Annotated in this window: 87 protein-coding genes and 2 pseudogenes; 45 read left to right on the forward strand and 44 right to left on the reverse strand. The window is 71.6% G+C overall.

All coding sequences use genetic code 11. The features are described from left to right. Window positions 1-396: 396 nt before the first annotated feature. The 4 genes from ACIA77_RS25775 to mca all read right to left on the reverse strand — a co-directional run bounded on the left by ACIA77_RS25775 (window position 397) and on the right by mca (window position 4,362). Window positions 397-954: a hypothetical protein gene (locus tag ACIA77_RS25775; RefSeq protein ID WP_395888531.1), complete on the reverse strand. Its 558-nt coding sequence runs from the start codon at window positions 952-954 to the stop codon at window positions 397-399. Between the two features lie 137 nt (window positions 955-1,091). Then, window positions 1,092-3,089 carry a thioredoxin domain-containing protein gene (locus ACIA77_RS25780; RefSeq protein ID WP_395888532.1) on the reverse strand — a complete coding sequence of 666 codons (1,998 nt, stop codon included), beginning with the start codon at window positions 3,087-3,089 and terminating at the stop codon, window positions 1,092-1,094. Between the two features lie 26 nt (window positions 3,090-3,115). Beyond that, the gene (locus tag ACIA77_RS25785) at window positions 3,116-3,451 is read right to left on the reverse strand and encodes a hypothetical protein (RefSeq protein WP_395888533.1); all 336 of its coding nucleotides are present in this window, start codon (window positions 3,449-3,451) and stop codon (window positions 3,116-3,118) included. Continuing rightward, entirely contained in the window at window positions 3,448-4,362 is a 915-nt protein-coding gene (mca, locus tag ACIA77_RS25790; protein ID WP_395888534.1) for a mycothiol conjugate amidase Mca, read from the reverse strand. The genes ACIA77_RS25785 and mca overlap by 4 nt, the downstream gene beginning before the upstream one ends. Window positions 4,363-4,519: 157 nt before the next feature. Between mca and ACIA77_RS25795 the strand changes: the two genes are divergently transcribed. From ACIA77_RS25795 to ACIA77_RS25805, 3 genes are all read left to right on the forward strand, one after another. Continuing rightward, window positions 4,520-4,975, forward strand: coding sequence for a DUF4307 domain-containing protein (locus ACIA77_RS25795; protein WP_395888535.1), 456 nt, complete (start codon window positions 4,520-4,522; stop codon window positions 4,973-4,975). 198 nt (window positions 4,976-5,173) lie between these two features. Beyond that, a complete protein-coding gene (gene greA / locus ACIA77_RS25800) occupies window positions 5,174-5,674 on the forward strand; it encodes a transcription elongation factor GreA (RefSeq protein ID WP_395888536.1) in 501 nt (166 codons plus the stop codon). Between the two features lie 88 nt (window positions 5,675-5,762). Then, window positions 5,763-6,575, forward strand: coding sequence for an MBL fold metallo-hydrolase (locus ACIA77_RS25805; protein WP_395888537.1), 813 nt, complete (start codon window positions 5,763-5,765; stop codon window positions 6,573-6,575). Here the strand turns inward: ACIA77_RS25805 and ACIA77_RS25810 are convergent. Further along, window positions 6,572-7,036 (reverse strand): Lrp/AsnC family transcriptional regulator, encoded by a 465-nt coding sequence (locus ACIA77_RS25810; RefSeq protein ID WP_395888695.1) that lies wholly within the window; start codon window positions 7,034-7,036, stop codon window positions 6,572-6,574. The two genes, ACIA77_RS25805 and ACIA77_RS25810, sit on opposite strands and share 4 nt — an antisense overlap. Window positions 7,037-7,157: 121 nt before the next feature. Here ACIA77_RS25810 and hppD point away from each other — a divergent pair, with 121 nt between their 5' ends. The 7 genes and pseudogenes from hppD to ACIA77_RS25845 form a co-directional block, all read left to right on the forward strand. Then, a complete protein-coding gene (gene hppD / locus ACIA77_RS25815) occupies window positions 7,158-8,357 on the forward strand; it encodes a 4-hydroxyphenylpyruvate dioxygenase (protein WP_395888538.1) in 1,200 nt (399 codons plus the stop codon). Between the two features lie 296 nt (window positions 8,358-8,653). After that, on the forward strand, window positions 8,654-9,193 hold the full coding sequence (locus tag ACIA77_RS25820) for a YbaB/EbfC family nucleoid-associated protein (RefSeq protein WP_395888539.1): 540 nt from the start codon (window positions 8,654-8,656) through the stop codon (window positions 9,191-9,193). A gap of 30 nt (window positions 9,194-9,223) precedes the next feature. Beyond that, the gene (locus tag ACIA77_RS25825) at window positions 9,224-9,538 is read left to right on the forward strand and encodes a type VII secretion target (RefSeq protein ID WP_395888540.1); all 315 of its coding nucleotides are present in this window, start codon (window positions 9,224-9,226) and stop codon (window positions 9,536-9,538) included. Further along, entirely contained in the window at window positions 9,538-14,859 is a 5,322-nt protein-coding gene (locus ACIA77_RS25830) for a hypothetical protein (protein ID WP_395888541.1), read from the forward strand. Before ACIA77_RS25825 ends, ACIA77_RS25830 begins: the two co-directional genes overlap by 1 nt. 36 nt (window positions 14,860-14,895) lie before the next feature. Beyond that, window positions 14,896-16,470 carry a TNT domain-containing protein gene (locus ACIA77_RS25835; protein WP_395888542.1) on the forward strand — a complete coding sequence of 525 codons (1,575 nt, stop codon included), beginning with the start codon at window positions 14,896-14,898 and terminating at the stop codon, window positions 16,468-16,470. Continuing rightward, window positions 16,467-16,925: pseudogene (locus ACIA77_RS25840) on the forward strand (ferredoxin); the annotation flags it as partial. The gene ACIA77_RS25835 and the pseudogene ACIA77_RS25840, both read left to right, overlap by 4 nt. 336 nt (window positions 16,926-17,261) lie before the next feature. Further along, a pseudogene (locus ACIA77_RS25845) lies at window positions 17,262-17,627 on the forward strand (ferredoxin); the annotation flags it as partial. Between the two features lie 14 nt (window positions 17,628-17,641). On the opposite strand, the gene ilvA reads toward ACIA77_RS25845, so the two are convergent. Further along, window positions 17,642-18,844, reverse strand: coding sequence for a threonine ammonia-lyase (ilvA, locus tag ACIA77_RS25850; protein ID WP_395888543.1), 1,203 nt, complete (start codon window positions 18,842-18,844; stop codon window positions 17,642-17,644). A 96-nt stretch (window positions 18,845-18,940) separates the two neighbouring features. On the opposite strand from ilvA, the gene ACIA77_RS25855 reads away from it, so the two are divergent. Continuing rightward, window positions 18,941-19,240 (forward strand): hypothetical protein, encoded by a 300-nt coding sequence (locus ACIA77_RS25855; protein ID WP_395888544.1) that lies wholly within the window; start codon window positions 18,941-18,943, stop codon window positions 19,238-19,240. Between the two features lie 142 nt (window positions 19,241-19,382). Here ACIA77_RS25855 and ACIA77_RS25860 read toward each other — a convergent pair whose 3' ends face one another. The 6 genes from ACIA77_RS25860 to ACIA77_RS25885 all read right to left on the reverse strand — a co-directional run bounded on the left by ACIA77_RS25860 (window position 19,383) and on the right by ACIA77_RS25885 (window position 26,705). After that, a complete protein-coding gene (locus ACIA77_RS25860) occupies window positions 19,383-20,540 on the reverse strand; it encodes a cystathionine gamma-synthase (protein ID WP_395888545.1) in 1,158 nt (385 codons plus the stop codon). Window positions 20,541-20,663: 123 nt separating this feature from the next. Next, on the reverse strand, window positions 20,664-21,440 hold the full coding sequence (locus ACIA77_RS25865) for a hypothetical protein (protein WP_395888546.1): 777 nt from the start codon (window positions 21,438-21,440) through the stop codon (window positions 20,664-20,666). A gap of 85 nt (window positions 21,441-21,525) precedes the next feature. Beyond that, window positions 21,526-22,053 carry a hypothetical protein gene (locus ACIA77_RS25870; RefSeq protein WP_395888547.1) on the reverse strand — a complete coding sequence of 176 codons (528 nt, stop codon included), beginning with the start codon at window positions 22,051-22,053 and terminating at the stop codon, window positions 21,526-21,528. Window positions 22,054-22,580: 527 nt separating this feature from the next. After that, a complete protein-coding gene (locus ACIA77_RS25875; RefSeq protein ID WP_395888548.1) occupies window positions 22,581-24,191 on the reverse strand; it encodes a hypothetical protein in 1,611 nt (536 codons plus the stop codon). A gap of 105 nt (window positions 24,192-24,296) precedes the next feature. Next, window positions 24,297-25,676, reverse strand: a complete 1,380-nt coding sequence (locus ACIA77_RS25880; RefSeq protein ID WP_395888549.1) for a cystathionine beta-synthase — start codon at window positions 25,674-25,676, stop codon at window positions 24,297-24,299. Window positions 25,677-25,724: 48 nt separating this feature from the next. Further along, entirely contained in the window at window positions 25,725-26,705 is a 981-nt protein-coding gene (locus ACIA77_RS25885) for a pentapeptide repeat-containing protein (RefSeq protein WP_395888550.1), read from the reverse strand. A 117-nt stretch (window positions 26,706-26,822) separates the two neighbouring features. Between ACIA77_RS25885 and ACIA77_RS25890 the strand changes: the two genes are divergently transcribed. Next, window positions 26,823-28,043, forward strand: coding sequence for an acetyl-CoA C-acetyltransferase (locus ACIA77_RS25890; protein WP_395888551.1), 1,221 nt, complete (start codon window positions 26,823-26,825; stop codon window positions 28,041-28,043). A gap of 641 nt (window positions 28,044-28,684) precedes the next feature. Here the strand turns inward: ACIA77_RS25890 and ACIA77_RS25895 are convergent. Both ACIA77_RS25895 and ACIA77_RS25900 read right to left on the reverse strand, forming a co-directional pair. Continuing rightward, complete coding sequence (locus ACIA77_RS25895; protein ID WP_395888552.1) at window positions 28,685-30,229, reverse strand: DHA2 family efflux MFS transporter permease subunit; 1,545 nt, start codon at window positions 30,227-30,229, stop codon at window positions 28,685-28,687. 308 nt (window positions 30,230-30,537) lie between these two features. After that, window positions 30,538-31,404 carry a Bax inhibitor-1/YccA family protein gene (locus tag ACIA77_RS25900; protein WP_395888553.1) on the reverse strand — a complete coding sequence of 289 codons (867 nt, stop codon included), beginning with the start codon at window positions 31,402-31,404 and terminating at the stop codon, window positions 30,538-30,540. 332 nt (window positions 31,405-31,736) lie between these two features. On the opposite strand from ACIA77_RS25900, the gene ACIA77_RS25905 reads away from it, so the two are divergent. From ACIA77_RS25905 to ACIA77_RS25920, 4 genes are all read left to right on the forward strand, one after another. Next, the gene (locus tag ACIA77_RS25905) at window positions 31,737-33,266 is read left to right on the forward strand and encodes a collagen binding domain-containing protein (RefSeq protein ID WP_395888554.1); all 1,530 of its coding nucleotides are present in this window, start codon (window positions 31,737-31,739) and stop codon (window positions 33,264-33,266) included. Between the two features lie 17 nt (window positions 33,267-33,283). Further along, complete coding sequence (locus ACIA77_RS25910) at window positions 33,284-33,985, forward strand: class F sortase (RefSeq protein ID WP_395888555.1); 702 nt, start codon at window positions 33,284-33,286, stop codon at window positions 33,983-33,985. A gap of 326 nt (window positions 33,986-34,311) precedes the next feature. Further along, window positions 34,312-36,303, forward strand: coding sequence for an SDR family oxidoreductase (locus ACIA77_RS25915; RefSeq protein ID WP_395888556.1), 1,992 nt, complete (start codon window positions 34,312-34,314; stop codon window positions 36,301-36,303). 122 nt (window positions 36,304-36,425) lie between these two features. Next, window positions 36,426-37,544 carry a cell division protein DivIVA gene (locus ACIA77_RS25920; protein WP_395888557.1) on the forward strand — a complete coding sequence of 373 codons (1,119 nt, stop codon included), beginning with the start codon at window positions 36,426-36,428 and terminating at the stop codon, window positions 37,542-37,544. A gap of 88 nt (window positions 37,545-37,632) precedes the next feature. Here ACIA77_RS25920 and ACIA77_RS25925 read toward each other — a convergent pair whose 3' ends face one another. Genes ACIA77_RS25925 through ACIA77_RS25940 form a run of 4 tightly spaced genes read right to left on the reverse strand, consistent with a single transcriptional unit; the run spans window position 37,633 to window position 41,311 of the window. Further along, window positions 37,633-38,121: a dihydrofolate reductase gene (locus tag ACIA77_RS25925; RefSeq protein WP_395888558.1), complete on the reverse strand. Its 489-nt coding sequence runs from the start codon at window positions 38,119-38,121 to the stop codon at window positions 37,633-37,635. Beyond that, window positions 38,118-38,915, reverse strand: coding sequence for a thymidylate synthase (locus tag ACIA77_RS25930; RefSeq protein ID WP_395888559.1), 798 nt, complete (start codon window positions 38,913-38,915; stop codon window positions 38,118-38,120). The genes ACIA77_RS25925 and ACIA77_RS25930 overlap by 4 nt, the downstream gene beginning before the upstream one ends. A gap of 36 nt (window positions 38,916-38,951) precedes the next feature. Continuing rightward, window positions 38,952-40,274: an amidase family protein gene (locus ACIA77_RS25935; RefSeq protein WP_395888560.1), complete on the reverse strand. Its 1,323-nt coding sequence runs from the start codon at window positions 40,272-40,274 to the stop codon at window positions 38,952-38,954. A 20-nt stretch (window positions 40,275-40,294) separates the two neighbouring features. After that, window positions 40,295-41,311: an NAD-dependent epimerase/dehydratase family protein gene (locus tag ACIA77_RS25940; RefSeq protein WP_395888561.1), complete on the reverse strand. Its 1,017-nt coding sequence runs from the start codon at window positions 41,309-41,311 to the stop codon at window positions 40,295-40,297. Window positions 41,312-41,383: 72 nt separating this feature from the next. Here ACIA77_RS25940 and ACIA77_RS25945 point away from each other — a divergent pair, with 72 nt between their 5' ends. Then, window positions 41,384-41,956: a TetR/AcrR family transcriptional regulator gene (locus ACIA77_RS25945; RefSeq protein ID WP_395888562.1), complete on the forward strand. Its 573-nt coding sequence runs from the start codon at window positions 41,384-41,386 to the stop codon at window positions 41,954-41,956. A gap of 46 nt (window positions 41,957-42,002) precedes the next feature. Here the strand turns inward: ACIA77_RS25945 and ACIA77_RS25950 are convergent, their stop codons facing one another. The 3 genes from ACIA77_RS25950 to ACIA77_RS25960 all read right to left on the reverse strand — a co-directional run bounded on the left by ACIA77_RS25950 (window position 42,003) and on the right by ACIA77_RS25960 (window position 43,413). Then, window positions 42,003-42,638: a LuxR family transcriptional regulator gene (locus ACIA77_RS25950; protein WP_204093458.1), complete on the reverse strand. Its 636-nt coding sequence runs from the start codon at window positions 42,636-42,638 to the stop codon at window positions 42,003-42,005. A 209-nt stretch (window positions 42,639-42,847) separates the two neighbouring features. After that, window positions 42,848-43,135, reverse strand: a complete 288-nt coding sequence (locus tag ACIA77_RS25955; protein ID WP_395888563.1) for a WXG100 family type VII secretion target — start codon at window positions 43,133-43,135, stop codon at window positions 42,848-42,850. Further along, entirely contained in the window at window positions 43,132-43,413 is a 282-nt protein-coding gene (locus ACIA77_RS25960; protein WP_395888564.1) for a WXG100 family type VII secretion target, read from the reverse strand. The genes ACIA77_RS25955 and ACIA77_RS25960 overlap by 4 nt, the downstream gene beginning before the upstream one ends. Window positions 43,414-43,750: 337 nt before the next feature. On the opposite strand from ACIA77_RS25960, the gene ACIA77_RS25965 reads away from it, so the two are divergent. The 3 genes from ACIA77_RS25965 to ACIA77_RS25975 all read left to right on the forward strand — a co-directional run bounded on the left by ACIA77_RS25965 (window position 43,751) and on the right by ACIA77_RS25975 (window position 51,738). Beyond that, window positions 43,751-47,017 (forward strand): BTAD domain-containing putative transcriptional regulator, encoded by a 3,267-nt coding sequence (locus ACIA77_RS25965; protein ID WP_395888565.1) that lies wholly within the window; start codon window positions 43,751-43,753, stop codon window positions 47,015-47,017. Between the two features lie 126 nt (window positions 47,018-47,143). Next, on the forward strand, window positions 47,144-50,851 hold the full coding sequence (locus ACIA77_RS25970; protein ID WP_395888566.1) for a BTAD domain-containing putative transcriptional regulator: 3,708 nt from the start codon (window positions 47,144-47,146) through the stop codon (window positions 50,849-50,851). Between the two features lie 350 nt (window positions 50,852-51,201). Continuing rightward, window positions 51,202-51,738, forward strand: a complete 537-nt coding sequence (locus tag ACIA77_RS25975) for a hypothetical protein (RefSeq protein WP_395888567.1) — start codon at window positions 51,202-51,204, stop codon at window positions 51,736-51,738. 44 nt (window positions 51,739-51,782) lie between these two features. Here ACIA77_RS25975 and ACIA77_RS25980 read toward each other — a convergent pair whose 3' ends face one another. From ACIA77_RS25980 to ACIA77_RS26000, 5 genes are read right to left on the reverse strand one after another with little or no spacing between them, the layout of a single operon-like run. Then, window positions 51,783-53,159, reverse strand: coding sequence for a GH1 family beta-glucosidase (locus tag ACIA77_RS25980; RefSeq protein WP_395888568.1), 1,377 nt, complete (start codon window positions 53,157-53,159; stop codon window positions 51,783-51,785). Next, on the reverse strand, window positions 53,152-53,979 hold the full coding sequence (locus tag ACIA77_RS25985; protein WP_395888569.1) for a carbohydrate ABC transporter permease: 828 nt from the start codon (window positions 53,977-53,979) through the stop codon (window positions 53,152-53,154). Before ACIA77_RS25985 ends, ACIA77_RS25980 begins: the two co-directional genes overlap by 8 nt. Continuing rightward, entirely contained in the window at window positions 53,976-54,848 is an 873-nt protein-coding gene (locus ACIA77_RS25990) for a carbohydrate ABC transporter permease (RefSeq protein WP_395888570.1), read from the reverse strand. The genes ACIA77_RS25985 and ACIA77_RS25990 overlap by 4 nt, the downstream gene beginning before the upstream one ends. A gap of 45 nt (window positions 54,849-54,893) precedes the next feature. Next, window positions 54,894-56,162 (reverse strand): ABC transporter substrate-binding protein, encoded by a 1,269-nt coding sequence (locus tag ACIA77_RS25995; protein WP_395888571.1) that lies wholly within the window; start codon window positions 56,160-56,162, stop codon window positions 54,894-54,896. Window positions 56,163-56,176: 14 nt separating this feature from the next. Next, window positions 56,177-56,770, reverse strand: coding sequence for a response regulator transcription factor (locus ACIA77_RS26000; protein WP_395888572.1), 594 nt, complete (start codon window positions 56,768-56,770; stop codon window positions 56,177-56,179). A gap of 179 nt (window positions 56,771-56,949) precedes the next feature. On the opposite strand from ACIA77_RS26000, the gene ACIA77_RS26005 reads away from it, so the two are divergent. Then, window positions 56,950-58,146, forward strand: a complete 1,197-nt coding sequence (locus ACIA77_RS26005; RefSeq protein ID WP_395888573.1) for a glycoside hydrolase family 3 N-terminal domain-containing protein — start codon at window positions 56,950-56,952, stop codon at window positions 58,144-58,146. Window positions 58,147-58,204: 58 nt separating this feature from the next. Beyond that, the gene (locus ACIA77_RS26010; protein ID WP_395888574.1) at window positions 58,205-59,077 is read left to right on the forward strand and encodes an oxidoreductase; all 873 of its coding nucleotides are present in this window, start codon (window positions 58,205-58,207) and stop codon (window positions 59,075-59,077) included. Here ACIA77_RS26010 and ACIA77_RS26015 read toward each other — a convergent pair. The 5 genes from ACIA77_RS26015 to ACIA77_RS26035 all read right to left on the reverse strand — a co-directional run bounded on the left by ACIA77_RS26015 (window position 59,074) and on the right by ACIA77_RS26035 (window position 65,908). Then, window positions 59,074-59,967 (reverse strand): tetratricopeptide repeat protein, encoded by an 894-nt coding sequence (locus tag ACIA77_RS26015; RefSeq protein WP_395888575.1) that lies wholly within the window; start codon window positions 59,965-59,967, stop codon window positions 59,074-59,076. The two genes, ACIA77_RS26010 and ACIA77_RS26015, sit on opposite strands and share 4 nt — an antisense overlap. Before the next feature lie 290 nt (window positions 59,968-60,257). Beyond that, window positions 60,258-62,762, reverse strand: a complete 2,505-nt coding sequence (locus ACIA77_RS26020; RefSeq protein WP_395888576.1) for an Hsp70 family protein — start codon at window positions 62,760-62,762, stop codon at window positions 60,258-60,260. Beyond that, window positions 62,746-63,261, reverse strand: coding sequence for a hypothetical protein (locus tag ACIA77_RS26025; protein WP_395888577.1), 516 nt, complete (start codon window positions 63,259-63,261; stop codon window positions 62,746-62,748). Before ACIA77_RS26025 ends, ACIA77_RS26020 begins: the two co-directional genes overlap by 17 nt. Next, a complete protein-coding gene (locus ACIA77_RS26030; RefSeq protein ID WP_395888578.1) occupies window positions 63,255-64,784 on the reverse strand; it encodes a hypothetical protein in 1,530 nt (509 codons plus the stop codon). The genes ACIA77_RS26025 and ACIA77_RS26030 overlap by 7 nt, the downstream gene beginning before the upstream one ends. A gap of 95 nt (window positions 64,785-64,879) precedes the next feature. Continuing rightward, window positions 64,880-65,908 (reverse strand): LacI family DNA-binding transcriptional regulator, encoded by a 1,029-nt coding sequence (locus ACIA77_RS26035; protein WP_395888579.1) that lies wholly within the window; start codon window positions 65,906-65,908, stop codon window positions 64,880-64,882. A gap of 186 nt (window positions 65,909-66,094) precedes the next feature. Here ACIA77_RS26035 and ACIA77_RS26040 point away from each other — a divergent pair, with 186 nt between their 5' ends. From ACIA77_RS26040 to ACIA77_RS26070, 7 genes are all read left to right on the forward strand, one after another. Next, window positions 66,095-67,402 carry an ABC transporter substrate-binding protein gene (locus ACIA77_RS26040; protein WP_395888580.1) on the forward strand — a complete coding sequence of 436 codons (1,308 nt, stop codon included), beginning with the start codon at window positions 66,095-66,097 and terminating at the stop codon, window positions 67,400-67,402. After that, window positions 67,399-68,382: a carbohydrate ABC transporter permease gene (locus tag ACIA77_RS26045; RefSeq protein ID WP_395888581.1), complete on the forward strand. Its 984-nt coding sequence runs from the start codon at window positions 67,399-67,401 to the stop codon at window positions 68,380-68,382. Before ACIA77_RS26040 ends, ACIA77_RS26045 begins: the two co-directional genes overlap by 4 nt. Continuing rightward, window positions 68,379-69,224, forward strand: coding sequence for a carbohydrate ABC transporter permease (locus tag ACIA77_RS26050; protein WP_395888582.1), 846 nt, complete (start codon window positions 68,379-68,381; stop codon window positions 69,222-69,224). The genes ACIA77_RS26045 and ACIA77_RS26050 overlap by 4 nt, the downstream gene beginning before the upstream one ends. Window positions 69,225-69,226: 2 nt before the next feature. Next, on the forward strand, window positions 69,227-70,618 hold the full coding sequence (locus tag ACIA77_RS26055; protein WP_395888583.1) for a GH1 family beta-glucosidase: 1,392 nt from the start codon (window positions 69,227-69,229) through the stop codon (window positions 70,616-70,618). A 97-nt stretch (window positions 70,619-70,715) separates the two neighbouring features. Next, the gene (locus ACIA77_RS26060) at window positions 70,716-70,919 is read left to right on the forward strand and encodes a hypothetical protein (RefSeq protein WP_395888584.1); all 204 of its coding nucleotides are present in this window, start codon (window positions 70,716-70,718) and stop codon (window positions 70,917-70,919) included. A gap of 83 nt (window positions 70,920-71,002) precedes the next feature. Then, window positions 71,003-72,355, forward strand: a complete 1,353-nt coding sequence (locus tag ACIA77_RS26065; RefSeq protein ID WP_395888585.1) for a ricin-type beta-trefoil lectin domain protein — start codon at window positions 71,003-71,005, stop codon at window positions 72,353-72,355. 145 nt (window positions 72,356-72,500) lie between these two features. Further along, a complete protein-coding gene (locus tag ACIA77_RS26070; RefSeq protein ID WP_395888586.1) occupies window positions 72,501-72,737 on the forward strand; it encodes a hypothetical protein in 237 nt (78 codons plus the stop codon). On the opposite strand, the gene ACIA77_RS26075 is transcribed toward ACIA77_RS26070, so the two are convergent. Next, complete coding sequence (locus tag ACIA77_RS26075) at window positions 72,706-73,479, reverse strand: hypothetical protein (RefSeq protein WP_395888587.1); 774 nt, start codon at window positions 73,477-73,479, stop codon at window positions 72,706-72,708. The genes ACIA77_RS26070 and ACIA77_RS26075 overlap by 32 nt on opposite strands. A gap of 125 nt (window positions 73,480-73,604) precedes the next feature. Here ACIA77_RS26075 and ACIA77_RS26080 point away from each other — a divergent pair, with 125 nt between their 5' ends. The 3 genes from ACIA77_RS26080 to ACIA77_RS26090 are packed head-to-tail and all read left to right on the forward strand — an operon-like array spanning window position 73,605 to window position 74,914. Continuing rightward, window positions 73,605-74,129, forward strand: coding sequence for a molybdenum cofactor biosysynthesis protein (locus tag ACIA77_RS26080; RefSeq protein ID WP_395888588.1), 525 nt, complete (start codon window positions 73,605-73,607; stop codon window positions 74,127-74,129). Next, window positions 74,126-74,557 carry a cupin domain-containing protein gene (locus ACIA77_RS26085; protein WP_395888589.1) on the forward strand — a complete coding sequence of 144 codons (432 nt, stop codon included), beginning with the start codon at window positions 74,126-74,128 and terminating at the stop codon, window positions 74,555-74,557. The genes ACIA77_RS26080 and ACIA77_RS26085 overlap by 4 nt, the downstream gene beginning before the upstream one ends. Window positions 74,558-74,578: 21 nt before the next feature. Further along, window positions 74,579-74,914: a CU044_2847 family protein gene (locus ACIA77_RS26090; protein ID WP_395888590.1), complete on the forward strand. Its 336-nt coding sequence runs from the start codon at window positions 74,579-74,581 to the stop codon at window positions 74,912-74,914. Here the strand turns inward: ACIA77_RS26090 and ACIA77_RS26095 are convergent, their stop codons facing one another. From ACIA77_RS26095 to ACIA77_RS26110, 4 genes are all read right to left on the reverse strand, one after another. Then, entirely contained in the window at window positions 74,915-78,457 is a 3,543-nt protein-coding gene (locus ACIA77_RS26095) for a trypsin-like peptidase domain-containing protein (RefSeq protein ID WP_395888591.1), read from the reverse strand. Window positions 78,458-78,578: 121 nt separating this feature from the next. After that, window positions 78,579-78,806 (reverse strand): hypothetical protein, encoded by a 228-nt coding sequence (locus ACIA77_RS26100; protein ID WP_395888592.1) that lies wholly within the window; start codon window positions 78,804-78,806, stop codon window positions 78,579-78,581. 244 nt (window positions 78,807-79,050) lie between these two features. Further along, window positions 79,051-81,222: a hypothetical protein gene (locus tag ACIA77_RS26105; protein WP_395888593.1), complete on the reverse strand. Its 2,172-nt coding sequence runs from the start codon at window positions 81,220-81,222 to the stop codon at window positions 79,051-79,053. After that, window positions 81,219-82,097, reverse strand: a complete 879-nt coding sequence (locus ACIA77_RS26110) for a purine phosphorylase (RefSeq protein WP_395888594.1) — start codon at window positions 82,095-82,097, stop codon at window positions 81,219-81,221. The genes ACIA77_RS26105 and ACIA77_RS26110 overlap by 4 nt, the downstream gene beginning before the upstream one ends. 212 nt (window positions 82,098-82,309) lie before the next feature. Between ACIA77_RS26110 and ACIA77_RS26115 the strand changes: the two genes are divergently transcribed. Continuing rightward, window positions 82,310-83,017 (forward strand): NUDIX hydrolase, encoded by a 708-nt coding sequence (locus ACIA77_RS26115; RefSeq protein ID WP_395888595.1) that lies wholly within the window; start codon window positions 82,310-82,312, stop codon window positions 83,015-83,017. 203 nt (window positions 83,018-83,220) lie between these two features. Here the strand turns inward: ACIA77_RS26115 and ACIA77_RS26120 are convergent, their stop codons facing one another. After that, entirely contained in the window at window positions 83,221-84,108 is an 888-nt protein-coding gene (locus ACIA77_RS26120; protein ID WP_395888596.1) for an ion transporter, read from the reverse strand. Window positions 84,109-84,183: 75 nt separating this feature from the next. Next, entirely contained in the window at window positions 84,184-84,714 is a 531-nt protein-coding gene (locus ACIA77_RS26125; RefSeq protein ID WP_395888597.1) for a DUF4232 domain-containing protein, read from the reverse strand. 254 nt (window positions 84,715-84,968) lie between these two features. On the opposite strand from ACIA77_RS26125, the gene ACIA77_RS26130 reads away from it, so the two are divergent. Continuing rightward, complete coding sequence (locus ACIA77_RS26130; protein WP_395888598.1) at window positions 84,969-85,187, forward strand: hypothetical protein; 219 nt, start codon at window positions 84,969-84,971, stop codon at window positions 85,185-85,187. Here the strand turns inward: ACIA77_RS26130 and ACIA77_RS26135 are convergent. Both ACIA77_RS26135 and ACIA77_RS26140 read right to left on the reverse strand, forming a co-directional pair. Continuing rightward, window positions 85,184-85,768, reverse strand: a complete 585-nt coding sequence (locus ACIA77_RS26135; protein WP_395888599.1) for a M15 family metallopeptidase — start codon at window positions 85,766-85,768, stop codon at window positions 85,184-85,186. The genes ACIA77_RS26130 and ACIA77_RS26135 overlap by 4 nt on opposite strands. 98 nt (window positions 85,769-85,866) lie before the next feature. Further along, window positions 85,867-86,850: a metalloregulator ArsR/SmtB family transcription factor gene (locus tag ACIA77_RS26140; protein ID WP_395888600.1), complete on the reverse strand. Its 984-nt coding sequence runs from the start codon at window positions 86,848-86,850 to the stop codon at window positions 85,867-85,869. Window positions 86,851-86,916: 66 nt separating this feature from the next. Between ACIA77_RS26140 and ACIA77_RS26145 the strand changes: the two genes are divergently transcribed. Both ACIA77_RS26145 and ACIA77_RS26150 read left to right on the forward strand, forming a co-directional pair. Further along, the gene (locus tag ACIA77_RS26145) at window positions 86,917-88,092 is read left to right on the forward strand and encodes an MFS transporter (protein WP_395888601.1); all 1,176 of its coding nucleotides are present in this window, start codon (window positions 86,917-86,919) and stop codon (window positions 88,090-88,092) included. 100 nt (window positions 88,093-88,192) lie between these two features. Beyond that, window positions 88,193-89,116 (forward strand): trypsin-like serine peptidase, encoded by a 924-nt coding sequence (locus ACIA77_RS26150; RefSeq protein WP_395888602.1) that lies wholly within the window; start codon window positions 88,193-88,195, stop codon window positions 89,114-89,116. 54 nt (window positions 89,117-89,170) lie between these two features. Here the strand turns inward: ACIA77_RS26150 and ACIA77_RS26155 are convergent, their stop codons facing one another. The 3 genes from ACIA77_RS26155 to ACIA77_RS26165 form a co-directional block, all read right to left on the reverse strand. Next, window positions 89,171-89,968 (reverse strand): family 1 encapsulin nanocompartment shell protein, encoded by a 798-nt coding sequence (locus ACIA77_RS26155; RefSeq protein WP_395888603.1) that lies wholly within the window; start codon window positions 89,966-89,968, stop codon window positions 89,171-89,173. Continuing rightward, window positions 89,965-91,014, reverse strand: coding sequence for a Dyp-type peroxidase (locus ACIA77_RS26160; protein WP_395888604.1), 1,050 nt, complete (start codon window positions 91,012-91,014; stop codon window positions 89,965-89,967). Before ACIA77_RS26160 ends, ACIA77_RS26155 begins: the two co-directional genes overlap by 4 nt. Window positions 91,015-91,084: 70 nt before the next feature. Further along, entirely contained in the window at window positions 91,085-91,669 is a 585-nt protein-coding gene (locus ACIA77_RS26165) for a phosphatase PAP2 family protein (RefSeq protein ID WP_395888605.1), read from the reverse strand. A 129-nt stretch (window positions 91,670-91,798) separates the two neighbouring features. Here ACIA77_RS26165 and ACIA77_RS26170 point away from each other — a divergent pair, with 129 nt between their 5' ends. The 5 genes from ACIA77_RS26170 to ACIA77_RS26190 all read left to right on the forward strand — a co-directional run bounded on the left by ACIA77_RS26170 (window position 91,799) and on the right by ACIA77_RS26190 (window position 98,224). Beyond that, the gene (locus tag ACIA77_RS26170) at window positions 91,799-92,164 is read left to right on the forward strand and encodes a BlaI/MecI/CopY family transcriptional regulator (protein ID WP_395888606.1); all 366 of its coding nucleotides are present in this window, start codon (window positions 91,799-91,801) and stop codon (window positions 92,162-92,164) included. Window positions 92,165-92,444: 280 nt separating this feature from the next. Next, window positions 92,445-93,953 carry an LCP family protein gene (locus tag ACIA77_RS26175; protein ID WP_395888607.1) on the forward strand — a complete coding sequence of 503 codons (1,509 nt, stop codon included), beginning with the start codon at window positions 92,445-92,447 and terminating at the stop codon, window positions 93,951-93,953. A gap of 279 nt (window positions 93,954-94,232) precedes the next feature. After that, window positions 94,233-96,890, forward strand: coding sequence for an AAA family ATPase (locus tag ACIA77_RS26180; RefSeq protein WP_395888608.1), 2,658 nt, complete (start codon window positions 94,233-94,235; stop codon window positions 96,888-96,890). 97 nt (window positions 96,891-96,987) lie between these two features. Then, window positions 96,988-97,989, forward strand: a complete 1,002-nt coding sequence (locus ACIA77_RS26185; RefSeq protein ID WP_395888609.1) for an alpha/beta fold hydrolase — start codon at window positions 96,988-96,990, stop codon at window positions 97,987-97,989. Between the two features lie 13 nt (window positions 97,990-98,002). Beyond that, window positions 98,003-98,224, forward strand: coding sequence for a hypothetical protein (locus tag ACIA77_RS26190; protein WP_395888610.1), 222 nt, complete (start codon window positions 98,003-98,005; stop codon window positions 98,222-98,224). Window positions 98,225-98,307: 83 nt separating this feature from the next. Here ACIA77_RS26190 and ACIA77_RS26195 read toward each other — a convergent pair whose 3' ends face one another. Further along, complete coding sequence (locus ACIA77_RS26195) at window positions 98,308-99,486, reverse strand: thioester domain-containing protein (RefSeq protein ID WP_395888611.1); 1,179 nt, start codon at window positions 99,484-99,486, stop codon at window positions 98,308-98,310. Window positions 99,487-99,788: 302 nt separating this feature from the next. Between ACIA77_RS26195 and ACIA77_RS26200 the strand changes: the two genes are divergently transcribed. From ACIA77_RS26200 to ACIA77_RS26215, 4 genes are all read left to right on the forward strand, one after another. Next, a complete protein-coding gene (locus ACIA77_RS26200; protein WP_395888612.1) occupies window positions 99,789-100,313 on the forward strand; it encodes a PadR family transcriptional regulator in 525 nt (174 codons plus the stop codon). Continuing rightward, window positions 100,310-100,990, forward strand: coding sequence for an ABC transporter ATP-binding protein (locus tag ACIA77_RS26205; protein ID WP_395888613.1), 681 nt, complete (start codon window positions 100,310-100,312; stop codon window positions 100,988-100,990). Before ACIA77_RS26200 ends, ACIA77_RS26205 begins: the two co-directional genes overlap by 4 nt. Further along, a complete protein-coding gene (locus ACIA77_RS26210; RefSeq protein WP_395888614.1) occupies window positions 100,987-103,278 on the forward strand; it encodes an FtsX-like permease family protein in 2,292 nt (763 codons plus the stop codon). Before ACIA77_RS26205 ends, ACIA77_RS26210 begins: the two co-directional genes overlap by 4 nt. A gap of 139 nt (window positions 103,279-103,417) precedes the next feature. Beyond that, window positions 103,418-104,185 (forward strand): NPP1 family protein, encoded by a 768-nt coding sequence (locus ACIA77_RS26215; protein ID WP_395888615.1) that lies wholly within the window; start codon window positions 103,418-103,420, stop codon window positions 104,183-104,185. Window positions 104,186-104,341: the final 156 nt, after the last annotated feature.

Consider the following 104,341-nt stretch of genomic DNA (forward strand, 5'->3'; position numbering starts at 1 on the left):
ACGCCATGAGCGACTCTCGCGCCGGTGCACGAACGGTCCCCTCACGCCGCGTCGGCGATACGGGAAGGACTCTCGCTCGGAGCACGAACGGTCCCCTCACGCACATGCACGAAGGGACCCCGCGCGACCCAACACCAGAGGTCCCTTCACACCACTGGCCGACGCAAACCCGCCGACAGAACCCACCTACGACGCCATGAGCGACTCTCGCGCCGGTGCACGAACGGTCCCCTCACGCCGCGTCGGCGATACGGGAAGGACTCTCGCTCGGAGCACGAACGGTCCCCTCGCGCGCACGCGCGCGAAAGGAACCAGTCGCGCTGGTGCACGAACGGTCCCCTCACGCACAGCTGCACGAAGGGACCCATCGCGACCCAACACGAGAGTCCCCCTCACTCAGCCCAGGTCGGGGCCCTTCGAGCGCAGGTCGTCGACCTTGGACATGGCTTCGCGGAGTTCGCCGAGCCACGTGTCGGCGTGTTGGCCGACCAGCCGGACGGCCCAGGAGAGCGCCTCGGAGCGCGAGCGGGCCACGCCGGCGTCCACGAGGGTGTCCAGGACCAGCCGTTCGGGCTGGCGCAGGCGGGTCATGACCGGCGCGGAAAGCGTCGTGAACAGCACTTTTGTGCCGCCCAGTTTGGCGCCCCACGCGACCTTGCGCTGGTAGCGGTGCTCGGCCTGCCGGGCGATCTCGATGCGCTCGTCGCGGGTGTCCTCGCGGAACCGGCTGATGCGTCCGTCCTCGGCGGCCGCGCGGGCGGCGTCGTCGGCGTAGTCGCCGGTCAGCGGGGGCAGGTCGCCCACGATGACGATCTCGTCGCGGTCAACGGCGACCTCCGGGCCGCCCGTGAACCAGTCGTCCGGGAGGCGCCCGGCGAACCAGGCGGGCGCGTCCTCCGCCGACGGCGCCTCGCCCTGCTGCCAGCCGCCGCGGCCCTTCCAACCTCGTCCCATGTGTCCCACCTCGAAGTGCGCGTACATGTCTCTCGCCTCCGCGATTACATGATTACATCGCTACTCAAGCTACGCCGAAAACAACCGGGGGAAACCCGTGTTCACCAGGGGCGGAACTCAGCGGGACTCAGCGGAACTCAGCGGCCGAGCTGCTCCACCAGCTCGGCGGCCCCCGTCACCGGCCGGTCGCACACGTAACCCCGGCAGACGTACGCGGCGGCGGCCCCGTCGACGAGCGGCCGATCCGCCAGCAGCGGCACACCCTCAGCGTCCGGAGAGCCGCCCAGCACCACGCCACCGCCGTGCACGTGCCGGGCCGCGGCCGTCACCAGCGCCGCCCGATCCGGACCGACGACCGCCACCTGCACCGGCCCCGACTGCGCCGCTTCCGCCACCGACAGCCAGTGCCCGGCGAACCGCGGCGCGCGCGAAGCCAGCAGGCCCGCGCGGTTCAGCGCCGCGTCCGCCGCCGAGCGGTACCGCGCGGCCTGGTCGTAGCCGGCCAGCGCCGAAGCCGTCAGCAACGCCCCGGCCAACGCCGACGCACCCGCCGGGCTCGCGTTGTCCGTCGGGTCGCCAGGCCGCTGCACCAGCGCTTCCGCGTCGTCCGCGGTGTCGTGGTAGGCGCCTTCGGCGGAAGCCGAGAAGTGCGCCAGCGCCACGTCCAGCAGTTCGGTCGCCGCCGTCAGCCACCGCGGCTCGCCCGTCGCCTGGTGGAGCGCGAGGAGCCCGTCGGCCAGGCACCCGTAGTCCTCCAGCACGCCGGCCGGCACGCCGACGACGCCGGCGCGGGAACTGCGCCGCAACCGCCCGTCGACGAGGTGGACGTCGAGCAGCAGCGAAGCCGCGGCCCGCGCCAGCTCGATCCACTGTGGACGCTCCAGCGCGACGCCGGCCTCGGCGAGCGCGGTGATCGCGAGCCCGTTCCACGCGGTCACCACCTTGTCGTCCCGCGCGGGCTGCGGTCGCGTCGACCGGGCGGCCAGCAACGCCGAACGAACGCGCTCGAACCGCTCGGCGTCGTCCGGATCCCCGAGCAACTGCAGCGTCGACGAGCCCTTCTCGAACGTCCCGGACTCCGTGACGGAGAACAGCGAGGCCGCCCACTCCCCGTCGGCGTCGCCCAGCACTTCGCGCAGCTGCGCGGGCGTCCAGACGTACGTGAGGCCCTCGACGCCGTCGGTGTCCGCGTCGAGCGCGGCCGCGAACCCGCCTTGCGGCGTGCGCAGGTCCGTCTCGAGGAACCGCACGATCCCCTCGGCGATGCCGAGCGCGAACGAAGACCCGCGCCGCGCCAGGTGCGCGTAGACGCGCAGCAGCAAAGCGTTGTCGTACAACATCTTTTCGAAGTGCGGCACGATCCACCGCGCGTCCACGGAGTACCGCGCGAAGCCGCCGGCGAGCTGGTCGTGGATGCCGCCGCGCGCCATGGCCACGGCCGTCGACTCGGCGAGCGACAGCGCGTCGGCCGAGCCGGTGCGCTCGTGGTGGCGCAGCAGGAACTCCAGCACCATCGACGGCGGGAACTTCGGCGCCGTCCCGAACCCGCCGTGCTCCGGGTCCGCTTCGAAGGCGAGCTTCTCGGCCGCGGCGGCCAGGGCGCCGGCGTCGACGACGGACGCCTGCAGCGGGCCGCTCTGCTCGGTGAGGTGCCCGATCAGCCGCTTCGCTCCGTCGCGCAGGTCGTCCGGCCGCTCGGTCCACGCCTCGGCGACGGCGGCGAGCAGCTGCTGGAACGACGGGATCCCCGGCCGCGGGGAGGGCGGGTAGTAGGTGCCGCAGTGGAACGGCTCGCCGTCGGGGGTGAGGAAGCAGGTCATCGGCCAGCCGCCCTGGCCGGTCATGGCCTGGGTGGCGGCCATGTAGACCGCGTCGATGTCCGGCCGCTCCTCGCGGTCGACCTTGATGTTCACGAAGTGCGCGTTCATCAGCACCGCGGTGCCCTCGTCCTCGAAGGACTCGTGGGCCATCACGTGGCACCAGTGACACGCCGCGTAGCCGACCGACAGCAGGATCGGCACGTCGCGGCGCCGCGCCTCGGCCAGCGCTTCGGGCCCCCACTGCCACCAGTCAACGGGGTTGCCCGCGTGCTGCAGGAGGTACGGGCTGGTCGCGTCCGCCAATCGGTTCGCCATGCCACCAGGGTGGCACGGCGCCCGCGTCAGTCGGACTTGGCCTTGGCCGGATCGGCCGGCTGGGTCACCTTCTCCTCGGCCGGTGCGGCAGCGGTGTCCGCCTCGGGCTTCTCACCCGCTTCGTCCGCAGTGGCCTCTTCGTCACCGAAGCTGGCCGGCACCTTCTTCAGGTGCTTGCTCATCGACCGGACGAGGAACGCCACCGCGATCAGGAACAGGATCAGCACCAGGAAGCCGACGGGCGAGGACTTGCCGAAGTCCTCACCCTGACCGCCGTTGTCACCGCTGTCGGGCTGCTGGGCCAGGAACAGGGCCGACGCCGTCAGCGGGGCCACCGCGACGGCCGGCACACCGAAACTCATGGGCTCACCTTCTCCTTGATGCCGGCGAACAGATCATCCTCCGGCAGCGTGCTGTCCACCAGGGAGCGGTTCAGCTCGTACTCCTCGGTCGGCCACGTCTCGCGCTGGATCTCGAGCGGGACCGCGAACCAGCGGCTGGTCGGGTCGATCTGCGTGGCGTGCGCCTTCAGCGCTTCGTCGCGCACCTCGAAGTATTCACCGCACTCGATCCGGGTGGTCACCCGCTCCATGATGTCGGGTCGGTCCGGGTCCCAGGACTTGAGCCACTCCTCGTACGGCGAGGGCAGGCCGGCCTGCTTGAGGGCGGTGTCGAACGCGATCATCCGCGACCGGGAGAAGCCGTGCACGTAGTAGAGCTTGAGCGGCTGCCACGGGTCGCCGGCGCCGGGGAAGCGGTCGGCGTCGCCCGCCGCCTCGAAAGCCGCCATGGAGATCTCGTGCGTGCGGATGTGGTCCGGGTGCGGGTAGCCGCCGTTCTCGTCGTAGGTGACGAGCACGTGCGGGCGGAACTCGCGCACCACGCGCACCAGCGCCTCGGTGGACTCCTCGAGCGGCACGACCGCGAACGAGCCTTCCGGCACCGGCGGCAGCGGGTCCCCCTCGGGCAGTCCGGAGTCGACGAAACCGAGCCAGCGGTGCTGGACCCCCAGGATCTTCGCCGCGCGCGCCATTTCCTCGCGCCGGATCTCCGTGATGTTCGCCAGGACCTCGGGCCGCTCCATGGCCGGGTTGAGGATGCTGCCCGCTTCCCCGCCCGTGCACGTCACGACCATGACCTCGTGGCCCTCCGCGACGTACTTCGCCAGCGTGGCCGCCCCTTTGCTGGACTCGTCGTCCGGGTGCGCGTGCACCGCCATCAGACGCAGTTTTGAGTTGCGGTCGCTCGTCGTCAGCTCGTCAGCTCGCACCATGCTCTGAACGACCCTTTCGTGTGCCTTATTCCGTCGAACCCCGCCCCGGCTCCACGCCGCCGGAAGCGCTCGCGGATACTCGATGCGGTGGTGCCCCCAGGTTGGGCTCCCACCCATTGTCCCCACGGGTACGACAAGAACGACCGGAGGCCCGGACTTGCAGACCGGAGAGACCGCGACCACCGAGGGTGACGCCCGTCCGGCGCCGCCCGCGGACCGGTACGGCTCGCCCGCCAAGACCGGGTCGAAGCGCTGGAAACGCTGGGTTTTCGGCGTGGTCGCCGTGGTCGTGAGCTGCGCCGTGGCGTGGATCGCCTACGTCAACCTCGGCCAGGCGTCGATCGACGCCGAGCGCGTGGCGTTCGACGCCCGCCCGGGCAACGCGATGCAGATCACCATCAACGTCACGCGTGACGACCCCGACAAGCCCGGGGTGTGCATCGTGCGGGTGCGGGACAAATCGGGCGCCGAGAGCGGCCGCAAGGAAGTGCTGGTTCCCGCCGGGGCCGGCCACAGCAGAGTCAGCACGGTGGTGAAGAGCATCGGGGAACCGGTGACGGCCGACGTGTACGGCTGCTCGTACTCCATACCACGTTACATGTCAACCCCATAGCGGCCAACGGGGTGAAATGCGCGGTGGGCGTCCGCGCTGCGTGGAATGGACCGGCGTCGCTCTGTCGTGCCGTGATACGCTGATACACCAGCACGGCCCGAGGCGGGCCGTGTTTTTCCTTTATCTCAGCCGTGCGGGCGAGGTGTGCTCGTGCGGTGGCCGGCTTGTACACCCAAGCCTGGCAGGCCCAACGAGGAGATGGTGACCGTGAGCGACACCAAGGTGACCTGGCTGACTCAGGATGCCTACGACAGGCTCAAGCACGAGCTCGACGAAATGATCGAGAATCGTCCGGTCATCGCTGCGCGCATCAACGACAGCCGCGAAGAGGGAGACCTCAAGGAGAACGGCGGCTACCACGCGGCCCGCGAAGAGCAGGGCCAGGCCGAGGCGCGCATCCGCCACCTGCAGGAGCTGCTGCGCAGTGCGAAGGTCGGCGAAGCGCCGGAAGACGACGGCACCGCCGGTCCCGGCAAGGTCCTCACCGTGAAGTACGAGGGTGACGACGACGAGGAGAAGTTCCTGCTCGCCACCCGCGAAGAGGGCGCCGAGGGCTCGCTCGACGTGTACTCCCCCGAGTCGCCGCTGGGCAAGGCCCTGCTCGGCGCCAAGGAAGGCGAGTCGCGCGAGTACGAGCTGCCCAACGGCAAGACCATGAAGGTCACGCTCGTCAAGGCAGTGCCCTACAGCGAGAGCTGAGTCCCGCTTCCGCGCGTGCCCGGCCGTCGTGGCCGGGTGCGCGGAAACCGGTCTAGCGTGGCTCCCGGGACACCACTGGGAGGACACGATGAGCACGCTGCCGATGTGTCGCACCTGCGGCATGCAGTACCCGGAACCCCGTGCCGACTGCCCGATCTGCGAGGACGAACGCCAGTACGTCCCGCTCACGGGTCAGGCGTGGACCGACCTCGCGACGCTCCGGTCGAGCGGCGAGTACGAAGCTCGCATCGAGGAGCAGGGGCCGGGGCTCATCGGGATCGGGTCCACGCCGAAGTTCGCGATCGGCCAGCGCGCGCTGCTCGTGCGCGCCGGCTCCGGCAACTTCCTCTGGGACTGCGCCGCCTACGTCGACGACGCCGTGGTGCGGCGGATCACCGAGCTCGGCGGCATCACCGGCATCGCGATCAGCCACCCCCACTACTACTCGACGATGGTCGAGTGGGCGCACGCGTTCGACGCGCCGATCTACCTGCACGAGGGCGACCAGCAGTGGATCGGGCGGCCCGATCCGTCGATCCGGCTGTGGTCGGGCACCACGCTCGACGTGGCCGACGACCTGCGGCTGATCAACCTCGGTGTGCACTTCACCGGCGGTACCGTGCTGCACTGGCCGGCGGGTGAACAGGGCCGCGGGGCGCTGCTGTCGGGGGACATCGTGCAGGTGATCCCGGACCGCACGCACGTCGCGTTCATGTACAGCTACCCGAACCTGATCCCGGAGCGGCCGAGTGTCGTGCGCCGGGCGGCGGAGCTGCTCGAGCCGTACGCGTTCGACGCGATCTACGGCGCGTGGTGGGACGCGGTCGTGCGCCACGACGGGCACGAGGTCGTGCAGCGCTCGGCGAAGCGCTACCTCGCGCACGCGCTCGAAGCGTTCTAACCGCGCGCGGTGCGCTCCAGCAGCGGGCGCACCCGCGGCGGAACCGGTGTCGACAAGGCGATCGAGGTCGAGGTGCGCAGGACCCCGTCGACGCCGACGACGTCGTCGATCACCCGCTGCAGGTCGTCGTTGTCGCGCGCCACCAGCCGGACGAACAGGTCACCCTGCCCGGTCGTGGCGTGCACTTCGCACACCTCGTCGATGGCCGCGAGCGCCTCGGCCACGCTCCCGCGCCGGCCCTGGGCGATTTCGAGCACGGCGAACGCGGTGAGCCCGTAGCCCATCGCGGCGAGGTCGAGTTCGGGCGGGAAACCGCCGAGGATGCCGCGCTCGGTCAGCCGGTCGAGGCGCGCCTGCACGGTGCCGCGCGCGACACCGAGGCGGCGGGCGCATTCGAGCACGCCCAGCCGCGGCGAGTCGGTGAGCAGCAGCAACAGCCGGGCGTCGAGCGCGTCGAGCACCGTTTCCTCCCTGCGCAGGTTGTCCACGTTGACCGCAGCATACGGCTTCGCGCTGGGCAGATTGTGCAGCTAATTCGGTAACCATTGCTCATCTTGCCGCGGCGGACCCATGCTTGCCGACATGACCCACACCATGGATCCGCAGGGTGCGCTCGACGACGTCAGCTTCGACCAGCTCCGTCAGCTCGTGGGGCTCGTCGACCACGACGCCACGAACGACCCGTTCCCCGTCAAGGCTCTCGACGCGGTGGTGTTCGTCGCCGGCAACGCGACGCAGACCGCGTGGTTCTACCAGGTCGCGTTCGGCATGGAGCTCGTCGCGTACGCCGGCCCCGAAACGGGCCGGGTGGACAGCAAGGCGTTCGTGCTCAAGTCGGGCTCCGCGCGGTTCGTGATCACCGGCGGCGTGCGGCCGGACTCGCCGCTGCTCGACCACCATCGCCGCCACGGCGACGGCGTGCGCGACCTCGCGCTCGAGACGACGGACGTGGACAAGTGCGTCGAACACGCCCGCGCGCAGGGCGCGACGGTGCTCGAGGAGCCGCACGACGTCTCCGACGAGCACGGCACGGTGCGGATGGCCGCGATCGCGACGTACGGCGAGACCCGCCACTCGCTGATCGACCGGTCCCGCTACACCGGTGTGTACCTGCCGGGGTTCGAGCCGCGCGAGAGCGCCGTGAAGCGCCCCGCAGGTGCGCCGAAGCGGCTGTTCCAGGCCGTGGACCACTGCGTGGGCAACGTCGAGCTCGGCAAGATGGACTACTGGGTCGACTGGTACCACCGCGTGATGGGCTTCGTGAACATGGCGGAGTTCGTGGGCGACGACATCGCGACCGACTACTCGGCGCTGATGAGCAAGGTCGTGTCGAACGGCAACCACCGCGTGAAGTTCCCGCTCAACGAACCCGCTGTGGCGAAGAAGAAGTCGCAGATCGACGAGTACCTCGAGTTCTACGAGGGCGCAGGCTGCCAGCACATCGCGTTGGCCACCAACGACATCATCGCCACGATCACGGCGATGCGCGCCGCGGGCGTGGAATTCCTCGACACGCCGGACTCGTACTACGAGGACCCGGAGCTGCGCGCGCGGATCGGCGAGGTGCGCGTGCCGATCGAAACGTTGCAGGAGCACAAGGTTCTGGTCGACCGCGACGAAGACGGGTACCTGCTGCAGATCTTCACGAAGCCGATCGGCGACCGGCCCACGGTGTTCTACGAGCTCATCGAGCGCCACGGTTCGCTGGGCTTCGGGAAGGGCAACTTCAAGGCGCTGTTCGAGGCGATCGAGCGGGAGCAGGAGCGCCGGGGCAACCTTTGACAGCTGCCCGACCGGTTGCACTGATCGGTTGCGGCGACACAGGAAACCCGCTTTTCGTCGAGCTGTCAACCAAGTCTGGGCACGAGCGGCCCGTTCGCGACGAATCCGTCGCGAACGGGCCGTTCGCTACGTTCCGCCCCTGTTCGGGCACGTACAGTGGGTGGTCCGGTCCTTCGCCGGCTGGTTGACCCGGATGGCAAACTGGGCCGATCGGATCAATTCGGACCGGTCCGGAACCGGAGGCGGACTCGATCCGTCACTGTGGGGAAGTACAGCTCGAGAGGAATGGGGGCCCGATGTCCGACGGCGTCGACGCCAGCCAGCGGATGATCGACGGCTGGATGCAGCAGCTGCAGCAAACGGCTGCGCGCTACCAGGCGATGGCCGACCGCATGCAGGGCCAGACCGTCACGGAACGGGCCAAGGACGGCGCGGTCGAAGTGACCGTCGACGCCAAGGGACTGCTGAAGAACCTCGTGATCGCCGAGTCGGCCGGCGGCAAGCGGATGGCGGAGGTCTCGGCCGAGGTGATGCGGCTCGTGCAGAAGGCGCAGTCGCGGATTCCCGAGCTGCTGCACCAGGTTGCGACCGAAACGCTCGGCAGCGACGGCACCGGTGACAAGCTCGTGGCCGACGCGAAGAGCACGTTCCCGGAGCCGCCTCCGGAGGATCCGGCCGCGCCGGAGCCCGATCGTCTGCACCACTTCGGGCCCGAGGACACCGAGGCGCCGCCGCCCCCGCCGCGGCAGCAGACGCCACCACCGCCTCCGCCGCGTCGCCGCCGGCCCGACCCGAGCGACGATGACGACGACTTCGGCGGATCGATTCTGTCCTGACGCGCGGCCGAACCAGGGGGACGAACAACCATGGCACCCAAGGGGTACGAGGTCGGCAGCGACCTCGAGAGCCACGCCCGTCAGCTCGACGGGATCAGCGACGGGCTGCAGCAGGCCGTCGACGCGGCGAACCAGGTGAGCATGCCGACCGACGCGTACGGCATCCTCTGCCAGCCGTTCCGGATGATGCTGGACCCGGTCGAGGAGTTCGGGCTCAACGCGTTGAAGATCACCGTGACGGCGATGGACGCGCAGGCGGAGAAGGTTCGTAGTGCCGCGAAGGCGTACGAAGACCTCGAAACCGGGGCCAAGAACAACCTGAACTCCACGCAGGGTTCGAACTGATGGCGGACGGCAACCCGCTCGTCGCGCAGGCGAAGCAGGACGGAGACGGTCCGGGCCCGCTCACGGCCGGCAACGGCGACTACGGCTACGCCACCGGCATCGGCGTCGCCGAGTCGGCGATGGACGCGTTCAACGGCATCAAGGACGGCGACTGGGTTTCCGGTGGCCTCGGGGTGCTGAGCCTCGCCGGTGAGGTAGCGAGCGCGGCGATCGACCCGTTCGGGTACCTGATGTCGTCGGTGGCGTCGTTCCTCATGGAGCACGTGCAGCCGCTGAAGGACATGCTCGACTCGGTGGCGGGCAACCCGCCGGTGATCCAGTCCTATGCGGACACTTGGGGCAACGTCGCGAAAGCGTTGCAGGACAGGCAAGCCGACTACACCAACGCGGTCAAGACCGGCACCGCGGACTGGAAGGGCGAGGCGGCCGACGCGTACCGCAAGGGCGCCGCGGAGGCGGCCGAGGCCCTCGGTGGCGCGGCGACGGTGGCGAGCGCGATCGGCACCGTCACCATGATCATGGGCCAGGTCGTGTCGTTCGTGCGGGAAACCGTGCGCCAGCTCATCGCCGACCTGGTGGGCAAGCTGATCTCGTGGGTCATGGAGGAGGCCTTCTCCCTCGGCTTCGGCACGCCGGTGGTGGTCGCGCAGGCCGTCACGGCGATCTCCAAGTGGGGCGAGAAGATCAGCGGCCTGCTGACGAAGCTGTGCGACACCATGCGCAAGGTGTCGCCGCTGCTCGGCAAGCTGGCCGACGTCTTCACGAAGATCATCAAGATCCTGGGCAAGCTGGCCGGCAAGGTCACGGGCCTCGACGTGATCAGCACCAAGAACATCAAGGCCGGCGGCTTCGCGCACCGCACCGGCGGCGGCTCCGGCGGCGGTGGCAGCCACCACGGCGGCTCCGACGGCGGGGACTCCGAGGGTGGCGACGGCTCCCACTCCGGTGACTCCGACCCGGATTCCGGTTCCGGCGACGGGGATTCCGCCTCCTCAAGCCCGGACGACGGTCCGTCCACACGGGACGGATCCGGCGATTCGAGCCGCCGCTCCACCGACGGCGACACCCCCGACGGTTCGGGCGGCGACGGCTCGGCGCACACCGGTGATTCCGACGGCGGCGGTTCCAGCGGCGGCTCCTCCGACGGCGGCTCGGGTGGCCGCTCCTCCGACGGCGGCTCGGGTGGCCGCTCGTCCGACGGCGGCTCGGGTGGCGGCGGCTCCGCACACTCCGGCGGCGGCTCAGCCGACGGCGGTAGCTCGGTCCATTCGGGCGGCGGGTCCGGAGGCAGTTCGGTCCATTCCGCTGGCGGCTCGTCAGGCGGCGGTTCTTCCGCTCACTCCGGCGGCGGCTCCGGCTCGAGCTCGTCCGGCAACGACTTCTCCAGTCACTCCGGCGGCGGCTCTTCCAGTTCCCCGTCGCACACCGGCGACGCGCCCAGCAGCCACACCGGCGACGCCCCCTCCGGCGGCTCGGCTCCGCACACCGGCGGCGCCCCGTCCGGCGGCGGCGCGTCGTCCACCTCCGGCGGCGGCTCCCACTCCGGCGGCGGCTCGTCGTCCACTTCCGGTGGCGGCTCCCACTCCGGTGGCGGCGGCTCGTCATCCACTTCCGGCGGCGGTTCCCCCTCGACCCACAGCTCCGGCGACAGCTCCACCTCGGCCTCCGGCTACGCCCCGCCGCGTGTCGACGAACCGTCCGCGAACGCCCCTGCCGCCCGCGCCGGCGACGGCGGCGCCCCCTCCGGCAGCGCAGCCCCGAACCAGCCGCCGCCCGGCGGCCTGCCCCCGGCCGGCGGCGGCGCACCGAACGCCGCACAGGGCGGCGTCCCCAGCGGCGGCGCCCCCGCCCGCCCCGGCAGCGGCGGCGGCTGGACCGGCACCCCCGGCAGCCCGGGCGCCCGTACCCCGGACGCCTCCGGCCCACGCCCCGACCGCACCCCCGCCTCGGGCCGCCCCGGCACCGACGCCCCGTCCCGCCGCCCCGGCGACGGCCCCACCGGCTCAAACCGCTCCGGCGACCCGAACACCCGCTCGCCGCAGCCCTCGAACTCCCCGAGCACCCGCTCGCCCGAAGGCGCGGGCGAGCCCAACACCCGCTCGCCTCAGGTCAACGGGGACCCCAACACCCGCAGCCCCAAGAGCAACAGCGACCCGAACAACCGCCCGCCCCAAGGCGCCGGCGATTCCAACCCGCGCACCTCACAAGGCTCCGGCGAACCCGAAACCCGCACACCCCAAGGCAACGGCGACCCCAACACCCGCAGCCCCCAGAGCAACGGCGACCCGAACAACCGCCCGCCCCAAGGCGCCGGCGAGCCCAACGGCCGCTCGCCGCAAGGCAACGGCGACCCCAACACCCGCAGCCCCCAGGGCAATGGTGATCCGAACACCCGCCCGGCCCAGAGCGCCGGCGATCCCAACGCGCGTACCTCGCAAGGGTCCGGCGACCCCAGCACTCGGTCGCCGCAGGGCGCGGGTGAACCGAACACTCGCTCGCCTCAAGGCGCCGGCGATCCGAACGGTCGCGCGCCCCAGGGCGCAGGCGAACCCGGCACCCGTACGCCGCAGGGCACCGGTGAGCCCAACACCCGCTCGCCCCAGGGCAACGGCGAACCCGCCACCCGCACCCCGCAAGGTTCGGGTGACCCGGCGGGCCCGCGGCGGCCCGGGGAGGGTGGCAGCCCGTCGGCGCGGAGCCCGCAGGGGGCCGATGCGCCTGGGCCCCGGCGTCCTGGTGACGCCGGCGATCCGGCGGCGCGCGGGCCGCAGCGGCCCGGCGGTGAGAACGGTGTGCCCGGGCCCCGGCGGCCCGGGGAAGTGCCTGAGCCCGCCGCGCGGGGTGGGGCGGGTACGGCGACCCGGCCGGACAGTCCACATCGGACTCCGGAGGGCGACGCGCCGCACCGCGGTGAGCCCGGTGACGGCACGCCGCACCACGGTGAGGCGGACGAGCACGCGCCGCGGAACGGTGAGCCCGAAGACGGCGCGCCGCACCGCGACGACGCGTCCGAGCACCACGACCCGTCCGAGCACCACGGCGACGGTCACCACGACGCACCGGACCAGGACGGCGCCCCGCACCACCACGACGACGAGCCGCTGTCCCCCGACGAGGTCAACCAGCACCACTCGGAGAGCACGCCGTCCGGGAGTTCGTACCACCGCGGCGACGCGGACATGGGCGATCTCCCCCACCGGGTGCAGCCGGATCCGGACGGGCGCTACACCGTCGACGTGCACGTGACGCCGGACGGCCACGCGCGCATCGGCGACCGGCACTACACGCCGGAGGAGTTCGCGGATGTGTTGCGCCACAACGCGGACTACGACGGCCGCCCGATCCGCCTGATCGGCTGCGACGCCGGCTCGAACGACTTCGCCCACCGGCTCTCGCGCGAGCTGGACACCGACGTCATGGCGCCGAACAAACCGGCGTGGTCCGACGCGAACGGGCGGGTCTTCTCGTCCGACTACGAAATCGGCCCGGACGGCCGGATGCACCCGCGGATCCCGCCGGACGGCGAGTGGTCCGTGCACCACCCGGACGGCACGTCGCACCACGTCGGCGACGACGGGTTCGCGCCTGAGACGCACCACCACGACCCGAACGACGTCGACGCCGAAAGCGCGCGCCACCGCGGCGACGAGCCGCCGCCGGACGTGGACCCGGACAGCACCGGCACCCCGCACGGGCAGGACACCCAGCAGCACCACCACGAGCCGGAGCCCGACGCCGACCCGGACGTCCCGAAGGACCACAACCCGGCGTCGCGGCAGCAGGAGCACGACCTGCTGGACCCCCAGCACCAGGCCGACCTCCGCGCGCACCCTCAGGACCTCACCGACTTCAAGCCGACGTCCCACGGCGACCCGATCGACGTCGGCGGCCCGAACCACCACGGCGACGGCCCGAACCCGCCGTCGCCGGACCAGCGGTGGCCCGGCGGCCAGAAGCTGGAGCCCAACCGCGAGTACCGCGTCCACGACAGCAACGGCAACCCGCGCGGCACTTACCACACGGACGAAAACGGCCGGGTCAGCCACATCGACACCGACCACCCCAACCAGCAGCCGCGCATCGGCAACAAGCCGAATCCCGACTACCACCCGAACCCCGACGTCACCCACCCGCACCCGAACACCACGTACCGGGTCGGGATCGACGGACACCACCAGACGTTCACGACCGACGCCGACGGCCTGCCGCACCCGTCGTTCGAGTACCACCGCCCCGACTTCGACGGCGACCCGGTGCGCATCGACGCCGGCGACCCGCACGCGCCGAAGGGCGGCGAATCCTTCGCCAGCGGCGGCCCGTACGAGCCGCACCGGCAGTACGACGTCACCGACGCGAACGGCGTCCACCGCGGCACGTTCTACACCGACGCCAACGGCGACGTCCGCTGGGCCGAGGTCGAGTCGGGGCGCGTCGGGCGCACCAACCCCGACCTGCCCTCGCCCGGCAACTCGCACCTGCCGTCGGACGCGAAGGTCACCGTGCACCAGAAGCTCGACCCGGACGCCGACGCGCCCCACGGCGTCTCGGACCCGGACCGCTTCCACGGTGCGCAGCGGGAAGACGTGAAGCTGCCGAAGGACAAACCGTTCGTCGACAGCGTGCCGAAGCACCCAGCGGGGCACCCGCACGCGGGCGAGCCGGACCTGAAGCCGAACCACAAGTACGTGGTGAGCAGCGACTTCAAGGACGGCACCAAGACCACCACCCACCCGCGCACGGTGGTCTGGACCGACGAGCACGGGCGCATCGCGGCCGTCGAGACGTACCGGCCGCACCACCCGGACCTCAACAACCCGGCCCCGAACATGGCCTACGACGTGGACCACGGCAAGTTCACCTACCAGACCACCGGCAACGCGGACGGCTCCGCCGACACCGCGGGCGCGCACCACCACGACCCGGAACTCGCCGACAACAAGGACCTGCCGCGCCGCGACGGACAAGCGCAGGGAGATTCCAACTCGCAGGCCACCGTCGGCAAGTACGACGGCGGCCACATCGCCGGCAACCAGTTCAAGGGACCGGGCGAGCTGCTGAACATGCTCACGCAATGGCGTCCGCACAACCAGGGCTGGAAAGGGCAGGCCGGCACGGAAATGCACTGGAAGGCCTTCGAAACCGACCTGGCCAACCACCTCAAAGCCGGCGGGAAGATCGGCGGGATCGACATCTTCCCGCTGCGCGCTGATGGCAACCGGGTGCCGCACACCATCCAGGTACGCTGGGTCGAAACCGATCCGGCGGGCAACACCAGCGTCCACATGCGCAGCTTCGGCAACGGTCCCTCGGGCAGCTCGTGAGCACCGGGAACGGCGTGGTAGAAAGGAAAACCCCCGATGGCACGTGACCACGACCAGTGGCAGGAGCTCACCTACGAGGTGGGTTACGCCCTCGTCGACGCGGCCCCCGAGGGGTGGCGGCGGATCGAGCTGTTCAGCCGCGTCACCGCCGAGGTCCAGGACTTCACGCTCACCGTGCTGATGGCCGACGGCCGCCAGGCCGCGGTCGAGATCCCGGAGGCGGCGACGCGCGCGATCCTGGGCATCCGCGACGCGTACTACGTCGAGGGCGAAGGCACCTGGTTCTCGATGCGGTACCTGCTCGACGCGCCGAGCAAGATCCACTCCCTGTACAACCTGGACTGGGATCCGGAGTGGGACCCGGCCATCGACGTTTCGGCGTGGCCGCGCGACCTCGAACGCTACCCGCGCGACGAGTTCCACACGCCGCCGTGGCTGCGGGAGAAGCTCGTCGAAGCCGGGGCGGACGTCCCGCCGGCCCCGCCGGAAGTGGTCGAGCTGCAGCTCGACGCCGAAGGACAGAACGAGATCTGGCGGGACCTGACGAACCGCATCGTCATGACCGTCCCGGCCGACTGGCAGCAGGTGCTGCTGACCTACCGCGCCGTGGGCGAGCACGTCGAGATGCCGGTGATGGTGCGCCGCGTGACCGATGGCGGGCTCTCGCTGTGGGAGCCGCCGGCGGAGGTCGCCGAGCTCTTGGCGAAGCTGCGCGAACGGATGTACCGCGAGGGCCGCGGCACGTGGCTGCAAGCGAGCGCGACCGTCGACACCAGCTCGCACAGCGAGTTCGCCTACGTGTGGGACGACGAGCCCTCGTGGGATTCGCCGCCGTCGGCAGCCGCGTTCGCACGTGAGCTCGAGCTGTTCCCGCGCGAGGGCGCGAACCTGCCGGGGTGGTTCGCCGAGCGCGTCGGCGGGGCGGGGGCGGCGACACTGGCTTCCCCGACCGATCCGAAGACGGCGAACACGGAGGCGTTGCGCGCGGCCGAAGACGCCGCCGCGCAACTGGAGCTCGACCCGGCGCGCTACCGGATCGGCGAGGCCGCCGACGGCGCGTGGTGCCTGGTGTCCGAAGGGGACAGTTGGGCCGTGTTCCTCGCCGAGGGCGGCGAACGGTTCGAGGCCGCGGAGTTCGCGACCGCGCAGCAGGCCGCGCGCTACTTCGTCGGGCACCTCTACCTGAACCAGGCGGCGTTCCGCGGCGAGCTGGCGCCCGACGCCAAGCGACCCACCGACGCGTGGCCGATCCAGCCGCTCGGCGGCGACCCGGGGCTGCAGCTCTACGGCGGCAAACGGATCGTGACGCTGCCGCCCGGTACCGAGGTGGACCGCTACGGCGACCCCGCAGGCAACACACTGTACGCGGCGGGCACCGAGTGGACCCACCGCTCGCAGCCGGCGGAGGCGCGGCAGCGCCCGTACCACGTCTACCGGCTGCGCCGTCCGGTGCGCGCGATCGTCGGTTCGCCGATCGCCTGGTACGACGAAGCGGGTGGCGGCACGGCGTACGTGCTGGAGCGTTCCCTCGCCGACCTGGTCGCCGACGGTTCGGCGGAGGAGCTCCCGCGCCCGACCGTGCACCCGCCCGCCGCCGGGAGCGCGGGATGACGACGCCCCCGGCGCCGTCCGGGCCGCTGGGGCCGGAGCAGCAACAGGCGATCGTCGAGCGCATCGGGCGCGGCCTCGCGGGCCTCGTGCCGCCCGGCTGGCGACAGCTGCGCGTGGACTACCGCGCCGCGGGGCGCCACGTGGAGTGCGACGTGCACGTCACCACTCCCGACGGTGCCGTCCGTCCGGTGCCCGCGCCGCCGGAACTGCTCACCGACCTGGCCGACTTGCGCACCGGGATGTACCGGCCGGGCGCCGGCACCTGGCTCTCGGCGGCCCTCACGTTCGACCCGGCCCGCGGCGCGCACACGGACTACGCCGACGACCGCGAACCCGTGTGGCGCCGGCCGCCGCCACCGATCGGTTTCCAGGACGAGCTGCGCTTCTTCCCGCGGGCCGACCAGCACGTGCCGGCCTGGCTGCGCACTCGCGCCGGCCTTCCCCCGGCAGGCGGCACCGCGCCCGCACCCGGTGGCGTCACCCCGCAGAGCGCGCCCCCACCTGGTCCGGCGGTCCCGTCACCCGGCCTCGGCGTCCCCTTCCCGGCGGGCGCCGGACCCGCCGGCGCGGCGGTTCCTCCCCCCGATCCGGCGCCGGCCGCTGATCCGCCTCACTCGGCGATGCCGCCGGAGAGCGCGGAACCGCCGTCCGGCGCGGAGGCCCCGCTGCCCGACTTGGCGACGCCGGCGGACGGCGCCGAACTGCCGTCCGCGGCCGCGCCGGCCGGTACCCGGACGCCGCAGCCGGCGCCGGGCATCGCCGATCCGCCCGCGCAAACCCCCGCCGACATCAAGACCCCGCGGATCTACGACGGGCTCGACGACGCCGGGCGGCCCGTCGTGGAGCGCGAGCGGCTGGGACCGGAGGAGCGCGAGCAGGTGCTCGCGTACCTGGAGGCCGCGCCGGCGGTGCTGGCGTCGCGCAGTTACGGCACGGACGCGTTCGACCCGGCCCGCACGGACGTGGTGCCGATGGTGTTCCGGACCGACGGCAGCTGGGCGTGGCCCGGAGCCGTCGCGTACTACCTGCGGGAGCACGACGTCCCACCGGATCCGGAGTTGCTGAGCCACCTGCGGGGGCGGCGGTTCGCCGTGCCCGAGGTCGCGGAGCCGGCGCGGGAGATCGCGCTGGCGGCGATCACCGGAGAGTCCGGCTGACCGTCCACACCGGACTAGACGATCGTGAACCCGGCGTCGGCGAGGGCGGTCTCGACCGCCTTGCAGTGCTCCGGTCCGCGCGTTTCCAGTGCGAGCGCGACGTCGACCTCACCGAGGGCGAGGCTGCCGGAGATGCGGGAGTGCTCGACGTCCAGGACGTTCGCGCCGAGTTCCTTCACGCAGCTCAGCACGGACACCAGCGAGCCGGGGCGGTCGGGCACGCGCAGGTGCAGCTTGAGGTAGCGCCCGCCGGCCGTCATGCCGTGCTGGATGATCTGCTGGAGCAGCACCGGGTCGACGTTGCCGCCCGAGAGGATCGCCACCACGGGTGGTTCGAAGGCGCCCGGGTGCTCCAGCAGCGCGGCGACGGTCGCCGCACCGGCCGGTTCGACCACGAGCTTGCGCCGCTCCAGGCACAGCAGCACCGCGCGGGACAGCCCCTCCTCGGTGACCGTGACGACGTCGTCCACGAGCGACGAGACGTGCGCGTAGCTGACCGGCCCGGGCTCGCCCACCGCGATCCCGTCGGCCATCGTGTGCAGCTCACTCAGCCGCACCGGCGCGCCGGCTTCGAGCGACGGCGGGTACGCCGCGGCGTCCTCGGCCTGCACGCCGACCACGCGGACGTCGGGCCGCAGCCCCTTCACCGCGGCCGCGACACCGCCGACCAGACCTCCGCCGCCCGTCGCGACGAGCACCGTCTTCGCGCCGGGCACCTGTTCCAGGACCTCCAGCCCGACCGTGCCCTGGCCCGCGATCACGTCGGCGTGGTCGAACGGGTGGATGAACACCGCTCCGGTCCGCTCGGAGAACGCGATGGCCTCGGCCAGCGTCTCCTCGAGGACGGCGCCGTGGAGGTGCACGTCGGCGCCGTACCCGCGGGTCGCCGCGAGCTTCGGCAGGGGCGCTCGCAGCGGCATGAACACCGTTGAAGAAATCCCCAGCAGTGAAGAAGCCAGCGCCACGCCCTGCGCGTGGTTGCCGGCGCTGGCCGCGACGACACCGCGGGCGCGCTCTTCTTCACTGAGGCCGTGGATGCGGGTGTACGCGCCGCGGATTTTGAACGACCCCGTGCGCTGCAGGTTTTCGCACTTGAGGTACACCGGGCCGCCGTGCAGCCGGCGCAGGTCGCGGGCGTGTTCCATGGGGGTCACCCTGGTGATGCCCTCGAGGAGCTTGCGCGCCTCCTCGATCCGCTCGATGCTGACCAGTTCCATACGCCGGATGATGCCACCGACGGATGGCTGAGGTGCCCACCCCCGTGGGACCGGTACGCTGATAACAGCAACCACACGTGATCAGGGAGTGCGACCATGGCCCGCGCGGAAAACGCGACCACCGCTCGACGGATGCGCGCGACCCGTTCGGCCGGAGTGCTGCCGCTCGTCTTGGGTGTCGCGTCCGCCGTCGCTCTCACCGGCGCCGCTTACTTCACAGTCGACGCCGCCGGCTGCGGCGGCCAGGCCCAGTACATCCGCCACGACAACCACGTCGAACTCGTGGGCGGTTGTGTCGACGGCTCCGAGCTGCCCGCGGCGCCCGCGGAGCAGCAGGAAGCGGTGCACCACTCGATCCACAAGGCGGGCCCGCAGCCGAGCAGCTACCGGCCCTGAAAAACCGGTCCGGACCGGTCGATCCGACGAGCCCCGCGCCGTAATCGGTGCGGGGCTCTCGCACGAGCGGGGGGACATCGCCGGTCCACAACGCGGAAACCCCGCATCGCCTGGGCGACACGGGGTTTCCGGTGAGTGAGACTCAGCCGAGCGCGGCCGTCAGGTCGGCGACCAGGTCGGTGCCGTCTTCGATGCCGACGGAGAGGCGGATCAGGTCCTCCGGGACCTCGAGGGTGGAGCCGGCCGTGGACGCGTGCGTCATGCGGCCCGGGTGCTCGATGAGGGACTCGATGCCCCCCAGGGACTCGGCCAGGATGAAGAGCTTCGTGCGCGACGCGAGCTCCAGCGCGGCCTGCTCGCCGTCGGCGTGGCGGAACGACACCATGCCGCCGAAGCGGCGCATCTGCTTGGCCGCGACCTCGTGGCCGGGGTGCTCCGGCAGGCCCGGGTAGTAGACCTTGGAGACCTTCGGGTGCTTGGCCAGCGTCTGGACGATCAGCTCGGCGTTGTCGCTGTGGCGCTCCATGCGCAGGGCCAGCGTCTTGAGGCCGCGCAGGGTGAGCCACGCGTCGAACGGGCCCGGCACGGCACCAGCGGCGTTGCGCAGGTAGAAGAGCTGCTCGCGCAGGTCGTCTTCGTTGGTGAGCACGGCACCGCCGACCACGTCGGAGTGGCCGCCGAGGTACTTGGTGGTGGAGTGGACCACGATGTCGGCGCCGAGGGCCAGCGGCGTCTGCAGGTACGGCGTGGCGAAGGTGTTGTCGACAACCAGCCGCGCGTCCGCGTCGTGGGCCACGCCCGCCAGCGCGGCGATGTCGGCGACGCCGAGCAGCGGGTTCGTGGGCGTCTCGCACCAGATCAGCTTGGTCTCGGGCCGCAGCGCGGCGCGCACCTCGTCGACGTTCGCCAGGTTCGCGACGGTGTGCTCGATGCCCCACAGGCTCAGCACCTTGTCGATCAGGCGGAACGTGCCGCCGTACGCGTCGTTGCCCAGCACCAGGTGGTCGCCCGGGCGCAGGGTCGTGCGCAGCACCGCGTCGGATGCCGCCATGCCGGACGCGAAGGCGAGCGCGTGGCGGGCGCCCTCCAGCGAGGCCAGTGCCTGCTCGAGCGCGGTGCGCGTGGGGTTCGCGGTGCGCGAGTACTCGTAACCACCCTCGCGGGTGCCGCCGACGCCGTCCTGCGCGTACGTCGACGTCTGGTAGATGGGCACGATGACCGCGCCGGTCCGCGGATCGGGCTGCTGCCCGGCGTGGATCGCGCGTGTTTCGAAGCCCAGTACGGAGTAGTCGTCGACCATGGTTCCAGGGTACGGCGCGGTCCTGACAATCCCGTCAGGTGGGACGGAATTCACGGTGGCCGGAGCCGCTGGGGCGCCTGGTGGCCCTGGTACTGGCGGTGCGCCGCCAGTACCAGGGAGCGGTCACCAGCCCTGGGGTCCGCCCGGTTGCTGACCGTAACCGGCGGGGTACTGCGGGGCGGCGTCGTCGAGACCGACCCACAGCTTGGTCGGCTTCACGATCGCGAGGATCAGCGTGGCCACCGGCGGGATGAGCGACACCAGGCCCGCGGCGACGCCGTAGCCCAGGAACTCGGCGGAAGCGCCGAACGAGGTCGTCCCGATCGCGCTGAGGATCAGGGAGACCACGGTGAACGCGATGGCGACCGAGCAGCCGATGATCACGAGCAACCGGCCCAGCGGCTTGTGCATGATCAGCGAGATGGCGCCCCACAGCAGCAGCACGGCCATCGCGAGGTCGACGATCAGCGAAACGATCAGCAGGACGAACACGCCGTGGAACGCGGCCATGCCGATGGCACTGCTGACCGCGCCGATCGCCGCGACGATGCCACCGAGGATCGCCAGCACGGCGGCCGTGATCGCGGTGCCGCCGCCCGGCTTCTGCTGGAGCTGGCCTGGACCGCCGGGGTAGGCCGGGAACGGCTGGCCGGGCTGGCCGAACGGCTGCGGCTGCCCGTACGGAGCCGGCTGCTGGCCCGGGAACTGCTGGCCGGGCACCGGCTGCGGGCCCGAGAACGGCTGGCCCGGCACCGGCTGCGGACCCGAGAACGGCTGGCCGGGGACTTGCTGGGGACCGGAGTAGGGCTGCCCCGGCACCGGTTGCTGGCCGGGGTAGGGCTGCTGGCCGTACGGCTGCTGCGGGTTCTGCCCCTGCCCGGGGTTCTGGGGATAGCTCAACGGAAGTCCCTCGCGTCCGGCCCCCACCGGCGGCGGGGTGGTGTCCTCGTATCGTGCCAGGCCGGGGGCGGGTTCGGGGCGAAAATCACCACTGTCCGGGTGCCGAAGTCCGGTACCTGAGAAACGAGAACGTCGGCGGCAGCGCCGCGAGCACCAGGACGATCGGCGAAAGCACCACCAGCACGGCGCGGTCGACGGCCGCGAAGCCCTTCAGCGAGAAGACGACCTGGAAGTAGTCCGCGTAACCGGCGGTGCCGAGCGTCGGCTCCAGCAGGATCGAACCAATGGCGATCAGCGCGCCGAGGATCAGCAGCACGGCGCCCGCGGTGGCGCGGAAGATCGTCGCGAGCGCGCCGACGAGCAGGAAAAGCCCCGCCCCGAGGTAGCCTCCGAGGTCGACGAGTGTCCACATCGGAAGGTCGCCGAGGCTGAACCCGGACGGGATGTCGATGAACAACGTCACCGGCAGGTACCCCGCCGCGACGGCCGCCACGAGCCCCAGCAACGCCGCGGCCACCGCCGTGATCCCGGACGGGCGCCGGCGCTCCGCGGCCGATTCCCCGTGCGCGGGCCCGGAACGCTGCTGCGCTGGAGATCCGTACGGGCCGCTCAACTCTTCGCTCCTCCTCGACTCGAACGCGAAACGGACGGCTCACCCTAGCCCGGAAATCGCGATCACGGACGACAAATGGTGAAGCGATGAAGAACGCCTGCCCGAATCGCCCCGTGCGGGGAATGATTCAAGATCAATACGGCGGAGCGTTACTGAAAAACAGCATTTCTCAATTTTTCGCAAAGATCGGCAGGCGCTCGGGGCGGCGCGACTTGCCCTGGGCACAACGCTTCGCACGGACCGGCTCGGGGAGTCGTCGCCGCTTCACGCAGCTGTGTGGAGTCGAGCGCCGCCGCCCGACCTGAAGGGCGGAGGGCACACATCGCTACGGCGACAGCCACTCGCACCGGCGACAAGGATCCCGAACGAGCGCACCACACCAAGCCCCCTCACGGCCGCGACCGCGCGCGCCACAAGCGACCGGCGTGTGGTCGAAGAAGCGAGAGCGCGCGTGGTCAGCCGGCCGGGGACAGCAAAGGGCCCCTCCGGTGACGTGCACCGAAGGGGCCCTTCACGAAGGGTTCAGCTCACCACTGCTGCGGCGGCTGCCCCGGCTGGCCGTAGCCGCCGCCCTGGCCGGGGGGTGGGCCGTAGCCGGGAGGGGGTTGCTGGCCCGGCTGGCCGTAGCCCGGGGGCGGGCCGTAGCCGGGCGGGGGCTGCTGCGGGTAGCCGCCGGGCTGGGGCTGGCCCGGCTGCGGGAAGCCGCCGCTGCCCGGCTGTTCGGGCTGGCCGTAACCCGGCTGCGGGGGCTGGCCGAAACCGCCGGGCTGGCCCGGCTGACCCGGCTGTGGGAAACCGCTCGGCTGGCCCGGCTGCGGGAAGCCGCCGCTGCTGGGGTTCGGGTTGCCCGGCTGGCCGAAGCCCGGCTGACCCGGCTGGCCGGGCGCGCCGAACGGAGGCTGGCCCTGGTCACCCGGCTGGCCGAAGCCCGGCTGACCACCGAAGCCCGGGGGCGGGCCGAAGCCGCCCTGGCCCGGGGGCGGGCCACCGAAGCCGCCCGGCTGGCTGGGCGCCGAGCCGGCGCCGAGGCCGACGTACTGGGCCGTCGGCGGGATGAGGCCGACGACACCGACGATGAGGATCAGGATGCCGAAGATGAGCGTCGGCATGCCGAGGTTGTCGGCGGTGGAGCCCGCGCCGAAGCCCGCGTTGGGGGTCGTGCCGCCGACCAGCAGGATGCCGAAAACGGTCAGCACCACGCCGCCCACGGCGACCACGATCGGCACGAGCTTCTTGAGCCCGCCGCCGAGGCGTCCGGCCAGGATCAGGCCGGCGCCGCCCGCGATCGCGATGACCGCGCCGACGAGCAGCAGGATCACGTAGAGCCAGATCGCGCCCGGCGAGGCGAGCCCCGACTGGGCCAGCAGCTGGTCGACCCGCGCGTCGCCGGCCTGCTGGCGCGCTTCCTTCAAAGCCGACGAGTAGTCGCTGGCTTCACCCATGTACAGGAACGACCAGATCAGCGACAGCACACCGAGCAGCGCGACGATCCCGCCGGCGATGTAGCCGTACATGCCGTTGCCGGAAGCCGGCGCGGCGGGCGCGGCGCCGAAGGCCGGCGGCGCTCCGAAACCACCCGGCTGGGCGCCGAAACCACCCTGCGGCGGAGCGCCGAAAGCGCCGGCGCCCTGGTCGAAGCCACCCGGCGCGCCCGGCGCGACGAAGCCCTGCGGCTGGCTCGGCTCACCGAACCCACCCGGCTGACCGGGTTGTCCGGGCCCACCCGGCTGGCCGGGCTGACCCGGCTGGCCGAAGCCACCGGGCTGCGCCCCGAAGCCCTGCTGACCGAACCCGCCCATGGCCGAGGGGTTGTCGGCCGCGCTCGGCGGCGGCGCGTACGGGATGGCCGGCGGCTGCGAGCCCGGCGGCACGAGCTGCGTCGACTCGGCGCCGAAGTGGCTTTCGCCGGCGTTCGCGTCACCCGGCCGGACGACCTGCGTCGGTTCGGGGGCCTCGCCGAACAGACCGCCCTCACCCGACGACGGAGCCGACGGCTGCGGCTGGCCCGGCTGGACCACCTGCGTCGGCTCCGACGTGCCGAACGGACTGTCCTGCTGAGGTGTGGGACCACTCGGTGGGCCCTGGGGCGGCTGCTCGCCGCCGTCCCCGGGCTGGCTCGGTGGCTGCGGAGCACTCATGTGGGTCTTGAACCCCCTTGACGAGGACGCGAAAAAGTTCTACCGCGCCCACGCTATCGGATAGCGGGGCAGGGCGCTCGAAACGCCCCGTCCCGCTTTGCCGATTTATCGGTTCGTCCGCCCGGCGAGGAACGCGAGCAGATCGTGCCTGGTGACGACGCCGGCGGGCTTGCCGTCGATCAGCACGAGCGCGCCGTCGGCGCCCTCGAGCGCCTTCATCGCGGCGCTCACCTGCTCGCCCGCGCCGATGGTCGGCAGGGGCGGCGACATGTGCGTCTCGAGCCGGTCGGCGAGCTGGGCCTTGCCGGTGAACAGGGCGTCGAGCAGGTCGCGCTCGTTCACCGCGCCGACCACCTCGGCAGCCATCACCGGCGGTTCCGCGCTGACCACGGGCATCTGGCTCACGCCGAACTCCGACAGGATCGCCACGGCCTCGGCGACGGTCTCGTTCGGGTGCGTGTGCACCAGGCTCGGCAACGCACCGCTCTTCTTGGTGAGCACGTCGCCGACCGTCGCGCCCGAGGAGTCGGGCGGGAGGAAGCCGTAGGACGACATCCAGGCGTCGTTGAAGACCTTCGTGAGGTAGCCGCGGCCGCCGTCGGGCAGCAGGACCACGACGACGTCGTCCTCGGTGAGCCCTTCCGCGAGCTTCAGCGCGGCGGCGACCGCCATGCCGCACGACCCGCCGACGAGCAGGCCTTCCTCGAGCGCGAGCCGGCGCGTGGTGTCGAACGAGTGCGCGTCGGACACCGCGATGATCTGGTCGGCGACGCCGCGGTCGTAGGTTTGGGGCCAGAAGTCCTCGCCGACCCCCTCGACCAGGTACGGCCGTCCTGAGCCACCGGAGTAGACGGACCCCTCGGGGTCGGCGCCGACGACCTGCACGCGGCCGTCGCTCACCTCCTTGAGGAAACGGCCGGTGCCCGAGATCGTGCCGCCGGTGCCGACGCCCGCGACGAAGTGCGTGATCTTGCCGTCGGTCTGGCGCCAGATCTCCGGGCCGGTGGAGCGGTAGTGGCTCTCGGGGTTCTCGGGGTTGGCGTACTGGTTGGGTTTCCAGGCGCCGTCGATCTCGCGGACGAGCCGGTCGGACACGTTGTAGTAGGAGTCCGGGTGCTCGGGCGGCACCGCGGTCGGGCAGACGACGACGCGGGCGCCGTACGCGCGCAGGACGTTGCGCTTGTCCTCACTCACCTTGTCCGGGCAGACGAACACGCACTTGTAGCCCCGGCGCTGCGCGACCATCGCCAGCCCCACGCCCGTGTTGCCCGACGTCGGCTCCACGATCGTCCCGCCGGGCCGCAGCTCACCCGACGCCTCGGCGGCCTCGATCATCCGCAGCGCGATGCGGTCCTTCACGCTGCCGCCGGGGTTGACGTACTCGACCTTCGCGAGCACCAGCGGCTTGAGCCCCGTGGTGAGGGAGTTCAGCTTGACCAGTGGCGTGTTGCCCACCAGGTCCACGATGTGCTCGGCGTACTCCACGTCTGCGCTCCTGCCCTTTCCGCGCCGGATCTCGGCGGCGTGCCCAGCCTAAACGCCGGACCTGCGGCGCTGTCCACTCAGGCGGGCGGCGGGGGCGCCGGTTCCGCGGGGACTAGGACGGCCCAGTGCTCCTCCCACCCCTCGACCGGCTTTTCCGCCCCAGCCCGGCGGCCAGCTGCGGTCGACGTCGGTGCGGGTCGTCGCGCCGCCGAGGCGGGCCATGACCCGGTCGCCGAAGAGCGACGGCCCTTCGAAGGCGGCGCCCGTGAACGTGTCACCGATCCCGCCGAACACGGCGCCGCGGAAGTCGGCGAGCCCGAGGAAGCGGCTCTGCGGAAACTCGGCCTTGCTCGTGAACTCCGTGCCCCGGAACTCCGCCAGCTCGACGAAAGTGGTGCCGTAGCAGGCGATCGAGCGGAGCCGGCAGTGCGTGAGCGAGAGGCGGACCAGCCTGGCGCCGGAGAAATCGAGGTCCACGTCCGGCCAGAACGCGGGGTTGTCGTCGGTGCGCCCGGGCCGCAGGTGCAGGCAGAGGATGCGCTGGGCGGCCGCGCGGACTTCGACTTCCTGATGGGTCTCGGTGGCGGCGTCCTCGGGGTCGAAGGGCATCCGCAGGTACGCGCAGAAGAGGTTGACGATGGTCTGGCGCGGCTCCGGGTGTTCCTGGGCGAGGCGTTCGAGTGCGTAGAGCCCCGCGAACCGGACCGGGGCCTTGTCGCTGCCGAGCTGGTCCGCGGCTTTGCTGTAGGTGTCGGTGAAGCGCCGTTGGGTGGCGTCGTGGTCCTTCTGTTCCAGGTCGAGCTCGGTCGCCCGCTGGCGCCGCGCGGCGAGCAGCAGGGCGGCCGCGCCGCCGGTGCCGACGACGACGTTCGCGGCGGTGCGCAGCGCGTCGAGCCGGGCGGTGTCCTGCGGGCTGCCGCCGCCGAGCGTCGTCAGGAGGAGGAGCGCGGCGGCCGCGGCGACCGCGATCAGGCCGGCTCCCCACCACAGGATCGTGCTCGTGCGCAGGGCGCGGCTCCGGTTCGTCACGGCGGGGATCTTCCCATCGGAGTGGCACGCATCGCTCTCGGCTTTGCGACAACGCGCACAGGCGGCACTATGGTGAGCAACCGCTTAGTGCACACCGACCCGAGGAAGTGTCACGCCATGCCCGAAGCTGTCATCGTCTCCACCGCCCGCTCCCCGATCGGCCGCGCGGCCAAGGGGTCGCTGGTCGACCTGCGTCCCGACGACCTCGCCGTGCAGATGATCCGGGCGGCGCTCGACAAGGTTCCCCAGCTCGACCCCGCCGACATCGACGACCTGATGCTCGGCTGCGGCCTGCCCGGCGGCGAGTCCGGGTTCAACATGGGCCGCGCCGTGGCCGTCGAACTCGGTTACGACCACCTGCCCGGCTGCACGATCACGCGCTACTGCTCCTCCAGCCTGCAGACGACCCGCATGGCGATGCACGCCATCAAGGCGGGCGAGGGCGACGTCTTCATCTCCGCCGGCGTCGAGGCCGTGTCGCGGTTCGCGAAGGGCAGCTCGGACTCCTGGCCGGACACGCACAACCCGCTGTTCGCCGACGCCGAGAACCGCACGAAGGCCACCGCCGAGTCGGGCACGGACAGCTGGCGCGACCCGCGCGCGGACGGCCTGATCCCCGACGTCTACATCGCCATGGGCCAGACCGCCGAAAACCTGGCGCGGCTCAAGGGCATCACGCGCGAAGAGATGGACGAGTTCGGCGTGCGCTCGCAGAACCTCGCGGAGAAGGCGATCGCCGACGGGTTCTGGGCCAAGGACATCACGCCGGTCACCCTGCCGGACGGCACGGTCGTGTCGAAGGACGACGGCCCGCGCGCCGGCGTGACGCTGGAGGGCGTCGCCGGCCTGAAGCCCGTGTTCCGCCCCGACGGCCGCGTCACCGCCGGCAACTGCTGCCCGCTCAACGACGGCGCCGCCGCCGTGATCGTCATGTCCGACACCAAGGCGCGCGAACTCGGCCTCACGCCGCTCGCCCGCATCGTGTCGACGGGCGTGACGGGCCTGTCGCCGGAGATCATGGGCTACGGCCCGGTCGAGGCGTCCAAGCAGGCGCTGGCCCGCGCGGGTATGTCCATTTCGGACATCGACCTGGTCGAGATCAACGAAGCGTTCGCCGCGCAAGTCATCCCGTCCTACCGCGACCTCGGCATCGACCTCGACCGCCTCAACGTCAACGGCGGCGCCATCGCCGTCGGCCACCCGTTCGGCATGACGGGCGCCCGCATCACCTCGACGCTCATCAACTCCCTCCAGCACCACGACAAGCAGTTCGGCCTCGAAACCATGTGCGTCGGCGGCGGCCAGGGCATGGCGATGGTTCTGGAGCGGCTTTCTTGAGGTAGTCGGGTTTGAGTTAGTCGCTATGGGGAAGGCCGCTCGCGGGGTTCGCGGGCGGCTTTCTTCGTTGTGGGGCATGGCGGGCGCGTCACGGTGCGCGGCCGGCGATGTTCTTGGCGCTCGGCCACGGCGGATCGACTGCCCTTCGGGCGGCACGAGGCCGCCGTCGGAGAAAGGGCCGAACCGAACCCGTCGGCGCGGGGTGGCCGAGGAGGGCTGCTCGCGCGGCGGAGCACGGGCAGCCCAGCGGCTGTCAGTGGAGGGGCACGGCGGGGGTTGCGGGGGTGCCGGCGTCCGCGGCGGCGGGTGGGGTCGGCGGTACGAAGCGCTTCTTGGGCAGGAAGAAAGCCGGCACGAGGCAGAGGTGAGGATCACCGTGGCCCAGACGAGGGTGGTGGCGAAGGAAGCTATGGAGAAGGCTGCTCGCGGACTGTTCGCGGGCGGCCTTCTCCGTTGTGGGGCATGGCGGGCGCGTCACGGTGCGCGGCCGGCGATGTTCTTGGCGCTCGGCCACGGCGGATCGACTGCCCTTCGAGCGGCACGAAGCCGCCGTCGGAAAAGGGGGCCCGAACCGAACCCGTCGGCGCGAGGTAGTCGCGGAGGGCTGCTCGCGCGGCGGAGCACGGGCAGCCCAGCGGCTGTCAGTGGAGGGGCACGGCGGGGGTTGCGGGGGTGCCGGCGTCCGCGGCGGCGGGTGGGGTCGGCGGTACGAAGCGCTTCTTGGGCAGGAAGAAAGCCGGCACGAGGCAGAGGGTGAGGATCACCGTGGCCCACAGGAAGGTGGTGGCGAAGGAGTCGGCGGTGAGGGTGGTGGCGGCGGTGTGCGTGGCGGGGTTGAAGGTGGCCGCGGTGGCGGCCAGCTGGCCCTGGCTCGTCGGGACACCGAAGCGCGTCGCGAGGAGGGAGGCGAGGATGATCGACATGACGGCGGAGCCGATGGCGCCCGAGGTCTGCTGCAGGATGCTCGTGGCCGTCGACGCCTTGGCCATGTCGGCGGGCTGCAGGGTCTGCAGCGCCGCCGAGGTGATGGGCATCATCGTGCAGCCCATGCCGATGCCCATCACGAACGCGGCCGACAGCAGCAGCGCGTACGGCGTGTCCGGGCCGACCTGGGTGAACGGGATCATGCCCACCACGATCAGCAGCAGGCCGGGCAGGACGATGCGGCGGGCGGCGATCTTGTCGGCCAGCCGTCCGGTGAACGGCATGACGACCATCGCACCGAAGCCCTGCGGCGCGAGCAGGAGCCCGGCGTGCAGGGCGGTTTCGCCGCGCACCAGCACGAAGTACGTGGGCAGCAGCAGCATCGCGCCGAAGAAACCGATGCAGAACACCGACAGCGTGATCATCGAAACCGAGAACGGCCGGTTCCTGAACAGGCTCAGGTCCATCAGCGGGTCCGGCACCCGCAGCGCCCGCAGCACGAACCCGACCAGCAGCAGGATGCCCGCGAGTCCCGGCAGCCAGACCTCGACCGCGGTGATCGTGCCCGTCGACGCGAACCGCGAGACGCCGAAGATCAGCGCCGCCAGCCCCGGCGACACCATCAGCAGGCCGAGGAAGTCGAAGCGGCCCGTCGGCTGGGCCTTGTCCTTCGGCAGCAGCCGCAGCCCGAGCAGGAACGCGATCACACCGATCGGCACGTTGATGTAGAAGATCCACCGCCAGCTCACGGCGTCGACGAGCCAGCCGCCGAGGATCGGCCCGCAGATCGGGCCCAGCAGCATCGGCACGCCGAGCACGGACATCACGCGCCCGATGCGCTGCGGCCCGGCCGTGCGCGTCAGGATCGTCATGCCCGCCGGCAGCAGCATGCCGCCGCCGAGGCCCTGCAGCACCCGGAAGACGATCAGCGTTTCGACGCTCCACGACAGCCCCGCCAGCATCGAGCCGACCAGGAACGTGCCGATCGCCAACAGGTACAGACGTTTCGTGCCGAACCGGTCCGCCGCCCAGCCCGTGACCGGGATGACCGTGGCGAGTGCCAGCATGTAGCCGGTGACGACCCACTGGATCGTGTCGAGCGAGGTCGAGAACTGCAGCGTGAGCTTCTGCAGCGCCACGTTGACGACCGTGGTGTCCAGGATCGCCATGATGGCGCCGAGCACCACTACCGACGCGACCTTCAGCACTCCCCGGTCGAGTTTGTCGTCGAGCCCGGTGGCCGGACTCGGTTGTGCGGACATGCGGAAACCATCCCCCTCTGCCAGGTACCGGAAGCCGCGCAAGCCCGGCGTCCGGGTCCCCCTTGCACGACGTCGTCGAGAGTAGAGGAGGGGTCTGACAAAAAGCGAACGGTTTCGCCGACGGAAAAAGCCGGTGAATTTTCGGGCCCCGCCGAAGGTCCCGGTGACTGTCCCACCTGCGGCGAAGCACCAGCAATTCGTACGGTGCGTACGCACTCCGTCGCGCGAAGCACACCATTTTCGGGGCGCACGTGGAAAAGGCGCCCCGTGGAATCACGGAGCGCCTTCTCGGGAATCCCGCGCGAACGTCAGTCGCGCAGGTACGACAACAGCCGCAGGATCTCGAGGTACAGCCACACGAGCGTGGTCATGAGGCCGAAGGCCGCGTACCACGCCCACTTGGCCGGCATGCCCGAGCGGATCATGCGGTCGGCCTGGTCGAAGTCGAGCAGGAAGCTGAACGCGGCGATGCCGATGACCACGAGGCTGAAGATGATCGCGATCGGGCCGCCGTCGCGCAGCGGGTTGAAGCCGAAGAACAACGCGGTGAGCAGGTTGACCAGCATCAGGACCACGACACCGCCGATGGCGCCGACGATCCACTTGGTCAGCTTCGGCGTGACCTTCACGGCGCCGGTCTTGTAGACCACCAGCATCGCGATGAACACACCCGCGGTGCCGATCAGCGCCTGCAGCGCGATGCCCGGGTAGACGAGTTCGAACAACCCGCTCAGCGCGCCCAGGAAAATGCCCTCGGCGGCCGAGTACAGCAGCGTGAGCGGACCGTTCGCCTTCTGGCCGAACACGATCACCAGCGAGACGACGAGCCCCACGATCAGCCCGCCGAACAGCGCGCCGAGGAGCGGCCCGCTCATACCGGTGACCCGGCCGAGCCCGTCGACGAGCAGCTGGGACTGGGCCCAGATCGCCGTGAGGACACCGAAGAGCAGCGCGGTGCCCAACGAGAGACCGGTCTTGACGACGACGTCGTCGACCGTCATCGGGCGATCGCCCGAACCGGCGGCCATCTGCCCCGGCGCGTATCCGGGGACACCACCCTGGCCCTGGGCGTACCCGTAGGGCTGCTGGTCGAAGCCGACGTTCGGCCCGTACTGCCCCTGGGCGGCCGAGCCGCGGGGCAGGTTGCGGAACGCCGGGTTGCTACTGGAACGCACCTGATCCTCCTGGATCTGCTGGCACCTTGCATCGGGTTCAACGACCGCCCGGGCCTGCTGGTTCCCGTTCGAGAGCGTCGAGTAAAGAACACTTTACCCACGAACTCGATCAGGTGGCCCGACCCGCGCCGGGCTACACCGTATGCGACCGAGATCACGACCGTTCACCGCAGGTCACCCGATGGCCCCTAGACAATCCGAGTGATCACCCGCGAACCTTCACTACGCGTGTTCGGGAAGTGACCGAAGGCGTGTCGGGGAGTTGTTCGATCGTGTGACCTGCGGCGACGCACAGGCGTCGGAGCAAGGCACGTTGAAGGAGTCAACACACCATGGGGTGGTCTTCACGCCCGCGCGCCCGCCTGCGCTCCGCTGCCGGCCTGGTCGCTGCCGCGCTGGTCGGCGCGCTCTCCGTCACCGCGGCCGGGACGACGCCCGCGAGCGCCGCTACGAAGGAGGGCGTCGGGCTCGAGCTCAAGCCGGGCCAGTCCGTCGAGGGCAAGCCGGCGAGCCGCAACTGGCTGGGGTCGTACCTGGTCGGCGGCAAGCAGGTGTTCTGCGTCAGCTTCCAGCTCAAGGCACCGGACACCGACGAGAAGTACAAGCCCGGCGACGAACTGCTCACAAAGTGGGGCGAGAAGATCCCCGCCGACCACGCGGCGAACATCTCGTACTTGCTGCTGCGCTACGGCGACACCAAGGACGCGAACACCGCGGCCGCGCTCGCGCACCTGCTGCACTCGTGGACCGCGGCTCCGCGCCCCGGCCACGACGACCTCAACCCGAACCTGTCCAAGGCGGAGATCGGGTACGACGCCGACTTCCACCTCAAGGGGCTCAAGGCCGAGTCGCAGGCCGCGTACGACGACGTCGCGAAGCTGACCGCCGACGCCGAAGCCAACCGCGGCCCGTGGACCGCGTCGGTGACGCCGCCCAAGGACGACCAGCACCTCGGCAAGGCGGCGACCTGGACGATCACGGTCAAGAACGCCAAGGGCACCGGGGTGCCGGACGTCCCGGTGAAGATCGACGCGGCCGACGCGACGCTCGCGACCGATGCCACTGACTCCGCCACCTCCGCAGACGCCGGCTCCGGTCAGGCTGGTCAGACTTCGGAGCAGACGAGCGGCAGCGCGACCGCCCAGGGTGCGCAGACCGAGACCACGCTGAAGACCGGCTCCGACGGCACGGTCTCGGTGAAGCTCACGCCGACCGGCGACCAGCCGAAGCTCTCCACATCGCTGTCCGCGCCGGCCGACCGGCCGTACGTGCAGAACCCGGTGAACACCGGCATCCAGAACGTCGTGTCGACCGGCGGCGAGAAGACGCTGACCGCGCAGGGCGTCGCGGCCATCGCGAAGCCCGGCGAGGTCCAGGTGACCAAGAAGGACGCGAAGACCGGCAAGGGCATCGGCGGCGCGACGCTGCGGATCACCGGCGCGGACGAGAAGGCGGCGGCCACCGGGCAGGACGGCAAGCCGCTCACCGGTCCCGATGGGCAGCCCGTGGTGGTCACGACCAGTGGCGACACCGGCGCGGTGACCGTCGACAACCTGCTCGCGCCGCAGGACGTCTGCGTCGTCGAGGTGAACGCGCCGCCGGGGTACGAGAACGCGTTCGACCCGAAGAACCCGCCCTCGGTGTGCGGCTCGCTGAAGCCGGGCGACACACTGGCGCTCTCACTGGTCAACACGCCGAACGAAGTGCCGCACGCGATCCCCGCCGGCGACCAGCCCGTGGCGATGGCGAAGGGCGCCGTGGACACGAGCTACTCGGCGCCGGGGCTGATCGGCCTCGCCGCGCTCGCGCTCCTCGGTTCGGCTCTGGTCGGGTTCGCCGCGCGCCGGGCGTCCCGGAGGTAAGCGAGAGCGGTAGGGGTATGGCAAGCAAGAGCCGGTTGATCACCGGTTTCGTCCTCGGCGCGGCGAGCGTCCTCGGAGTGGAACTCGCCACCGTCGTGATCAGCGCACCGCCGACGACGGTGGTGGCCGGCACCGCGCAGCCGGCCGCCGCCCTCGGCGTGGTGCCTTCTCCTTCGCCCGCTCCAGCTTCGTCGGCACCGCCGCCGGTTTCGACGGCGCCGTCGTCGGCACCCGCGGCACCGCCGCCCGCCGCGCCGGTGGAGCACAAGCAACCCGGACCGCAGAAGCCGGGCACGATCCGGCTGCCGGACGGCGGGACCGCCGCGATGGTCCGCCAGGGCCTCGGTCCGGGCAACACGCTGCCGGTGCCCTCGGACATCGGCCAGGCCGCGTGGTGGGGCGCCGCCCTCGACGCGGTGAGCGGCGCGAGCGTCTTCGCCGGGCACGTGAACTGGAAGGGCGCGACGGGACCGTTCGCCGAGCTGTGGAACGAGCGCATCGGCGGCGAGGTGACCATCGTGGACAGTGCGGGCAAGACGTCGCAGTACCGGATCTCGCAGCTGATCACCGTGCACAAGGACGATCTCGCCGGCCGCGCCGACGAGCTGTTCGGGCAGGCCGGGCCGCACCGCGTGGTGCTGGTGACCTGCGGCGGCCGGTGGGTCGGCGGGAGCGACGGGTACGAGGAGAACCGGGTCGTGATCGCGGACCCGGTCTGAACCGGCTCGGTGACGCGAGCGCCCCGGCGGGATTCCCGCCGGGGCGCTGCCTTTTCGTGCCCGCGGCCGGGGCACCGGCGGGCACCGTTGTGCGGTCCGCACCGGCGCGAGTGGACCGTTCGCGCCGCGGCCCGCCCGGTGTGAACGGTCCGTTCGTGCCGCTCACCGGGACTCGGGCCGCCGCAGAAAGCGCTCTCGACCAGCAGGACCCCCGTGCGGCCACAAGTTACTAGCGAGTAACATCACCCCGGCACGCTGTGGTCAGCACGGCGTCGATGCAGCAGAATGCGCAAGGGTCCAGCGGCGAACGGCGGAGGGTGATTCGGATGGCGACGTTCTTGGTGACGGGGGCGACCGGCTTGATCGGACGCCAGTTCACCCGGCAGCTGCTCACGCGGCCGGACGCGGACCGCGTCGCCCTCGTGGTGCGGGCGGGATCGCGCGAGAAGCTGGCCAAGCTGGTCGACAGCTGGCCCCACGCGGAGCGCGTGACGCTCGTGACCGGGGACCTCGGCGAGCCCCTGCTCGGCGTGTCCGAGGAGGACCGCGGCGACCTGCGTGGAGTGGACCACGTGGTGCACCTCGCCGCGCTCTACGACCTCACCGCCGACGACGAGGCGAGCATCAAGGCCAATGTGGACGGTACGCAGCACGTCGTCGACCTCGCCGCGGACCTGCGCGCCGGCTGCCTGCACCACGTGTCGTCCGTGGCCGTCGCGGGTGATCACGAGGGCCTGTTCACCGAGGACATGTTCGACGTCGGACAGCGGCTGATCACGCCGTACCACCGCACGAAGTTCGAAGCCGAAAAGCTGGTGCGCGAGCAGCACGAGGTGCCGTGGCGCGTGTACCGCCCCGCCGTGGTCGTCGGCGACTCCGAGACCGGCGAGATGGACAAGATCGACGGGCCGTACTACCTGTTCCCCGCCATCAGCAGGCTCACCGGGCTGCCCGATCTGCCGATCGTCGGGCCGGACCTCGGCGACACCAACGTCGTGCCGGTCGACTACGTCGCCAAGGCGCTGCTGAACCTCGTGACCACACCGGGTGTCGACGGCCGCGCCTTCCACCTCGTCAACCCCGAGCCGCAGCCGGTGGTGTCGGTGTACAACGCGTTCGCGCGGGCCGCCGGCGCGCCGACGATCACCGTGCAGCTCGGCGAAGGCGTGTCGAAGGGGATCGTCGGGCTGGCGAAGCTCAGCGAGCACATCCCGGGCTTCACGATCGCGCGCGACGCGGTGCTCGAGCGCCTCGGCATCCCGCCGGTGCTGCTCGAGACGATGGCGTTCCCGTCGGTGTTCGCGTCGGCCGAGACGCGCAAGGCGCTGGCGGGCACCGGCGTCGAGGTGCCACGGCTCGACGACTACGCGGCGACGCTGTGGCGCTACTGGCGCGAGCACCTCGACCCGTTCCGCGCGCGCAAGCACGGCCCGCGCGGTGAGCTGGACGGGCGGCGCGTGATCATCACCGGCGCGTCGTCGGGCATCGGGCGCGCGACGGCGCTGAAGGTCGCGGCCGCGGGCGGCGTGCCGCTGCTGGTGGCCCGGCGCCAGCACGAGCTGGAAGAGGTGCGCGACGAGATCATCGCGGCCGGCGGCACCGCGGCCGTCTACCCCGCCGATCTGACCGACGAGGATTCGGTGCACAAGGCCGTCGACGCGATGCTCGCGGAGCACGGCCGGATCGACATGCTCGTGAACAACGCGGGCCGTTCGATCCGCCGGTCGATCAAGCTGTCGTACGAGCGCATGCACGACTACGAGCGCGCCATGGCCATCAACTACTTCGGCGCGGTGCGGCTGATCCTCGCGGTCCTTCCGCACATGTCGGAGCGCAAGTTCGGGCACATCGTGAACGTCTCCTCGATCGGCGTGCAGGGCATCGCGCCGCGCTTCTCCGCGTACGCCGCGTCAAAGGCCGCGCTCGACTACTTCTCGCGCATCGCCGCGACCGAGACGCACGGCGACGGCATCACGTTCACCACGATCCACATGCCGCTCGTGCGCACGCCCATGATCCGGCCGACGAAGATCTACGACGCGTTCCCCACGAAGTCGCCGGAACAGGCGGCCGACATGGTGATGAAGGCGCTGATCGAGCGGCCGAAACACATCGGAACTCCGGCGGGGCAGGCGATCGGCCTCACCTACGCGCTGGCGCCGGGCCTCACCGACGCGATCGCGTACCAGGGTTTCCGGATCTTCCCGGATTCGACGGCGGCAGGCGGCTCGGGCCGGCTCAAGATCGGCCGCGGGGAGAAACACTTGTCGCGCGCGGCGATGGCGCTCGCCCGGTTGTCGCGCGGGTTCCACTGGTAGTCACGGAGGGTTGGAGAGGGTGAGGCCGGTCAGGGGACGAGCACCGCGATGCGCTCGACACGTGGCGGTGAATCACCACTCCTGACGGCGGCGACACAATGTGCGCGGGTACGGTCGGGCCTATGGTTCCCGAGCGAGACAACGGCCTCCTGCCTCTGCGGCGCGAGTACACCCAGGCGTGGCACGGCTTCGACCGGACCGAGGTGCGCCAGTACCTCGATCACGTCGAGGCGCAGCTGCGCCGGCTGATCAGCGATCGCGACTCGGCGGCGACGCAGGTCGCCACGCTGCAGCGCGAGCTCGAGACCGCGCGCGGTGAAGTGGCCAAGCTCCAGGGCCGCGTCGAGGAGCTGATGAAGCCGCCGGAGCGGCTCGAGGACCTGGACGAGCGGATGCAGCGCACCGTCCAGCTCGCGAACGCACGGGCCGACGAGGTCACGAAGCGCGCGCAGGTGGCGGCGGAGAAGCACTGGGCTTCGTCGACGGAGGCGTCGACGAAGCTGCGGGAGCGTTACCAGCGGCTCGTGGAGGAGCTGGACAAGCAGGCCGAGGCGCTGCACTCCGAGCACGAGGCCGCGCTGAAGGAGACGCGTGCCGAGGTGCAGCGGCTCACCGTCGAGGCGGCTCAGCGCCGGGAACTCCTCGACAACGAAGCCGAGCGCAAGCGCCGCAAGATCGAGCGCGACTTCGATGCGAAGATCACCTCGGAGCGCACCGCGCACGAGAAGCTGATCGCCGATCAGCGTTCGGCGAGCAAGCAGCAGGCCGAGCGCCGCGTCGCCGAAGCGACGGCCGAGGCCAAGCGCCGGCTCGACGAAGCCACGACGGAAGCCAAGCGGCGCCTCGACGAGGCCACCACGCAGGCCGCCCAGCGCACCACCGCGGCGACGCGCAAGGTCGAGCGCCTCGCCGAAATCCGGGAGCAGGCCCGCAAGAACCTCGCGATGGCCGACGAGGTCCTCAGCCGCAGCGAAGGCCTCCTCGCCGCGCTGCCCGCGGAGTCCGTGATCCCGTCGGCGTCGAAACTGGTCGGCGGCGACGAGCCCGCCCCGAAGCCCACGCCGGCTCCCGCTGCCGCGCCGAAGCCGAAGCCCGAGGTCGTCTCGGTCGACTCACCGACCACGCCCGCTTCCCCGACGGTGAAGCCCAAGCCCGCCCCGGCGAATGCCACCTCGGCGCCCAAGGCCGAGAACGGCACCCCGCAGCCGGTCTCCCAGTCGGCGGGCAAGCCCCGCTCCTGACCGGAGTTCGCAACGCACGAAGGCCGCTTTCCCGTTTCCGGGGAAGCGGCCTTCGCTTTGTCGCAGCGACCGAGCCGGCGGGACTTTTTCAGCCCCAGTGCAAAAATCGGTAGTGCAGGCCCGTGGACGACTCCAGCCATTCGCCGACGGAGTCAGGCGGGCGGCCGACGTCCGGGGCGTGCGTGTCGCCGTCGAACGGGGTGCGCAGTTCGGTGACGACGATGCGGTCGGCGAACGGCACCGCTGCTCGGTAAACCTCCGCGCCACCGATGATCCAGACGTCGGCGGAGCAGACGGCGAGGGCCGAATCCAGATCCGGGAAGGTCTCCACGCCGGGCTGGGGAGTGCTGGACAGCACGAGGTTCCGCCGGCCGGGCAGCGGGCGGAAGCGCGGCGGAAGCGATTCCCACGTGCGGCGGCCCATGAGCACGGTCGCGCCCGCGGTCAGGGTGCGGAAGTGCTTCAGGTCTTCCGGCAGGTGCCACGGCAGGGTGCCGTCGCGGCCGATGACGCCGTTCGAGGACTGCGCCCAGACCAGGCCGACGACCCGGCCGCCGGACAGCGGAGCGGCGGTCACACCGCCACCGGGGCCTTGATGCCCGGGTGCGGGTCGTAGCCGTCGACCGAGATGTCGTCGTAGGTGTAAGCGAACAACGATTCCACGGGCTTCAGCCGCAACGTCGGGAACGGCCGCGCGTCGCGGGCCAGCTGCGTGCGCACCTGCTCTTCGTGGTTGTCGTAGATGTGGCAGTCGCCGCCGGTCCACACGAAGTCACCGACGCCGAGGCCGACCTGGTCGGCGATCATGTGCGTGAGCAGCGCGTAGCTGGCGATGTTGAACGGCACGCCGAGGAACAGGTCCGCGCTGCGCTGGTACAGCTGGCACGAAAGCTTGCCCTCGGCCACGTAGAACTGGAAGAACGCGTGGCACGGCGGCAGAGCCATGCGCGGGATGTCCGCGACGTTCCACGCCGACACGATGATCCGCCGCGAGTCGGGGTTTTCGCGCAGCGCGCGCAGCACTTCGCCGATCTGGTCGACGTGCCCGCCGTCCGGCGTCGGCCACGACCGCCACTGGACGCCGTAGACCGGGCCGAGCTCGCCGTCCGGGGCTGCCCACTCGTCCCAGATCGAGACGCCGTTCTCCTGCAGCCACGACACGTTCGAATCGCCGCGCAGGAACCACAGCAGCTCGAACGCGATCGAGCGGAAGTGGACCTTCTTCGTCGTGATCAACGGGAACCCCTCGGACAACCGGTAGCGCAGCTGGTGCCCGAAGATCGACCGCGTGCCCGTGCCCGTGCGGTCCGCCTTGCGCGCGCCCGTTTCGAGCACAAGGCGGAGCAGGTCTTCGTACTGGGTGTCCGGCATGCCCGCGAGCCTAGACGACGCCGCGCCGGAATCGGCTCAGCGACTGCGCGGCCACGGGTAGACGTCCTCCAGCTGCGCGGCCAGCCCCAGCAGCAGCTCTTCGCCGCCGGGCGGGGCGACGAGCTGGACGGACGTGGCGAGGTCGTAGGCCGGATGGCGGCCGACGGGCACGGACAGCGCCGGGTAGCCCGCGAGGTTCCACGCGCCGGTGAAGCCGGCGACGCGGACGGCCGGTGTGAAGTTCGCGAGCCACGAGCGGCGGTGCCAGCGCCGGGCCTTCGGCGGCAGCGTGGCGAGCGTCGGGGTGATGAGCACGTCGTGGGCGGAGAAGAACTGCTCGGCGCGGGAAAGCCACGCAGTGCGGCCGCGTTCGCTGACGAAGCGCGACGCGACGTGGCCCGCGCGGACGTGGGTGCGCGTGCGCGGTTGCAGCTTCGTGAGGTCGAATTCGGCGTCGGCGTGGGCCGCCGGCCCGGCGAACCAGCGGGTGACGAGCGCGACCAGCGTGCCGAAGCCGTACTCCGGGGTGGCGTCGGTGACGGTGTGCCCGGCGGCGGCGAGCAGCGTGCCGGCGCGGATGACGGCGCGGCCGAGCGGACGCGGGAGCGGCGCGCGGGTGACGGGCACCTGCGTCGACAACGCGATGCGCTGCGGAGCCGGCGACCCGATCGAAGCCAGGTCCGGACGTTCGCCCAGCACGGACATGAGCAGCGCCGCGTCGGCGGTCGTGGTGGCGAGCGGGCCGTGGGTGGACATGCCGAACCAGCCCTCGGCCGGCTCGCGCACGACACCGCGGCCGGGCTTCAACCCGACGAGGCCGCACATCGCCGAAGGCAGGCGGATGGAACCGAGGCCGTCCGTGCCGTGTGCGATCGGGACCATCCCGGCCGCGACGGCCGCCGCGCTGCCGCCCGACGAACCGCCCGCCGTGAACGCCGGCTCCCACGGGTTGCGGGCGATGCCGGCGGGGTCGTCGCTCATCGGGTAGATACACAGCTCGGGCACGCGCGTGAGGCCGACGATCACCGCACCCGCCGCGCGCAGCCGGTGCGCGATCACGCCGTCTTCCGCGTACGGCGCCGGGGAACCCGCCGCTGAGCCCCAGCCCGCGTACTCGCCCGCGACCTCGGTGACGTCCTTGACCGCGACCGGCACACCCGCCAGCGGCAGCTCCGCCAGGTCGGGCCGCGCCGCGACTTCCGCCGCTTCCGCAAGCGCTTCCACCGCGCGCACCCGCCGGAACGCACCGACCACGCCGTCGGCCGCCTCGATGCGGGCGAGCGCTTCGCGGGTCACCTGAACCGGATCCAGCTCACCGTCGCGCACCGCGCGCGCGATCTCCACCGCAGTCTGCACCATGATCCGCACCCTAACCGTCCTCAGTGGACAGCGACAAGGCTCCGGGCGCAGTCGAGGACCGTCGTCCCGGCGGGCCGCGGTTGCCACCCGAGCAGCCGGAGCGCTTTCGCCGACGTGTACACGTTCTTGCGCCCGAGGTCGGGCGCCACCTCGCGCACGCCGGAGTTCACGAGCGCGAGCGCACGCAGCACGAAATCGGGCAAGCCTCGCGTCGGCACCCGGCTCGCCGCCGGGCCGAGCTTCTCGCGGATCTCGCGCGCGGCGTCGCGCAGCCAGAGGAACTCACCGACGCCGATGAACCGCTCGCCGGCGGCCGCGGGGGCGAGCATCGCGCGGAGGTGGAGGTCGGCGAGGTCGCGCACGTCGCTCACGCCGTAGCCCAGCCGTGGCACGCCGGGCACGCGGCCGCCGAGCAGCGTGCCGATGAGCTGCACGGAGCCGAGCGCCTGCCCGTCGAGCACCGGGCCGAGGACGGCGCCGGGGAGGATCGTCGTCAGCGTGGTGCTGCCGCCGTGTCCGGCCATGAAGTCCCACGCGGCGCGCTCGGCGACGGCCTTCGAGCGGCGGTACGGGTTGAGACGGCGGTCGCTGACGTCGGTCCAGAGGCGCTCGTCGTAGACGTCGTCGGAGCGGGTACCGATCGGCGGCGCGGCCGCGGCGCACGACGACGTCAGCACCACGCGCTCGACACCCGCATCGGTGGCCGCCTTGAGCACCCGCAGGGCGCCGTCCCGGGCGGGGCCGATGAAGGCGTCGGGGTCGCGCGAGCCGTCGCCGCCCAGCGGCGAGGCGACGTGGAGGACGTGGGTGCAGCCGGCCACCGCGTCGGCCCAGCCCGCGTCGGCGGTGAGGTCGGCGACCACGACTTCGAGCCGGTCGCCGGGGTCGATCTCGGAGCCGACCGCGCGGCGCACCGCCGCCTCCTTCGCGGCCGAACGCACGGTCGTGCGCACGTCGTGGCCGCGGCGCAGCAGTTCGGCGATGCACCAGCCGCCGACGTAACCGGTGCCGCCGGTCACCAGAACGGGTCCGGGCATGATCGCCTCCAGTTCGTTAGCCGATCGGCTAATGAAACTACTGTAGCGCACCGCGTCGGCTAGCATCACCAGGTGTCACCCACCCGGGCGGAGCAGGCCGCACAGACGCGTCGGACGGTCCTCGACACGGCCCGGCGGCTGTTCACTGAGCAGGGCTACGACGCGACGTCGCTGCAGTTGATCGCCGACACGATGGGCGTCACGAAGGCCAACGTCTACTACTACTTCCACTCGAAGGCCGACCTCCTGGAAGCGCTGCTCCAGGAGAGCATCACGGCGTTCGACGCGTTGCTCGACGCGGCCGCGGCGCTCGACGACCCGCGCGCCCGGCGGGAACTGCTGGTGGACGGATTCGTGGCGCAGGTCGTCGCGCAGCGCTCACTGTCGCCACTGGACCCCCCGGCGCGGCGACACGAGACGCTCGGGCCGACGCTCGAGGCCCAGGCCACCCGCGGCCTGCACCTGCTCTACGGCGCCACGCCGACCCCCGACGAAACCGCCGCCTACGCGACGGCCACCGAACTCGGTCCGGCGCTGCGCAGCCTGGGCCACCTGCCGGACGCCGAACTGCGCGCGACGCTGCGGCGGTTGTGCCTGCGGGTGCTGGAAGTCCGAGTACACAAAGGACCTTCCCCGCACCGGTGAGCGGGAAAGGTCCTGGTGGAGCCGCCGACGAGGTCGAGTGGCCGGATCAGATGGCGCCGGCGCGCAAAGCGTAGGCAACGGCGTGCGCGCGGTTGTTCAGACCGCACCGGGTCATCAAGCCGTAGAGGACGTTCTTGACCGTGCGCTCCGAGTAGCAGAGCTTCGTGGCGATCTCTTCGGTGCCGTAGCCCTCGGCGACCAGGCGCAGGACGTCGCACTCGCGCGCGGCGAGGCCGGACAGCGTGAGGCCGTTGGGCTCGAGCACGTCACGGCGCATGCGCTGGACCTGGCCGAGCAGGGCACCCTGCAGGCGGGGCGGGAGGCTGGCCGTGCCGTCGCCCGCGGTGAGCACCGCGGTGACCAGTTCGGCGCCGCCCGTTTCGCGGCGCGGCAGGATCGCGACGACCCCGCATTCGATGGCGGTCATGAGGTCGCTCTCCCGGAAGTGGTCGGCGACGATGACGAGGTGCGGGCCGGCCAGCTGTTCCGACTCCCGGCCGAGCTCCTTGACCCGCGACAGCACGCGGTCGGTCACGTGCTCCTCCATCACGAGGACCACGTCGGCCTGCGCGGCCGAATCCTCGGGGAGGACCTGCAGCTCGGCGCGGGTGCCCAGCAGGCTCGCCGCGCCGGCCTTGGTGATCGGGTCCGAGGCGAGAACAGCGACTTTGACGAGCTTCACGACTTCTCCTACTGCCACTCCACGTTGACAGTGAGAAGTCTCGCGCGCGCGACTTCACGTTTTCTTACCAAGAATCTTCACGCGGCGGCGCGGGCGTGAAGAATCTCCCGATAACCGCAGGTCAACGGCCTCGACACGGGTCTCGGTGAAGTCTTCACAGTGGCCGCGCTCACACGGTCAGCTTCACACCGCTCTCACGGTAAACGGTTTCATGGGCACAGCCCGCACGCCTCGCCACCCGGGGACTCGCAGCTGCCCGAGATCTCGCGGAACGCGTCGCGCGCCCGCTCGACGCAGTCGGGCATGCGGTCCAGCGCCGCGGTCCACGCTCGCTTGGCGGCCCAGTACCGCGCCTGCGCCTCGGGGGTCCAGCCGGCCACGTCCTGTTCCACAGTGGACTCCAGCTCCGCCAGCACGGCGCGGATCCCCCCGGTCGTCTCCCCCATCCGGTCCAGGATCTCGTCGGCTTCGGAGAAGCCGGCACGCTCGGGCTTCATGCGCCGCCCGGGCACGGGACCCGGCGTTCACCGGCCGCGCCGCCGGTGACTGCGAGCAGGTCGGCGAGCCGGCCCAGGATGAGGTCGTACTGCTGCTCCCAGTCGTTCATCGCCTGGCCGAACCGCACCGACGCTTCGCCGCGCCACGACGCCTGCAGCGCGGCCATTTCGCTGTTGACCTGCCTCAAGTGGGCGTTGGCCGAATCGATCGCGCGCGCGAACTCGCCCGCCGCGTCCCGCATGCCGTCCGGCACCGCCCTGGGAGGAATCGATTTCACGACGCTCTCCTCACCACACCACCACGTCCCCAGTGACCCGCGCACCGTGCCGCGCGGGCTCACCACCGAGCGTGACCCAACGACGGGGGGTGGCGAAACCGGGGACCAGGTGGTATGCCCGATTTTCGGATATCCTTGCCTGCGGTTCCACTCGCTGCGCCGCGGCCGAGTTTCCCCGGTGTTCGCCGTCACGCCGAGTGGTCGTCACACCGCGGCCCGAGACTGGCGGACGGGGCCGGCGGGGAGAACGGCCCCGAGCCGCCGGGCCACTCGTTCGAGCGTAAGATCGCCCGTGGCATCCGGCGTTGACGATCCGTCAGCGCGTGAAGGGAGACCGATGTCGGCAGCGGACGGCGCGGCAGGCGGTCTCACCGCGCCGACGATCCAGCTGCTCGGCCCGGTCCGCGCCTGGCGCGGCGGCAACGAGGTCAGCCTCGGCTCCGCCCACCGCCGCACCGTGCTCGCCGTGCTGGCGATGGCGCCCAACCGCACCGTTTCGCGCGAAGAGCTGATCGATTCCGTGTGGGGCGACGCCCCGCCGGCGAGCGCCCAGGGCAGCATCTACACCTACGTCTCAGGTCTGCGCCGCGCGCTCGAACCGGGCCGCACCAAGGGGTCCGGACCACAGCTGCTCGCGTCGATCGGCTCGGGCTACTCGCTGTGCGTCGAGGCCGGGACCGTCGACGTCCACCGCTTCGAGGCCCTGCGCGAGCAGGCCCAGCGCCACCTCGCCGCCGGCGAACGGCGTCAGGCGCGCGAGAAGCTCGACGAAGCACTCGCGCTCTGGCACGGCGAGCCGCTGCAGGGGCTGCCCGGCCCGTTCGCGGCGTCGCACCGCGCGCGGCTGGAGGAACTGCGCCTGGCGACGGTCGAGCGCCGCGCGGAGGTCGTGCTCGACGACGGCGGCCACGGCGAGCTCGTGACCGAACTGCGAGCGCTGACGGGTGAGCACCCGTTTCGCGAACCGTTGCACGGCCTGCTCATGCGCGCGCTGTCGCTCGGCGACCGCCGCACCGAAGCGCTGGCCGTCTACACGGATCTGCGCGACAAGCTGGTCGATTCCTTCGGCACCGAACCGAGCCCGCCGCTGCGTGATCTCTACGAACGCGTCCTCGGTGGTGGCGCCGCGAAGCCGGCGCCGGCGCCCCGGCCCGCGCAGGCGCCGGTCCGCGTGCCGCGGTTCCCGCTGCCCGTGCTGCCGCCGCGCGCGGACTTCTTCTTCGACCGCGCGAGCGAAACCCTCCTGCTGCGCGAAGCGGTCGCGGGACTGGGCAGCGGGCTCGGCCGGTCGATCTGGGTCGAGGGCGAACCCGGCATCGGCAAAACGGCGCTGCTGGCCGAAACGCTCGCGATGGCCCAGCAGGCCGGCGGCAAACCGCTCTTCGCCGCGGCCGACGCGCTCGACCAGCGCTTCGCGTTGCGCCCGCTGCTCGACGCGCTGGGTGTGCACCCGCGCGCTTCGGACCTGCGGCGCGCGGAGCTGGCCGTCGCGCTCGCGGAGAACCCCGGCGGCGACCCCGTGGAAGGCATCCTCGGGCTCGTCCGCGAGCTGTGCGCGGAGGAACCGCTCGCGCTCGTCGTCGACGACCTGCAGTGGGCCGACGACGCGACGCTGCGCGTGTGGCGCTACCTCAGCCGCGAGACGCGGCGGCTGCCGCTGCTGCTCGTCGGCGCGTGCCGCCCGGTGCCGCGGCCGGCCGAGCTGGACGGGCTGCGCGCGGAGCTCGCGGCCGACGGTACGGAACTGCTGCCGCTCGGGCCTTTGCCCGAGAGCGCCGTGCGCGATCTCGCGGCCGATCTCGCGGGCGCCCCACCGGGGCAGGTGCTGCGGGTCCTCACGTCGTACGCGGCCGGAAACCCGCGCTACGCCAAGGAAATCGTCGAAACCCTGCTCACCAACGGCATGATCCTGCTCGACGGCGCCCAGGCGATCGTCGACGGCAACAGCTGCCGCACGATCCCGGCGCCGCTGGGCTCGCGGGTCACGCTGTACTTGAGCTTCCTCACCAGCGGCACGCGCGACGTGCTGCGCTGGGCGGCCTTGCTGGGCAAGGAGTTCTCGCTCGCCGACATCGCGATCGCCACCGAGCGGCAGGCGACGGCGCTCGTCGGCGCCGTGGAAGAAGCGCTCGCGGCGGGCGTGCTCACCGAGTCCGACGACCTGCTCGCCTTCCGCCACCCCCTGCTGCGCCGCGTGCTCTACGAAAAGACGCCGGCCGCGATGCGCGTGGCGCTGCACCGCCAGCTCGCCGAAGCGTTCCAGGGCGCGGGTGCGTCGCCGGAGCGCGTGGCCGAGCAGCTGGCGGCCGCGCCCGTGCAGGTCGACCCGTGGGTCACCGGGTGGCTGCTCGAGCACATCGGCACGGTCGCCACCGAAGCGCCGCGCATGGCCGTCGATTTGCTGAAGCACGTCGTCACGCAGGCGTCGCTGCCGGCCGACGCGCGCGAGCCGCTCACGGCCACGCTCGCCCGGCTGCTGTTCTGGCTCGGCCGCGAGCCCGAGGCCGAGGCGCGCTCGGTCGTCGCGCGGACCGAGGACAGCCGCCAGGCCGCGGAGATGCGCTGGATCCTCGCGTACATCTACTACCGGCGCGGCGAGTTCCCGGAAGCGGCCGAAGAGGTCCGCCGCACGCTCGCCGACCCGAACGTGCCGGAGATGTGGCGCGGCCGCCACGAAACGTTGCGCGCGACGCTCGAACGCCTGGCCGTCGACGAAACGTCCGAACCGGACCTGTCGGAGCTGGGCGTGCTCGACGGTCTGGACGACGCCGCCGAGCCGCTGAGCACCGCGCGCCGGCTGGCCGCCACCCGCGCCGTGCCCGGCGAGATGCACCTCGCGGGCGCCGTGCACTACTACTGGCGCGGACGCTGGCCGGAGGCGCTGGCCGAGCTGGACACCGTGATCAAGGGCGGCGCGGAGACGGCGTCGTACGTGCTGCGCAGCCCGGGCTCGGCGCTGCTCGTGCACGGCGTCGGCGCGTTGATCGCGGGCCACCGCGACGAACCGGACGAAGCGAGCGCCCACCTCGAAGCGGCGGCGCACCAGCACTGGCCGCAGGGCCTGGAGCCCAACGGGGGTGACTACCTGCTGGCCGCGGAAGCGCAGCTGGCCGAGCTGGAGGGCAACCCGGAGGCGGCGCTGGCTGCGCTGACCCCGTTGCTGGACGAGGGTTATCCCCCTTCGGCGCGGCAGCAGTGGCTGCCGGACCTCGTGCGCCTGGCGACGCAGCTCGGCGAGCAGCACTACGCGTACCAGGCGCTGCGGCTGATCGACGACGAAGGCGCCGACGCCCCGCCCGCGCACACCGCGGCCGCTGCCCACTGCCGTGGTCTGGTCACCGGTGATCCCGACGCGATCCTCGGCGCGGCCGCGCACTACGAGGCCGCCGGCCGGGTCCTCAAACACGCGCGGGCCACGGAGGACGCCGCGATCCTGCTGGCCGAGCACGGCCGGCTCGACGAGGCGCGCACCGCGTTCCGCACCGCCCTCACCAGCTACGCCACGCTCGGCGCGGCCTGGGACGTGCGCCGCGCCGAGACGCGGATGCACCCGCACGGGATCCGCCGCGCCAACCCGGTGCGCAGCCGCGCGGCGGGCGAATGACCCCGGTTTCCCGCTGAGCGGGATCAGCCGAGAGGCTTACCCGACACTGGCCGCTCGTACGATGCCGGGCGATCACCGGCTCCCGGTAAGCTCGCGTGGTCAGACCGGTACGTCGAATGGAACGGCATGCCAGGGGATGCGCACAGCGGGTTGCGGGTGGACGTGCTCGGCCCGTTGCGGGCCTGGCGCGGTCCGGCTGAAGTCAAGCTCGGGCCGGCGCGCCAGCGTGCCATCTTCGCCATGCTCGCGGTCAACGCGGGCCGCTCCGTGCCGCGCGCCGAACTCATCGCGGGGGTGTGGGGCGACTCGCCGCCGGCCAGCGTCGAGGGCAGCGTGCACACCTACGTCTCGGGGCTGCGGCGCGCCCTGGACCCGGACCGCACGAAGTGGGCGGCCTCCGGGGTGCTGGTCTCCGACCCGCACGGCTACTCGCTGACGCTGGACCCCGAAGCCCTCGACGCGGCCGTCTTCGAACGGCACCGCGAGCAGGGGCAGCAGCACGCCGAGGCCGGTGACCACGGCAAAGCCGCCGCGGAGTACGACGCCGCACTCGCCTTGTGGCACGGGGAAGCGCTCTCCGGTGTGCCCGGCGGATTCGCCGAACGCCACCGCGAGCACCTCGCCGAGCTGCGGCTCGACACGATCGAGCGGCGGGCGGCCGCGGTGCTGGAGCTCGGTGGCCACCAGGACCTGATCGCCCAGCTGTCGGTGCTCGTCGACGAGCACCCGTTGCGCGAGGTGCTGCGGGAGTCGCTGATGTTCGCGCTCTACCGCAGTGGACGCCACTCCGACGCCCTCGACGTGTTCCGCGACGCGCGCGCGACCCTGCGCGCCGAGCTGGGTGTGGAGCCCGGGGCGCGGCTGCGGGAGCTGCACGGACGTGTGCTGGCGCAGGATCCGGCGCTGGACCTGCCCGAGGCGCCCGCCCCGGCTCCGGTGCCCGGACCCGACCCGATCTCGGTGCTGCCGCCGCGCGTCAGCCGCGCGCTGGCCGGTGGTGACACGGGTCCGCTGTTCGGCCGCGAAGCCGAGACGGAGCAGCTGGTGGAGCTGCTGGCCGAGGTCCGCGACGGACGCGGGCGGGCCGTGTGGATCGAGGGTGAGCCGGGCATCGGGAAGTCGGAGCTGCTGACTCGCGTGTTCAGTCACGCGGCCGGGCCCGGGCTGCAGCTGGCCTGGGTGGCGGCCGACGAGCTGAGCACCCGGTTCCCGCTGCAGGTGCTGCTGGAATGCCTCGCGATCGACGCCGCTTCGCCCGATCCGCGCCGGGCCCGCGTCGCCAAGGAGCTGGCGGGCGAGGGCGCGGCGCAGCGGGCGTGGGGGTCGACCGACCCGGTGCTCGGCGCCGTCGACCAGCTGCTGTCGCTGGTCGACGAGCTGTGCGCCGACTCGCCGCTGGTGCTCGTGATCGACGACCTGCAATGGGCCGACGAGTCGAGCGTGCTGGTGTGGCACCGGCTCTGCGCGGCGACGCGGCAGCTGCCGTTGTTGCTGGTGGCCGCGACGCGCCCGGCGCCCGACCGCGCGGAACTGGCGCAGCTGCGCCGGGGCGTCGAATCGCGCGACGGCGTGGTGCTGGACCTCGAGCCGCTGGTGTCCGACGACGTGGTGCGGCTGATCGAGGACCTGCTCGGCGCCGGTCCCGGGCCCGGCCTGCGCGAGCTCGCCGCTCGTGCTGCGGGAAACCCGTTGTACGTCAAGGAAATGGTCGACGTGCTCGTACGCGCGGGCGCGGTCGAGGTCGACTCGGGATACGCCGACGTCGACGACCCCGCCGAGTTCGAGACGCCGCGTTCGCTCGTGGCGGCCGTCGACCGGCGGCTGGACTTCCTGCCGCCGGAGACGCAGGACGTGCTGCGCTGGGGTGCGCTGCTGGGCATGGAGTTCGCGGTGGGCGACATCGCGGCGGTGCTCGGCATCCGGCCGTCGGACCTGCTGGGGCCGCTGGAAGAAGCGGTGGCGGCGAACGTGCTCATCGACACGGGCACGCAGCTCGCGTTCCGGCACCCGTTGCTGCGCCAGGCGTTGTACAACCGGCTGCTGTCGGGGACGCGGGCGGCGCTGCACCGGCAGGCGGCGGAAGCGCTGGCGCGCATCGGGGCGCCGGTGAAGCGGGTGGCGGAGCAGCTCGTGGCCGCGCCGTCCACAGTGGATCCGTGGGTGCTGGACTGGCTGGCGGAGAACCAATCGGCCGTGACGAACCGGGCGCCGCTGATCGCCGTGGAGCTGCTGGAGCGCGCGCTCACGGCGTGTTCCGCGGTGGACCCGCGGCGCGAAGGGCTGATCACGGCGCTGGTGAAGGTGCTGTTCCGGCTGGAGCGAAACCCGGAACCCCTTGCGGTGCAGGCACTCGAGCTGTCGAAGGACCCGGAGAACGTCGCGGAGATGCGGCACCTGCTCGCGACGCTGCGGTTCCGCCGGGGTGAGGTCGCGCGCGCCGTGCAGACGCTGGAGGAAGCAGAGGACGACCCTGCGCTGCCGGAGATCTGGCACGTGCGGCGCCGGCACCTGCTCGCGAACTTCCGCCGCGGTGGCCTGGACGACCTCGACGTCGCCGAAGCCAACGCGCACCAGGCCCGCGCGGAAGCCGACGGTGACCGCTACCTGACGGCGCACGCGCTGCAGACGTTGTGGCTGGTGGATTCCGTGCGCCGGCACCACGCGAGCGCACTGCGGCACATCGACGAGGCGATCGACGCCGTCGGCGACGAGCACGAGCTGGCCGACCTGCACCTGGACTTGCTGGACAACCGCGTGTTCACGCTGCAGAACCTCGATCGCCTGGCCGAGGCCGACCGCACGCTGCGCGCGGCGGGTGAGGTCGCGCAGCGGCACGCGATGCCGATCGGGCTGCAGGTGTCCGTCGCGGTGCACCGGTACTGGGAGGGCCGCTGGGACGAGGCGCTGGTCGAACTCGACACCGTGACCGAGGACGGTCCGGCCATCACCTTCTACGGCCTGCGCGAACCGGGTGCGGCCGCGTTGCTGCTGCACGGCGTCGCGTCGCTGATCGCCGCGCGGCGCGGTGAACGCGGGCAGGCCGCCGCGCACCTGGACGCCGCCGAGGAGTACGCGCCGGCGACCGGCGCGGAGCGGGAGAGCTTCGACTTCCTCCTGGTGGCCAACGCTTTGGTGGCCTGGCAACGGGGCGAGGTCAAGGAGGCGCTGACCGTCCTGGAGCCCATCCTCAACCCGACGTACGCGGCGATGATGCTGCGCCACCAGTGGCTGCCGATGTTCGTCTCCCTGGCCCTCGACGCGGGCGACGACGCCCGCGCCCTGCGCGGCCTGGCGGTCTGCGAAGAGGAAGCCGCGAAGGAACGCGAACCCGCACGCGCCCACGCGGCGATGGACTGGTGCCGCGGCCTGATCGACGGCGACCCGGCTCCGGTGCTGCGGACCGTGGAACACTTCCGGGCCGTCGGGCGCCGGCCCGAACTCGCCAGCGCCCTTGAGGACGCGGCCGCGCTGCTGGCCCGGATCGGCGACCTGCCGGCGGCCCACGTGGCCTTCGACGAGGCGGCCGAACTGTACTCGGCCCTGTCCGCCCGGTGGGACCTGCAACGGGCGGAAAAGCGGCTGCGCGACCTGGGCGTGCGCCGCGGTGGCCGCACGCCGGCGGCCGCCCGGCCCGGCCGCGGGTGGGATTCGCTGTCGCCGCTGGAGGTCCGCATCGCGACACTCGTGGCGGACGGCCGGTCGAACCCGGACATCGCCACGGAACTGGCCCTGCCCCGGCGGACGGTGCAGGCGCACGTGGCGAGGTTGCTGGGGAAGCTGGAGTCGCCCTCACGCAGCGGAGTGGCGAGTGCGGTGGCCCGGCGGATCAGCTGACGGCCGGGTTTCGGGCTCCGTTCCCGGCGGTGGGGTGGGCTGAACTGAGAGGGTGGGTGTCGCCGCGCCCTCGGAATCGCGTTCGAGCTCGGACACTCGGGGCTTCTCGGGTTGCCGCGGATCCCACGACGCCCGGCGCGGCGCTCGCGATCTGCACCACCGCGGCGGCGATCGTGCTGCTCGTCAGCACCCCACGACACCGACGCGCGCTCCCGTGACCAGCCGTTCGAGGCGAACCGATCCCCGGACCCGGGGTCACTCTTTCGGCTGTTACATCGGAAGCATGTGCGTCACAGTTCGATTTGTGGTCTGATATGCCCCGCTACCCGGTATGTACGGAGGGGGAATCGATGAAAAGCGTGGTTTGGTGGTCTGTCGGCCTGCTGTTCGGGCTGGGTTTGCTGGCGCTCGGGCTGTTCGGCTCCGGGGGCAGCACCAAGGTGCTGTGCGGCACCGAAGAGATGCAGCCGGGGCAGACCTGCGAGAAGACCCAGTACGGCCTGACGTCCAGCGAGACCTACGAAGAGAAACTGCAGGAATCGATCGACGACGGGAAGTCCTTCGAGGGCGGTGGCCGGTGGGTCACGTTCGGGATCGGCGCGGGGATCGCGGCCGCGTGCGGTTGGCGGCTGGTCGTCGCGATTCGGCGCAGGGCCAACCAGGGGTCCGGCTCGGTTGCCCAGACCGTGCCCGGGCAGCAGCCCGGCTTCGCTCCACCGCCGGGATTCCCGCAGCAGGGGTTTCCGGTCCGACAGGACTTCCAGCAGCAGCCGGGATTCCCGCAGCAGCCCGGATTCCAGCAGCAGTCCGGATTCCAGCCACCGCGAGGGTTTCAGCAACCTCCGTCGCCGGGATCCCAGCCGCCGCAGGGGCCGCATCAGCAGTAGCACCTACCGGCCGTGATCGGGTGCGAGGGCCGGGCCCGCTGTCCTCAAGCGGGCACTCGGTTGGTGCGGGCCACCCGGCCCAGGAAGCGGCCCGAGTCCTTGATCGTGCGGGTCTGGGTGGCGAAGTCGACGTGGACGAGGCCGAAGCGCTGGGTGTAGCCCATGCCCCATTCGAAGTTGTCGAGCAACGACCAGGCGAGGTAGCCGCGGATGTCGGCGCCGGCCGAAAGAGCGTCGTGGACCGCGCGGATGTGGGTGTCCAGGTAGGACACTCGGGCGGGGTCGGGTACGGAGCCCGCTGTGACGGTGTCTTCGAAGGCCGCGCCGTTCTCCGCGATGACCAGCGGGAGGCCACCGGTTCGGGAGTCGAGCCACACCAGCAGGTCGGTGAGGGACGAGGGGGTCTGTTCCCAGCCGAAGGAGGTCAGCGGGCCGCGCGGGGGCAGCACGTCCAGGCCGCGCAGGCCGGGCAGCGGGCAGTTGCTCGGGGCGAGCGGGTCGTCGAGCGGGGCGACGCGGGCGGGGGCGTAGTAGTTCACCCCGAGCCAGTCGATGGCCGCCGCGATGGTTTCCAGGTCACCGGGCCGGATGGCCGCGGCGAAGCGACCGCCGTGGTGTTCGACGTCGGCCATCACGTCGGGCGGGTAGCCCTTGCCGAGGACGGGGTCGAGGAAGAACCGGTTGTGGATGCCGTCGAACTTGCGGACGGCTTCGCGGTGCGCGTCGGTGTCGCCGTCGGCCAGGGCCGGGGCGAAGTTGAGGGCCAGCGAAAAATCTTGTCCCGGCCGGGCTTGTTCCGTCAGCGCGCGCATCGCGAGGCCGTGGCCCAGCAGCAGGTGGTGCGCGGCCACGAGCGCGGTGTCGTAGTCCTGGACCCCGGGCGCGTGGACGCCGCTGCCGTAGCCCAGGAACGCCGCGCAGAACGGCTCGTTGATCGTCGTCCACTGGGGCACGCGGTCACCCAGGGCGTCGTGGACCACGGCCGCGTAGTCGGCGAACCGGGACGCCGTGTCCCGCGCGGGCCAGCCGCCCGCGTCTTCGATCGCCTGCGGCAGGTCCCAGTGGTACAGCGTGAGCACGGGCAGGATGTCTCGGCTCAGCAGCTCGTCGACGAGCCGGTCGTAGAACGCGAGGCCCTCGGCGTTGCGGGTGCGGCCGTCGGGCAGCACGCGCGGCCAGGCCACGGAGAACCGGTACACGGGCAGCCCCAGCTCGTCGACCAGCGCGACGTCCTCGGCGTAGCGGTGGTAGTGGTCGCACGCCACTTCCCCGGTGTGCCCCTCGAGGACCTTGCCCGGGGTCGCGCTGTAGGTGTCCCAGATGGACGGTCCCCGGCCACCTTCGGCCACCCCGCCCTCGATCTGGTACGCCGCGGTCGCGGCACCCCACCAGAAGCCCGCGGGGAACTCGAGTTCAGCCATGCACAGCACCTTTCAGGATCCCCCGCACCAGATACCGCCCCAGGACCAGGAACAGCGCGATGACCGGCAGCACGCCGAGCGTCGCACCCGTGAGCATCAACGCGTAATCGGTGTAGTAGCCGCTGGCCAGCTGCGAGAGCACGACCTGCACGGTCGGCGTCTCGTTCGGGTCGAGCACGACCAGCGGCCAGAAGTAGTCGTTCCACGCGGCCATGAACGTGAGCATCGCCAGCACCGCCGCCTGCGGCCGGATCGAAGGCACGGCCACGTGCCAGAACGTCCGCAGCACCGACGCTCCGTCCACAGTGGCCGCGTCCACGAGCTCACCGGGCACCGCGCCCTCGCACGCCTGGCGCATCCAGAACACGCTGAACGCCGACACCAGCGCGGGCACGATCACCGCCTGCAGCTGCCCGTACCAGCCGAAATCGCTGACGACCAGGAACAACGGGATCACGCCGAGCTGCGCCGGCACCATCGCCGAGCCCACCACGAACAGGAACAGGCTGTTGCGGCCCGGGAACTTCAGCCGCGCGAAGGCGAACCCGGCGAAGCTCGCCAGGACCACATTGGACACCATCACGGTGCCCGCGACGATGAGCGAGTTCCCGATCGCCAGCCAGAAGTCGACGGTGTCGAACACGCGCCGCACGTTCTCCAGCAGGTGCCCGCCCGGCAGCAGCAGCGGCGACGTCTCCCCGATCGCCGAGTTGTCCCGCGTGGACACCACGAACGACCAGTACAGCGGGAACAGCGAAGCGCCGAGCACCCCGACGAGCACCACGTAGACCCACGCGCCCGCGCGCCGCCGCGGCCTCACGGGGCGCTCACGAAGCGGCGCACCAAGCGGTAGTTGACGAAGGCGAACAGCACGCAGAACACGAACATCACCCACGACAGGGCCGCCGCGTAGCCGGCGTCGAACTTGCCGAACCCCTTCTCGTACAAGTACATCGTGAGCGTCTGGAACTGCCGGTCGTTGCCGCCGGTGCCGCTCGAACCAGTCGCGTCGAACAGCTGCGGCTCGGCGAACAGCTGCAGCCCGTTGACCGTGCCCGCCACCGCCGTGAACGCGATCGTCGGGCGGATGCCGGGCACGGTCACCGACCAGAACGAACGCCAGCGCGAAGCGCCATCGATCGCCGCGGCCTCGTAGAGGTCCTGCGGCACGGCCTGCATCGCCGCCAGGTAGATCAGCGCGTTGTACCCCGTCCAGCGCCACATCACCATCGTCGCGATGGCCAGGTGCGACGACCACTTGCGCGCCTGCCACGAAATCGGGTCGAGGCCGAACCAGCCGAGGACCTCGTTGACCACGCCGTAGTCGCGGCTGTACAGCTGCGCGAACACCAGCCCGACGGCCACCACCGACACGACGTTGGGCAGCAGCACGCCGGTGCGCCACCACGTCGCCGCGCGCAGCGGCCGGTTCAGCAGCGCCGCGATGCCCAGCGCCAGGAAGAACTCCGGGATCGCGGCGAGCAGGAAGATGCTGGTGGTGTTGAACAGCGCGTTGTAGAACCGCCCGTCGGTGAACAGGGCCGCGTAGTTCGCGAGGCCGAACCCGCCTTTGTCCCCGCCGAGCAGGTCCCAGTCGTGCAGCGAAACCCAGGCCGTGTAGACGATCGGGAACGCGCCGAAGACCGCGAACACCGCGAAGAAGGGGGCGATGAACAGGAAGGGGGTCACCTTCCTGTCCCACCGCGCGAAGAGGGAGCCGCGCAGCACCAGGGCCTACTTGATGGCCTCGCCGCCGAGCTTGACGGCGTCCTGCCAGGCCTGCCCGACCTGCTCCGAACCGTCCTCGATGCGGCCGAGCGCGCGGCCGAACTCGGGGCGGACGTCCGCGTCGTGCAGCCCGCGGTAGTTGGGGCGCAGCGTGTCGGCCGAGGCGGCGTAGATCTGCCCGATGGGCGCGTCGGAGAAGTACGGGTCGGTGTGGGCCACGACCTGCGGGTCCTTGTAGACGCTCGGCTCGCTCGGCAGGATCCCGTCGGACAGGAAGAGCTTCTTCTCCTGCTCGGGCGCGGTCAGCCACTTCGCGAGGTCGTAGGCCTCCTTCGGGTGCTCGCTCTGCTTCGGGATCGCGAGGAACGAGCCGCCCTGGTTGCCGCTGGCGCCGGGCACGGTCGTGACGTCCCACTTGCCGCTGTTGGCGTCGCCGCCGGCTTCCTTGATCTGCGTGAGCATCCAGGCCGGGCACGCGATCGTGGCGAAGCTGCCCTGCTTGATCGCGACGTTCCAGGCCTGCGTGTACGTGGTCGCGCCGGCGGTCTGCTTCTTCTGCGCGAGAGTGCCCGCCAGCTCGAAAGCGTTGTGGACACTCGGGTTCGTGCCCGCGATGTAGGAATCGTCGCGCGCCGAGAAGTAGTTCTCGGGCGACTGGTTCAGCATCGCGGTGTAAACGGTTCCAGCGGAGTCCGCGAACTTCACGTCCGGCAGGTTGTTCGTGAACCGCTGCGACAGCTTCGCGTAGTCCGGCCAGGTCGGCATGAGCGCGGCGACGGCCTTGCGGTCGGTCGGCAGGCCCGCCTTGCCGAACAGGTCGCGGCGGTAGCACAGGGCGAGGCTGCCCATGTCCGTGCCGAGGCCGAGCACGTAGCCGTTCTTGGTGCCCTGGGCCCACTTCCACGCGGCCCACTGGTCCTTCAGCTGCGTGGCACCGTAGTCGGCGAGGTTCACGAACTTGTCCTCGACCCCGAGGTAGGTCGGGATCTTCTGCTCCTCGATGGCGACGACGTCGGCCGCACCGCGGCCCGCCGCGAGCTGCGTGTCGAGGGTCTTGAAGTGCGTGTCGAAATCGGCGACCCGGCTCTGGACCTCGATGTTCGGGTGGTCCTTCTCGTACTGGGCGATCAGGGGGCCGTAACCGAACTCGCCGAAGGTGGCGACGGTGACCTTGATCTTCCCACCGGACGCGGCGGAGCCGCTGCACGCGGCCACCAGCAAGAGGAGCGCGGACGTCAGGACTGCGACGGCCGGGCGCCGGGTCAGCTTTCGCACGGGGTGAGCTTCCCTCAGATAACACCTGCGCGCAGGGCGTAGGCGACGGCATGCGGACGGTTGCGCAGCTTCAGCCTATTGGTCATCCCGTAGATGACGTTCTTCACGGTCCGTTCCGAGTAGCAGAGCTTGCCGGCGATCTCCGCCGTGTCCCAGCCCTCGGCCATCAGCCGCAGCACGTCGACCTCGCGCGGCGACAGCGCCGCGCCGCCCACGGAGTGCTGCAGGCTCTCCGCCTGGCCCAGCAGATCGCGCAGCGACGTCTCCCGGCCCGACGCCGCGGCGGCGATGCTGCGGATCAGCCGGTCGCCGGCGATGGCCTCGCGCGGCAGCACGGCCACCACGTGGCACGCGGCCAGCTCGGGCAGCTCCTCGGCGTCGACGTGCCCGGCGACGAGCACGATCGCGGCGGGCGTCTCCGACGCGGCGGCGCGCAGGGCGGCCTTCAGCTCCGGCGTCACGCGGCCGGCGGCGAACACGAGCACGGCGGCTTCCCCGCGCCGCTGGCCCGGCAGCACCTGCACCTCGGGCCGCGACCGCAAGTGATCGATGAGCCCCGCGAGCGCGATGGGGTCCGAAGCCCACGCTGCCACCCTGACCTGATCCATCGCTGCCTACCTCCCTGGAGAAACACCCATCCCGTGGTCGTCATTCTGGAGCGGGCGGCTTCACGAATTCTCTAGCCGCGGTGAAGCCGTTCTTCACGACGTGAAGCAGGGCGCCGCCGGCGGTTCCAGTAGCGTCGCGGTGACCGCGAACCGGCCACGACCGAACATGTAAGGATTTCATGAAGATGCCCGCACGGATGCGGCTACCTGCGGCGATCGCCGGCGCCCTGCTGGCCGGCGGCACCCTCGCCGGATGTGGTTCCACCCACCCGGTTTCCGGCACCGCGCTCGCGCAGCGGGGTGCGAGCGCCGTGCCGACGTCGTCTTCGGCGCCTTCTCCAGCGCAGTCTTCACCGACTTCTTCACGCTCGTCCGCACCGTCTTCATGCGACTCGCTGATCGCGTCGTTGAGCGCGCGCGAGCGCGTGGCTCAGCTGGTCGTACCGGGCGTCGACGCCGCGAACCCGGCAGCGGTGACAAAACTTGTCCAGCAGCAGCAAATCGGCGGCTTCTTCGTGGGCGGCAATAAGACCACGCTGTTGCAGAACCACGCGCTCGACGCCGTGCAGCGCGCCGCGAAGATCCCCGTGTCCGTGGCCGTCGACGAAGAAGGCGGGCGCGTGCAGCGCATCGACGACCTCGACGGCTCCCTGCCGAGCGCGCGCCAGCTCGCCAAGACCAAAACCCCCGACGAGGTCCGCGCGCTCGGGGTGCAGCGCGGCGAGCAGCTGCGGGCGCACGGGGTCACCGTGGACTACGCGCCCGACACCGACGTGAGCGACGAACCGGACGACGCGGTGATCGGCGACCGGTCGTACAGCTCGGATCCCGCCACGGTGCGGAAGTACGCGCTGGCGTTCGCCGAGGGTCTGCGCCAGGGCGGCATCACGCCCGTGCTCAAGCACTTCCCCGGTCACGGCCACGGCTCCGGCGACTCGCACAAGGGCACGGTGACCACCCCGCCGCTCGACCAGCTGCGGCAGAACGACCTCAAACCGTACGAGAACCTCGCCGGCTTCGGCGCGGTCGAGGTGATGGTGGGCCACCTCGACGTGCCGGGGCTGACGAACGGCGTGCCCGCGTCCATCTCCCCCGCCGCGTACCAGCTGCTTCGCCACGACTACCACTTCACCGGTCCCGTGATCACCGACGACCTCGGCGGCATGAAGGCCATCACCGACCAGTACCCGCTGCCCGACGCGGTGCTGAAGGCGCTGCAGGCGGGTGCGGACGAGGCGTTGTTCTCCTCCGGCAACGGCGACGTCGGCGCGGTGCTCGACCGGCTCGTGAAGGCCGTCTCGAGCGGCGAGCTGCCCGCCGACCGCGTCGCGGCTTCGGTGAAACGGGTGCTGAAGTCGAAGCACGCGTGCACCTGAGCGCGGTCCACTCCGGACTAGGGTGGCCGGTGGATCACCGTCTCGGAGGGAGCACCACATGACGACGGACGCCACCGCGGCCGGCACCCTGCAGCTCGGCGGAGAGCTGAGCGTGACGCGGATGGGCTACGGCACGATGCGCCTGGCCGGCCCGGGGGTGTGGGGGCCGCCGCAGGACCTGGCGGAGGCGTCGGTGATCCTGCGCCAGGCGCTGGCGTTCGGCATCACGCACGTCGACACCGCGGACTACTACGGCCCGCACACGGTGAACGAGCTGATCCGCACCACGCTCGCGCCCTACCCCGAAGACCTCGTGCTCGTGACCAAGGTCGGCGCCCGCCGCAGCGCCGACCGCGGCTGGCCGCCCGCGCTCTCGCGCGACGAGCTGATCTCCCAGGTGCACGACAACCTGCGCAACCTCGGCGTCGACGCGCTCGACGTCGTGAACCTCCGGCTGAGCGACGCGGCGGGCGGGTACCCCGTGGACGTGCCGATCGAGGCACCGTTCAGCGTGCTGGCCGAGCTGCGCGAGCAGGGCCTGATCCGGCACCTCGGGGTGAGCCACGTGACCGTCGAGCAGCTGGAGGACGCGCGGAAGATCGCGCCGGTGGTGTGCGTGCAGAACGAGTACAACCTCGCCCACCGCGTCGGCGACGACGTGCTGGACCGCTGCACGGAACTCGGCATCGCGTTCGTGCCGTACTTCCCGCTGGGCGGGTTCAGCCCGCTGCAGTCGGGGGTGCTGGACGAGTGCGCCGACGCCGTGGGGGCGACGCCGATGCAGGTCGCGCTGGCGTGGCTGCTGCAGCGCTCGCCGGTGGTGGCCGTGATCCCGGGGACGTCGTCGCTGGCCCACCTCAAGCAGAACATCGCGGCCGGGGCGCTGGAGCTGCCCGCGGACGTCGTCTCGCGGATCGACGCGATCGGCTAGTCCGCGGGCGCCACCTCGACGGTCACGGTGCGGTTGGCGGCCGCGTCTCCGGCCGGGTGCGCGGCGGCCGTCTGGTCGGCGCTGGAGATCGCGAACGTCGTGAGCGGCAGGCCGCTCGCGGTCGCCAGCACGCGGGCCGCCGCCGCGGCGCGCGCGAGGGCGATCGTCGAACCGCCGGTCGCGGGTCCGCCCGCCACGGCGACGCCGTGGCCGAGCACGGTGATGCGCACGGGCTGTCCTTTGAGGACGGCCGCCCAGCGTTCGAGGGACTCCCGGCCGGCGCGGCTGGGGCTGGTGGCGTCGGGGTTGAACAGACCCTCGTCGAAAGTGACACTGACCGCGGAGCCCGTCACAGCCGTGCGCACGCCGGGGGCGGCAAGGCGTGCGGCGAGGGCGGTGAGCCGGTCGGCGCGGGTGCGCGCGGCGTCGGCTTCGCGGGACAACGAAGTGTGCAACCGGTCCACTTCCGCTTGCAGCGCGGGCGAAGCCGGGGCCGCTGCCGCCGGTTGCGACCCGGAGGACCACGGCAGCGTCACCACAACGGCCGCCGCACCCGCCACGACGAGCACCCCCACCCCCGCCGCGGCCAGCCGGCGGCCCACGGGACGGCGGCGCAGCCGGCCCGACCGCACCCGGGAGATGACCCGGCGCCCGGCCTGGGCGGAAGCGGACTCCGGTGCCAGCTCCAGGACCCGCGCCCACGCCGCGTCGGCGAGGTCGAAGTCGCCCGCCTGCGCGTGGACGCGGGCCAGCAGGTCGAGCCGCGCGGTGTCGTCGGTGGCGTCGCGCTCCAGCAGTGCCGCGGCCCCCGCGTAGTCCCCGCGGCGCGCGAGGTCGGCGGCTTCGGCCAGGAGCAGTTCGTCGGCGAGGGCGTCGAAGGCCGTGGTCATGAGCGCTCCTGACCGAGAGGATCGAAGCCGAGAGCACCGGACGCGGCAGCACAGGGCCGAGCCGAACGCCCCGCGAGCGCACCGAAAGCCGTGGTCATGAGCACTCCTGAACAAGAGGATCGAAGCCAAGAACGCCGGACGCGGCAGCACAGGGCCGAGCCGAACGCCCCGCGAGCGCACCGAAAGCCGTGGTCATGAGCACTCCTGAACAAGAGAATCGAAGCCGAGAACGCCGGACGCGGCGGCACAGGGCCGAGCCGAACGCCCGGCGAGGACGTCGAAAGCGGTGGTCATGAGCGCTCCCCGAGGATGCCGCCGCCGGGGGCGTCCGGGCTGTCGGCCGGGAGGAGTCGGCGCAGCCGGCGGTTGACGTCCGGCAAGGTGGCCCAGTCGTGGGCCGAGATGGCCTGCTCGCCCTGGCGCACGAGTTCGCGGGCCTGGGCCGGGGACGACATCTGGCCCTGCATTTCGCGCAGCGCGTGGAAGATCTCCAGATCGAGCGAACCGTCGCGGCGCAGGAGGATGACCTGGAGGTCCGTGGCGCGGTCGGAGAGGCGTTCGGCGGCCGCCGTGTCACGTTCGGCGCGCACGGTCGCGTAGCGGCGCTCCAGGTCGGCGAGTTCGGTGCGGTCCTCGTCGGAGCCGACGCGGTCCACGAGTTCGCGGCAGTGCTCGAGCTGGTCGCGCACCCGGGCCATCACCTCGGGGATCCGCAGCTCCGCCTCGATGTCGTCGAGTTCCGCCTGCACTTCCCGCATGCGCTCGTCCGCCGACACGGCCATGCCCTCGTCGGTCCCGCTGGAGGTGACCTCGTCGCGTACTGCGGCGACGGTGCCCTTCTCGTCCAGCCGCGCCAGCAGGCCGCGGGCGCGGTCGGACCGCGTGACCTCGACCTCCGAGCGCAGCTGCTCGTGGCGGGCCTCCAGCTCGTTCAGCATCCGGCGCAGCGCCTGCGGCTCCGGCACCACGCGCTTCTTCAGATCGACGACGGCGTCGAACATTTCGCCCAGCACCGGCACGAAGGCGGTCACGGACACGAGCCGCGATTCGTCGATGTGGAACGTCATCTCGACGTCGCTGCCGCGCGGCACGTCGCGCCGCACGTCCTTGGCCTTGATCTCGATGAGGCCCACCTGCACGTTGCGCTCCCCGCGCCTGCGCTCGCCCTCGGCGATCGGGATGCGGATCACCCCGTCGGACTCGGAGCGGCGCAGGCTCGCCGTGGTGTGGAACGTGCGCTCCGCCTTCGCGGGTAGCGGCGTGTTCTTCATCAGCATCGGCGTGAACGTGCCGTCGGCCTCGGTCAGGCCCACGGAGTTGACCACGGCCTGCCCCGTCATCTCGTTTTCCCAGTGGGTGATCGTCAGCGTCGGCGGGTGCACCGGCACCCGCACGCCACCCGGGTCGATCAGCTCGATTTCGAACCGGTTCGTCGCCAGCTGGGCCAGCAGCGCATCGACGGTGAAGGTGCCGTCGGCGGCGAGCGCGACTTCCGCCGTCCGGTACGACGGCATCCGCTTCGGATCGTTCAACGCGACGCGGAACCGGCTCCAGTCCGCGCCGCCCGGCGTCGAGAAGCGGCCCGACACGGGCACGGACGGCAGGCTCGTCGTCGAAGGGTAGGACAGGTTCGCGGTGAACTCGCCCCGCTTGGGCGCGGCCGGCGCGGCGCGGGGCAGCTGCACCGTGCCGGCGTAGATCGCGGCGCCGCGCGCGACGACCGTGCTCGGGTCCTGGCTGTGGTCGAGCGGGATGCCGAGGCCGTCGGCCGGATCGGCGAGCAGCTCGCGCAGCCCGGGTGCCAGTGTCGGCCCGCCGACGAGCAGCAGCTTGTCGATGTCCTGCGGCCCGAGGTTCGCCTGGGCCAGCGCGTCGCGGCACAGCTGGACGGCCCGCAAGTAGAGCGGCATGGCGAGCCGGTCGACTTCGTCGCGTCGCAAGGTGTACTCGAAAAGCTCGGTCACGCCGTCGGAGCGATCGAGGTTCAGCATCACCGGGATCTGCTCGGTCGACGACAGCGTGATCTTCGCCGTCTCCGCCGCACCGCGCAGGCGCGCGAGGTTGCGGAGCCACACCGGGTCATCGGCGGTGGAGCCCGCGAAGCCGAGCTCGCTCGCCGCGGCGGGCGCGAGGATCTTGCCGACGATCGCCGCGTCGATGTTCTTGCCGCCGAGGCCCAGATCACCGGCGTGGTGCAGCACGGACATCTCGCCGTCGGCCGTGCTGACCACGGCCGAGTCGAACGTGCCGCCGCCGAGGTCGAACACCAGCCAGCAGCCGTTGCGGGTCTCGTTCTGGAAGCCGTACGCGAACGCAGCCGCCGTCGGTTCCTGCACCAGCGGGCACGGCGCGGTGAACCCGGCCAGCTTGGCGGCTTCGCTCGTCGCCTCGGTCTGGTTGAGCAGGAACGCCGCGGGCACGGTGATCACGGCCGCGGCGGGCGGTTCGCCGAACCGCCGGGCCGCGTCACCGCGCAGCGACTTGAGCACCTCGGCCGAGAGCTGCACCGGGGTCATCGTCGCGCCGGCGCGCGGGAAGTGGCGCCGGGCATCGGCGAATCCCATGGCCTGCTTGAACTCGGTCTGCACGTTCTCCGGGTCGCCTCCGGCGCCGGACTTCGCAGCGGACCCGACCTGGATCACGCCGGGCTTCGGCAGCCAGACGGCCGAGGGCGTGTAGTCCTCCTGCAGGTTGTTCTTGACCACCGAGACCGCGCCGCCGTCGAGCACGGCCAGCGCACTGTTGGTCGTGCCCAGATCGATGCCGAAATCAATGGTGTCACGGGTGTCCCGCATCAGCTTCCTCCGCCGTGTTGCCAGGGGCGACCGGGCACCCCACGATGACCTGCCCCATCTGAATCCGTTTGCCCGCCAGGTAAACCGAGGGCCGGACCGTTTCCACCACCCGCTGCGACGGGAGGCCCGGCTGTTCCTCGAACAGCATCGGTTCCAGCGCGAGTCCCGCTTCGAACGGCATCCCGTCGTGGTCCTGGATCAGCACACCCGCCGCGCCGAGTGCGTCCTGGCTCGCCGAAAGGAACCGTTCCGCCTGCCGGGCCACGCGGTCCTCGGCGCCGGTGAGTCGCTTGCGGGCCCGCCACAGCGCCGTCGCCGCGGCCGCCAAGTCCGATTCGGACAGTCCCGGTTCCGCAGGGCGCCGCGCGGCCGCCAGCGCGGCGGTCACCTGCTCGGCAAGTGCGCGCAACGTCGTGCGTTCCTCCTCGCCCCACCGGGGTGCGACGATCCGGAACTCCTTGTGGTGCCGGCGCTGGCGCCGGTCTTGTTCGTTCACCACGTCCTGGTCCTCTCCGCGCGCACGCGCATCGTCAGGATCACCAGCAGCCCCACGGCCGTCACCACGGTGACCCAGCCGGGGATCGGCGTGCCGGTGCCGTCGAGCAGCCACAGGACCAGCCCGGCGACCGCGTCGAGCGCGAGCAGTCCGGGCAGCCGGCCGGCTCCGACGGCCGGGTCCGAGGCCAGGCCGAGCGACGCGATCAACCCCGGCACGCCGATCAGGAAGATCGCCAGCACCGGCGAAGTCAGCAACGTGGCGAGCAGCGTGATCCCGAACGCGACGTGCAGCAGCGCCAGGAACGCCCGCGAACCGGACGCGTACCGGCGCGGCGGGCCACCGCCGTCGCGCAACAGGCGCATCCCGTCCATCATCCGGCGGGCCTGCGCGCGGTCCTCGATCCGCGGTGCCTCCTCGGCGATGAGGCTCAGCACCCGGATGGCCTCCTCGTACCGGCGGCCCCGGATGTGGGCGGTCACGGTGTCCCACTGCGCTGCGGTGCCGGAGTACGCGGGGATCGCCGGTTCGGAGCGCGCGTTCTGCTCGTTGCGCTCGATCGTCGCCAGCGCCTCGGCGTCGGTGGTGACCCGGCGGGCGAGGGCGAACACGTCCGTCACCAGCCCCGGCGGCGTCCCGCCCAGCGCGACGCCGATGTTGTTGGCCAGCACCGCCGCGGCTTCCGTCAGCGTCGCGGTGCGGCGGAAGTCGTTGCGCGGCACCAGGTCTTCGAGCCGGTCGAGCAGCGCGGGGAGATCCGCGACGGCGCGTTCGGCCGCGGTGCGCGCCTGCCCGCCGTCGAGGAGCTCGCGCAGTTCCTTCAGCAGGTTTTCGACGCGCGCGTACGTGCCTTCGGCGGCTTCGCCGCGCGCGTCGGCGACGGTGTGCCGGTCGCCGACGAAGAGCGGCAGGTACTCCACGAGCCGGTGCGGTTCGGCGGATTCGGCCGTGAGCGCCACGAGCGGCGCGAGCAGCGCGCCGGGCAGCGCGCCCCGCACACCCTCCACAGTGGACTCGTCGAGCCGCCGGTCGCCGAGCTGCTCGACGCGCCGGGCGAGGTGCTGCCAGAACGCTTCGCTGCGCAGGGTCACCGCCCAGGCCCGCGCGGCCTCCGTCCACAGCGGCGCGGGGTGGTCGTCGGTCAGCTCCGCTTCGGCGTCGATGGCGGCGGCGTGGGCGCGCACGGCGGTGTCGTGCTTGTCGTGCAGCTGCGGCGGGCACCCGCACTCCGCGGGCGGGCCCCAGGTCCAGAACAGCTCGTCGACGAACCGGTGCTCGGTGTTGCCGAGCGCGTCGAAGGCCGAGCGGAGGTCGTCGGGCGCCGCGTCCGCGGGTACGCCCGGCGGCCGCGCGCCCCCGACGTCGAGCACGCCGAGCACCCGGAGCCGCTGCTCGCGCACCGCCCGCCGCGACACCGTCGCGGTGAGCCCGGTGAGCCGGAACGGGTTGCGCCGGTACAGCTCCGGGGTCGCCACTGCCCGCAGTCGCGCGGCCGCCGCCGTGGCGCGGCTCTCGTTGGCTCCCATGGCGCAGAAGTTAGGCCCGGACGCCCGGGAGGGGTCCCGATCCGCTTGCCGCCACCGGGCCTACGGCACGCAAGGACTCCTCAGGCGGCCCGGGCTCAGCTCGATTCCCGGACCGCCAGCGACACCGGCAGGATCTGCCGGCGCGGCTTGAGGTCCTGCCCGTCGAGCAGGTTCACCAGCGTTTCGACCATCGCGTGGACCTGTTCGCGCGGGTCCTGGTGCACCGACGTCAGCGGGGGTGTCATGGCGGGCGCCAGCGTCGCGTTGTCGTCGAAGCTGACGACGGCGACGTCGGCCGGGATGGTGCGGCCCGCGGACGACAGGGTGCGCAGGGCGCCGACGGCCATCATGTCGCTGGCGACGAACACGGCGTCGAGGTCCGGGGCGCGCTCGAGCAGGGCCGCCATGGCCCGGGCGCCACCGGCGAGGGTGAAGTCGGATTCCTCGGCCAGGCCCTCGGGGTCGAGCCCCGCGTCGACGAGCGTTGCGCGCCAGCCCGCGAGGCGGTCGATGGGCGCGCTCTGGTCCTGGGGGCCGGCGATCGTGGCGATGCGCCGGCGGCCGGCCGCGACCAGGTGCGACACGGCGAGCCGCGCGCCGCCCTCGTTGTCGAAGTCGACCACGTGCACGCCGCGGCGCAGGTCGGCCGCCTGGCCACCGAAGACGACCGGGACGCGCAGCAGCCGCAGCGCCCGCGGCAGCGGGTCCGAGCGGTGCGGCGCGAACACGAGCACCCCGTCGACGTGCCCGCCCTCGAGGAACCGCACGGTGCGCGTGAGGTCCTCACGGGTGTCGCTGAAGATCAGGACCATCTGGCAGCCGACGTCGGCCAGCTCGCGGTAGCCCGCGCGCATCACGGCCGTGCGGTACGGGTCGTCGAGCAGCCGCGCTTCGGGTTCGGACAGCACGACGGCGATCGCGCCCGTGCGCCGCGTGACCAGCGATCGCGCGGCCTGGTTCGGCGAGTAGCCGAGGTCGCGCGCCGCCGCGAGCACCTTTTCGCGGGAACGAGCGCTCACGTACGTGTCGTCGTTCAACGCGCGCGACGCGGTGGAGCGCGACACCCCGGCGAACGCCGCGACGTCTTCCAGCGTCGGCCGCCCGTCCTCGGACCGGGCCGTCACCGCACCACCCCGCTTCCTGGGACGAGTCGTGATCGCGGCCAGCTTAGCCGCACGATTCAGGGAGCGCTCCCGGAAGAGAACGCTCCGATAACCACCCTTGACATGCAACTCCAGCGGACCCACACTCGTCAACCGTCTGGGAGCGCTCCCAGAACCTGACCTTTCAAGGGGCTGACTGGGTTGACAATGGCGACAACGTTCAGGAAGGGCCTGGTCCTCGCACTGGGCATCACGATCACGGCGCTCTCGGTGGCGGCCTGCGGCGGAGGCGGCGGAGACGGCGACGTCCCGGCTGCCGCGGCGCCGGGCGAACACGTCGAGCTGACGCTGGCCACGTTCACGGAGTTCGGCTACGAGGAGCTCATCCCCGAGTACGAACGGCTGCACCCCAACATCAAGATCACCCACCGCAAGACGGGCCAGGGCGGCCCGTACGCGCAGGACATGATGACCAAGCTCGCGGCCGGCTCCGGCCTCGCCGACGTGCAGGCCGTGGAGGAGGGCCACCTCTCCGACATCCTCTCCAAGTCGTCGAAGTTCTACGACCTGACGACGATCGGCCCGGCCGACGCGAGCGCCGACCGCTGGCTGCCGTGGAAGTACGACGCCGGCAAGGACAAGAACGGCAAGCTCATCGGCTACGGCACGGACATCGGGCCGGACGCGATGTGCTACCGCAAGGACCTGCTCCAAGCGGCCGGCATGCCCACCGACCCCGCGTCGGTGAAGACCATGTTCGCCACGTGGGACAGCTACTTCGCCGCGGGCGCGGAGTACGCGCAGAAGACCGGCAAGGCGTGGTTCGACTCGGCGGCCCAGAACTTCAACGCGATGGTCAACCAGCTGCCCGTCGGGTACCTCGACAAGAGCGACAAGCTCACCGTCGAGTCCAACCAGGGCATCAAGGACGCGTGGCAGAAGGTGACCGGCGCGGTCGCGAAGGGCGAGTCGGCGAAGCTGACCGCGTTCAGCAACGAGTGGAACTCCGGGTTCCGCCAGAGCGCGTTCGCCACGAAGGTCTGCCCCGCGTGGATGCTCGGCGTGATCAAGGAGCAGGCGGGCCCGGAGAACGCGGGCAAGTGGGCGGTCACCGACGCGTTCCCCGGCGGGGGCGGCAACTGGGGCGGCTCGTACCTGACCGTGCCGACGCAGAGCAAGCACCCGCGGGAAGCCGCCGCGCTCGCCGCGTGGCTGACCGCGCCGGAGCAGCAGCTCAAGGCGTTCCAGGCCAAGGGCAACTTCCCGAGCCAGGTCAAGGCGCTGTCCAGCCCCGAGCTGCTGAGCCAGACCGACGCGTACTTCGGCGGTGCGAAGATCGGCGAGCTGTTCGCCGAGCAGGCGAAGAAGGTCGCGCAGGCGCAGTACAAGGGCCCGAACGACGGCCAGATCCAGGAGAACGTGACGGCTCCCGCGCTGCAGGCCGTGGAGCAGGGCAAGTCGGCGGCGGACGGCTGGCAGCAGCTCGTCGACGGCGCGAAGAAGCTCGCGCGGTGACGGCTACGGTCACCCGCGACAACGCGAAGGCCGGGGTGCGGCGTCCCGCACCCCGGCCGGGGCTGCGCGACCGCCTGGCCCGCTGGGACGTGAAGGCTTCGCCGTACCTGTACGTGGCGCCGTTCTTCATCGTCTTCGGCATCGTCGGGCTGTTCCCGCTGCTCTACACCGCGTACGTCTCGCTGTTCCACTGGGACGCCGGCGACGACGACCCCGACTTCATCGGCCTGGACAACTTCAAGGAGCTCTTCGCCGACGCGCAGTTCTGGCACGCGCTGGAGAACACGGTGAGCATCTTCCTGCTCTCCAGCGTGCCGCAGATCATCATCGCGGTGCTGCTCGCCGCGTTGCTCACTTCGCGGCTGCGCGGCGCGACCGGCTGGCGCGTCGGGATCCTGCTGCCCTACGCCGCGAGCCTGGTGGCGCTCGGGATCATCTTCGCGAACCTGTTCGGGCCCAAGTACGGGCTCGTGAACGGGCTTCTGCAGACGGTCGGACTGTCCCCCGTGGACTGGCAAGCGAACCGGTTCGCGAGCCACGTGGCCATCGCGATCATGGTCAACTGGCGCTGGACGGGGTACAACGCGCTGATCGTGCTGGCCGCGATGCAGGCGATTCCGAAGGAGCTGCACGAGGCGGCGCTCATCGACGGCGCCGGTACCGTGCGGCGGTTCGTGCACGTGACGCTGCCGCTGCTGAGGCCGACGCTGATCTTCGTCACCATCACCTCGACGATCGGCGGGCTGCAGATCTTCACCGAACCCAAGCTGTTCGACGCCATGCCCGGCTCGAACAACGGCGGTTCCACGCACCAGTTCCAGACCGTGACGCTGTACCTGTACCAGACGGCGTTCGAGAACTTCGACCTCGGTTACGCGTCGGCGATCGCGTGGGTGCTGTTCCTCATCATCGTGCTCATCGCCGCCGTGAACTACCTGCTGACCGGTCGGATCGCCCGGACCCCGAAGAGGCAACGATGACCACCTTGACCGCCCGGGTGAGCCGCCTGGGCAAACCGCGCAAGGCCACCTACTGGGTGCTGGCCGTGTTCGTGCTCGGCTCGCTGTTCCCGTTCTACTGGTCGTTCCTGGTCGCCAGCCGGGACAACGGCATGCTCACCGAACGCGTGCCGCCGCTGCTGCCGGGCGGCAACTTCTTCGCCAACGCGGCGCGGGTGTTCGACACCGTGCCGTTCTGGAAGGCGCTGTTCAACAGCGTGGTCGTGTCGGGCACGGTCACGCTCACCACGGTGCTGTTCTCGTCGCTGGCCGGGTTCGCCTTCGCCAAGCTGCGCTTCCGGGGGCGCAACGCCCTGTTCGTGTTCATCGTGGTGACGCTCGCGGTGCCGACGCAGCTGGGGATCATCCCGCTGTTCATCGCGATGTCGAAGCTCGGCTGGGCCGGCGGGCTGCAGGCGGTGATCGTGCCCAACCTGGTGACCGCGTTCGGCGTGTTCTGGATGCGCCAGTACACAGTGGACGCGGTGCCGTACGAGCTCATCGAAGCCGCCCGCGTCGACGGCTGCAGCATGATCCGGATCTTCTGGAACGTGTGCCTGCCCGCCGTGCGCCCGGCGGCGGCGATCCTCGCGATGTTCACGTTCATGATGTCCTGGAACGACTTCCTGTGGCCGCTCGTGGTGCTCGACGCGGGCAACCCGACGGTGCAGGTGGCGCTGGAGAAGCTGCAGAGCGGCTACTACGTGGACTACTCGCTCGTGCTCGCGGGCACGACGCTCGCCACGATCCCGATCCTCATCGTCTTCCTCCTCCTCGGCCGCCAGATCGTGGCCGGGATCATGCAAGGTGCCGTGAAGGGGTGACCATGTCCGCTGAACCACTGCCCGCCCGGACCGGGCTCGCGTTCCCGCCCGGGTTCGTCTGGGGTGCCGCCACGGCGGCGTTCCAGGTCGAGGGGGCGACCACAGTGGACGGCCGCGAACCGTCCGTGTGGGACACCTTCGCCGCGCGGCCGGGTGCGGTCGTCGGCGGGGACACGGGCGAACCGGCGGCCGACCACTACCGGCGTGCGGACGGGGACGTCGCGCTGATGCGCTCGCTCGGGCTCGGCGCGTACCGGTTTTCCCTGGCGTGGCCCCGGATCCAGCCGGGCGGGCTGCCGAACGTGCGCGGGATCGCGTTCTACGACCGGCTCGTCGACTCGCTGCTGGCCGCCGGGATCCAGCCGTGGGCCACGCTGTACCACTGGGACCTGCCGCAACGGCTCGAAGACCTCGGCGGCTGGACGGCCCGCGACACGGCGTACCGCTTCGCCGAGTACGCGGAGACGATCGTGGGCGTGCTCGGCGACCGGGTGGCGAGCTGGTCGACGCTCAACGAACCGTGGTGCGCCGCGATGCTGGGCTACGGCAAGGGGATCCACGCGCCGGGCCGCACCGACCCGGTCGCCGCCGCGGCGGCCGCGCACCACCTGCTGCTCGGCCACGGCCTCGCGATGGACGTGCTGCGCCGCGACGCCCCGCGCGTACCGGCCGGGATCACGCTCAACCTGTACCCGGTCACGCCGGCGTCGGACGCACCGGCCGACGTCGACGCGGCCCGGCGGATCGACGGGCAGCAGAACCGGCTGTTCCTCGACCCGGTGCTGCGCGGCGGCTACCCCGCCGACGTGGTGGCGGACCTCGAGCCGTTCGGTTTCGCCGACGTCGTGCTCCCCGGCGACGAGGACGTGATCGCCGCGCCGGTCGACTGGCTCGGCGTGAACTACTACCGCGACTACCGCGTGGCCGGCTCACCCGTGCCGGGCAGCACCCCGGCCGGCGGCGAGTGGCTGGGTGCCGGCGCGGTGCACTTCGTGCCCGATCCCGCGGCCCCGCGCACGGACTCGGGCTGGGAGGTGCAGCCGGCCGGGCTCACCGCGTCGCTGCTGCAGGTCCACCGCGGCTACCGGCCGGTGCCGCTGTACGTCACGGAGAACGGCGCCGCCTACCCCGACGTGCTGCGCGCCGGCGAGATCGCCGACACGGACCGCGTCGCGTTCCTCGACGCGCACCTGCGCGCGGCGCTCGACGCGGTGACCGGCGGCGTCGACCTGCGCGGGTACTTCTACTGGTCGCTGCTGGACAACTTCGAGTGGGCCGAGGGCTACGCCAAGCGCTTCGGGCTCGTCCACGTTGATTACGCGACGCAGCAGCGGACGCCGAAACGCAGCGCGCACTGGTACGCCGAAGTGATCGCGCGCAACGCGCTGACGTGAGCCCGTTCGCGCGAACAATCGCGGATCACCCGGAAAGCGCAACGCGCCATTCAGCGGCACATCCGTAGCTCGACCTACCGGACAAAACGGTCGCCCGGTGTTCACCGTCGTGAACGCCGGGCGACCACTGGCCTTTACTGGTCTGAACCTGTCCGACAGGACAACGCCGCCACCTGCTGTGATCGCTCGTGAGCCCGTTGCCAACCCTGAGGGTGACCGGTATAACTTTCTTCACACCACGCACGAAGTGGTCGGCAATTCGGTCCCCCACCGTTTCTCCGGAATTGCCTCCCAATATTGAGTCCTGCCGTTTTCTCGAATTCGCCGGGACGCGATGAATCGTGCGCGGAATTCTCCCTCCCCGTCCCCTCTGGAGTTCACGGAATGCGCGTTTCGAAACTCAGAGCCCTCGCCGCCGCGGCACTTCCCGTGCTCGCCGGCGTCGCGCTCGCCACCGTCAGCCCCGCCGCGAGCGAGGCCGCCCCGGCCGCGGGCGCGGCGTTCCCCGCCCACTACTCGGCCCCGTACCTGCAGGTCAGCGACTCCGACATCGGCGACATGGCCGCCGACCTGAACGCGACCGGTACCAAGTTCTTCACCCTGGCGTTCCTCACCCCGTCCTCGGGCTGCAACCAGCTGTGGGAGGCGAACGGGACGGGCGTCGGCTCGTTCAAGTCGCAGATCAGCGCGCTGCAGGCGGCGGGCGGCAACGTGATCCCGTCGTTCGGCGGCGCGGCGGGCGGTGAGATCGCGCAGACGTGCACGAACACGTCGAGCCTCACCTCGGCGTACGCCAACGTGGTCAACACCTACGGCACCAACCGCCTCGACTTCGACATCGAGGAGGACACCATCAAGGACACCGCCGCGAACCAGCGCCGCAACTCGGCGCTCGCGGCGCTGCAGCAGCAGAACCCGAACGTCCAGGTCGACTACACCCTCGCGGTCGACCCGAGCGGCCTGGGCAGCCTGCAGATGGGCATCCTCAACGACGCGTACGCCAAGGGCGTGAAGGTCAGCGTCGTGAACCTGATGGTGATGGACTTCTACGACGGCCAGCCCGTACTGGGCGACGCGCTCGCGTCGGCGCGCGCGGCCGTCGGCCAGATCGCCGGGGCGTTCCACATCTCCACCGCCCAGGCCTACGCGAAGATGGGCCTGACCCCGATCGCCGGCCGCAACGACGACGGCGCGCAGTTCAGCCAGTCCGACGCGCAGCAGCTGGAGTCCTTCGCCGCGCAGAACGGGGTGCAGGAGCTCTCGTTCTGGGAGGTCCACGACTACGACCGGGCCACGGGTTACGCGTATTCGCGGATCTTCAACGCCATCACCGGAGGCGGCGGCTCCACCCCGCCCCCGACCGGCGGCACGCAGATCACGGGTTACGGCGGCAAGTGCGTGGACGTCGCGGGCGCCGACAGCGCCAACGGCACCAAGATCGACCTCTACACCTGCAACGGCACCAACGCGCAGCAGTGGACGGCCACCGGCGGCACGCTGCAGGCGCTCGGCAAGTGCATGGACGTCGCCGCGGCCGGCACCGCCAGCGGCACGAAGGTGCAGCTCTACGACTGCAACGGCACGGCCGCGCAGCAGTGGACCCACACCTCGGCCAACCAGCTCGTGAACACCGGCTCCGGCAAGTGCCTCGACGCGACCGGGCCCAGCTCGGCCGACGGGACGCAGCTGCAGATCTGGACGTGCACGGGAGCGGCGAACCAGGCGTGGACGTTCTAGGGCGCTGATTCACCGGATCCACCCGGCCGGTGGGGAGCTTTTTCCTTGCTCCCCACCGGTTTTCTTCGCGCGTTTGCCGTCATGGCTCGCGGGGCCGGCCGTCGGACTCACGTCGGGGCCCACCACGAGCGGAAAGAGGCACGCGATGACCGTTCATTGCCACCGGGGAGTGGAGGACGCGGTCGGGGCAGTCACGGAGTGGCTGACCGGGGAGTTCTCGGGGCGGCTGCCCGCCACGGCGGTCGCCCACGTGGTCCGCGCGACGCGCGCCGACCTCGAAGGCCGGATCGCGCCGGAGGAACTCGGCGAGATGCTGCACCGCATGGCGCGGGCGCGGCTGCAGCGGATGCTCACCGGTGGCCGGATCCCTCACTCTCGCTGACGGACTCGGTCTCCGGTTCTTCGGGGGTGCCCCCGAACAGGTCCCGCAGGCGGTTGTGGCGCGCGGTGTAACCGGCGCCGAACCGCCGGTGCGCCCGGTCGAGCTTGCGCCCGGCGTAGCGGCGGCGCGCCCACAGCGAGTCGGGTTTCGCCAGCCGCACCGCGCCCACGAGCGCGATGACCGGCACGACGACCCCCAGCACCCCGGTCGCGAGCTTGCCCTTGAGCAGGCAGACGAGTGCGGTCAGCAGGTGCACCCCCACCCCCAGCAAGTACGACCACATCGCCGACTCGCCGCGCGTCTCGCCGATGGGTGACGCTTCGAGCAGCAGCAGGCCCCCGAGCGCGCCGCCGACGAGCACGGCGTCGATGGACTTGCGGCCGCGCCGGGCCCAGTAGACGTCGTCGAGGTGGAACCAGAGGGCGAATTCGTCGAGCACGAGCGCGGCACCCGTGCCGAACAGCGCGGCGAGGACCTCGCGCCAGGGCGCGGCCGGGTTGTAGCGGAACTCGAGCAGCCCGACCACGAGCACCAGCAGGATGCCCCACACCTGGTGGTGCACGTGGACGCCGCCGATGTGGATGTCGCCGAGCAGCCCGCGCTTGCCCGTGGGCTTGCGGCGCTTCGTGCGGATCCGGCGGGTGATGCCGCGCACGACGACGAACGTGACGAGGAAACCGGCGAGCGCCCACATCGCGGCGGCGCGGCCGGTGTCCACGAAGACGCGGTCGTACCAGTCCACGGCGGTCTCCCCTCGCGTGGGAGGGGAAAAGACGCTACCACCGTTGGCCGTTCGATGTCCGGATCGCCGTTTTTCACCGGGCCCGGCTCGCGGCCGAAAACCCCCGGCGCCGGTAGGGTCGTGGTGTGGAAAGCACGCCGGTGGAGATCGTTTCGCTGCTCGTCTCGCCGGTGCACGCGTTCGAAGGGCGGCCCTCGGACGGCCCGCGGCCCGATCCGGCGTGGGTTTCGCAGCCGTGCGTGGAGGTGCGGGCGGGCCTCGGCCTGGTCGGCGACCGCTACTTCAACCACCGCGCACACCGCGACGCCGCGGTGACCGTGTTCGACGCGGCGGCGCTCGACGCGTTCGGCTCGCCGGACCCGCTGCGAACGCGGCGCAACATCGTGCTGCGCGGCTTCCGCGTCGACGACCTCGCCGCCACGCGCGAGCGCCCGGGCGCGGTCTTCTCCCTCGACAGCGGCGACGGCCCGGTGCGCTTCCGCGCCCGGCGGCCGGCGAACCCGTGCGCGTGGATGGACGTTTCCGTGGCGCCCGGCGCCTTCCGCGGCCTGCGCGGCCGCGGCGGCGTCCGCTGCGTCCCGCTGGACGACGGCGTGCTGCGGCTCGGCCCGGCGGAGTTGACCGTGCTGGAACTCGTGGAGGCTCGATGACGGACCAGTGGCACCAGCCCCTGCGGCACATCCGCGGCGGCTCGTTGACCGGCGACACCACCCAGACCAGCGGGATGCGCCGCTACGAGGCGATCTCGGGCAAAACGGTGGGCTCGCAGAAGGTGTGGATGGGGGAAACGCACGTCACCCCGCACACCAACTCCGGCGACCACCACCACGGCCACGCCGAGACGGCCATCTACGTGCAGTCCGGGCACCCCGTTTTCGTCTTCGCGGACGGCGACTCGGAGGTCCGCCTGGAAACCTCCCCGGGCGACTACGTGTTCGTGCCCCCGTACGTCCCGCACCGCGAGGAGAACCCGACCGGCGAGGACGCCGTGGTGATCATCGCGCGCAGCAGCCAGGAGGGGATCGTCGTGAACCTGCCCAGCCTGTGGGCGGAGGTCGAGATCCCCGCCGGGGACTGATCTCCCCTAGGCTTCGGCGCCATGGACGACTACGCTTCGCCGCGCCGCGAATACGTTCCGGTGGAGGTCGAGGGCCGCCCGATGTACGCGGAGGTCGAACTCGTCGGTGAGCAAGACGAGGAAGTCGCTTCACGGCTGTTCGCGTTCGGCGAGTTCACGGACCACCTCACGTCGCTGACGCAGTCGGTCACCGAAGCCGTGACCTCGGGGCTGACGAAGGTCAAGCCCAGCAAGGTGGCCGTCGAGTTCGGGTGCGAGGTCGGCCTGGAGAGCGGCAAGCTCACCGCGATCCTCGTGAAGGGGACGGCGAAGGCCAATCTCAAGGTGACGTTGGAGTGGCAGCCCGAGAAGAGCTGATCAGCGGCTGTCCAGGTACTTCGCGACAGCGTCGTCGTTCGCGAGTCGTCTGCGAACCGCATCGGCGTCGGCGGCACTGAAATACGCGATCCGTTTCGCCGCCTCGAGTCTCTGTTTGGGCTGGACAGAACTGTTCAGCGCGATCTCGCGCAGGAGCATGATGCCGAGTGTCCGGTCCCGTTCGGCGATCGCTGCGGCACTGGCGATTTGACCGCCGAGACCGCTGTGAGACCAGGCGAAGATGCTCACGAGCCGCTGCCGACCGGCATCCGGCAGCCGAAGCCACAGCTCCTGGGCGGCCGCCACCTGGACGGACAAATTAGTCCGGTGCGAGTCGCTGAGTTCGGCGAATGCGGCCAGGCCTTCGACGTCGTCGACGGCGTCGATCGCCCGCGCCGCTTTGAGCCTCAGCCAGGATCGATCAGTCTCGCGCAGAACCCGCCACAGGGCGGCGAGTCCGGTTTCGCGATCGAGTTCCGCGGCCGTCGTCGCGGCCTGGATGAGGAATTCGGTGTCGGTGTCGTACGGCTGCAGCAACCGGACCAACGCATCAGCAGCCGCCTTCGGCTCGAGGACGCCCGCGGACAACGCGGTCGAGATCCGGGCGTCGCCCATGCTGGGATCGGCGACGAGATCGAGCTGCCAGCGGACCGCGGCCGGGTCGATCGCCACCGCCGCTTCGGCTGCGGCGGCCCGCACCTCCTCGGAAGCGCGCTTCGTGAACGCGATCGCGCGGAACACGTCGACGACGCCGTGGTATCCGGTTTGTGCCAGCGCCTCGGCTGCTTGCAGCCGTAGCTGTGCCCCGATGCCGGAACCACCCGCGAGCTCGACGAGCAGGGCCGTTCCGGCGGCGTCACCCCGGGCGTCGAGCTCCGCGGCTGCCTCGAGCCGGATCACGCCGGTCACCGAGTGGTCGGCGGCGAGCTCCGCGAGCACGACCGACCGCGCCCGGGGCTCCAGCAACCGGCCCGCGCTCAGCCGGACGAGATCCGAAGCCGCGCGGTCCTGCGCGATCGAGACGAGCAGCTCCGTCGCCCGGCCGGCGTCCCGCTTCGCCAGGACCAGCGCCGCGTCGACGCGCTGCTCGTCGGCCTCGGCCGAGCGGCCGATGCTGGTGAGGGCAGCTGCCCCGAGCTGCGGAGCACGCTCCAGCAGGGCCTTGGCCGCGCGGAGGCGCTCGGCACCGTTCAGCTCACGATCACGAGCCGACTCGCCCAAGGCCTGGAAGGCTTGCTGTGGCTGGAACTCGGCCAGGAGCAGCGCGGCGTCGAGGCGACGCTGCGACCGGTGCCCCGGGCCCGCGGACTCGCGGAGCGCGGCGACGGCGAGCGTCGGATCGAGCCGGACGAACGCGTCGACGGCCGGCCGCCACTGGTCGTCGGTGAGGTTGTCGTCGGCGACCCACTGCGCCAGCAGAGCACGGAGCTTCACGGCGACTTTCGCCGGGAGCTCGACCTGCTGGCGGTGCAATTCGACGAGGTAGCGGTAGTTCTGGTCGCGGTTGCGCCGGTTGAGCAGCCGCATGAGGAGCCGTTCGAGGTCGCGGCCCCGGGCGGCCCAGAGCCCGGCCAGGAAGACCTTCACCTCCAGCCCGCGCCAGGGCCAGTCCTGGGGCGCCACCTGTCTGCGGGCGGAAAGCCGGCGCGGGTCCGGGTGGTGGCGAGCGAGGTGGGCCGCCGCGAGGTACTCCTGGAGGGTCTGGTGGATGAACGCGAAGCGGCCCCGGTGTTCCACGAACAGGCCGCAGCTGCGCAGGACCTCGCGCAGCACCTCGTCCCACTCGGCCCGGCTCATGTTCGCGGGCTGGGTCACGTGGCGGGCGAGCACCGCGACGGGGTCGAGCCGGTAGCCAGGGCCACCGACCTCGGCGGAGGCCGCGTACTCCTCGTACGCCACGGTTTCCAGGAGCTCCGGCGTCCGCTCCAGCAGTTCCTCGGCGGCCGATTCGGCTTGGGGCCCGCTGCGTTTCGTCCAGCGCACGAGGTGCTCACGGACTTCGCCGAGCTTCCGCTTGACCAGCAGGTGTTCGATGAACTGCCCGTACAGCTCGGCCCGGTTGCCCGGCAGCCGCCGGTCGGGCTGGGCCGCGAAGAGGATGCACATCATCGTCGCGATCAGCGGGATGGTGGCGAGGTGGCCGATACCGGCGTCGGCGATGCGCCGGCGGAATTGCTCGCTCGCCGCCGCCGGATCCGGAAGATCCAGCTGGGAGAACCAGTTCACGGCGAACCCGCCGAGTTCGTGCTCTCCGAAGGGTTCGATGGTGAAGGTCGGGAAACTGCCGTCGGCGGCCACCTTCGCCACCAGGTGCTCCGGCAACGGCCGGGTCGTCAGCGCGAACCGGTAGCGGCCTTCGCTGCGGTGGCGGGCGATCTTCGCCAGCACCGCGCCCCGGGCGGCGGGGTCGATCACCTCGTCGACGCCGTCCACGAAGACGAGCCAGTCGCCGCCGGGGAACGGGGGTTCGGAGAACAGCGACACCAGCGTCGCGCGGTCGAGATCGGTGTGCAGGACGCGGACGACGCCTTCCGCGAGGAGGTCGGCGAGGCCACCGCCGAAGCGTGACAGAGCTTCGGCCGGGACGAGGATCGGCACGTGGTCCCCGCGGCCTTCATCGAGCCAGCGCCGCGCCGCGACGGCCGTGAGGTGCCGGGCCAGACTGGACTTGCCGGCGCCGGGACCGCCGAAGATCTGGAGGCCGGCGTACCGGCTGACGAGCTCGCCCGCCTCGGCGCGAGGGGCTTCCCCACCGCTGAGGTGCTGGCGCAGGTAGACCTTCGACAACGGGGGCCGGACCTCCAGCAGCCCGGCGTACGGGTGGTTCTCGTCGGCGGCGCTCGCGGCGCGCAAGTACCGGCGCAGCTTCGGCCCCGGGTACGGCACGCCGGCGCTCGCGAGTTGCGCGTCCGTCGCGAGATCCAGCCAGTGCTTCACGTCGGCGGCCGCGAAGGTGGCCAGTTCGGGGTAGGTGGCGAAGATCGTTTCCACGGGCACGAACCGCGCCGTGTCGTCGGTGCGGCGGTCGCGGTAGCGGACCACCCCGCAGACGGCACCGGTCCGCCAGTTCAGCACCGGAGCGCCGCTCATGCCCGGCTGGATCCGGCCGTGAGTGGCCTTGAGCAACGCGGGACCGGCGACGTGCGCCGACGTGCCGTCGAGCGACAGCGCGACGGGTTCGCCCGCCCGGTAGTTGCCGTCCGGGCACCCGAACGCCCACAGCTCGTCACCGGGCGCCGTGGCCGCGGACAGCAGCACCGGCGAGCCGGTCCGCGCGGCCGGCGCCCTGAGCAGAACCAGGTCGGCACCGGCGGCGCCGTCGTGCACGTAGCTGCTGAGCACGACCTCGAACTCGCCGCCCTCGGCGTCGTCCGCGAGCACGACCGGCACCGGTCCGCCGTCCACCGTCACCACGTGCGCGCAGGTCAACACCAGTCCGGGGGCGACGAAGAACCCGGTGCCGGCGATCTTCGTGCCGGGAACGCGCACCGCAACGGTGGCAGCGCGCAACGCGCCGGCGAGATCGGCGCGCTCCTCGGGCATGGGCCTCGGTTCCTGGTCGTCGGGTCACGTCCGCCGCGGGGCGCCGGTCGGTGACGAGCCGCGAGCGGACCCGGTGCCGCTCAAGCGCGGGCCGTGGTGACGGACCCGGCTCGCCGCGGGATCAGGACCCCGGCAGCACCCGGCTGCTCAACGGCAGCGACTGCCGCTGCGGCGGCCACCACACCTGCGCGGGCGGCGGCGGCACGTCGTCGTCGGGGAGTTCGAGGGTGTCGGCGCCGCTCTGCCACCGGCTCCAGTGCGCGGCGCACAAGCCGCGCCACAGGGAGGGTTCGGCGCACTCCTGCCGTCGGCACGCCTGCACCTGCTGCCCGCTATCCACCACGTTCACGACTCCAACCCGCGATTCGGCTCGCGACGCTCCCCAGCTTGCCTCGGATGCGACCGGAACACCCCCGTGCGCGCGCCAACACAACCCTTGTGCAGCAACGACAACGGGAATTCCACCCTACTCCAGCCCGCCCGGCCCCTCGCCGCGGCGTGCACCACGCGTTCGGCGGTTGACGGCAGCCGCGCCGCCGCGGACGAGACCCGGGGGCGGCCGGACGACCGCCCCCGGGCTTCCCTCCCCCGGGTCACCGCGGCGCAGGCACCTCGAGCCCGTCCTGATCGTCGTCGCCGAACGGATCACGCAAACCGTCGCCGAGCAGCCGGGGCCGCGCCCCGCGGCGCCAGTCGTCCGAGCGCCGCCGGCGGCGCTCCTGCTCGCGCGCGATCCAGTCCCGCCCCTCGGCGGCCACGGCTTCGAGCACGTGCAGCGCGCCGACGACGCCGGCGGCCTCGAGGGCGAAGCGGTTGAGAGCGGCCGCGTCCTCCTGCTCGGTGACGTCGACCTGCCGCCGGTAGGTTTCGACGACCACCGAGATCTCCTCGCCGTCCACCAGCCGCAGCCGGAACGCCCGCTTGCGCACCGTGTGCTTGTCGAGGTACAGACCGGCGTCGTCGGGCCGGACGAGGTAGCGCTTCTTGTCCGCGTAGCGGATCCCCACCTCGGACACCCGGGCGGACGCCAGCGCGTCGTAGCGGAACGACGTCCGCCGTTCGTCGTGGACGTCGCCGGTGAGGAAGTCGAGGTCCACCTCGATCTCCCGGACCCCGCTCGTGGTCAGGAGGAACACGAGGACCACGTACTTCGAGTACCGCATCGGCCCGCGGAACTCCCGCGCTCGCAGTGCGTCGCCCGCGCCCTCGGTGAGGACGACGTGGGCGACCACGTCGCGGTTGGTCAGCGCCGCGCGGCGCAGGGCCGAAGCCCTGAGGTGGGACTTGTCGAGATCGAGCCAGCCCGCCATCTCCGCGTCCGTGGGCCGGTCGGCGAGCACGGCGAGCCATTCGGCGTAGCCCTGTTCTTCGTCGGCGAGCAACTGCCGGCTCGCTTCCGCCTGATCGGCCCGCAGCTGCTGCGAGGCGAACACCTCGATCGTCGCCCGCCACAGGAGAAACGCCCCGAGCGCGCCGAAAACCGCGGATCCCACGAAACCGGCCTGCGAGCTCCCGAGCCCCACGAACCCGGCGACCGCCGCGACGGCGCCGACGCGGAACAGCGCGGTCGTGCGCGCCGAGGGCGCCAGTTCGGAGCGGTGGTCGAACATCGTGCCCGCGCGCCACCGCTGCGCGGTCCGCCGGGCGTGCCAGCGGATCAGCCAGTCCAGCTGGGGAGCCTTGACCTGGGCGTTGCCGTAGAGGGTGACGAACCGCCACTTGAGGTACTCGCGAACGCCCAGCGTGGCAGTGGCCCAGTCACCCCCGACGTGCGGGCGCGCCTCGCTGAACCGGCTGTCGACCTGCGCGTGGACCTGCTGGACGAAGTCCGTGGAAACCCAGTGCCCGGGCGACACCGCCTCCTGCTTCACCACCGTGGCCCCGCGTTCGGCGTCGAGCCACGCGAGCTGCCGCGCGCCGATCTCGCGCGCGAGCCCGAACCGCAGCGCGGTGCCGAGCCCCGCGCCGAAGACCACCAGCGAAACGAGCCCGAGCACGGTGTTCCCCGAGCCGATCGAGGCCAGGGCGGTCACCACTCCCACGACGAGCGCGGCGACGCCCAGCCAGATCCGCACCCACGTCGCCGCCGGGACGCTGACCGGCGGCACGGCGAAGAACCGCGGTCGCGCGGGATCGGGCTCGAAGAACTTCCAGGCGCGGTTCACGCGGTCGCCGCCGAGGCGGGCCCGCCCGACGCGCTGCGCGTCGAAGACGTCGAGCGTGTCCTGGATCGCGCCGCCCAGGACCGCGTCCAGGTGCCGGGTGATCTCGTCCTGCCGGGTGTCCGGGAGCGCGTGGAAACCGTCGTACGCCTTCCGCAGCGCAGCCTGGTCGAGCGCCTCGCCGCTCTCCTGCCGCCACACGCACGAAAGCAGGTCCGACACCACGGTGAGCGCCGAGCGCCACTCGTCCTCGTTCACCCGCACCGCGACGCGGTTGGCCTCCTGGTAGCGCGAGTACATCTCGTCGCCCATTTCGTTGAGCGAGCGCTCGCTGAGCACGGAAAGCGCGTAGTAGTAGGCGAGTTTCGAGCTCACGTGCCCGTTGCGCACCAGGCCGGCGAAGATCTCCTCGGCGCTGCGCGCGAGGCCGCCCTGCAGGTGGTTGAGGGCGACGGCGAACTTCCGCTCGGGCGGATCCTCCTGGGTGACGTAGTACGTGTCGTTGTGGTGGAACGTGGTCTGGCCGTAGTTGACGCCGATCTGCTGCTGTACCTGCGCTTCGTCCCGCGCGACGGGGCCGGGCTGGTGCCCGGGGACGGTCACGCCCGCGCTCCGCCGAAGTTCGTGGTGCCGTGGTTGACCCCGATCTGCTGGCTCACGGTGGCGTTGTCCTTCGCGACGTTCACCGGTGCGGCGGCCGGTGGCGCGGCGGCAACGGGCTCGGCCGCGCCGGTGCCGTCGTCGAGGGCGGCGGCCAGGGAGACCGCGAACGCGGCCGCGTTGCGGGCGGCCGGGGTTTGCCAGCCTTCGGCGTCCGTGAACTCCTTGTCGCCGCTCGCGTGGTCGCTGATGCCGCGGATGGTGACGGCGGGGATGTTGCCGTTGAGGTGCCCGGCCAGGGCCAGCCCGGCGCTCTCCATCTCGACCGCGACGGCGTCGTTGTAGTTGTGGTGCAACAACTTCGCGACGTCCGAGAGCTCGGAGTCGAGCACGACGTCACCGGCCGCGATCGGTCCGAAGTGGACGCGGGGAACGCTGCCCGGGCCTTCGGCGGGCAAGCTGCGGCTCCACGTGCCCGCGCGGCTGACGAGGCGCGCGACCTGCTCGGCGCGGTGCGCCAGCTCCCACGCCCGGGGCCGGCTCAGCAGGCCGGAGTCGACGATGCGCCCGCCCTGGTAGGCGTACACCTTGTCCGCCACGATCACGTCGCCGAGCCGGAGCCATTCGCGGAGGCTGCCCGCGACGCCGACGAACAGGAGCGCCGCCGGGGAGAACTGCGCGACGGCGCGTTCCGCCAGCGCGGCCGCCGTCAGGTTGCCCATGCCCGTCAGCGCGAGCGCGACGGTGCACTCGGGCCGGTCGTCGATCGTGCCGACGTCGAACACCGTGCCGGCCGGGTGGCTGTGCTGCTCGACGCCGGTCACCCGGGCGCGGACCGCGCCGTGTTCGATCTCCAGCGCGGTGAGGATGACGATCATGGGGTCGCTCCGATTCGTTCCGTCAAGGCGATTCCTTCGGGACAGCACGGGGTGGCCGGCTGCCCGGTCGGACGAGGGCGGCGGCGGGAGGTGACGACTGCAAGTTGCAGGCTAGCCGGAATCGGTCATTCTCGTCAATACGACGAATATTTCGGCGAGAGCTAGGCTGTTCACTATGGACACTCGCCTAGACCACGCGGGACGTGCCGAAGATGCCTGACGACGACAGCTGGACGATGCCGGAGGTCGCCGTCGCGGTGGACCTCGCGGTGCTCACGGTGCACGCCGGAGCACTCCAGATCATGCTGGTGAAACGCGGAATTCCACCGTACGAAGGAATGCTCGCACTCCCCGGCGGATTCCTGGCCTCGACCGAGGAAGACCTCAAAACCGCGGCGGAGCGCGAGCTGCTTGAAGAAACCGGCCTGCGCGCGAAAGACCTCCACCTGGAGCAACTGCGGACCTACGGCGCACCGGGCCGCGATCCGCGTCGCCGGGTCATCACCGTGTGCTACGTCGGCTTCTCACCGAACCTGCCGGAACCCTCGGCCGGCGGCGACGCGCGCGAGGCGGTGCTGATGCCCGTGGACAAGCTGCTGCGCCCCCGCGCGGCGATCGCGTTCGACCACAAGAAGATCATCGCCGACGCGGTGGAACGCGCTCGCAGCAAACTCGAGTACACCACGCTCGCGGCGGCGTTCTGCAGTCCCGAGTTCACCGTGACGGACCTGCGGGAGGTCTACGAGATCGTCTGGGGCGAGACGCTCGACCCGCGCAACTTCCACCGCAAGATCATGAGCGTGCCCGGTTTTCTCGTCCCGACCGGCGGCCGGGCGGCCGGGCAGGCCGGGCGGCCCGCCGCCCTGTTCCGGCGCGGGCCGGCCACGATCCTGCACCCGGCGATGCTGCGCAGCTCTTAGTTTTCGTCATCTTGACGTTAATCGGACGGCGGCCTACCGTGGACCCCATAATCGTCACTTTGACATAAATGAGGCCGACATGGAGATCCACTGCACGGCCGGCTACGCGGTCCGCGCCGTCTCGCTCGCTTTCGCCGCCGGAGCGGTGCTGGGCGGCGCGCTCGCGGGGTGCGCGCTGAACACCGCCGCACCCGATCCGCCGGTCACCACCGTTTCAGGGGCGGCGCGGGCGGTTCCCGCCGCGCCAGGGGATGCGTCAGGTCGTACTCGTGCGCTGCCGTCCGCTGGGGCCTGGTCCGCAGCAGGTCCTCCTCCGGCGACGAGTCCACCTCGTTGAGCCCCAGCGACACCGCCCGGCGGATCTGCTCGCGGTTTTCGCGGACGACGGCGGAGAAGAAGTCGTCGATGCGGGGGTCGAGCAGCACCTCCAGCAGTACCCGGAAGGAAGCGTCGACGGCGGTGCGAACGATCTCGTCGTGGAAGGGGAGCCGCTTGAACCGGCCGAGCTGCGGGTCGGCGGCGAGCTTCTCCGTGATGATCGCCCGCAGTTCCACTTTGTTCTCGTTCAACGACTTCGCGAGGTTCTCCGGGTAGTTCCCGGTCTCGAGAACCTTCACGACCTCGTCCAGCACGGCGATCGTCACGGGCTTCTTGATGGCTCGGACGATGGGCTCCGACAGCTTGTCCACCAGCCGGTACGTGAACTGCTCGCCGACCGCGCGGTCGGCGGCGCGGCCGATGCGGATGAGCAGCAGCACCGTCACGAGGAAGTGGTGCTGCGCCACGAACGGCGGGTACGCGACGGGGATCATCGCGAACACCTCGTACCAGTTGCGGGCCGGGAACGCGCCGCCCCAGCCGCGCTTGCGCCAGCGCCACAGGAAGTCCAGCAGGAAGATCCCGCAGACGACGCAGTCGGCGCGGAAGAACCACGCGCCGGCGTCCGCCGGGGGCGGGGAACCGAACAGCAGGTACCCCAGGCCCCCGACGGAGACGACCGCGAGCACGAACATCACCCAGTCGTCCACGTGCACGTTGCCGGGGAGGATCCCGCTGTTGAGCTCGGCCTCCCGCCGGCCGGTGGTGGTCATGCCATCTCCAGGACTCGACGCCGCGTCGCCCGATCATGGCACGCCGGCGCGCGCGCAGCCGCGCGACGAGGCGGGTCAGGCCGCGACGACCGGTCCCACCGTGACTTCGTGCGCCTCGGGCGCGTTGTCGAGCGGCGACTGGTTCCACGGCAACGTGATGCGCGGATCGCTCGTGTCGCCGCGCGGCGTGGTGACGCCGGGCGCGGTGATCGTGACGCTCGTCGGCTGCACCTGCTGCTCCGGGCCCTCGATGCCGCTCCAGTGCAGCAGCATGGTGGCTTGCTGACCGTCGGAGATGGTGACCAGCGGCGCGTTCGCCGCGCTCGGGTCGGCCGTGACGGTGACGCCGTCGGCGCCGGTGAACGCGACCGGCAGCGCGCCCTCGAGGTTGCAGGATTCGCCGGGTTTCGCGGTGAAGACCACGTTGGCGTAGCGCTGGCCCGCGCCCGGGTCGCCGGCGACGATCGTGGTGTCGACCTGTCCCGCCGTGCAGCGGAAGTCGGTCGGCATCGCGGACGCGGTGCCCGCGCTCGCGAACGCGACGGCGGCGACAGCGGCGCCCGCCAGTCCGGTGACGGCGGCGGCCCGGCGGAAAGTGCTGGTCATGGCTGGCTCCCTCCCTGAACCCGCGGGCGGGCGGTCCGCCGCGGGAGCGCGGCGGTGATTCATTCACCGCGTCGGTGCGCTCACAGCCAAAGATGCCCATCCCTCGGGCGGATGACCCTGAGAAGTGGGATTGCCCCCACGAAAGCAACCTTCCGTGAACACGCACGTCCACCGTGTAGGGACTTCCTGACGAAAGCCTTACCGCATTCGTAACCACTTTGAACGGTTATGAATGTGCGGGCAGGCTGAACAGCATGAAGACCATCGGCAAGGGTTTCGCGGCACTGGCCGTGATCGGCGGCTCGCTCGCGTTCGAAGCAGTGCCCGCCACGGCGGCGGCGACCGGCACGGCGTTCACCACCTCGGCCGGGCGCGTCGTGACCCCGCCCGGCCCCGGTTTCGGCGCGCCGGAACGCGGCGGTGACCCGATCGCGTGTTTCCTCGTCGGCACCTTCCGCCGGCGCCAGGCCTAACCCGCCGCGTTCGGCATCGGCGCCGGGCACCGCCCGCCCGGCGTCGTGAGCAGTTCGAAGTGCCACAGCTCGTTGGCGTAGGCCTGGCAGAGGCCGTAGTCGTCGCCGTGGCGGATGAGCCAGTCGTCGGCGTCGGTCGGGCCGAGGTCCACGGCTTTCCCGGTTACGTGCGTCGACTTTTCGGGCGTGTTCACGTACTGGCGCGCGGCTTCGAGGCTGCCGTACTTCTCGACGCCCTCGTCGAGCAGCCGCTGCTGGTAGGCCTTGCTGCGCCAGCCCGACGTCACCTTGAAGACGATCCCTCGCTGCCGCGCGTCCGTCGCCGCGTGCTGCACGGCCTTCAGCAGGCCCGGGTCCAGGTTCGACACCGCGGGGAAGCCCGTGTCGAACGGCGTGAGGTCGCGACCGTCCGGGATGCCGCCCTGCGCGGGATCCGTGTCCGGATCCGATGAGCCCGCGGAACCTCCGGCGCCGAGCGAACTCGCCACGCCCGACGGCCATTCGGACGCCGCGCTCGAACAGCCGGCGACGAGCACCGCCGGCAGCAGCACCAGCGCGGCCTTGGTACGGAGATCAGGCATTCCCACTCCCGGACGAGACGATCACGGGAACCACCGTGCTGCGCGCGTGTCCCCGGACCGTCAGGCGAACGTCCGCGGGAGGTAACAGCTCCGCAGGTTCACGTAACGGCCCCGAGCAGGGCTGCCCCGAGCTCGGTCGTCAGGTAGAGCACGGACCGGCCCGAGCGTTCGCGCCCGACCAGCCCGGCTTCCCGCAGCACCCGCAGGTGCTGCGACACCGCGCTCGGCGAAACCCCCAGCGCGGCCGCGAGATCGGTGGTCGTGGCGGGTGACCGCAGGGCTTCCAGCAGGTCGGCGCGAGCGCGGCCGAGGAGCCGGACCACGGCGCCGGCGGGTGGTTCGGCACCGACTGTCCACAGTGCACCGATCCCGCGCGCCGGGTAGCGGACGGTGGTCTGCGTGGTGGTGTTGCGCTTGATCAGCAGGTCGGGCGAGCCGAGGGCGAGCGGCATGAGCACGAGCCCGCCGGGACCGCGGTTCACGAACTCGTCGGGGCCGGTCCGGCCCAGCACCAGCCGGCCCGCTTCCCAGCGCAGGTCCGGGTGCAGGTCGGCGAAGAGGCGTTCGGCGCCCCCGACGGCGAGCTGCCGCGCGCGGTGGGCGACGTCCGCGTCCAGCACCGCTCGCAGGCGCGGCCAGTGCGGCACGACGAGCCGGTCGAACGCCAGGCGCAGTTCGGCCGCGAGCGCGCGCAGCCCCGCGGCCGGTCGCGCCGCGAACTCGGCGACGGGAGGCGGCAGTTCGTCCCCCAGCAGGCGTGCCAGGCTGCCGCGGACCTGCCGCGCGGTCGTGCGCCGCAGGGCGGCCAGGTCGTCGTCGATCGTGCTGCCGGCCTGCGCCGGGGCGGGGACGAGGAACGAGGGCCAGCTCGGCCGGTCGGCGGTGAGCAGCGGCCACGTGATCGGCAGGTCGAGCGGTTCCCGCGCCAGCTCCGCGGAAGCCCAGCGCAGCCACCGCAGGTGCAGCGGTCCTCGGTTGCGCCCGGCGATCTGCAGCAGCGCCGCCACCGTCTCCGACAGCGGCGACACGGCGAACCGCGTCGCCGCCAGCTCGGCGACGCCGACTTCGACGATCAGCGCCATCCGCCGAGTATGAAGCACCGGGCTAAATCGTGGTGGCGATCGCGCCTTCGTCCCAGGATTGCCGAAGTGACGAAACTGCCGCCGGCGTACCGGAGACTGTGGTGGGCGAACGGGATCAACAACGTCGGCGACGGCGCGTTCACGACGGCCATGCCACTGGTGGCCGTCAGCGTCACGCGGGACCCGCGGCTGGTGTCGCTCGTGGCCGCCGCCGCGTACGTGCCGTGGCTGCTGTTGTCGCTGCCCGCCGGGGCCTGGGCGGACCGGCACGACCGCGTACGGCTCATGTCCCGCGCGCAGTTCGCCCAGGCGGTGGTGGCCGGGGTCGTCGCGCTGCTCGTGGCCGGCCACCAAGCGAGTGTCGCCCTGCTCGTGGTCACGGCGATCGCGCTCGGGGCGGGTGAGGTCGTGTTCGGCACCGCCGCGCAGTCCTTCCTGCCGGAGGTCGTGCCGAAACCGTTGCTGCACAAGGCCAACGGTGAGCTCCAGGTCGTCCGGACCGTGGGCGTCCAGTTCGCCGGCCCGCCGCTGGGCAGCGCGCTGTTCGCCCTGGCCGCCGCGCTGCCGTTCGGGCTCAACGCGGTCTCCTTCGCGGCCTCCGCGGCGCTGGTCGCGAAACTGCCCAGCCGGCACCGCGGCACGCCGGTCAGAGCCCCGATCGCCGAAGGCCTGCGCTGGCTGCTCAGCCACCCGCTGCTGCGCACGCTCGCGATCCTGGCCGGCGTCAACACGTTCTGCGGCCAGCTCGCCGTCGCCACCCTCGTGCTGCTGGCCACGCAGGACCTCCACGTCAGCCCCGCGGGCTACGGCGTGCTGCTGGCCGCCGCGGCGTGCGGCAGTTTCGCCGGCGGCCTGGTCAACGCCCGGATCGTCGCGCGGATCGGCGATCGCGCCGCGCTCGTCCTGGCGCTGGCCACCAACACCGCGGTCCTCGCCGCGATCGGCTTCGCCCCCGGCGCCGTGGTGCTGGGCGCGCTGCTGGCCGTCAACGGGTTCGTCATCACGATCTGGAACGTCGTGAGCGTGAGCCTGCGCCAGGACGTCGTGCCCGCCGCGCTGCTCGGCCGCGTGAACAGCGTCTACCGGCTGCTCGCCTGGGGCCTCATCCCGCTCGGCACCGTGACCGGCGGCCTGCTCGCCGGCTCCTTCGGGCTCCGCGCGCCTTACCCGATCGCGGGTGCCGTCCGGGCGGTGGCACTGGTGGCCGCGTTGCCGGTGCTGCGGCGGCGCGGGCCCCGGTAGCGACGGTGCTCACTGCCCTCCGAGGAAGGCTCGCGGAGCACGTCCGGGCAGTTCACCGGACCGGGTGGGAACCCGGCCCGCGCCCAGCCGTCCCCCGGACATGACGCTCTTGAAGCTCCGCCGGACGCTGGTGACGCTCGCGACGGTGGCGGCCGCGGCCGCCACCTTCCCCGCCGTGGCCACGGCCGCCGGGGACGGGAACCAGGTCACGACCTTCAGCACCGCCGACCGCGCCGCCGCGCTCGCGTACTGGACGCCCGAGCGCATGAAGGCCGTCGGCGCGGACTCCACCGACCGCGTCGAACAGGTGGCGAAGCCCTGGACCGGCGCGGTGCCGAAGGGCGTCGGCCGGCTCTTCTTCACCGAGGCCGCGCCCGGCGAAGCCGAGCAGGACAGCTGGTGCACCGCGACCGCCGTGCCGAGCGCGACCGGCGACGTCGTCATCACCGCCGGGCACTGCGCCTACGGCGGGCTCAACCGCGAGGACCAGGTCATCCAGGTGCACAAGTCCGTGTTCGTGCCCGGGTACGAACAGGGCCGGCAGCCGCACGGGGTGTTCGCCGCGCGGGCGCTGGCGTTCCGCGATTCCTACCCCACCGGCAGCGAGCCCGACGTGGCGATGGTCGTGCTCGACCCGCAGCGGGGGCAGCACGTCGCGACCGTCGCGGGCACGCAGCAGGTCTCCTTCGACCACAAGGGGAAGACACGCGCCGGGATCGTGGGCTACCCGGGGTCGAAGGCGTTCTTCGGGGAGTCGCCGGAGTGGTGCGACCTGTCCGTGCAGCAGAGCACCGACACGCTCGGCCACTGGCAGTCGTCGTGCGACCTGGCGGGCGGCGCCAGCGGCGGGCCCTGGTTCGCGAACTTCTCCCCGGCGACGGGCACCGGGCTGATCTTCTCCGTCACCAGCCGCGGCACGACCGACGTCGACGAGACCACCGGCGAGCCCGAAACCCTCGACCTCGAAGGCGCCCCGCTGGACGAGGCCGCCCACGCGTTGTACGACGCGGCCGGGAAGCTCTGAACCGAACGAAAAAGCCGCGCCGGAAATCCCGGCGCGGCCTTTTCGCGTACTGGCTCAGGCGGTGAGACCGACAGCGGCCTCGGTCGTGTTGACCAGGAACGTCAGCGTCTCCTGGAAGTACAGCTGCACGGTGTCGGCGTCGTGAGCGGTGTAACCGATCGACAGGTCCTGGCCGAAGTGCAGTTCGTAATCGCCGCCGCGGGTCGTGAGCACGCACGCACCGTCGATCGCCGGCGCCTGGATGATCTCCCCGTCGACGATCTGCATCAGGTGCTTCAGCACGGGGTAACCGTGGTCGGCCGCTTCGACGGCGGCGGTGTACGCGGCGTTGCTCAGCAGCACCGTGTACGGGCCCGCGACGCCGGCCGCGCCCAGCTTCGCCAGAGCGTCGCCGATCGCCTTCGGGTACGCGCTCGCCTCGCCGGGCAGCGCGACCGGGCTCAGCGACGACGCGGGGCGGATGCCCGCGATGCCGGCGCCGGAGTAGCCGTCGAACACGATGCGGTCCTCGGCGTACGCGATGGCCTGCGCGGCGTCCTTCACCGGCTGCCAGTCGGGGTCCTTCGCGCCCCACTCCACGGAGTCCACCGCGTCGCGGGTGACGGTGAAGGGCACCTTGAGGTCCACGATCCGCTGGGCCGTGCGCAGCCGGGCCGCGACGCCCTGCAGCGGGCCCTCGACGCCCTCGACGTGCCCGGTGCCCACGGCCGCGAGCGTCGGGTCGTCGGCCACGACCACGTCGACCACCCGCCGGGCCGACGCGAACTGCGCGAACGTGCGCCGGGCCTCGTCCTCGAGGTCCGACCACGCGGCGTCGGAGATCGGGGCGAGTTCGCGATGCAGGTTGTTCATGACCGGGGACTCCTTCGCAGGCTGCCGATGCCCAGCGAGGGGCCGGGCGTGGGTGCCGGGGGCTCCGGCTCGGACGGTTCGGTCGCTTCGGTGCTGTCCTCGAGCGTCTGGTCTTCGAGGAACTCCACGGTGGGCACGTAGAACAGCGCGCCCGTGTGCGGGATCGAGAAGTCGAGGATGCGGTCGTAGTTGCCGGGCGGCGACCCGACGAACATGTTCTCCAGCATCGTCTCGATGATCGACGGGGTCTTGGCGTAGCCGATGAAGTACGTGCCGAACTCGCCGTACGCGGGACGCCCGAACGGCATGTTGTCGCGGAGGATCTCGAGTTCGTTGCCGTCTTCGTCGGTGATCACGTTGAGCGCGATGTGGGAGTCGCCGGGCTTCTCTTCGTCCGTGAGCTCCACATCGGACAGTTTGCGCCGCCCGATCACGAGTTCCTGCTGCTCGGTGGACAGCGCGTTCCACGCCGTCATGTCGTGGAGGTACTTCTGCACGACCACGTAGCTGCCGCCGTCGAACGCGCCGTCGTCGTCGACGAGCACGGCCTCCACGGCGCCGCGGCCGGTCGGGTTCTCAGTGCCGTCGACGAAGCCGAGCACGTCGCGCGCGTCGAAGTAGCGGAAGCCCTGCACCTCGTCGACGACCGTGACGGCGCCGTCGAGCCGCGCCATGATGAGCGACTCGAGCTCGAAGCACAGGTCCATCCGCTCGGCGCGCAGGTGGAACAGCAGGTCGGCCTTCGTGGTGACGCTGCGGTGCTTGTCACCGGCGAACACGGGCAGCTCGTGCAGCTGCGCCGGGCGCGGTGAGCCGAACAGCCGATCCCACGCCGCCGACCCGATTCCCGCGACGCACGTGAGGCCGCCGCCGAGCGACCGGAACCCCACGGTGCGCTGCAGCCCGCTCAGGTCGGCCAGCAGGTCGCGCACGGTGTCCTCGCCACCGGTGTCGATCCGCACCACCAGGAAGATCGCGGCGCGCGTCAGCGGGCCCACCACCTGCTGGGGTTCCGGCGGCAGCTCCGCCGACACTGCCGACGTCACCGCGCACCCCCCGCACAGCACGCTTCTTCGCCCACCAAACCTCCCCACGCGCACAGCTGTCGTCGGCATCCTAACCCGGTCGGCCGGATCCGCTCGCCGCACTCACGCGGGCGGGCAGGATCCGCTCGGCGAGCCGCCGCAGGTGCCTGTGGACGGCGACGCCGCACAGCCCCACGCCGTACCCCACGACCAGCCCCGCGAGGACGTCGTGCGGGTAGTGCGCGCCCAGGTAGACCCGGGAAACGCCGATGAGCAGGGCGAACGCGGTGGCCCACCAGCCCCAGCTGCGCCGGACGAGCAGGACCGCGCCGGCGAACGCCGCGACGAGGGCGGTGTGGTTGCTGGGGAACGCGTAGTCCGTGGGGGCGTCGCAGGGCAGCAGCGTGCGGACTCCCGGGACGACGCGGCACGGGCGGACCTCGGCGAACAGCGCCTTCAGCACGGTGTCGAAACCCAGCGCGAGCGCGACCGCCGCCGGGACCCACACGGCGCGGGCGAGGGCCGTCGGGGCACCGCGAGCGCGCCAGAGCAGGGCGAGCACCGCGGGCACCACGAGGAACACGCCGTACTCGCCGAACGCGACGGCGAACCCCGCCAGCCAGTGCTGCGACCACGCAAAATCCGTGACCGCGCGGTAGATCCCGGCGTCGGGCATCACCTCACCCCCGCGGCGGCGCCGACCGTCCACAACGGACTTCCGGCGGCACTGAGCGGACGAAAAACTACACTCATGTCGAAATACTACAGGATCGTAGAAGTAGCTTGCCGGTGTAACTTCACCGTCGTGCGCAACGGAGAGAGGCGGGCCCCCGGCGAACTGGAGGCCGAGGTGCTCGGCGTGCTGCAGGACGCGGCCGAACCGGTGTCGGCCACCGACGTGCAGCAGCGCCTCGGCGGCAGCCTCGCCTACACGACCGTCGTGACGATCCTGTCGCGGCTGTTCGAGAAGGGCGTGGCGACACGGGAGAAGCGGGGCCGGTCGTTCGCCTACAGCCCGGTGGACGACGAGCCCGGCCTGGCGGCGCGGCGCATGCGGAAGGTGCTCGACGCGGAGACCGACCGTTCCCGCGTCCTCGCCCGGTTCGTGTCGAACCTGTCCGCCGACGACGAGCGGCTGCTGCGCGACCTGCTGCACGAATCCGGCGACTGACGGGCACCAGGCACGTCCGACTCGCGAATCGTGCCCTTTCGTCCCCCGGGCACGGGTGACAAGAACGAAAAAGTGCTGGCTGAGTATCCGCGCGAACACCGAGCGCGAAACGCGACGAAGCGGCGGTTCAGACCTTTGTCCGGTCTTGTCCACTCAAGACCGGCCGCGGAAAACGCCCCCCGGCCGCGCACGAGATCGAGGCCGCTACCGTTGGCGTTTCGAGCACCGGGTGAGTTGGCCCCCGGGAACGCCGGTGACCCAGAGCAGAAGAGGAGCCCTGATGCCTCGCACCAAGGCCTCCGGACCGTTGCGCGCAGCACAAGTGGTGCTCGTCGTCGTGTCCCTGCTCGTGCTGGGCGGCACCGGCTACGCGTACTCGACGCTGCAGTCGCTCACCGACGGGCTGACCAGGGCCGACGTCATCGCGGGCAGCGACGTGCCGCCGCTGGGCGAACAGAACATCCTGATGGTCGGCCTCGACACCCGCACCGACGCGCAGGGCAATCCGCTGCCCGCCGACGTGCTGTCGCAGCTGCACGCCGGCGGCGGCGACGACGGCGGCGACACGACCGACACGATGATCGTGATCCACATCCCCGCGGGCGGCGGGCAGGCGACCGCGATCTCCATCCCGCGCGACTCGTACGTGCAGGTCTCCGGCGGCTACGGCAAGCACAAGATCAACTCCGCGTACACCTACGGGCTCGTGGCGGAGAAGAACAAGCTGGTCGCACAAGGCGAATCCGGCACGCAGCTCGAAACCGATTCCGCACAGGCCGGCGCGAAGACGGCGATCGACACCGTGCAGAAGTTCACCGGGCTGACCATCACGCACTACGCCGCCGTGAACCTCGCCGGGTTCTACTACCTGTCCCAAGCCGTCGGCGGTGTGCCGGTGTGCCTCAACAAGGCCGTGAAGGACCCGTTCTCGGGCGCCAACTTCCCGGCGGGCGAGCAGACCGTGGGCGGGGCGAAGGCGCTGCAGTTCGTGCGCCAGCGCCACGGCCTGCCCAACGGCGACCTCGACCGCATCAAGCGCCAGCAGGTCTTCATGGCGAGCATGGCCAAGACGATCCTGTCGGCGGGCACGCTCGCCGACCCGGGCAAGCTGAACGACCTCATCGGCGCCGTGAAGAAGGCCGTGGTCGTCGACAGCGGCTGGGACATCGTCAGCTTCGCGCAGCAGCTGCACGGGATGAGCGCGGGCGCCATCAAGTTCGTCACCGTGCCGGTGGTGAACATCTCGCTGAAGACCCCGTCGGACGGCGACGCGGTCGAGGTGGATCCCGCGCAGGTGCAGCAATTCGTGCACCAGCAGCTCGGCACCTCGGAACCGGCTCCGGCCTCGGGCCAGCCCGCGGCGGGTGACGCGAACCTCAGCGAGTACACCGTGGACGTGCGCAACGCCTCGGACAGCAGCGGCCTCGCCGGGCGCGTGGCCGACAAGCTGGAAGCCGCCGGGTACACCAAGGGCGTGGTGGCGAACGCGACGACTCGCAAAACGTCGATCATCTTCTACAGCCACGACCAGAAGGACCAGGCCACGCAGATCGCGCAGGCGCTGGGCAGCGACATCGCGGTCAGCCCCGACACCTCGCTGACGAACGACCACTTCCGCGTCTTCCTCGGCAAGGACTTCGAGGACTCCTCGGGCGCCTCCAGCACGGGCGGCGGTGCGGCCGCCGGCTCCTCGGGTTCGGCCCAGGTCCAGCCGGCCGCGGACGTCGCTCCGGCGCCGGCGCAGGCCCCGCCGCCGATCACCGCCAACGGCGTCACCTGCGTCAACTGATCCGACGCGGGGTTCGTCCGGCACCCGGCGTCCACTCGCGACAGTCGGCGGAGTCGGCGCGAAGATCGTCCGGTTGACGAATCCCGGATCGGTGTGGTTCCTGTTGACGGCTGTCCGTTTCCGGCGCCAGGCGTGATCAAGCATGCACAGTACGTTCACGTCCCCACGTGACGGCCGCGCTGATCCCCAAGGACGCGAAGGACCTGGAGCTGGCGCCCGAGGAGTGGTACCGGTTGTGGATCACCGTTCGCGGCGAGCCACTCCCGTAGCCTGGCTCGGGTGGCCAGCCACAGAGAGGGGAACCGGCGCGTGGTCCTGTTCGGACGGGAGCTGGAGCAGAAACGCCTGGCCGAACTGGTCGACGGCATCCGCGACCGCGGCGGCGCCCTGCTCGTGCGCGGTGAGCCCGGGGCCGGCAAATCGGCGCTGGTCCAGGCCGTGCGGCAGCAGCTGGGAGCGGCCAGCCTGCGCGTGCTGACCGCGGCCGGCGCCGAACCCGAGCAGCACCTCCCGTACGCGGGGCTCAACCAGCTGCTCCACCCCCTCCGCGACGCCACCGCCGCGCTCCCGGCGACCCAGCGCACCGCGCTGCGCACCGCCCTGGGCCTGGTCGACGGCCCGCAGCCCGAGCCGTACCTGGTCGGGCTGGCCGTGCTCAACCTCCTCAGCGAAGCCACGACTCCCCTGGTCCTGCTCCTCGAAGACGTGCACTGGTTCGACCGCGCGACGCAGGACGTGCTCGCCTTCGTGACGCGGCGCGTGGAGTCCGAACCGGTCGTGGTGATCGCCACCGCCCGCGACGGCGAGCCGACCCGCCTCGACGACCTCCCCGCGCTGGCGCTGGCCCCGCTGGACCCGGACAGCGCCGGCGAACTCCTCGACGCCGTCGCGCCGGACCTCGACCCGACGGCCCGCGCCCGGATCATCGCGGAAGCCGCCGGCAACCCGCTCGCCCTGACCGAGCTGCCCGCCGCCCGGACCGGTCCGCTCGACCAGGCCTTCGCCGCCCGCGCCGCCGAATTGCCCGGCGCGGCCCGCGCGAGCCTCCTCATCGCCGCGCTCAACGACAGCCCGGCGCTGGCCGAAACGGTGAAGGCCGCCGGCACCGACGCGCTGGGCCCGGCCGTCGCGGCGCGGCTCGTCGAGGTCGACGCGACGACCGTGACGTTCCGCCACGCCCTGACCCGCTCGGCCATCGTCCGCGCGGCCACTCCCGCGGAACTGCGGGCCGCGCACCACGCGCTGGCCGCGACGCTGAACGAACCCGGCCGCCGCGCGTGGCACCGAGCCGCGGCGACCACCGGTGCGGACGAATCCGTCGCGGCCGAACTCGAAGCCGCGGCGGACGACGCCCGGCGCCGGGGTGGCGCGGCGGCGGCCATCACGACGCTCGAGGAAGCCGCGCGGCTCAGCGTGACCGACGTCCGCCGTGCGGACCGGCTGCTGCGGGCCGCGGACCTGGCCGTCGAATCGGGGCGGCGCGACGTCGTCGACCGGCTGCTGGCGGAAGCGGCCAAGCTGGACCTGACGCCGCGGCAGCGCGCGCTCGTCACGTGGCTGCCCACCGGTTTCGACGACGGCGTCCGCGAAGGGGCGGCAGGTGCGACGGAACTCGTGACGCTCGCGGGCACCGTCGCGAAGGACGGTGACCTCGAGCTGGCCATGCGGATCTTCTGGAGCACCGCGATGCGCTGCTTCTGGGTCGAGCCGGGCGCGGCGGCGCGCGAGCGCATCACGGCGATCGCCGGCGAACTGCCCGTCGACCCCGCCGACCCGCGGATGGTCGCGATCGCCGCGTATGTGACGCCCCTCGAGCGCGGCGCCGAGGTCGTCACGGCGTTGCGGGAGCTCGCGGACCGCACCGACGCCGATCCCACCGTCGTCCGGTTCCTCGGCAGCGCGGCGCTGCAGGTGGGCGCTTTCGACCTCGCCGCGCGGTTTTCGGCGGCGGCGCAACCGGGACTGCGCGCGGAAGGCCGGCTCGGGTTGCTGAGCCGGGCCCTGGCCGTGCAGGCGTGGAGCCACGCCCGGCTCGGCGACCTCGCGACGGCGCTGCCCGCCGCGGAAGAAGCGGGCCGGCTGGCGGCGGAGACGCACCAGCCGTACGTGGTCGGGCTGGCGCGGGCGGTGCAGGCGGAGATCGCGGCGCTGCGCGGCGACTCCGAACAGGCCGAGAAGCTCGCGGTCGAAGCCGAACGCGTCGGGCTCGCCGCCGGGGCGCGGCCGGTGCTGGCGACAGTGCAGCTCGCGCGCGGCCTGGCGGCGCTGGGCGCGGGGCGGCACGCCGACGCGGTCGCCGCGCTGCTGCGCGTGTTCGACCCGGCCGATCCCGCGTACCAGCTGGCGTTGCGGTGCTACGTCCTGCCCGAGCTGGCCGAAGCTGCGGTCCACAGCGATCGGGCGGACGTCGTGCGCGGGCTGGTGGCCGAGCTTTCGGATGCGCCGACCACGTCGCCCGCGCTGCACCACGGCCTGCGGTACGCGCGGGCGGTGCTCGCGGCCGACGAGGAAGCCGAAGACCTGTTCCGCACCGCGCTGGACTCCGCGGCTTGGCCGCTCGAACGCGGACGGCTCCAGCTCGCGTTCGGCGAGTGGCTGCGCCGCCGGCGCCGGGCGGCGGAGTCGCGGCCGGTGCTGCGCGCGGCGCGCGAGACGTTCGACGCGCTGGGCGTGACGGGGTGGAGCGAACGGGCCGCTCGCGAACTGCGCGCGGCGGGCGAGGCGACGCCGAACCGCGAACCGGACGCGCTGGGTGACCTCACGGCCCACGAGCTGAACATCGCGCAGCTGGCCGCCGAAGGGCTCACCAACCGCGAGATCGGGCAGCGGCTGTACCTGTCGCACCGGACCGTGAGCACGCACCTGCACCGCATCTTCCCGAAGCTCGGGATCAGCGCACGCGGCGAACTGGGTGCGGCGTTGCGGCGCCAGAGCTGACGTACACCCACGGCGTCACCTGACGGGCGCGAAGTCACCCGCCCACTCCGTACGGTCGAATCGCGGTACCGGGTTTCGATCTTCAGGAGTGCTTTCGATGATCAGCAGAAGACAGTTCTCGCAGGTGTTCGCGGCCGGCGTGGCGACGGCGTCGATCGCCGGCTACGCGCCCGGAGCTGTCGCGTCCGCCGCGACCGGCGGGCGCCCGGAGTTCGGACCGCTGAAGCAGGTGCGGGCGGGCGTTCTCGACATCGGCTACGTGGAGCTGGGCCCGGCGCACGGGCCGGTCGTGATCCTGCTGCACGGGTGGCCGTACGACATCCACAGCTTCGCCGACGTCGCGCCCGCACTGGCGGCGCGGGGTTACCGCGTGCTCGTGCCCTACCTTCGCGGCTACGGGACCACGACGTTCCGCTCGGGCTCGACGTTCCGCAACGCGCAGCAGTCCGCCGTCGCCGCCGACGTGATCGCCTTGATGGACGCGCTGCACATCCGCAAGGCCGTGCTCGGCGGTTTCGACTGGGGTTCGCGCACGGCCGGCGCGGTCGCCGCGCTGTGGCCCGAGCGGTGCCAGGCGCTGGTGCTCGTGAGCGGGTACCTCATCACGAACCTCAAGGCGCAGCTGCAACCGCTCGCACCGGCCGCCGAGCTGGGCTGGTGGTACCAGTACTACTTCTCCACCGAACGCGGCGTGCTCGGGTACACGCAGAAGACCGACGAGTTCACCAAGCTGATCTGGCAGACCGTCTCCCCGAAGTGGCACTTCGACGACGCGACCTACCAGCGCACGGCCCAGTCGTTCACCAACCCGGACCACGTGGCCATCGTGGTCCACAACTACCGCTGGCGCCTGAGCCTCGCGCCGGGCGAACCCCAGTACGACCGCCTCGAAGCCAAGCTCCAGCAGAGCCCGAAGATCGCCCTCCCCACCATCACCATCGCGTCGGACTTCGACGGCGCCGCCGCCGACGGCTCGGGCTACCGGGCGCAGTTCACGGGCAAGTACGACCACCGGATCCTCCCGGGGATCGGGCACAACGTGCCGCAGGAAGCGCCCGCGGACTTCACCCAGGCGATCGTGGACGCGGCCCGGCTCTGAGTACGTTGGTTTCGTGGGGCACAAAGGAGTCCGCGACGGCGGCCCGGCGCGCGATCCGAAGTTCCAGCCGGAGGACGTGGTCGGGTGGCCGGTGCGCCGCGCCGTGATCGAGCTGGAGCACCAGGGCTACACCGTCGACGTGCCGACTGGTCACGATCGCGCACTGATCTGGCTGAGCAACCGGGTGCGGTTGGTCGCACGGGACGGGCTCATCACCGGGGTGATCGTCGGATAGGTCCGGTTCGCCCGGACACCCAGCCGAAAAACGAAGCGGGGCCGGTCCACATCGGACCGGCCCCGCTCAGCGTTGGGAAAAGATCAGGCGTTGCCGCGGCGACGCCGGACCAGGACCAGCATCGCCCCGCCCGCGAGGACGAGGGCGGCGCCGATGCCGATGGGCAATCCGGCGTTCACGCCGGTGTTCGCGAGGGGCTGCGAACCGCCCGCGGCCGGGGCCGGACTGGTGGGCGCGGCGGGGGTGGTGGGCGGCGTGACGCCGGCCTCCGTCCACGACGCCGAAGCCGACGTGTCGACCGTGGTCTTCTGCGACTCGGCGACGATCAGCGACTGCGCGGGGTGCTTGTCGTAGTTCTCGCCGACGAACAGGCGGCCGGTGTCGAGGTGGCCCACGGCCTTGAGCGCCAGTTCTGCGGTGCCGGCCTTGGTGTCCTTCGGCACGTCGAGGTACAGCTTGCTGCCGTCCTTGACGTCGCCCTCCGCGAGGGCCTTGCCGTCGGCGTCGGTGAGCTTGACGCCGTCGGGCAGCTGCGTCGTGAGGTCCGTGATGTCACCGGTGCTGGCGATGGTGAACGGGCCGATGCGCGTGCCGGCCTCACCCTTGGCCGAAGCCGGGGTGATGCTCAGGGTCGGCTTCGGCTGCTGGCCGATCCCGGTGTTGTCGCTGCCGGTCAGGTAGTCGTAGAGCGCGAGGACGTCGGCACCGTTGTCCGCGTTGCCGTACTGGACCGGCTTGTCGCGGTCGATTTCCTTGCCATCGCTGAAGTGCCACACCGCGGCCTGCGTGGCGGCGATGGCCTCGGCCTGGGACAGGCCGTCGTGCAGCGTCGCACCCTTGAGCTCCGCCTCGAGACCCTTGAGGTCTTCGGCCGGGAAGCCGTGGTGCAGCACCCAGTTGATCTTCGCGTTGTTCTCGTTGAACGGCGACTTCGGGTTCGGGTACTTGTTCCAGGGCGTTTCGAGCATGTCCTGGTTCTCGTCGATGTTCGTCTCGATCTCGACGCAGTACAGCTTCAGCGTGCTGCCGTCGGAGAGCTTGAGACCGAACAGGACCGTGTCGTAGTAGTGGTCCTTGCCGTTCTCGTTGAGGTTGACACCGAAACCGTTGGTGCCCCCTCCTGGGATCAGGCGTCCCTTGGCCGCACCGTCCTCAGCCTTCGCGCCGGTGTCCGCCGTGGCGCCCTGCGCCGCCAGCAGCAGCGCCGCGGCCGCGGCGGCAGCCGCGATCCCGCCACGCACCAGACCTGACCTGACCTGCATCTGTTCTCCCATCCAAGCCCGTCCCAGAAAGTCGGAGCCGCGTGAGACAACACACCCCGATCACGACGGCCACCCGTGAGGTGAGAATCCACCCAGTCAAGCGATTCGGGAGCATACACAGGGCTCACAAGGTCACCCGCGGTGGTCCCCCCGACGATCGATGTCCTCCACCCGAGTGCCCGGCCATCGGTACGCGACAGCTCGGCCACACCGTCGGCGCCGGTATATACACTCGATGTATATTCACCGCGTATAGCGATCGCGAACCACGCGATCGCCCAGGGGATCCAAAGGGGACAGGCATGTCGGTGGGGACCACCCTGCTCGCGTTGCTCGAGCCCGGGCCGCGGCACGGGTACGACCTGAAACGCGCTTACGACGAGCAGTTCGGGCAGGACAAGCCACTCGCGTACGGGCAGGTGTACGCGACGCTCTCGCGCCTGCTGAAGAACGGGCTCGTCGAGGTCGCGGGAGTCGAGGCCGGCGACGGGCCGGAACGCAAGCGCTACACGATCACCGAAGCCGGTGTCACGGACGTCGAGCGGTGGCTCGCGACTCCGGAAGCACCGGAGCCGTACTTGCACAACACGCTCTACACCAAGGTCGTGCTCGCGCTGCTGTCCGGCCGCAGCGCCACCGCCGTGCTCGACTCGCAGCGCGCCGCGCACCTGAAGGAGATGCGCGAGCTGACGCGCCGCAAGCGCGACGGCGACCTCGCGACGCAGCTGATCTGCGACCACGCGCTGTTCCACCTCGAAGCCGACCTGCGCTGGCTCGAGCTCACGGCCGCGCGCCTCGACGATCTGGCGGCGGAGGTGCGCTCGTGACGGAACCCCTGCTCGCCGCCAACGACTTGGAGAAATCCTTCGGCCCCACGCAGGCGCTGCGCGGCGCCGGCGTATCCGTCGCGCCCGGTGAGGTGCTCGCGATCATGGGCCCGTCGGGCTCCGGCAAATCGACGCTCCTGCACTGCCTCGCGGGCATCGTCCGGCCCGACGCCGGCACCATCACCTACGGCGGCCGCGATCTCGTCGCCATGGGCGACCGCGAGCGCAGTGCGTTGCGGCGCACGGAGTTCGGGTTCGTGTTCCAGTTCGGTCAGCTCGTGCCGGAGCTGACGTGCCTGGAGAACGTCGCGCTGCCGCTGCGGCTCGCGAAGGTCGCGCGGCGCAAGGCCGAAACCACCGCGCGCGAGTGGCTCGAACGGCTGGAGGTGGCCGACGTCGCGGCCAAGCGCCCGGGTGACGTCTCGGGTGGGCAGGGCCAGCGCGTCGCCGTCGCCCGCGCGCTCGTGACGCGGCCCAAGGTCGTGTTCGCCGACGAGCCGACGGGCGCGCTCGACTCGCTCAACGGCGAGAAGGTCATGCGCATGCTCACCGGAGCCGCGCGGGAGACCGACGCGGCGGTGGTGCTCGTGACGCACGAAGCGCGCGTCGCCGCGTATTCGGACCAGGAGATCGTGGTGCGCGACGGGCGCGTGTCCGACCAGGAGTACGCGTCGTGATCGCCGACCTGCTGCTCGGACTCCGGCTGGCCGTCGGGGGCGGCCGGATGTCGGGACAGGCGCTGCTGCGGCTCGCGATGACGGCCGTGGGCATCGGGCTCGTCGTGGCGGTGCTGCTGCCCGCCGCGTCGGTGAACTCCGTGGTGAGCGCGCGCGAAGACCGCGCGGCCGCGACCACGCCCACCACACAGCCGGTGCCCGGCGTCGACCCGCTGTACGCCATCACGTGGAGCGCGGAGGTGGGCACCCAGTTCGTGCGGATCACGTCGGTCGCGGCCAGTGGGCCGCACGCGCCGGTGCCGCCCGGGCTGACGGAGCTGCCGAAGCCGGGTGAGCTCGTGGCTTCGCCGGACGTCGTGCGCGCGCTGACGGGCCCGGACGGCGCGTCGTTCCGCAGCCGGCTGCCGGCCGCGCCCAGCGCGACGATCGCGAAACCCGGTCTCGTCGACGCCGGAGAACTCACGGCCTGGTACGGCACGACACTCGACGACGTGAAGAGCAGTGACCAGGCCAAGAAGATCTACGGCTTCGGCGGCGGGCAGCCACCGCGGTTCGCCGTGACGGCGACGGTGCTGGTCGCGCTGCTGCCGGTCGTGGTCGCGTTGTTGCTGCCGTTGCTGATCTTCGTGACCACGGCTTCGCGCATGGGCGCGGCGCAGCGCGACCAGCGGCTCGCGGCGCTGCGGCTGCTGGGGGTCGACGCGCGGCAGATCCGCTGGGTCGCGGCCGGGGAGTCGTTGCTGGGTGCGACGATCGGCGTGGTGCTGGGCGTCGTGCTGTTCGTGCTGATCCGCCCGGCACTCGGGTCGCTCGACCTGTTCGGCTACCGCGTGTTCGGTGAGGACTTCGTCCCCTCGTGGCCGCTCGCGGTGCTCGTGGTGCTGCTCGTGCCGGCGCTCGCGATCGGCGCGGCGCTGTTCGGTCTGCGGCGGACGATCGTGGAACCGCTCGGCGTGGTGCGCCAGGGCAAACCCGTCCGGCGGCGGATGTGGTGGCGGTGGGTGCTCACCGGCCTCGGCGTGCTGCTGACCGGCGCCGCGTACGCGACCGACCCGGGCAACGCCAACGCCGCCTTGATGGTCGCGCTGACCGTGGGGTCCGCGTTGCTGCTGATCGGTGTGACGGCGCTGCTGCCGTGGCTCGTGGAGCTCGTCGCCGGCAAGCTGCGCGGCGGGCCGCCGGCGTGGCAGCTGGCGGTGCGGCGGCTGCAGCTCGACAGCGGTACCCCGAGCCGGGTCGTGTCCGGGCTGGTCGTCGTGGTGGCCGGCAGCATCCTGCTGCAGGTGCTGCTGAACTCGACGCTCGCGGCGAGCAAGTCCGAACTGGACTCAACCCCGGTGTGGCCGGGTGCGGCACCGGTGAGCGTGGCGACGGACGCGGCCACGGCCCCCGAGGTGCAACGCCGCGTGTCGGCCGTACCGGGCGTCGAGCACGCCGGGACCGTGCTGCAGTCGAGTGTCGTGGGGACGTCGAGCGCGGGTGACCAGTGGGCGGGCGCGGAGATCGGTTCGTGTGCCGCGCTGGCGTTGCGGGCGCAGCTGCCGTCCTGTGTGGACGGTGCGGTGTACGCCGTGGACGATCCGGGACGACCGCTCCCGGCGGGCTCCGTGCACTTCTCCGCCGGGAGTTCGGCAGGCGATGGTCCAGTGTGGACCATTCCGGCGCACGTGACGCACGTGCCGTCGACTTCGGCCGCGCGGTGGCTGGCGGGCTCGTTCCTCATCACCGACGGGGCGGTGGCCGGGATCCCGGTGCCGACCGTGCTGCCATCGGTGTACGTGACGGGCCAGGGCAGCCCGGCGGATTTGGCCGATCGCGTTTCCGCCGCGGTCAAGGGGCTGACGTGGCGCGTCGAGACGAGGACCGACGCGGAGCCCGCCGCACCGGCCGGGATCGTGGCGACGATCCGGGCGATCCTGCTGACGGCGTCGCTGTTCGTGCTCGCCGTGGCGGCGCTGAGCCTGCTGATGCTGGCGGTGGAGCAGATCACCGAGCGGCGGCGGGCCTTGGCGGCGCTGTCGGCTTCGGGGGTGCCGCTGGGGGTGCTCGCGCGCAGTTCGTTCGCGCAGACCGCGCTGCCGGTGGTGATCGGGGTGGCGCTGGCGGTCGTCGCCGGCACCGGGCTGACGCTGCCGATCCTGCGGGCCGCGGACATCCCCGTGAAGCTCGACGGCGGCTTGATCGCGGGCATGGCGGGTGCGGCCGTCGCGGCGGTGCTCGTGGTGACGGCGTGCACGATCCCGCTGCTGCGGCAGGTGACGCGGGTCGAGTCGCTGCGCGCGGAGTGACTCCGGACCCCTGAGTTCACCGGCCCGAAAGGCCCGCGACCCACCTTCGTCGCGGGCTTTTCGGGTCTTCCTCCTTCTGCGGGACGATCTTCTGCGCCAGCATGATCAGCGCCCCCGTCCCCACGAGGAAGTCGATCCCATGGGAACCTTGAAACGGCTCGGCACAGTGGTCTGTGCCACCGCGTTCGCGTTGGTCATCCCCGCGGCCGCGGCGTACGCCGACCCGCCGCACAACCTGCCCCAGAACGCGAACGGGTACGAGCAGTCGTTCTCGCCCGCGTACGACTACGACACCGACGGCTGCTACGCCACCCCGGCCATCGGCCCGGACGGCACCCTCGCGCCCGGCCTCAACACCACCGGCGCCGTGAACGGCAGCTGCCACGACCAGTCCGACCTCGACAACTCCCAGACGTACTCGCGCTCCAAGTGCAACAACGGCTGGTGCGCAGTGGTCTACGCCAGTTACTTCGAGAAGGACCAGGCCGTGGACGGCAGCGGCCTCGGCGGCCACCGCCACGACTGGGAACACGTGATCTCGTGGATCAACCAGTCGTCCAACCAGGTCGAGTACGTGACCACCACGCAGCACAGCAGCCAGGTCACCTACCCGCGGTCGCAGGTGCGCTTCGACGGCTCGCACCCGAAGGTCGTCTACCACAAGGACGGCCTGGGCACGCACTTCTTCCGCCTGGCCAACAACAACGACGAACCGCCGGAGAACTTCTACCACAACTGGCGCTACCCGCCGCTCGTCGGCTGGGACGGCTACCCCTCCACGGCACTGCGCGACAAACTGATGTCCGCCGACTTCGGCGCGGCCACGATCAAGATCAACGACGCCCGGTTCAACGACCTGCTGGCCGCCTCCCTACCCTCCGGCATCCCCTTCAACCCCCGCGGCTGACGCAAGCACCCTCCAACGGCGGGTGTCACCTCACCACCCAGGGCGACTCCAAACCCGCCGAACCACACCGCGAGATCGCGCCGGTTTTTTCCAACAGCGGGTGTCACCTCCCCACCCAGGATGACCCCACAACCCGCCGAACCACACCGCGAGATA

Source organism: Amycolatopsis sp. NPDC051903, from assembly GCF_044452505.1.
Classification (GTDB): Bacteria; Actinomycetota; Actinomycetes; order Mycobacteriales; family Pseudonocardiaceae; genus Amycolatopsis.

Excerpts from the sequence above, each read along its gene's own strand:
- ACIA77_RS25785 (WP_395888533.1), bottom strand. The coding sequence starts at position 3,451 with ATGAGTTTCGGTGTGCCGGCCGTCGCGGTGGCCCCGCTGACGGCGTCG.
- ACIA77_RS25780 (WP_395888532.1), bottom strand. The coding sequence starts at position 3,089 with ATGGCGAACCGATTGGCGGACGCGACCAGCCCGTACCTCCTGCAGCAC.
- ACIA77_RS25855 (WP_395888544.1), top strand. The coding sequence starts at position 18,941 with ATGGCCCGCGCGGAAAACGCGACCACCGCTCGACGGATGCGCGCGACC.
- ACIA77_RS26110 (WP_395888594.1), bottom strand. The coding sequence starts at position 82,097 with ATGATCGTCATCCTCACCGCGCTGGAGATCGAACACGGCGCGGTCCGC.
- ACIA77_RS25775 (WP_395888531.1), bottom strand. The coding sequence starts at position 954 with ATGGGACGAGGTTGGAAGGGCCGCGGCGGCTGGCAGCAGGGCGAGGCG.
- hppD (WP_395888538.1), top strand. The coding sequence starts at position 7,158 with ATGACCCACACCATGGATCCGCAGGGTGCGCTCGACGACGTCAGCTTC.
- ACIA77_RS25905 (WP_395888554.1), top strand. The coding sequence starts at position 31,737 with ATGGGGTGGTCTTCACGCCCGCGCGCCCGCCTGCGCTCCGCTGCCGGC.
- ACIA77_RS25820 (WP_395888539.1), top strand. The coding sequence starts at position 8,654 with ATGTCCGACGGCGTCGACGCCAGCCAGCGGATGATCGACGGCTGGATG.
- ACIA77_RS25935 (WP_395888560.1), bottom strand. The coding sequence starts at position 40,274 with ATGGTGCAGACTGCGGTGGAGATCGCGCGCGCGGTGCGCGACGGTGAG.
- ACIA77_RS25970 (WP_395888566.1), top strand. The coding sequence starts at position 47,144 with ATGCCAGGGGATGCGCACAGCGGGTTGCGGGTGGACGTGCTCGGCCCG.
- ACIA77_RS26175 (WP_395888607.1), top strand. The coding sequence starts at position 92,445 with ATGCCTCGCACCAAGGCCTCCGGACCGTTGCGCGCAGCACAAGTGGTG.
- greA (WP_395888536.1), top strand. The coding sequence starts at position 5,174 with ATGGTGACCGTGAGCGACACCAAGGTGACCTGGCTGACTCAGGATGCC.
- ACIA77_RS26135 (WP_395888599.1), bottom strand. The coding sequence starts at position 85,768 with ATGCCTGATCTCCGTACCAAGGCCGCGCTGGTGCTGCTGCCGGCGGTG.
- ACIA77_RS25895 (WP_395888552.1), bottom strand. The coding sequence starts at position 30,229 with ATGTCCGCACAACCGAGTCCGGCCACCGGGCTCGACGACAAACTCGAC.
- ACIA77_RS25835 (WP_395888542.1), top strand. The coding sequence starts at position 14,896 with ATGGCACGTGACCACGACCAGTGGCAGGAGCTCACCTACGAGGTGGGT.
- ACIA77_RS26040 (WP_395888580.1), top strand. The coding sequence starts at position 66,095 with ATGGCGACAACGTTCAGGAAGGGCCTGGTCCTCGCACTGGGCATCACG.
- ACIA77_RS26125 (WP_395888597.1), bottom strand. The coding sequence starts at position 84,714 with ATGACCAGCACTTTCCGCCGGGCCGCCGCCGTCACCGGACTGGCGGGC.
- ACIA77_RS26005 (WP_395888573.1), top strand. The coding sequence starts at position 56,950 with ATGAAGATGCCCGCACGGATGCGGCTACCTGCGGCGATCGCCGGCGCC.
- ACIA77_RS26140 (WP_395888600.1), bottom strand. The coding sequence starts at position 86,850 with ATGGCGCTGATCGTCGAAGTCGGCGTCGCCGAGCTGGCGGCGACGCGG.
- ACIA77_RS26065 (WP_395888585.1), top strand. The coding sequence starts at position 71,003 with ATGCGCGTTTCGAAACTCAGAGCCCTCGCCGCCGCGGCACTTCCCGTG.
- ACIA77_RS26215 (WP_395888615.1), top strand. The coding sequence starts at position 103,418 with ATGGGAACCTTGAAACGGCTCGGCACAGTGGTCTGTGCCACCGCGTTC.
- ACIA77_RS25980 (WP_395888568.1), bottom strand. The coding sequence starts at position 53,159 with ATGGCTGAACTCGAGTTCCCCGCGGGCTTCTGGTGGGGTGCCGCGACC.
- ACIA77_RS26020 (WP_395888576.1), bottom strand. The coding sequence starts at position 62,762 with ATGCGGGACACCCGTGACACCATTGATTTCGGCATCGATCTGGGCACG.
- ACIA77_RS25955 (WP_395888563.1), bottom strand. The coding sequence starts at position 43,135 with ATGAAGCCCGAGCGTGCCGGCTTCTCCGAAGCCGACGAGATCCTGGAC.
- ACIA77_RS26195 (WP_395888611.1), bottom strand. The coding sequence starts at position 99,486 with ATGCAGGTCAGGTCAGGTCTGGTGCGTGGCGGGATCGCGGCTGCCGCC.
- ACIA77_RS25825 (WP_395888540.1), top strand. The coding sequence starts at position 9,224 with ATGGCACCCAAGGGGTACGAGGTCGGCAGCGACCTCGAGAGCCACGCC.
- ACIA77_RS26120 (WP_395888596.1), bottom strand. The coding sequence starts at position 84,108 with ATGACCACCACCGGCCGGCGGGAGGCCGAGCTCAACAGCGGGATCCTC.
- ACIA77_RS26130 (WP_395888598.1), top strand. The coding sequence starts at position 84,969 with ATGAAGACCATCGGCAAGGGTTTCGCGGCACTGGCCGTGATCGGCGGC.
- ACIA77_RS25890 (WP_395888551.1), top strand. The coding sequence starts at position 26,823 with ATGCCCGAAGCTGTCATCGTCTCCACCGCCCGCTCCCCGATCGGCCGC.
- ACIA77_RS25920 (WP_395888557.1), top strand. The coding sequence starts at position 36,426 with ATGGTTCCCGAGCGAGACAACGGCCTCCTGCCTCTGCGGCGCGAGTAC.
- ACIA77_RS26150 (WP_395888602.1), top strand. The coding sequence starts at position 88,193 with ATGACGCTCTTGAAGCTCCGCCGGACGCTGGTGACGCTCGCGACGGTG.
- ACIA77_RS26095 (WP_395888591.1), bottom strand. The coding sequence starts at position 78,457 with ATGCCCGAGGAGCGCGCCGATCTCGCCGGCGCGTTGCGCGCTGCCACC.
- ACIA77_RS25965 (WP_395888565.1), top strand. The coding sequence starts at position 43,751 with ATGTCGGCAGCGGACGGCGCGGCAGGCGGTCTCACCGCGCCGACGATC.
- ACIA77_RS26015 (WP_395888575.1), bottom strand. The coding sequence starts at position 59,967 with ATGACCACGGCCTTCGACGCCCTCGCCGACGAACTGCTCCTGGCCGAA.
- ACIA77_RS25940 (WP_395888561.1), bottom strand. The coding sequence starts at position 41,311 with ATGCCCGGACCCGTTCTGGTGACCGGCGGCACCGGTTACGTCGGCGGC.
- ACIA77_RS26165 (WP_395888605.1), bottom strand. The coding sequence starts at position 91,669 with ATGCCCGACGCCGGGATCTACCGCGCGGTCACGGATTTTGCGTGGTCG.
- ilvA (WP_395888543.1), bottom strand. The coding sequence starts at position 18,844 with ATGGAACTGGTCAGCATCGAGCGGATCGAGGAGGCGCGCAAGCTCCTC.
- ACIA77_RS25910 (WP_395888555.1), top strand. The coding sequence starts at position 33,284 with ATGGCAAGCAAGAGCCGGTTGATCACCGGTTTCGTCCTCGGCGCGGCG.
- mca (WP_395888534.1), bottom strand. The coding sequence starts at position 4,362 with ATGGTGCGAGCTGACGAGCTGACGACGAGCGACCGCAACTCAAAACTG.
- ACIA77_RS26200 (WP_395888612.1), top strand. The coding sequence starts at position 99,789 with ATGTCGGTGGGGACCACCCTGCTCGCGTTGCTCGAGCCCGGGCCGCGG.
- ACIA77_RS26085 (WP_395888589.1), top strand. The coding sequence starts at position 74,126 with ATGACGGACCAGTGGCACCAGCCCCTGCGGCACATCCGCGGCGGCTCG.
- ACIA77_RS26115 (WP_395888595.1), top strand. The coding sequence starts at position 82,310 with ATGCCTGACGACGACAGCTGGACGATGCCGGAGGTCGCCGTCGCGGTG.
- ACIA77_RS26050 (WP_395888582.1), top strand. The coding sequence starts at position 68,379 with ATGACCACCTTGACCGCCCGGGTGAGCCGCCTGGGCAAACCGCGCAAG.
- ACIA77_RS26010 (WP_395888574.1), top strand. The coding sequence starts at position 58,205 with ATGACGACGGACGCCACCGCGGCCGGCACCCTGCAGCTCGGCGGAGAG.
- ACIA77_RS26000 (WP_395888572.1), bottom strand. The coding sequence starts at position 56,770 with ATGGATCAGGTCAGGGTGGCAGCGTGGGCTTCGGACCCCATCGCGCTC.
- ACIA77_RS26090 (WP_395888590.1), top strand. The coding sequence starts at position 74,579 with ATGGACGACTACGCTTCGCCGCGCCGCGAATACGTTCCGGTGGAGGTC.
- ACIA77_RS25830 (WP_395888541.1), top strand. The coding sequence starts at position 9,538 with ATGGCGGACGGCAACCCGCTCGTCGCGCAGGCGAAGCAGGACGGAGAC.
- ACIA77_RS26185 (WP_395888609.1), top strand. The coding sequence starts at position 96,988 with ATGATCAGCAGAAGACAGTTCTCGCAGGTGTTCGCGGCCGGCGTGGCG.
- ACIA77_RS25930 (WP_395888559.1), bottom strand. The coding sequence starts at position 38,915 with ATGCCGGACACCCAGTACGAAGACCTGCTCCGCCTTGTGCTCGAAACG.
- ACIA77_RS25860 (WP_395888545.1), bottom strand. The coding sequence starts at position 20,540 with ATGGTCGACGACTACTCCGTACTGGGCTTCGAAACACGCGCGATCCAC.
- ACIA77_RS25915 (WP_395888556.1), top strand. The coding sequence starts at position 34,312 with ATGGCGACGTTCTTGGTGACGGGGGCGACCGGCTTGATCGGACGCCAG.
- ACIA77_RS26030 (WP_395888578.1), bottom strand. The coding sequence starts at position 64,784 with ATGGGAGCCAACGAGAGCCGCGCCACGGCGGCGGCCGCGCGACTGCGG.
- ACIA77_RS26055 (WP_395888583.1), top strand. The coding sequence starts at position 69,227 with ATGTCCGCTGAACCACTGCCCGCCCGGACCGGGCTCGCGTTCCCGCCC.
- ACIA77_RS26070 (WP_395888586.1), top strand. The coding sequence starts at position 72,501 with ATGACCGTTCATTGCCACCGGGGAGTGGAGGACGCGGTCGGGGCAGTC.
- ACIA77_RS25975 (WP_395888567.1), top strand. The coding sequence starts at position 51,202 with ATGAAAAGCGTGGTTTGGTGGTCTGTCGGCCTGCTGTTCGGGCTGGGT.
- ACIA77_RS25875 (WP_395888548.1), bottom strand. The coding sequence starts at position 24,191 with ATGAGTGCTCCGCAGCCACCGAGCCAGCCCGGGGACGGCGGCGAGCAG.
- ACIA77_RS25805 (WP_395888537.1), top strand. The coding sequence starts at position 5,763 with ATGAGCACGCTGCCGATGTGTCGCACCTGCGGCATGCAGTACCCGGAA.
- ACIA77_RS26155 (WP_395888603.1), bottom strand. The coding sequence starts at position 89,968 with ATGAACAACCTGCATCGCGAACTCGCCCCGATCTCCGACGCCGCGTGG.